Source organism: Streptomyces fractus, assembly GCF_049844455.1.
Taxonomy (GTDB): Bacteria; Actinomycetota; Actinomycetes; order Streptomycetales; family Streptomycetaceae; genus Streptomyces; species Streptomyces fractus.
The window spans coordinates 1,537,655-1,651,210 of sequence record NZ_JBMYHI010000002.1 but is presented as its reverse complement, the minus strand read 5'-3'; the positions used below and the strand labels follow the sequence as shown (position 1 = coordinate 1,651,210).

The 113,556-nt window shown below is 71.0% G+C and carries 100 protein-coding genes and 1 pseudogene (2 of these 101 only partly in view); 33 read left to right on the top strand and 68 right to left on the bottom strand.

Annotated features, from left to right (window positions below; genetic code table 11):
- Positions 1-114: the 3' portion of an ROK family transcriptional regulator gene (locus ACP4E5_RS09455; protein WP_425826906.1), read on the top strand. It extends 1,029 nt beyond the left edge of the window; 114 of the gene's 1,143 nt are visible here — the last part of the coding sequence; its start codon lies beyond the left edge, outside the window; it ends in the stop codon at positions 112-114.
- A gap of 59 nt (positions 115-173) precedes the next feature.
- Here the strand turns inward: ACP4E5_RS09455 and ACP4E5_RS09450 are convergent, their stop codons facing one another.
- The 5 genes from ACP4E5_RS09450 to ACP4E5_RS09430 form a co-directional block, all read right to left on the bottom strand.
- Positions 174-830, bottom strand: coding sequence for a hypothetical protein (locus tag ACP4E5_RS09450; protein ID WP_425826904.1), 657 nt, complete (start codon positions 828-830; stop codon positions 174-176).
- Between the two features lie 601 nt (positions 831-1,431).
- A complete protein-coding gene (locus tag ACP4E5_RS09445; protein ID WP_425826902.1) occupies positions 1,432-2,550 on the bottom strand; it encodes a MupG family TIM beta-alpha barrel fold protein in 1,119 nt (372 codons plus the stop codon).
- A gap of 720 nt (positions 2,551-3,270) precedes the next feature.
- On the bottom strand, positions 3,271-3,654 hold the full coding sequence (locus ACP4E5_RS09440) for an FhaA domain-containing protein (protein ID WP_425826900.1): 384 nt from the start codon (positions 3,652-3,654) through the stop codon (positions 3,271-3,273).
- 128 nt (positions 3,655-3,782) lie between these two features.
- Complete coding sequence (locus tag ACP4E5_RS09435) at positions 3,783-4,193, bottom strand: ATP-binding protein (RefSeq protein ID WP_425826898.1); 411 nt, start codon at positions 4,191-4,193, stop codon at positions 3,783-3,785.
- A 647-nt stretch (positions 4,194-4,840) separates the two neighbouring features.
- The gene (locus tag ACP4E5_RS09430; RefSeq protein ID WP_425826896.1) at positions 4,841-5,044 is read right to left on the bottom strand and encodes a cold-shock protein; all 204 of its coding nucleotides are present in this window, start codon (positions 5,042-5,044) and stop codon (positions 4,841-4,843) included.
- Between the two features lie 359 nt (positions 5,045-5,403).
- Here ACP4E5_RS09430 and ACP4E5_RS09425 point away from each other — a divergent pair, with 359 nt between their 5' ends.
- Positions 5,404-5,895, top strand: coding sequence for a DUF5994 family protein (locus ACP4E5_RS09425; protein ID WP_425826894.1), 492 nt, complete (start codon positions 5,404-5,406; stop codon positions 5,893-5,895).
- 154 nt (positions 5,896-6,049) lie between these two features.
- Here ACP4E5_RS09425 and ACP4E5_RS09420 read toward each other — a convergent pair whose 3' ends face one another.
- Complete coding sequence (locus ACP4E5_RS09420; protein WP_425826892.1) at positions 6,050-6,958, bottom strand: alpha/beta hydrolase; 909 nt, start codon at positions 6,956-6,958, stop codon at positions 6,050-6,052.
- A 69-nt stretch (positions 6,959-7,027) separates the two neighbouring features.
- Between ACP4E5_RS09420 and ACP4E5_RS09415 the strand changes: the two genes are divergently transcribed.
- Positions 7,028-7,504: a MarR family winged helix-turn-helix transcriptional regulator gene (locus tag ACP4E5_RS09415; RefSeq protein ID WP_425826890.1), complete on the top strand. Its 477-nt coding sequence runs from the start codon at positions 7,028-7,030 to the stop codon at positions 7,502-7,504.
- Between the two features lie 89 nt (positions 7,505-7,593).
- Here ACP4E5_RS09415 and ACP4E5_RS09410 read toward each other — a convergent pair whose 3' ends face one another.
- From ACP4E5_RS09410 to ACP4E5_RS09390, 5 genes are all read right to left on the bottom strand, one after another.
- Complete coding sequence (locus tag ACP4E5_RS09410; RefSeq protein ID WP_425826888.1) at positions 7,594-8,217, bottom strand: TetR/AcrR family transcriptional regulator; 624 nt, start codon at positions 8,215-8,217, stop codon at positions 7,594-7,596.
- A gap of 4 nt (positions 8,218-8,221) precedes the next feature.
- On the bottom strand, positions 8,222-9,370 hold the full coding sequence (locus tag ACP4E5_RS09405; protein WP_425826886.1) for a hypothetical protein: 1,149 nt from the start codon (positions 9,368-9,370) through the stop codon (positions 8,222-8,224).
- 64 nt (positions 9,371-9,434) lie between these two features.
- On the bottom strand, positions 9,435-10,961 hold the full coding sequence (locus tag ACP4E5_RS09400) for an FAD-dependent oxidoreductase (protein ID WP_425826884.1): 1,527 nt from the start codon (positions 10,959-10,961) through the stop codon (positions 9,435-9,437).
- Between the two features lie 124 nt (positions 10,962-11,085).
- Positions 11,086-13,548, bottom strand: a complete 2,463-nt coding sequence (locus tag ACP4E5_RS09395) for an ABC transporter permease (RefSeq protein ID WP_425826882.1) — start codon at positions 13,546-13,548, stop codon at positions 11,086-11,088.
- A 5-nt stretch (positions 13,549-13,553) separates the two neighbouring features.
- On the bottom strand, positions 13,554-14,324 hold the full coding sequence (locus ACP4E5_RS09390) for an ABC transporter ATP-binding protein (RefSeq protein ID WP_425826880.1): 771 nt from the start codon (positions 14,322-14,324) through the stop codon (positions 13,554-13,556).
- Between the two features lie 126 nt (positions 14,325-14,450).
- On the opposite strand from ACP4E5_RS09390, the gene ACP4E5_RS09385 reads away from it, so the two are divergent.
- The gene (locus ACP4E5_RS09385; protein WP_425826878.1) at positions 14,451-15,668 is read left to right on the top strand and encodes a sensor histidine kinase; all 1,218 of its coding nucleotides are present in this window, start codon (positions 14,451-14,453) and stop codon (positions 15,666-15,668) included.
- Complete coding sequence (locus tag ACP4E5_RS09380) at positions 15,668-16,300, top strand: response regulator (protein WP_425841154.1); 633 nt, start codon at positions 15,668-15,670, stop codon at positions 16,298-16,300. The genes ACP4E5_RS09385 and ACP4E5_RS09380 overlap by 1 nt, the downstream gene beginning before the upstream one ends.
- A 19-nt stretch (positions 16,301-16,319) precedes the next feature.
- Here ACP4E5_RS09380 and ACP4E5_RS09375 read toward each other — a convergent pair whose 3' ends face one another.
- From ACP4E5_RS09375 to ACP4E5_RS09335, 9 genes are read right to left on the bottom strand one after another with little or no spacing between them, the layout of a single operon-like run.
- Positions 16,320-17,324 (bottom strand): sugar-binding transcriptional regulator, encoded by a 1,005-nt coding sequence (locus ACP4E5_RS09375; protein ID WP_425826876.1) that lies wholly within the window; start codon positions 17,322-17,324, stop codon positions 16,320-16,322.
- A 34-nt stretch (positions 17,325-17,358) separates the two neighbouring features.
- Complete coding sequence (locus ACP4E5_RS09370) at positions 17,359-18,360, bottom strand: D-ribose ABC transporter substrate-binding protein (protein ID WP_425826874.1); 1,002 nt, start codon at positions 18,358-18,360, stop codon at positions 17,359-17,361.
- A 53-nt stretch (positions 18,361-18,413) separates the two neighbouring features.
- Entirely contained in the window at positions 18,414-19,547 is a 1,134-nt protein-coding gene (locus tag ACP4E5_RS09365) for an ABC transporter permease (RefSeq protein ID WP_425826872.1), read from the bottom strand.
- Positions 19,540-21,105, bottom strand: a complete 1,566-nt coding sequence (locus tag ACP4E5_RS09360) for a sugar ABC transporter ATP-binding protein (RefSeq protein ID WP_425826870.1) — start codon at positions 21,103-21,105, stop codon at positions 19,540-19,542. Before ACP4E5_RS09360 ends, ACP4E5_RS09365 begins: the two co-directional genes overlap by 8 nt.
- On the bottom strand, positions 21,102-21,791 hold the full coding sequence (locus ACP4E5_RS09355) for a DUF2291 family protein (RefSeq protein WP_425826868.1): 690 nt from the start codon (positions 21,789-21,791) through the stop codon (positions 21,102-21,104). Before ACP4E5_RS09355 ends, ACP4E5_RS09360 begins: the two co-directional genes overlap by 4 nt.
- 10 nt (positions 21,792-21,801) lie before the next feature.
- Entirely contained in the window at positions 21,802-23,286 is a 1,485-nt protein-coding gene (locus tag ACP4E5_RS09350) for an FGGY-family carbohydrate kinase (RefSeq protein ID WP_425826866.1), read from the bottom strand.
- A 5-nt stretch (positions 23,287-23,291) separates the two neighbouring features.
- Positions 23,292-24,245: a transketolase family protein gene (locus tag ACP4E5_RS09345; RefSeq protein WP_425826864.1), complete on the bottom strand. Its 954-nt coding sequence runs from the start codon at positions 24,243-24,245 to the stop codon at positions 23,292-23,294.
- A complete protein-coding gene (locus ACP4E5_RS09340) occupies positions 24,242-25,150 on the bottom strand; it encodes a transketolase (protein ID WP_425826862.1) in 909 nt (302 codons plus the stop codon). The genes ACP4E5_RS09345 and ACP4E5_RS09340 overlap by 4 nt, the downstream gene beginning before the upstream one ends.
- The gene (locus ACP4E5_RS09335) at positions 25,147-26,196 is read right to left on the bottom strand and encodes a TIM barrel protein (RefSeq protein WP_425826860.1); all 1,050 of its coding nucleotides are present in this window, start codon (positions 26,194-26,196) and stop codon (positions 25,147-25,149) included. Before ACP4E5_RS09335 ends, ACP4E5_RS09340 begins: the two co-directional genes overlap by 4 nt.
- 204 nt (positions 26,197-26,400) lie before the next feature.
- Between ACP4E5_RS09335 and ACP4E5_RS09330 the strand changes: the two genes are divergently transcribed.
- Positions 26,401-28,008, top strand: coding sequence for a nucleoside hydrolase-like domain-containing protein (locus tag ACP4E5_RS09330; RefSeq protein ID WP_425826858.1), 1,608 nt, complete (start codon positions 26,401-26,403; stop codon positions 28,006-28,008).
- Here the strand turns inward: ACP4E5_RS09330 and ACP4E5_RS09325 are convergent.
- From ACP4E5_RS09325 to ACP4E5_RS09290, 8 genes are all read right to left on the bottom strand, one after another.
- Positions 28,005-28,370: an alpha/beta hydrolase gene (locus ACP4E5_RS09325; protein WP_425826856.1), complete on the bottom strand. Its 366-nt coding sequence runs from the start codon at positions 28,368-28,370 to the stop codon at positions 28,005-28,007. The two genes, ACP4E5_RS09330 and ACP4E5_RS09325, sit on opposite strands and share 4 nt — an antisense overlap.
- A 294-nt stretch (positions 28,371-28,664) precedes the next feature.
- On the bottom strand, positions 28,665-29,765 hold the full coding sequence (locus tag ACP4E5_RS09320) for an acyl-CoA dehydrogenase family protein (protein WP_425826854.1): 1,101 nt from the start codon (positions 29,763-29,765) through the stop codon (positions 28,665-28,667).
- Between the two features lie 47 nt (positions 29,766-29,812).
- Positions 29,813-31,045 (bottom strand): acyl-CoA dehydrogenase family protein, encoded by a 1,233-nt coding sequence (locus ACP4E5_RS09315; RefSeq protein WP_425826852.1) that lies wholly within the window; start codon positions 31,043-31,045, stop codon positions 29,813-29,815.
- 109 nt (positions 31,046-31,154) lie between these two features.
- Positions 31,155-32,273: an NAD(P)H-dependent flavin oxidoreductase gene (locus tag ACP4E5_RS09310; RefSeq protein WP_425826850.1), complete on the bottom strand. Its 1,119-nt coding sequence runs from the start codon at positions 32,271-32,273 to the stop codon at positions 31,155-31,157.
- Positions 32,274-32,296: 23 nt separating this feature from the next.
- Positions 32,297-34,675: an acetyl-CoA acetyltransferase gene (locus tag ACP4E5_RS09305; protein WP_425826848.1), complete on the bottom strand. Its 2,379-nt coding sequence runs from the start codon at positions 34,673-34,675 to the stop codon at positions 32,297-32,299.
- 30 nt (positions 34,676-34,705) lie between these two features.
- A complete protein-coding gene (locus tag ACP4E5_RS09300) occupies positions 34,706-35,827 on the bottom strand; it encodes an MBL fold metallo-hydrolase (protein WP_425826846.1) in 1,122 nt (373 codons plus the stop codon).
- Positions 35,828-36,017: 190 nt separating this feature from the next.
- Positions 36,018-38,162 (bottom strand): acetate--CoA ligase family protein, encoded by a 2,145-nt coding sequence (locus ACP4E5_RS09295; protein WP_425826844.1) that lies wholly within the window; start codon positions 38,160-38,162, stop codon positions 36,018-36,020.
- A gap of 35 nt (positions 38,163-38,197) precedes the next feature.
- Entirely contained in the window at positions 38,198-40,342 is a 2,145-nt protein-coding gene (locus ACP4E5_RS09290) for an acyl-CoA dehydrogenase family protein (RefSeq protein ID WP_425826842.1), read from the bottom strand.
- 171 nt (positions 40,343-40,513) lie between these two features.
- Between ACP4E5_RS09290 and ACP4E5_RS09285 the strand changes: the two genes are divergently transcribed.
- A complete protein-coding gene (locus ACP4E5_RS09285; RefSeq protein ID WP_425826840.1) occupies positions 40,514-41,119 on the top strand; it encodes a TetR/AcrR family transcriptional regulator in 606 nt (201 codons plus the stop codon).
- Positions 41,120-41,151: 32 nt separating this feature from the next.
- Here ACP4E5_RS09285 and ACP4E5_RS09280 read toward each other — a convergent pair whose 3' ends face one another.
- Entirely contained in the window at positions 41,152-41,808 is a 657-nt protein-coding gene (locus ACP4E5_RS09280) for a TetR-like C-terminal domain-containing protein (protein ID WP_425826838.1), read from the bottom strand.
- Between the two features lie 142 nt (positions 41,809-41,950).
- On the opposite strand from ACP4E5_RS09280, the gene ACP4E5_RS09275 reads away from it, so the two are divergent.
- A complete protein-coding gene (locus ACP4E5_RS09275; protein ID WP_425826836.1) occupies positions 41,951-43,072 on the top strand; it encodes a nitronate monooxygenase in 1,122 nt (373 codons plus the stop codon).
- A 78-nt stretch (positions 43,073-43,150) separates the two neighbouring features.
- Here the strand turns inward: ACP4E5_RS09275 and ACP4E5_RS09270 are convergent, their stop codons facing one another.
- A complete protein-coding gene (locus ACP4E5_RS09270; RefSeq protein ID WP_425826834.1) occupies positions 43,151-44,590 on the bottom strand; it encodes an MFS transporter in 1,440 nt (479 codons plus the stop codon).
- A 263-nt stretch (positions 44,591-44,853) separates the two neighbouring features.
- Between ACP4E5_RS09270 and ACP4E5_RS09265 the strand changes: the two genes are divergently transcribed.
- The 4 genes from ACP4E5_RS09265 to ACP4E5_RS09250 all read left to right on the top strand — a co-directional run bounded on the left by ACP4E5_RS09265 (position 44,854) and on the right by ACP4E5_RS09250 (position 49,188).
- Positions 44,854-46,440: a GMC oxidoreductase gene (locus ACP4E5_RS09265; protein ID WP_425826832.1), complete on the top strand. Its 1,587-nt coding sequence runs from the start codon at positions 44,854-44,856 to the stop codon at positions 46,438-46,440.
- 63 nt (positions 46,441-46,503) lie between these two features.
- Positions 46,504-46,902, top strand: a complete 399-nt coding sequence (locus tag ACP4E5_RS09260; protein ID WP_425826830.1) for a C-glycoside deglycosidase beta subunit domain-containing protein — start codon at positions 46,504-46,506, stop codon at positions 46,900-46,902.
- Positions 46,899-47,813 (top strand): sugar phosphate isomerase/epimerase family protein, encoded by a 915-nt coding sequence (locus tag ACP4E5_RS09255; protein WP_425826828.1) that lies wholly within the window; start codon positions 46,899-46,901, stop codon positions 47,811-47,813. Before ACP4E5_RS09260 ends, ACP4E5_RS09255 begins: the two co-directional genes overlap by 4 nt.
- 46 nt (positions 47,814-47,859) lie before the next feature.
- On the top strand, positions 47,860-49,188 hold the full coding sequence (locus ACP4E5_RS09250) for an ROK family protein (RefSeq protein ID WP_425826826.1): 1,329 nt from the start codon (positions 47,860-47,862) through the stop codon (positions 49,186-49,188).
- A gap of 41 nt (positions 49,189-49,229) precedes the next feature.
- Here ACP4E5_RS09250 and ACP4E5_RS09245 read toward each other — a convergent pair whose 3' ends face one another.
- On the bottom strand, positions 49,230-50,459 hold the full coding sequence (locus ACP4E5_RS09245; protein WP_425826824.1) for an FAD-dependent oxidoreductase: 1,230 nt from the start codon (positions 50,457-50,459) through the stop codon (positions 49,230-49,232).
- 180 nt (positions 50,460-50,639) lie between these two features.
- Between ACP4E5_RS09245 and ACP4E5_RS09240 the strand changes: the two genes are divergently transcribed.
- Positions 50,640-51,302 carry a TetR/AcrR family transcriptional regulator gene (locus ACP4E5_RS09240; RefSeq protein ID WP_425826822.1) on the top strand — a complete coding sequence of 221 codons (663 nt, stop codon included), beginning with the start codon at positions 50,640-50,642 and terminating at the stop codon, positions 51,300-51,302.
- Positions 51,303-51,355: 53 nt separating this feature from the next.
- On the opposite strand, the gene hsaB is transcribed toward ACP4E5_RS09240, so the two are convergent.
- The 9 genes from hsaB to ACP4E5_RS09195 form a co-directional block, all read right to left on the bottom strand.
- Positions 51,356-51,940, bottom strand: a complete 585-nt coding sequence (hsaB, locus tag ACP4E5_RS09235; protein WP_425826821.1) for a 3-hydroxy-9,10-secoandrosta-1,3,5(10)-triene-9,17-dione monooxygenase reductase subunit — start codon at positions 51,938-51,940, stop codon at positions 51,356-51,358.
- A 10-nt stretch (positions 51,941-51,950) separates the two neighbouring features.
- Complete coding sequence (gene hsaA / locus ACP4E5_RS09230) at positions 51,951-53,114, bottom strand: 3-hydroxy-9,10-secoandrosta-1,3,5(10)-triene-9,17-dione monooxygenase oxygenase subunit (RefSeq protein ID WP_425826819.1); 1,164 nt, start codon at positions 53,112-53,114, stop codon at positions 51,951-51,953.
- 52 nt (positions 53,115-53,166) lie between these two features.
- Positions 53,167-54,180, bottom strand: coding sequence for an amidohydrolase family protein (locus ACP4E5_RS09225; RefSeq protein WP_425826817.1), 1,014 nt, complete (start codon positions 54,178-54,180; stop codon positions 53,167-53,169).
- A gap of 30 nt (positions 54,181-54,210) precedes the next feature.
- A complete protein-coding gene (locus ACP4E5_RS09220; protein WP_425826815.1) occupies positions 54,211-54,783 on the bottom strand; it encodes a 3-hydroxyanthranilate 3,4-dioxygenase in 573 nt (190 codons plus the stop codon).
- Entirely contained in the window at positions 54,780-55,247 is a 468-nt protein-coding gene (locus ACP4E5_RS09215; RefSeq protein WP_425826814.1) for a RidA family protein, read from the bottom strand. The genes ACP4E5_RS09220 and ACP4E5_RS09215 overlap by 4 nt, the downstream gene beginning before the upstream one ends.
- Positions 55,244-56,029, bottom strand: a complete 786-nt coding sequence (locus ACP4E5_RS09210) for a 2-keto-4-pentenoate hydratase (protein WP_425826812.1) — start codon at positions 56,027-56,029, stop codon at positions 55,244-55,246. Before ACP4E5_RS09210 ends, ACP4E5_RS09215 begins: the two co-directional genes overlap by 4 nt.
- Positions 56,026-56,904 (bottom strand): 2-keto-4-pentenoate hydratase, encoded by an 879-nt coding sequence (locus ACP4E5_RS09205; protein ID WP_425826810.1) that lies wholly within the window; start codon positions 56,902-56,904, stop codon positions 56,026-56,028. The genes ACP4E5_RS09210 and ACP4E5_RS09205 overlap by 4 nt, the downstream gene beginning before the upstream one ends.
- Positions 56,905-56,969: 65 nt before the next feature.
- A complete protein-coding gene (locus ACP4E5_RS09200; RefSeq protein ID WP_425826808.1) occupies positions 56,970-58,415 on the bottom strand; it encodes a 2-hydroxymuconic semialdehyde dehydrogenase in 1,446 nt (481 codons plus the stop codon).
- Positions 58,416-58,544: 129 nt separating this feature from the next.
- On the bottom strand, positions 58,545-59,477 hold the full coding sequence (locus ACP4E5_RS09195) for a LysR substrate-binding domain-containing protein (protein ID WP_425826806.1): 933 nt from the start codon (positions 59,475-59,477) through the stop codon (positions 58,545-58,547).
- A 219-nt stretch (positions 59,478-59,696) separates the two neighbouring features.
- Between ACP4E5_RS09195 and ACP4E5_RS09190 the strand changes: the two genes are divergently transcribed.
- Positions 59,697-61,154: an amidohydrolase family protein gene (locus ACP4E5_RS09190; protein ID WP_425826804.1), complete on the top strand. Its 1,458-nt coding sequence runs from the start codon at positions 59,697-59,699 to the stop codon at positions 61,152-61,154.
- A gap of 25 nt (positions 61,155-61,179) precedes the next feature.
- On the opposite strand, the gene ACP4E5_RS09185 is transcribed toward ACP4E5_RS09190, so the two are convergent.
- The gene (locus tag ACP4E5_RS09185) at positions 61,180-62,040 is read right to left on the bottom strand and encodes an alpha/beta hydrolase (RefSeq protein ID WP_425826802.1); all 861 of its coding nucleotides are present in this window, start codon (positions 62,038-62,040) and stop codon (positions 61,180-61,182) included.
- Positions 62,041-62,050: 10 nt separating this feature from the next.
- Complete coding sequence (locus tag ACP4E5_RS09180; protein ID WP_425826800.1) at positions 62,051-62,872, bottom strand: alpha/beta hydrolase; 822 nt, start codon at positions 62,870-62,872, stop codon at positions 62,051-62,053.
- Positions 62,873-63,139: 267 nt separating this feature from the next.
- On the opposite strand from ACP4E5_RS09180, the gene ACP4E5_RS09175 reads away from it, so the two are divergent.
- The gene (locus ACP4E5_RS09175) at positions 63,140-64,276 is read left to right on the top strand and encodes an HAD family hydrolase (RefSeq protein ID WP_425826798.1); all 1,137 of its coding nucleotides are present in this window, start codon (positions 63,140-63,142) and stop codon (positions 64,274-64,276) included.
- 230 nt (positions 64,277-64,506) lie between these two features.
- Positions 64,507-65,312: pseudogene (locus ACP4E5_RS09170) on the top strand (SigB/SigF/SigG family RNA polymerase sigma factor).
- A 38-nt stretch (positions 65,313-65,350) separates the two neighbouring features.
- On the opposite strand, the gene ACP4E5_RS09165 reads toward ACP4E5_RS09170, so the two are convergent.
- Positions 65,351-66,052 carry a GAF and ANTAR domain-containing protein gene (locus tag ACP4E5_RS09165; RefSeq protein ID WP_425826796.1) on the bottom strand — a complete coding sequence of 234 codons (702 nt, stop codon included), beginning with the start codon at positions 66,050-66,052 and terminating at the stop codon, positions 65,351-65,353.
- Positions 66,053-66,259: 207 nt separating this feature from the next.
- Between ACP4E5_RS09165 and ACP4E5_RS09160 the strand changes: the two genes are divergently transcribed.
- Positions 66,260-66,541, top strand: a complete 282-nt coding sequence (locus ACP4E5_RS09160; protein WP_425826794.1) for an HU family DNA-binding protein — start codon at positions 66,260-66,262, stop codon at positions 66,539-66,541.
- A gap of 106 nt (positions 66,542-66,647) precedes the next feature.
- On the opposite strand, the gene ACP4E5_RS09155 is transcribed toward ACP4E5_RS09160, so the two are convergent.
- Positions 66,648-67,178, bottom strand: a complete 531-nt coding sequence (locus tag ACP4E5_RS09155; protein WP_425826792.1) for a hypothetical protein — start codon at positions 67,176-67,178, stop codon at positions 66,648-66,650.
- A 148-nt stretch (positions 67,179-67,326) separates the two neighbouring features.
- Positions 67,327-67,785, bottom strand: a complete 459-nt coding sequence (locus ACP4E5_RS09150; RefSeq protein ID WP_425826790.1) for a winged helix-turn-helix transcriptional regulator — start codon at positions 67,783-67,785, stop codon at positions 67,327-67,329.
- 91 nt (positions 67,786-67,876) lie between these two features.
- On the opposite strand from ACP4E5_RS09150, the gene ACP4E5_RS09145 reads away from it, so the two are divergent.
- Together ACP4E5_RS09145 and ACP4E5_RS09140 are read left to right on the top strand one after the other, a co-directional pair.
- The gene (locus ACP4E5_RS09145) at positions 67,877-69,076 is read left to right on the top strand and encodes an MFS transporter (protein ID WP_425841152.1); all 1,200 of its coding nucleotides are present in this window, start codon (positions 67,877-67,879) and stop codon (positions 69,074-69,076) included.
- A 313-nt stretch (positions 69,077-69,389) separates the two neighbouring features.
- Positions 69,390-70,205, top strand: coding sequence for an Ig-like domain-containing protein (locus ACP4E5_RS09140; RefSeq protein ID WP_425826788.1), 816 nt, complete (start codon positions 69,390-69,392; stop codon positions 70,203-70,205).
- Positions 70,206-70,313: 108 nt separating this feature from the next.
- Here the strand turns inward: ACP4E5_RS09140 and ACP4E5_RS09135 are convergent, their stop codons facing one another.
- A complete protein-coding gene (locus ACP4E5_RS09135) occupies positions 70,314-73,817 on the bottom strand; it encodes a GH92 family glycosyl hydrolase (protein WP_425826786.1) in 3,504 nt (1,167 codons plus the stop codon).
- Positions 73,818-73,917: 100 nt separating this feature from the next.
- Positions 73,918-75,723 carry a coagulation factor 5/8 type domain-containing protein gene (locus tag ACP4E5_RS09130; RefSeq protein ID WP_425826784.1) on the bottom strand — a complete coding sequence of 602 codons (1,806 nt, stop codon included), beginning with the start codon at positions 75,721-75,723 and terminating at the stop codon, positions 73,918-73,920.
- A 337-nt stretch (positions 75,724-76,060) separates the two neighbouring features.
- Between ACP4E5_RS09130 and ACP4E5_RS09125 the strand changes: the two genes are divergently transcribed.
- Together ACP4E5_RS09125 and ACP4E5_RS09120 are read left to right on the top strand one after the other, a co-directional pair.
- Positions 76,061-76,498 carry an LAETG motif-containing sortase-dependent surface protein gene (locus ACP4E5_RS09125; protein WP_425826782.1) on the top strand — a complete coding sequence of 146 codons (438 nt, stop codon included), beginning with the start codon at positions 76,061-76,063 and terminating at the stop codon, positions 76,496-76,498.
- 22 nt (positions 76,499-76,520) lie between these two features.
- Positions 76,521-77,267: an RNA polymerase sigma factor gene (locus ACP4E5_RS09120; RefSeq protein WP_425826780.1), complete on the top strand. Its 747-nt coding sequence runs from the start codon at positions 76,521-76,523 to the stop codon at positions 77,265-77,267.
- A gap of 226 nt (positions 77,268-77,493) precedes the next feature.
- Here ACP4E5_RS09120 and ACP4E5_RS09115 read toward each other — a convergent pair whose 3' ends face one another.
- Positions 77,494-77,700, bottom strand: coding sequence for a hypothetical protein (locus ACP4E5_RS09115; RefSeq protein ID WP_425826778.1), 207 nt, complete (start codon positions 77,698-77,700; stop codon positions 77,494-77,496).
- Between the two features lie 136 nt (positions 77,701-77,836).
- Between ACP4E5_RS09115 and ACP4E5_RS09110 the strand changes: the two genes are divergently transcribed.
- Complete coding sequence (locus ACP4E5_RS09110; RefSeq protein ID WP_425826776.1) at positions 77,837-78,934, top strand: zinc-binding dehydrogenase; 1,098 nt, start codon at positions 77,837-77,839, stop codon at positions 78,932-78,934.
- Between the two features lie 32 nt (positions 78,935-78,966).
- Here the strand turns inward: ACP4E5_RS09110 and ACP4E5_RS09105 are convergent, their stop codons facing one another.
- The 3 genes from ACP4E5_RS09105 to ACP4E5_RS09095 all read right to left on the bottom strand — a co-directional run bounded on the left by ACP4E5_RS09105 (position 78,967) and on the right by ACP4E5_RS09095 (position 83,580).
- Positions 78,967-79,455, bottom strand: a complete 489-nt coding sequence (locus ACP4E5_RS09105; protein WP_425826774.1) for a flavin reductase family protein — start codon at positions 79,453-79,455, stop codon at positions 78,967-78,969.
- 99 nt (positions 79,456-79,554) lie between these two features.
- A complete protein-coding gene (locus ACP4E5_RS09100; protein WP_425826772.1) occupies positions 79,555-80,124 on the bottom strand; it encodes a DinB family protein in 570 nt (189 codons plus the stop codon).
- Positions 80,125-80,241: 117 nt separating this feature from the next.
- Entirely contained in the window at positions 80,242-83,580 is a 3,339-nt protein-coding gene (locus tag ACP4E5_RS09095; protein WP_425826770.1) for an AfsR/SARP family transcriptional regulator, read from the bottom strand.
- 137 nt (positions 83,581-83,717) lie between these two features.
- On the opposite strand from ACP4E5_RS09095, the gene ACP4E5_RS09090 reads away from it, so the two are divergent.
- Together ACP4E5_RS09090 and ACP4E5_RS09085 are read left to right on the top strand one after the other, a co-directional pair.
- On the top strand, positions 83,718-84,275 hold the full coding sequence (locus ACP4E5_RS09090; RefSeq protein ID WP_425826768.1) for a hypothetical protein: 558 nt from the start codon (positions 83,718-83,720) through the stop codon (positions 84,273-84,275).
- An 87-nt stretch (positions 84,276-84,362) separates the two neighbouring features.
- Complete coding sequence (locus tag ACP4E5_RS09085; RefSeq protein ID WP_425826766.1) at positions 84,363-85,406, top strand: aldo/keto reductase; 1,044 nt, start codon at positions 84,363-84,365, stop codon at positions 85,404-85,406.
- 42 nt (positions 85,407-85,448) lie between these two features.
- Here ACP4E5_RS09085 and ACP4E5_RS09080 read toward each other — a convergent pair whose 3' ends face one another.
- The 6 genes from ACP4E5_RS09080 to ACP4E5_RS09055 form a co-directional block, all read right to left on the bottom strand.
- The gene (locus ACP4E5_RS09080) at positions 85,449-86,153 is read right to left on the bottom strand and encodes a restriction endonuclease (protein ID WP_425826764.1); all 705 of its coding nucleotides are present in this window, start codon (positions 86,151-86,153) and stop codon (positions 85,449-85,451) included.
- Positions 86,150-86,455 carry a hypothetical protein gene (locus ACP4E5_RS09075; protein ID WP_425826762.1) on the bottom strand — a complete coding sequence of 102 codons (306 nt, stop codon included), beginning with the start codon at positions 86,453-86,455 and terminating at the stop codon, positions 86,150-86,152. Before ACP4E5_RS09075 ends, ACP4E5_RS09080 begins: the two co-directional genes overlap by 4 nt.
- A 120-nt stretch (positions 86,456-86,575) precedes the next feature.
- The gene (gene atzF, locus ACP4E5_RS09070; RefSeq protein ID WP_425826760.1) at positions 86,576-88,294 is read right to left on the bottom strand and encodes an allophanate hydrolase; all 1,719 of its coding nucleotides are present in this window, start codon (positions 88,292-88,294) and stop codon (positions 86,576-86,578) included.
- The gene (uca, locus tag ACP4E5_RS09065; protein ID WP_425826758.1) at positions 88,291-91,878 is read right to left on the bottom strand and encodes an urea carboxylase; all 3,588 of its coding nucleotides are present in this window, start codon (positions 91,876-91,878) and stop codon (positions 88,291-88,293) included. Before uca ends, atzF begins: the two co-directional genes overlap by 4 nt.
- A gap of 64 nt (positions 91,879-91,942) precedes the next feature.
- Positions 91,943-92,623 (bottom strand): urea amidolyase associated protein UAAP2, encoded by a 681-nt coding sequence (locus ACP4E5_RS09060; RefSeq protein ID WP_425841149.1) that lies wholly within the window; start codon positions 92,621-92,623, stop codon positions 91,943-91,945.
- A gap of 2 nt (positions 92,624-92,625) precedes the next feature.
- A complete protein-coding gene (locus ACP4E5_RS09055) occupies positions 92,626-93,468 on the bottom strand; it encodes an urea amidolyase associated protein UAAP1 (protein WP_425826756.1) in 843 nt (280 codons plus the stop codon).
- Positions 93,469-93,671: 203 nt separating this feature from the next.
- Between ACP4E5_RS09055 and ACP4E5_RS09050 the strand changes: the two genes are divergently transcribed.
- Positions 93,672-94,358 (top strand): TetR/AcrR family transcriptional regulator, encoded by a 687-nt coding sequence (locus tag ACP4E5_RS09050; protein ID WP_425826754.1) that lies wholly within the window; start codon positions 93,672-93,674, stop codon positions 94,356-94,358.
- A 55-nt stretch (positions 94,359-94,413) separates the two neighbouring features.
- Here the strand turns inward: ACP4E5_RS09050 and ACP4E5_RS09045 are convergent, their stop codons facing one another.
- The 8 genes from ACP4E5_RS09045 to ACP4E5_RS09010 all read right to left on the bottom strand — a co-directional run bounded on the left by ACP4E5_RS09045 (position 94,414) and on the right by ACP4E5_RS09010 (position 102,947).
- Complete coding sequence (locus ACP4E5_RS09045; protein WP_425826752.1) at positions 94,414-95,994, bottom strand: amino acid permease; 1,581 nt, start codon at positions 95,992-95,994, stop codon at positions 94,414-94,416.
- Between the two features lie 182 nt (positions 95,995-96,176).
- Complete coding sequence (locus ACP4E5_RS09040; RefSeq protein WP_425826750.1) at positions 96,177-98,210, bottom strand: TerD family protein; 2,034 nt, start codon at positions 98,208-98,210, stop codon at positions 96,177-96,179.
- 198 nt (positions 98,211-98,408) lie between these two features.
- Positions 98,409-98,624 carry a hypothetical protein gene (locus ACP4E5_RS09035; RefSeq protein ID WP_425826748.1) on the bottom strand — a complete coding sequence of 72 codons (216 nt, stop codon included), beginning with the start codon at positions 98,622-98,624 and terminating at the stop codon, positions 98,409-98,411.
- Entirely contained in the window at positions 98,621-100,174 is a 1,554-nt protein-coding gene (locus tag ACP4E5_RS09030; RefSeq protein ID WP_425826746.1) for an amidase, read from the bottom strand. The genes ACP4E5_RS09035 and ACP4E5_RS09030 overlap by 4 nt, the downstream gene beginning before the upstream one ends.
- A 96-nt stretch (positions 100,175-100,270) precedes the next feature.
- Positions 100,271-101,044, bottom strand: a complete 774-nt coding sequence (locus ACP4E5_RS09025) for a GntR family transcriptional regulator (protein WP_425826744.1) — start codon at positions 101,042-101,044, stop codon at positions 100,271-100,273.
- A gap of 116 nt (positions 101,045-101,160) precedes the next feature.
- On the bottom strand, positions 101,161-101,787 hold the full coding sequence (locus tag ACP4E5_RS09020; protein ID WP_425826742.1) for a cysteine hydrolase family protein: 627 nt from the start codon (positions 101,785-101,787) through the stop codon (positions 101,161-101,163).
- Positions 101,788-102,000: 213 nt separating this feature from the next.
- On the bottom strand, positions 102,001-102,426 hold the full coding sequence (locus ACP4E5_RS09015) for a DUF4267 domain-containing protein (RefSeq protein ID WP_425826740.1): 426 nt from the start codon (positions 102,424-102,426) through the stop codon (positions 102,001-102,003).
- Between the two features lie 74 nt (positions 102,427-102,500).
- Positions 102,501-102,947 (bottom strand): anthrone oxygenase family protein, encoded by a 447-nt coding sequence (locus ACP4E5_RS09010; RefSeq protein WP_425826738.1) that lies wholly within the window; start codon positions 102,945-102,947, stop codon positions 102,501-102,503.
- Between the two features lie 94 nt (positions 102,948-103,041).
- On the opposite strand from ACP4E5_RS09010, the gene ACP4E5_RS09005 reads away from it, so the two are divergent.
- Positions 103,042-103,620, top strand: coding sequence for a TetR/AcrR family transcriptional regulator (locus ACP4E5_RS09005; RefSeq protein WP_425826736.1), 579 nt, complete (start codon positions 103,042-103,044; stop codon positions 103,618-103,620).
- A 22-nt stretch (positions 103,621-103,642) separates the two neighbouring features.
- Here the strand turns inward: ACP4E5_RS09005 and ACP4E5_RS09000 are convergent, their stop codons facing one another.
- Positions 103,643-104,773 (bottom strand): 5-methyltetrahydropteroyltriglutamate--homocysteine S-methyltransferase, encoded by a 1,131-nt coding sequence (locus tag ACP4E5_RS09000; protein WP_425826734.1) that lies wholly within the window; start codon positions 104,771-104,773, stop codon positions 103,643-103,645.
- A gap of 397 nt (positions 104,774-105,170) precedes the next feature.
- On the opposite strand from ACP4E5_RS09000, the gene ACP4E5_RS08995 reads away from it, so the two are divergent.
- The 3 genes from ACP4E5_RS08995 to ACP4E5_RS08985 all read left to right on the top strand — a co-directional run bounded on the left by ACP4E5_RS08995 (position 105,171) and on the right by ACP4E5_RS08985 (position 108,029).
- Positions 105,171-106,442, top strand: a complete 1,272-nt coding sequence (locus tag ACP4E5_RS08995) for an MFS transporter (RefSeq protein ID WP_425826732.1) — start codon at positions 105,171-105,173, stop codon at positions 106,440-106,442.
- 193 nt (positions 106,443-106,635) lie between these two features.
- Positions 106,636-107,412, top strand: a complete 777-nt coding sequence (locus ACP4E5_RS08990; RefSeq protein WP_425826730.1) for a class I SAM-dependent methyltransferase — start codon at positions 106,636-106,638, stop codon at positions 107,410-107,412.
- Entirely contained in the window at positions 107,409-108,029 is a 621-nt protein-coding gene (locus ACP4E5_RS08985; RefSeq protein ID WP_425826728.1) for a TetR/AcrR family transcriptional regulator, read from the top strand. Before ACP4E5_RS08990 ends, ACP4E5_RS08985 begins: the two co-directional genes overlap by 4 nt.
- A 118-nt stretch (positions 108,030-108,147) precedes the next feature.
- Here ACP4E5_RS08985 and ACP4E5_RS08980 read toward each other — a convergent pair whose 3' ends face one another.
- A complete protein-coding gene (locus ACP4E5_RS08980) occupies positions 108,148-109,116 on the bottom strand; it encodes an NADP-dependent oxidoreductase (RefSeq protein WP_425826726.1) in 969 nt (322 codons plus the stop codon).
- Positions 109,117-109,196: 80 nt separating this feature from the next.
- Here ACP4E5_RS08980 and ACP4E5_RS08975 point away from each other — a divergent pair, with 80 nt between their 5' ends.
- The gene (locus tag ACP4E5_RS08975; RefSeq protein WP_425826724.1) at positions 109,197-109,784 is read left to right on the top strand and encodes a TetR/AcrR family transcriptional regulator; all 588 of its coding nucleotides are present in this window, start codon (positions 109,197-109,199) and stop codon (positions 109,782-109,784) included.
- Between the two features lie 82 nt (positions 109,785-109,866).
- Here the strand turns inward: ACP4E5_RS08975 and ACP4E5_RS08970 are convergent, their stop codons facing one another.
- A complete protein-coding gene (locus ACP4E5_RS08970; protein ID WP_425826722.1) occupies positions 109,867-111,456 on the bottom strand; it encodes a PH domain-containing protein in 1,590 nt (529 codons plus the stop codon).
- 260 nt (positions 111,457-111,716) lie between these two features.
- Here ACP4E5_RS08970 and ACP4E5_RS08965 point away from each other — a divergent pair, with 260 nt between their 5' ends.
- The 3 genes from ACP4E5_RS08965 to ACP4E5_RS08955 all read left to right on the top strand — a co-directional run.
- The gene (locus ACP4E5_RS08965; protein WP_425826720.1) at positions 111,717-112,856 is read left to right on the top strand and encodes an inorganic phosphate transporter; all 1,140 of its coding nucleotides are present in this window, start codon (positions 111,717-111,719) and stop codon (positions 112,854-112,856) included.
- A gap of 27 nt (positions 112,857-112,883) precedes the next feature.
- Positions 112,884-113,096: a hypothetical protein gene (locus tag ACP4E5_RS08960; protein ID WP_425826718.1), complete on the top strand. Its 213-nt coding sequence runs from the start codon at positions 112,884-112,886 to the stop codon at positions 113,094-113,096.
- 355 nt (positions 113,097-113,451) lie between these two features.
- Positions 113,452-113,556, top strand: partial view of a hypothetical protein gene (locus ACP4E5_RS08955; protein ID WP_425826716.1) — the beginning only. Its footprint extends 360 nt past the window's final position; the window shows 105 of its 465 coding nt (coding positions 1-105); it begins with the start codon at positions 113,452-113,454; its stop codon lies off the right edge, out of view.

Below are 113,556 nucleotides of genomic sequence, written 5' to 3'. Positions count from 1 at the left end.
CCCGTGAGCGCGGCGGTCGTGGATCTGCCGGAGCTGACCAGTGCGCGGGCCCGCGCGATCGAGGAGCTCCGGGCCCATATCGTCCGGACCGCGTGCGATGCGACGCATGCGTGACACCCAGAGGCACGGTCAGGGTTATGTGGAACGGCCATGACCGGTCGCGTGTACAAACCTCAAAGGGTGGCGGTTGGTTGATTCCGCTCGGGGCGGAGCACCACCTCGCTGCCGATGGGGGTGAACCCGCAGGCGAGGAAGGCGCGCAGGGAGCGGGCGTTGCCGGGTGAGACGGCGGCGAAGACTGGTTCGCCTTCGGGGACCAGCGAGAGGGCGTCGATGAGCAGGGATCGGCCGTGGCCGTGGTCGTCGTTGTGGGTGTGGTGGAGTTCGATGCTCAACTCCCGTCGCCCGGCGAGGCCGTCGGCCAGGGTGATGAGGCCGCGCTCGTCACCGTGGACCGTGACGTTGCTCCGCAGTTCTCGGGCATGACGCACACGTGGGTGATCGTCCGCGTCGGCGAGCGGACGCAGGCGCGGTGGGCCGCCGGTGCCGTGGGCGGTGAGCGTGGCGTCGGTGACACCGATCCAGCCATCGGGGCCGGCGAGGTGGCGCAAGAAGTCCGGGGCGAGTGACGCGCCGAAGCCGTCCGGCTCCTGGTCGTGGACGGCCCCGGGCGTCAGGGCGGTGGCGACGACGGCGTGGCCGGTGAAGGCGACCGAGCACTCCAACCCCGCGGGCAGGGGCGGCAGTACGGTCACCCGGCCGTCGACGGGCGGAAACCGGCCGTCGGCCGCGTCGAGGAAGAACGTCAGGAGCGGGTGCGGTTCACCCATGATCGGTCACCCGTCCGTCGAGGCGAGGTCTGGCAGGGAGTGTGTCAGGCAGATCTTATGGACCGTGTGGGTCTCTGAGCGTTCGACGGGTGGCCGTTCCCGAAGCCGGCGACGGCGCGCGAGGGGGACCGGGTGGGCGCCCGCCGGTTATCGGGCGCGGACGTTGTGGTGCGGATCTGCAGCGCCTCGACGACCACCAGCCTTGGCGTTGCCCGACACCCCACCGGCGGCGTCGCCGGTTGGTGCGTCCGGTGTCCGCCACCATGTGTTATGTGCTGCCCCTCAGCCGCCCGCCGGGCCTACGTTCAGTCGGCCTTCCGCCGCAGTTGCTCCGCGAACCCGGTGACGAGTCGGAGCGGCGGCGACCCGGCGCAGTGGCCGGCCGTCCTCAATCACGCACCAGGCCGGGCGCGGCCTGCCGGTTGGGGTCGGCGCAGCGTTGCAATGGCATGTGAGGGCCTCCTGCACCCGGCGGGTGACCTCGTGCGAGATCCCCCCTCACTGCCACGCCGTGGCCGCCTTCATCGGCGAGGTCGGCTACGGCGAGCCGGCGGCGATCCCCGCCGAGGCGCGCGGACCGCGCATCGCACTCGACTTCCGGTCAGGCCGGCAGCGACGTGCGGGTGAGGGTCACAGGGGTTCCGGGGCCGATCAGTGCCAGCAGGGGCAGGTCCTGGGGAATGACCCGGCCGATGGGAGTGCAGGCGGGGTCCGCGGGCAGGTCGGTGCGGGAGATGGAGATCTCGCCCTGGTAGCGGGGCAGTTCGGCGTTGCCGATGGTGATGGTGCCGGCCGGGCGTGGCCCGTTCGCTCCGCGTACGTCGAGGTGCCGCAAGGCGGCGCGCGAGTCCTCCAGGCGGACGAGCTGTGCGGCCGGGTCCGTGCGCTCCCGGTGGCGGGAGGAGAGCCACGTGGCGGCCTCCGCCGGCAGGGCGGGGTGGGTGACCTGGATGGTCAGGTCGACGGTGGTGTCGTGTGCGTAGGCGGCGAACTGGGCGGCTGTGCGCTCCGTCAGCAGCGGGTCGCCGACCGAGACCACCTCGCAGCCCAGGCCGGCCAGCTCGCCGGCGGCGGCCAGTGGGTGCAGGCCGCGGTGGGCCTCCAGTGTCGGCAGTCCCGCGCACACGGGCGTGCGCAGGAGTCCGTCGCCGGGGACGAAGGCGCCGACGGTGATCCCGTGCTCCTGCCACATGGCGTTGCGCTGGGCGACGAGTTCGCGCGCGAGGCCGGTGTGGCGTCGCGGGTAGAAGTTGTGGCACGCCTCGACACGGGTGAGATCCGCTCCGGCCGCCAGGAGCCGGTCCAGCCACGCGGGGGTGATCGTCGACGCGTTGAGCTGGAGAGGGATGCGGTGCGAGAGGGCGGCGATGTCCTCGTCGGGGAGGCCGAAGTCGACGCGGACGGCATCCACCCCGTACTCCTTGATCTTCTCGGCGGTGTTCGGGGTCAGGCCGAGAGCGGCCAGGGAGTTCTGCGAGATGTCGACGGTCAGGCGCAGCTCGCTGCGGTGGGCCAGTTCGGCGATCTCGCACAGCCGGATGGCGAAGGAGGCCGGGTCGTCCTCCGGCATGTGCAGGGAGGCGAACGCCTCGTGCGCGCCGATCGCACGGGCCTGCGCGCAGGCAGCCGCGGCGGCGTCGAGATGGGCGAAGTAGAGCGAGATCCCGTAGCGCATGCAGCCCAGGATGCGCAGGACGGCGCGGGCTGCGCGAGCGGACACACCCGGGACGCGCGCTCGCCCTCCGGCCAGGGGGCATCGCGTCGACTCCGCCGAGGAAGCCCCGCGTGCGCTCGCGTGTCCATCCGCGCTTCCACCCCTCCGCCCTTCCGTCCTTCCGTCACTGTTCGAGGTTGATTACCTCATCGTCGAACGCGCGAAAATCTATGTCGGCTGGAGTAGACATTGGTCGGTGGCGTGGTTATGGTTTCTCACGTAGTCGAGATCAACAGGGCCCGGCAGGGACGAACTGCCGGGCAGCAGTAGCAGTACCGCAGTTGCAGTGCGCAGGACGGTCCGGTGGTGGAGTTCCGAAGCCAGGGTTGTTGCAGGACGGCGACGGGACTGACGACCGGACCGGGTGGCCCGCAGTCATCAGGGGCCGCCATGGGCAAGTGATTGATCCCAGAGGGAAGAACGGAGGAGCCAGACGCCATCAGGATCGCCCGGGTGGAAAGCGTGAGCCCGGGTACCGCAGGACATCGACAGTGAGGTGGTCTCCGGTCAAGCAACCGCGATCCCCGCACCCCCGACAGCAGCATGGTCGGGCCCGCGGAAACAGAAGTCCGGCGCAATCTCAGGGCCGGAAGATGGTGTAACCGTTCCTTCGGGGCCCTGGTGCCAATGGCACCGGGGCCCCTCGATCGTGCTCCACACACAGGTGCACGTGACAGCAGACGACTCGATCGATCGACCGACTTGACCCGGCTCGGCGGGCTGCCTCTACCTGGGGTGGGCCAGGGTGAGCGGGGTGATGCTGCTGTGGATGCGGAAGAGTGGGGCCATGTCTTCGTGGGCGGCGCGGAGTTCGACGGTGACGGGGCCCGCGAAGGTGTAGCCGTTCTCTGCGGCGTATCTGCGTACCTGGAGCGCCAACTGCCGCTGCACCTGGGGTGCGTGGGGCGAGATTCTGTGGTGTGACGGCCAGGGCAGCAGGACCACGAAGGTGTTGGGGATGATGGTGCGCTGCCGGTCGAGGATGAGCACGTGGTCGTCGCAGTGCTGCCGCATTATCCGGATGACTTCGTCTTCTCTGCGCGGTCGTGGCAGGACGTGGGACCACAGTGGTGCGCTCCAGCGTTCCAGCGTGCCTTCGACGAGGGTCATGAATCTCATCCGGCTTCGCCTGCCCTGTGCTGGAGGGATCACCCTCCCCCGGACGGGTGGGGCCTGAGTCTCGCCGGCGTCCGGCCTGCTGGCGGGCCCGCAGCGACCCTCGTGGGGGTGGTGGAGGTTCAGCCGGTGAGTACTGCGCGGACGGTCTTTCCGCGGGTGTGGTCGGAGTGCAGGATGTCCAGGCGTTGGGTGAGGGCTCGCACGATGGTCATGCCGCGCCCGTTTTCTGCGTGTCGGCTCGCCGTACGGATGTGGGGGCCTGCCGGGTTGTCGTCGTGGACCTCGATGGTGACCCGGGTGCCGTTGACGGTGAGGCGCAGCCGGCAGTCGCCGTGTCCGTGTTCGACGGCGTTGGCCACCAGTTCGGACACGACCAGGGCGGCGTCGCCGAGGTGTTCGGCGCTGATGACCGTGCGTCGGCGCCGGGGGCCGGTGAGGAAGGTGCGGGTCAGGCGCCGGGCTCGCCCGGCCGCCGATGCCGTCGGGGGCAGGGTGTATTCGGCGCGGGTGGCGTGCTGTGGGGCACGCATGGTGGGTCACTTCCCCTCCTGGGACCGGCTGCCTGTCGGGGTGCCGAGGCCGCGACGCTGCGCGGCCGGTCTTTCCCTCATGCCCCGGTGCCTTGATCGTCAACCGGGAACGGTGCCGGAGCGTGGCGCGGGACGGCGGGACTTGTCCTCCGTGTCGTCCTTCTGGCGTACCCTGCACGGCAATTGACGGTGCGTCAGGGCTTGCCGTTACCCCCCCGGAACGCCTGCCGGACACCGGGTCGGGACGGCGCTGTTCGTGGGCGGGGGGAACCGACCGCCGGACGGCAGTCTCGCGGTTCGCGTCGGCCCGAGAAGACCGACCGATCAGACGCTCGCGACGTTACTCAGCCTGCGGCGCGGCTCGACGGGGACGGAAGCGGGGCAGGCCACATCGTCGATGGTTTGGCGTCGCTCGCCGCCGAGAACCACGCAGGCTCCGGTACTTGGTCGCGCCCGGGCCGACCCGTGACGAGTGCGAGCGGTGCGCTGAGCCGGTCCGCGCCGGGCTCGTCGACCGACGACCGCCGCCATGAGCTGAACAGTGAGCCTGGCATTCGGTCATAACGTCAGCCGGTACGGATTCGCTGACGGCCCGCCCCGGGCGATCGGTGATCGTGGTCCGAGGCGGGCCGTCGTGGTGATGCGGGTCAGGCGGGGGTGATGTTCTCCGCCTGCGGGCCCTTCGGACCCTGGGTGATGTCGAAGTTGACCTTCTGGCCTTCCTGGAGCTCACGGAAGCCGGAGGCGTTGATGTTGGAGTAGTGGGCGAAGACGTCGGGGCCGCCGCCGTCCTGCTCGATGAAGCCGAAGCCCTTTTCCGCGTTGAACCACTTCACGGTTCCGATGGCCATGGTGTCCTCCAAGAGACTCGAAAACGGTCCCGCCCTGTGCGGGAACCGGAGGTGATCGTCCTGGTCCTCCGAGACTCTGAACAGCAAGACGCCCGTGAACGCGTGCTCACGGGCGACCGGTACTTCGGATCCACGACAGCTGCGCATGACGTTACACGGGTGGATCTCCGTGTGGTGGGCGCTCGTTGGTTTCTTGCCTTGGTGTCGCGATGTACCGGCCTGGTTGTGTCGCGCTGGTGCTCATGGGACAGGAGTACGCTGACGGTATAGAGGGAACTTCGTTCGCCCCCGTCGCGGCGCCGCCTCTCGGTGAGCGGGAGATGCGGGCAGCGCGAGCCCCCGGATTGCCGGTTGACGCCATGGACGCCATCGCCACACCACTGGGCGGCACCTCACCGAGTGACGGACAGACCTACAGGATGCCCGAGCCCCGTCTGCGGCTGACGCCGGGCACCAGCCACGGCCCGCTCGACGGAGCGTGGTGGCCGCGCTGCTCCTCGCTGGAGCTGGAACTGCCCGCGCTGGTCAGCTCATTGGCGCCGGCTGACGGTGCCGTCACACATGTCACCGTGGACCCCGACTGCTGGCGCGGTGTTCCGCGGAGTGTGATGGCTCCCGGTCATGTGATCGAAGTGGCCACAGTGCGCCTGCCGGACGACGCGCATGCGATCGGCGTGGAGTGCGGCGTGGTGGGACGCTGGGAACTCCTGGTCATCCCGCCCGACGAGCCGGTCGAGGCCGCCGTCCGTCTGCTGGCCGCTGCCTCCGACCCCGAGAACACGCTGAGCGCTTCCCGGATGTTGGCAGGAATCGAGGAAGACCTCGCCGAAGAATCGCCGTCTGATCGGTGAGGGCCACTTGGAGTCGTCGGCGTGGCAGGCGCGCAGGAAGGGGTCCAGAGCGTCGAGGAGGGTCTTGCCGGTCGGCCGTCTGGGAGGGAAGGGAATGGCGAGCGAGGCTCGCGGGAGGCGAGGCGTCGCGGCTCGGGTGGGGCTGGGAAGGGCGCTACCCCCGTGACGTGTGCGCTGTGTGTTGGCGGAGGAAGAGTGCCGCGCGGTCCAGTGCCTCGTCCGCCTCGTCGAGGTCGCCGGCGAACGACTGGAACACGTGCGGCACGTTGGCGGTGACGTCCAGGATCACGTCCACCCCGACGGCCCTCGCACGCGCGGCCAGGCGCGTGGAGTCGTCCAGCAGGATCTCGTTGGTGCCCACCTGGAGCAGCGTCGGGGGGAAGCCGGTCAGGTCGCTCAGGACGGCTGGGCTGAGCAGGGGCTGGTGCGGGTCGGCTCCGGCGAGGTACATGGCCCCGGTGTGTTCCAGGGCCTCGCGGGTGAAGAGCGGGTCGATGCCTTCCTTGGTGGTCATGCTCTCGCCGGTTCGGGTGGCGTCGAGGCCCGGGGAGAACGCCACGACGGCGGCGGGCAGCGGGAGGCCGGCGTCTCGGGCGGCGAGGCAGGTGGTGACGGTGAGGCCGCCGCCGGCGGAGTCACCGGCGAACGCGACGGTCGAGGGGTCCGTGCCGCGGTCGAGAAGAGCGCGGTAGGCGTTCAGGGTGTCGTCGATCGCGGCCGGGAACGGGTGCTCAGGGGCGAGCCGGTAGTCCAGCGAGTACGCCGCAAAACCGGTCTTGGCCACGAGGTGCCCTGTCAGCGACAGGGCGGTCTCGGGGGAGCCGAACACCCAGCCGCCGCCGTGGAAGTACAGGATCGTCCCGGCGCGCGACCCGCTGTCCGGCTCGACGTGCAGTGCGGGTCGGTCGCCGAGCGTCGTCCGTGTCGTGCGGATGGTGTCGGGCACGGTCATCTGGCCCATCAGCGCCTTGAATTCGTCGCGGATCCTCTCGACTGATCGAGGGCCCTCGGGTCGGGGTCGGCGCAGCAGGGCATCGACTTTCGCTCGCTGTTCCTTGCTCATGGGTTCGCTCCCGCCTTAGGTGGCTTCCACGGAACTATATGCCGTGGAATATAACGTACACTACATGCCATGGCATGCACATCGAGCGGCGGGACGGTCGACCTCCCGCGCCTCTTCGTCGACCTGGTCCGATGCGAGACGCGTCTGTACAACGCCCTCAACGACCGACTCCGCGAGCAACACGGGATCGTCACCTCGCAGTTCGAGGCCCTGCGCTACCTGCGCGACCACCCCGACTCCCGCGTGGCGGACCTCGCCGCCGAGTTCGCCATCGGCATCGGAGCGACCAGCAAGACCATCGACCGCCTGGAGAAGCAGGGTTGGGCCGCCCGGCAGCCGAACCCGGCCGACCGCCGCTCCTCACTGCTGGCCCTGACCGATGACGGCGCCCGGCTCGTCGACGCGGCAGAGGACACCTTCACCGCCGGCGTGGCCGAGCTGATCACAGGCACTCTCGACAACGCCTCAGCGACGGCCGCCGCACAGGCCCTCTCCAAGCTGCGCTCCGGGCTCGAACGCAACCAGACCGGCACGCCCACGGGCTGAGCCACATCACACGATGGATGCGGAGATCCATAGCCTGGCAAGGCCGTTGCCCGTCAGGGTGTGATGCGCGGATCTCCGGCGTACGTCCCTCAGGAGCGCGGGCGTGAAGGTGCTGCCGGGCGGGAGAGGGCCGGGGCCAGCCAGCGGTTGAGGAGGGTGCGCAGGCGGGCCTCGTCCTGTGGGGGCTCCCCGGGGTGCTGCAGCAGCGACGTCAGGAGGCGCATGATGACTTCGGCGAGGCCGTCGAGGTCCTCCTCGCCGATGCCCGCTGCGGCCCAGTCGACAGGGAAGCGCTGGAGCATCTTGGCGCCGTAGACGATGGTGTCACTCGTGGTGGCGCCGCGGCCGAAGGCGGTGGTGTCGCCGAGTTGCAGCAGAAGGCTCAGGCGTGGCTCGGTGGGGATGGTGCGTACGCAGAAGACCATGCCCTCGACCACGGCTTCGGCCGGGTCGGTGATGCCTTGCAGGTGCGTGATCATCAGGTCGACGAACGACTCGGCGCCCTGGGCCGCCACTTCGGCGATGATGTCACTGAGGCGCCCGAAGTGGCGGTACACGGTCTGGCGGGTGACACCGAGTTCACCGGCGACGTCGGACAGGGTCGTCTTCGTGACGCCGTGCCGGTCGACGCAGCGGGCGGTCGCGTCGATGATCCGCTGCCGTGCCTCCGCGTCCGATGCGGGAGGTCGGCCTCCCCAGCCGTGGTGCCCCATGGCCTCAGGATCGCACAGGCTCCCCGGCCCGTTGGGGCACGGTCGTCGCCCGGCGCGCGGCCACGACCAGGACGGTCGCTGCGACGGCGCACAGGACGGTGTACCAGAGGCTGCCGACCGGTGTGCCCTGCTCGGTGATGCCGCCGGACGCCGAGACGTAGGCAGGCAACGCGACCAGCCAGAGCACGACATGGACGCCGAGGTACAGGGCCGGATAGATCCGCGCGAACTGTGGTGACGCGGACGCGGACGCGGCCGTGCCAGGGGCCGGGTCCGTCCGTCGCGCGCGCCAGATGTCCGCGAGCAGGTAGAGGCCGACGACCCAGACCAGGGCGATCTCGACGCCGAGTACGGCCCGCTGGATACCGAGTTGGTCCCCGCCCCGGAAGAGGTTGCTGGGCACGCCGGCGATGCCCATCGCCAGCGGGGTAAGGACACCGGCGGCGACGGTGCGCAGGGAGACCTGACGGCCGGTGAGCATCGCCCGGCCGTCCTTCGCTCCGACCAGCCGTACGACGAGGTAGGTCATCGCGCCGAAGGACACCGAGGCGAACAGGAACATGCTGTTCATCGGGACCGCGGCGAGTGCCGGCTCGTTGATCATCCTGTTGCCGGGGTTCCAGGCCCACCACTTCAGCTGCGGTCCGAGCTGATCGAAGATCTCGTAGAACACCTGGCAGACGAACGCGACGGCCAGCGAACCGGCCAGTGGGCCGCGCCGGGCGAAGACGCCGAGGGTGCGGACCAGTTCGTAGGCGAGCTGAGACAGCGCCGGATAGAACGCCACGATGTAGAGCGGCAGCCGGTCGTACATGAACTGCACGGTGAACACGTTGTGGGAGAAGATGAAGCCGACGTGCTCCTGAAGCCCGAACCAGCTCGGGAAGTAGAGCGGTGGCTCGATCACCGCCAGGTAGACGACCGAGGCGAACCACAGCGAGATGTTGACCGGGTCGCCGTCGCGGCGCCACCGGCGCCACGCGTGGACCAAGGCGAACACCGCGCCGCCGATGACGAGCAGTTCGAGGAACGGCATGGTGCCGTTCTCGAGTTCGAACGGGTTGCGGAAGTCGACGACGGGAGCGGCGTCGTGGCAGGAGAAGCCGAGCCCTTCCGCGAGGCGTTCGGCCGCGGAGTCGCATGAGTAGCCCATTCGTCACTCCTCGAGTCGGTGGTCCCTGGTCCCGGTCCGTGGTTCCGGTCCGTGGTCTGGTGTCTCAGTCCTTGACGAGGTCCGTCTCCGTGGCGGGCGAGTGGCCGTCGCGGGTGAGGTCGTCGGCGCTGGTGATTCCCGTGAAGTCGGTGCCGGGCGGGTCCTGTTGGTCGTCGAAGCCGTGGGGCACGACCGTGCGTCCGAACAGCTCGCGCACTTTGTAGCGCGCGATCCGCAGCCAGAACCGTGGGTCGGTGGCCATCTCCCGGAGCGACTTGTCGAGATTGAAGACCTGGGTGAACGTCCGCTCCACGTAGTCGTCCTCGCGGCTGGTGGCGGTGATGGCGTTGAAGACCGGCCAGCTCAGACGCCCGGCGATCCTGCGGCGCCACGCGGGGACGACTTCGGTCCCTGTCGCGAAGTCATAGGCCTGGTCACGGGCCATCGCGAGCATCCAGGGCACGTCGAGCGACTTCTTCTGCCGCGCGAGGAACTCGCGGAAGAAGGCGGCGTCGAGGGTGTCGCGGCCGCGCAGCAGCTCGGCGAGGATGAGCGCGGAGCGGGCCGCCGAGCTCATCCCCTGGGCGTAGAACGGGTTGAACGCGCAGATCGAGTCGCCGACACTCGCCAGGCCGAGCGGCGGCCGGTCCAGGAGGTCGAAGCGGCGCCACTTGTTGCCGGTCGAGCGGGTGAGGTGCACCTCGGACGTGGGTGTGCAGTCGTGCATCGCCCGCCCGAAGGACGCCGCCCGCACGCGGTCCGCCGCGGCCTCGAAGGCGTCGACCTCGCGCGGCATCCGAAGGCCCCACGCCCCCATGCACACGATGGCCCGATCGCCCTCGATCGGGAAGAAGTTGCTGAGGAACTCGTGCTCCTCGGGGTGGTCGCCGCTGTCCTGGGTCGGCGTGACGACCAGGTGCTTCCACCACCACGACGCGGGACGCCGGTCGGCGGGCGGCAGGTCGTACCACCGGGACGTGTAGGTGACCTTGGCGTCGAGGGTCTTCTCCACCGGCGCCGGCCACCCCGCCTCGCTCAGCCAGTCCGCCACGGAGGAGCCACGCCCCAGAGCGTCGACGACCAGGTCGGCGGGGAGCAGGCCCGAATCGTCGCCGGCACGGAAGTCGACTCCCTCGACCCGTCCGGTCGTTGTGCCGGCGCCGCTCGTACGCAGCCCGGTGACGGTCACGCCCTCGCGGATCTCGATGGCCGGGAGCTCACGGACCTTGTCGCGCAGGACCCGCTCGATGAGCACGCGGGAGCTGTAGACCATCGTCATCGAACTGGACTTGCGCGCGGCCCAGCCGTCGTTCTCGCAGTACGCCGCGTCCAGCGACGGCATCAGGAGCATCCCGCCGGCGGCGATCAGCGCCTCCTCGAAGCCGGGGAAGATCTCGCCGATCGCGCGGCGCCCGGAGTTGAGCAGGAAGTGCGGGTGCTTGCTCTGCGGTACGCCGCGGCGGTGCTCGGCGTCCGGCGGGAGTTGATCCCGCTCCAGGACGATCACCTTGTCGAAATGGTTCGCGAGCACTCCCGCGGCACACAGCCCGGCGACACTGCCGCCGAGTACCACGGCCGTTTCTCCCCGCATGATTCCTCCATTCATACATGTTGTGGCTGAATGTATGATCGACGGGAGGGGAAGCTAACAGGTGCGTCTTGAAGGCGCCAGGCCTTCTACGGGGAGGAATTCCTCCGCGGGTGGTGCGTCCGCCTCAGGCCGCCCGCCGCTTGAGTGTCTTTGACGTGACCGCCGCCCCCGCGAGCAGCGCCGCCACCAGCGTGCCGATGATCGCGGCGGCGACGACGCCCGCGTTCAGGCGCAGGCCCACGTCCGACGAAGTGGACTCGGAGAGGCCTGCCGCCATGCCGGCCAGCGGGGGCAGCGTCACCAGCACACCGAGGGTCGCGCCGATGGCGATGACCAGGGCGGTCTCGCCCGCCGAAGCGAACAGCAGTTGGCGGGTCGTGCCACCGGCCGACTTCATCACCCCGACGTCGCGGCGCCTGCCGTGCGCCGCCATGGCCATGGAGTTGGCGACGGCGATCACGCTGTAGCCGACGGCGATCACGATCAGCATCGTGGCGAGGGACTCGGTGAGCCGGGCGTCGGTGTTGTAGTCGGCCAGGGCGTACTGGGCGGCGTCGTGCAGCGCGACTCCGGGGGCCGCGGCCGAGGCCTTGGCATCGCCCGGGACGAAGATGTCGTCGGTGAGCGCGGCCGGGTCGTGGGCGCGGACCAGGGCGCGGGCGACCACGAAGTCACCGCGGGCCGGGTCGTCGGGCAGCACCTGGGAGACGCGGAGAGTGACCGTGGCGCCGTCAGCGAACCGGACCGGGACCTCCTGACCCTGCGTCAGACCCAGGTCGTCGGCCGTGCTCTTGCTGAGGACGGCCTCGCCCGGCTTGTCCCACCGGGCGTCCCGGCTGCCCAGGACGTCCAGGACGGTGGGCGCCTCGGCGTTGTCGCTGCTCTCGGCGTTCTGGCTGTTCTGGCTGTTCTCACCGGTCTTGGTGTGCTGCCTCTCGACGAAGGCGCGGGTCGGCAGGGCGGCCTTGCCCACGGGGTTGTCGGCGACGACCTCGTCAGTGTTGCCGGGCGTGCCGTCCGGCGTGACGATCGTCTGGCCCGCGACCTTCAGCGCCTCACCGGCCGGGTAGGCGACCCGCATGGTCGACACCATCCCGCTGAGCAGCACCGCGAAGCCGACGGCGGCGATCACCGGGGCCACCAGTGAGGCGGCACGGCGCGGGTTGGCGACCAACTCGGCGCGGACGAGGACCGGCGCGGCCTTGCCGCCACGCTGGAACGGCGCGGTCAGGAACCGGCCGACCGGACCGACGAACACCGGGGTGAGCAGGGCCGCCGCGACGATCAGCGCCATGGTGGCGAAGATCGCCATGTTGATGCGGTCGTCGGCGGTCGCTGCGGCCGTGCCGATCGCGAGCAGGACACCCAGACCCAGAACGGACAGACCGGCGATCCAACGACCGCGCCCCATACCCTTGTTGGCCGAACGGCTGTCGAGCAGCGCCTCGATGGGGGCGACCCTGGCGGCCTTGCGGCCCGCGCTCCAGGCACCGAGCACACTGACGCCGATCCCGACCAGGGAACCCGTGAGCAGCGGCCAGGCGGCGACGGTGATCTCCATGCCGGGCGGAGTCACGTCCAGCCCCTTGAGGACGGAGAGGAGCAGCGGCGTGGCGGCCACGCCCGCCAGACAGCCGGCGATCGAACCCGCGAGCCCGACCACGGCGGCCTCGCCGAGGATCATGCGGCGGATCTGCTTCGGCGAAGCGCCGATGGTACGCAGCAGACCGATCTCGCGGCGGCGCATCCCGGTGGACAGGGCCAGCATGGAGGCGACCACGAACACCGTGGTGAACAGGCCCAAGAGGGCCATGGCGCTGATGAGTTGGACGCCCAGGAAGCGTTTGTGCTCGATGTACTCCGGCTGCAGTTCGGACCGGCCGTCGCCGGAGACCACGTTGCCGTCGTCACCGATGACCTTCTTCGCGGCGGTGACGATCGCGCCGGTGTCGGCGCCCTTGTCGGCGCCCTCGTCGGCACCCTTGTCGGGAATCAGGGCGATGGTGCTCACGCCCGGCTGCTGCCGTGCCGCGAACCGCTCAGTGAAGTAGTAGCCGGGGCCGTCCACCGTACCGACGACCCGGAACCGCTCCCGGCCCTTGGTGATGTTGACGGTCAGTTCGCTGCCCACGGCGGTGCCGAGGTCGCGGTCGACCACGACCTCGTCCGCGGCGGCGGGGGCACGGCCGGTGACGAGCCGGTACGTCGCCATCCGCGCGCTGCCGAAGCCGTGCCCGGCGTCCGCGGCTCCCTCGTCGGTGACGGGCTTGCCGCCCAGGATGGCCTGGGCGTAGAAGGAGCGGTCCACCACGGCGTCGGCGACGCCGGGGATCTTCGCCAGGCCGGAGACGAGCGGCTCCGCCTCGGCCTTGCTCCACGGCATCCGGTCCTCGGGGCTGCCGTCGGCGTCGACGGCCCGCTTCGGCAGGGCGAGGGCCGCGGCGCCCGCGTAGCGGGGCTGGACCTCGGCGCGGGCGGAGTCGTAGATGACCAGGGTGGTGGTGATCAGGGCCACGCCGACCAGGACGGCGACGAAGGCGCCGAGGAAACCCGACCAGCGTTCGCGGACGTTCGCGAGGATCAGCATGTCGGTCAGGCCTCCAGCCGGGCCATGTGCGTGGCGATCGCGGCCGCGTTGTCGGCGTCGGCCCGGTGGTCGAGGAGGATGCGGTCGGCGATCCGGCCGTCCTTGAGGAAGACGACGACGTCGGCGTGGGCGGCGGCCACCGGGTCGTGGGTGACCATCAGGGTGGTCTGGCCCTCCCGGTCGACCAGCATCCGCATCATCCGCAGCACCTCGCGGGAGGTGGCGGTGTCCAGGGCGCCGGTCGGCTCGTCCGCGAACAGGACGTCCGGCCGGGTGACGAGTGCGCGGGCGAGGGCGACGCGCTGCTGCTGACCGCCGGACAGCTCACTGGGACGGTGCCCGGCGCGGTCGGCGAGTCCCACCGAGGCGAGCGCCGCGGCGACCTGATCGCGGCCGACCTTGCGGCCGGCGAACCGGGAGGGCAGCTCCACGTTCTGCGCCGCCGTCAGGGACTCCACCAGGTTGAAGGCCTGGAACACGAACCCGACGTGCCTGCGGCGCAGTTCGGTGCGCCGCGTCTCGTTCTGCCGGCCGATGTCCACGCCGGCCAGGACGATCCGTCCCTCGGACGGCTGCTCAAGGCCGGCCGCGCACTGAAGCAGGGTCGACTTGCCGGAACCGGACGGCCCCATGATCGCGGTGAAGGTGCCGCGGCGGAAGGAGAGCGAGACGCCGTCCAGGGCGGTGACCTGTCGGCCGCCGGTGCCGTGGACCTTGCGTACCGCGTGGAGTTCGACCGCGTCCTGTGCGGGGATGGTGTGGCTCGTCGTCGTCATGCCTGGATTCCACTTGCACGCGGGGTGGTCGCGGCACTGACCCGCGCTCTACTCCTGAGGTAGAGGCAGCTCTACCTTCCGCGCTTTCCGGAGATCCGGAAGAGACCGGATAGGTACGTTGGCCGCATGCAACCCACAACGGCTTGGCAGGCCATGGCGCAGCGGCCGCTGAGCTTTCTGACCTCCAGCTGGCCCTGGCGGTCCCTCGCGTACCTGGGCGGAGGTGTCCTGGTCGGGGCCGCGGCGGTACTCGTCTTCACCCTCGGCCTGGCCGCGGGCCTGATCCTCCTGGTCGTACTGATCGGTGTCGCGCCCCTGGTCGGCCTGGTCCTCGCCTCGACCGTGGTCGCCACGGTGGAGCGTCGCCGACTGCGCCTGGTCGACCTCGACCACGTCAGCGATCCGCACCGCGCCCCGGAAACCCCGGGGCTGCGCGGCTGGGTCGCCACCCGGCTCAAGGAGCAGGCGACGTGGCGGGAGTTGATGTTCACACTCCTCTCGGCCGTGGCCCTGTGGTGGCTCGACCTGATGGTGCTCGGCTTCTCGTTCGGTCTTCCGGCCACGACCATCGCCTCCACCGACGGCGACACCTGGCCGTGGACGGTGTTCGGCGCGCTCGTGCTGCTGGCTTCGCCGTACACGGTGACCTCGTGGGCGGGGGCGCGCGCCGCCATGGCCCGTTCCTTCCTCGCCCCGCGGGACCGCGAGCTCGGCGAGGAACTGCGCGAGGTGCGCGCCTCGCAGTCGCGGCTTCTCGACTCCTTCGACGCTGAGCGGATCCGCATCGAACGCGACCTCCACGACGGAGCCCAGCAGCACCTGGTGTCGCTGGGCATGACGCTGGGACTGATGCGCCTGGACACCGATCCGGGCTCGCCCCAGGACGAGCTGCTCACCCAGGCCGAACGCCAACTGTCCACGGCACACCAGGAGTTGCGTGCCCTGATCCGGGGGCTGAACCCGCCGGTGCTCGCCGACCACGGGCTCGTCGCGGCGATCGAGGACTACGCGGGCCGGTTCCCGATCCCGGTGACGGTGGATCTGAGGCTGCCCGAGCGGCTGCCCAGGAAGCTCGAGACGACGATGTACTACTTGATCAACGAGGCCATGACGAACATCGCCAAGCACAGCGGCGCCAGGACCGCCGCGGTGCACGGTCGCTACCATTCCGATCTGTTGGTCCTCGACATCAAGGACGACGGCCGGGGCGGCCTCGACCCCACGGGCAGCGGCGTGACGGGCCTCGCGGACCGGGTCAACGCGCTCGACGGCCGGATGCGGGTGTCGAGTCCGTCCGGTGGTCCCACCCTGTTGCACGTGGAGGTTCCGTGTCGCTTCGCCTGATCGTGGCCGAGGATGCCGTTCTGTTGCGCGAAGGCCTGATCGGGCTGCTCGAACGGGTCGGACACGAGGTGGTGGCGGCGGTCGGCGACGCCGACGCGCTGCTCGCGGCGGTCCGCGGCGACCGCCCGGACCTGATCGTCACGGACGTACGCATGCCGCCGTCGCTCAGCGACGACGGGCTGCGGGCGTCGGTCGAACTGCGCGAGGAGTTTCCCGGGCTGCCCGTGCTCGTGCTCAGCCAGTACGTGGAACGCTCCTACGCCCTGCGCCTGTTGGACTCCGGCGGCGGCGCCGGGGTGGGCTACCTGCTCAAGGAACGGGTGAGCGCGGTGGCCGACTTCACCGCCGCGATCGAACGGGTCGCCGCGGGCGGCACGGTGGTCGACCCCGAGGTCATCCACCAGCTGGTCCGGCTGCGCCAGGACCCGCTGGAGCGGCTGAGCGCCCGGGAGCGCGAGGTGCTCTCGCTGGTCGCGGAGGGCCGCACCAACGCGAACCTGGCCAAGCAGTTGTTCATCAGCGAGGCGGCCGTGAACAAGCACATCGGCAACATCTTCACCAAGCTGGACCTTCCGGTGGCGACGGAGGGGCATCGCAGGGTGCTCGCGGTGCTGGCGTATCTGCGGCCGTGAGGGGACGGGGCCCGCCCCCTCACTCCGCGAGCAGTTCCCGTGCCGCTTCGACGTCGGTGATCAGGATGTTGATCCACTCGCCGCGCAGCGCCCCGTGGATGGCCGCCACCTTCTCCATGCCGCCCGCGACACCGACCCGGCGCTCCACCGCGCGCAGTCGGTCCCGGTCGATGCCGAGGACGCGGTCGTTGAACGGGGCGTCGACGGGTTCGCCGGAGCTGTCGAAGTACCGGGCGCAGACGTCGCCGACGGCGCCGAGCTTCTTGAGGGCCCGCTGGTCCTCGGGCGGAATGGCGTTGCCGGAGCGGCGCAGCAGCGGGGAGGGCTCCAGGGTGCCGATGCCGAGGAGGGCGAGGGTCAGCCGCGACCACGCCTTGATGGCCTCGGCCATCGCGGGCTCCTGCGCCAGGAGGTCGCGCAGCTCACTGCTGCCGACCAGGGCGGCGGACGGGGCGAACACCGGCCGCGCGCCGGTGAGTTCGGCGAGGCGACTGGTGAGGCGGGTCGCGTGCAGCTGCACTTCCGGGCTGCCGGTGCCGCCGAGGAGCTGGACGACCTCCTGGGCCACGGACGGGGTCTTGGCCCGCATCACGTTGACCGCTTCCAGGAGGGTGGCGCTCCAGGAGGAGATGCCGATGACGTCACCGCCGGTGAGAGTGGTGTCGAGGTACGTGGCGGTGGCCGAGGCCAGTGCCGGTATCACCTCGGGGCCCTCGACCTCCACTACGACGGCGTCGCGCAGCCCGTACCGCTCCACCAGGGCGTCTTCCAGCTCCGCGTGCACACCCTCAGGGGACACCACGACCGTGCGTACCACGCCGCGGTCGACGGCCTCCTTGAGGAGGCGTGAGACCCGTGGTTGCGACAGGTTGAGGCGGGCCGCGATCTCGGGCTGGCGCATGCCGCGTTCGTGGTAGAGCCGGGCCACCTTGACCAGCAGCCGGACATGATCCGGGCTCGGCGTCGTCACTCCCGCCACCGTGCGGCCTCCTTCTCGTTCCTTGTCCCGACCGGAATTCGTCATGCTATCGCCGCAGATGGCCGCGGTGCCGGGGCGTTCAGCGGCGGGCGAAGAGGCCGAACTCGTTCGCGTTGGTCTTGGTGACCAGCTCGCAGTCGATGGCCTGCTTCTCGGGCTGACCGGTCTTCCCGGTCTTGATGAACTTGTCGGCCTGCTCGACGGCCCGCTGCGCGCCGAGCGCGGCCGGCTGCAGCGCGGTCGCGCGCATGGTCCCGGCCTTGATCTGGGCGATCGCGTCGGGGCTCCCGTCGAGGCCGACCACGACAACTCCCGTGCGCTTGGCGGACTTCAGGGCCGCCACCGCGCCGACCGCCATGGTGTCGTTGCCGGCGATGACCCCCCTGAGCTTCGGGTAGCGCTGCAGAACGGTCTCCATCTTCGTGTACGCCTCCTGCTGGTCCCAGTTGGCGGTCTGCCGGGACACCCGCTTCATGTCCGGGTACTGGGAGATGACATCGGCGTACCCCTTGGAGCGGACGCCGGCGTTGGTGTCGGACTCCTTCCCGGTCAGTTCGACGTAACTCCCCTTGCCCTTCATGCCCTTGACGAACTCCTGGGCGGCGAGCTGCGCCCCCTGCGCGTTGTTGGAGACGATCTGCGCCTTGGCGATGCCGGTCTTGTTGATCTCGCGGTCGATGAGGAAGACGGGGACACCCGCCTTGGTGGCCTTGCGGACGGGGCCGATCGACGCGTCGGCGCCGGCGTTGTCGAGGATGATCGCGGCGGCCTTGCGGGAGATCGCGGCGTCGATGAGTTCGCTCTGCTTGTTGGGGTCGTCGTCGTGCGAGGCGACCGAGGTCTTGTAACCGAGACTTTTGGCCTTCTTCTGTGCGGTCTCGGCCTCCGCCTTGAAGAAGGGATTGTCGGGGGAGGGGGTGATGATCGCGACGAGATCGCTCTTCGACTTCGACTCCGGCTTCGAGGAGTTGGACGAGTCCGAACCTCCCGAGGAACCGCACGCGGTCAGCAGGAGGACCCCTGCGGTGAGGGCGGTGGCGCTCTTGAGGAGACTGCGGTGGCTGCGCTTGGCCTGGTGCATGAGAGGGCTCCTGAGTACGGGGGCGGGTGTGTGCGGGGTCGTACGGGAGGGGGTCAGGTGTCCGATGTGTCGCGTGCGGCGGCCACCGCGACGGCGGAGGCCGCCGCCCTGCGGCGCCGGAAGCGCTGCTGGCTCTGGTCGAGGATGACGGCGACGATGATGACCGCGCCCTTGATCAGCATCTGCCAGAACGTCGACACACCGAGGATCACCAGGCCGTCCGCGAGGAAGCCGATCACGAAGGCGCCGACGAGCGTGCCGCGGACGTTGCCCCTGCCGCCGGAGAGGGCGGCGCCACCGATGACCACCGCCGCGATGGCGTTCAGCTCGAAGGTGTCACCGGCCTGCGGCGCGGCCGAGGTGAGTTCGGAGGCGATGATCAGGCCGGCCATCGCGGCGCAGGCACCGGAGACGACGTAGGCGATCAGTTTGACCCGCTTGACGGGGACGCCGCTCAGTTCGGTGGCCCGCTCATTGCCGCCGGTCGCGTACAGCCAGCGGCCGAAGGGGGTGGAGCGCAGCAGTACCGCGGTGAGGGCGGCGAGCACCACCATGATCCATACCGCGACCGGGAGGCCGAGGGGCCGTCCCTGCCCGAGCCACTCGAATCCGGTGTTGTGCGTGGCAGGGGAGCCGGCCAGGTCGGGGTAGGTGGTGCCGTTGGAGATGAGCATGGCCGTGGCCCGCGCCACGTAGAGCATGCCGAGGGTGGCGATGAACGGGGCGACGTTGAGACGCGTGATGAGGATGCCGTTGACCGTGCCGACGAGTGCGCCGACCGCGACGCACAGCACGACGACCGCCCACACCTGCGGATAGGCGACGACATCGAACAGGCCGAGGTGCAGGCCTTGCAGGAGTTCACCGGCGACCACCCCGGAGAGGCCGACCGTCGAGCCGACGGACAGGTCGATGCCGCCCTTGAGGATGACCAGCAGCATGCCGAGCGCGAGGATCGCGTTGATGGCGACGTGCTTGGTCATGGTGATGACGTTGTCGACGGTCAGGAACGAGTCGGAGAGCAGGCTGAAGACGACGATCAGCACGCCGAGGGCGATGAAGGCGCGCAGCTCGAAGAGCGAATCCAGGGTCTTGAGCCTGCGGGCCTGAGCGGCCACCTCCTGGCGTTGTTTGACGACGGTCTCGTGATCCTGGTCGTGGGTCTGCGCCACGGTGGTGTCAGACATGGTGTGCCTCATCGCGGTCGGTGGCCTCGGCCCCGTCGGCCAGGCTCATCAGGAGGTCGCGGGTGATGTCGCGGGGCCGTACGTCGGCGACGAGGCGGCCGCGGACCAGGACCAGCAGACGGTCGGGGATGTGCAGGGCCTCCTCGGCCTCGGAGGTGGTGAAGAGGACGGCGAGACCGCGTTCGGCCTGCCGCGCCATCATCGTGAAGACATCGGCCTTGGCGCCCACGTCCACTCCGCGTGTGGGCTCGTCGAGCAGCAGGACGCGGGGGCCTGTCATCAGAGCCTTGCCGATGACGACCTTCTGCTGGTTGCCGCCGCTGAGCGAACCGATGGGGGCGTCGGCTCCCGGGGTCTTCACGGTGACGTCGTCGATCATCTTGGTGACGGCGGCGGATTCGGCCCGGCGGTCGAGCAGCAGACGTCGTACGAACCCGGTCACCGAGGCGAGCGACAGATTCTGACCTACCGTCATGGATGGTACGAGGCCGTCGCGTTGCCGGTCCTCGGGGACCAGGGCGAGTCCGGCCCGGATGCGGTCCCGGATGCCGCCGCCGAGGGGTTCGCCGTGCAGCCGCACCACACCGGACGCGGGCGTGAGGCGTCCCGCGAGGCATTCGAGGAGCTCGGTGCGGCCGCTGCCCATGAGGCCGTAGATGCCCACCGTCTCGCCCGCGCGGACCGTGAGCGACACCCCGTCGACGGCGAGTCTGTCCACGCTCGCGGGGTCGGCGACGGAGAGTTCCTCGATGTCCAGCGCGATGTCCCCCATGGCGGGTGCACGGTTCGGGAACAGGGCCTCCCGTTCCCGGCCGACCATCGTGCGCACGACCCACGCCAGGTCGACGTCGGCGGCGAGCGCCGTGGCGACCATGCGCCCGTCGCGCAGCACGGCGACGTCGTCCGCGATGCTCAGCGCCTCCTCCAGGTGATGGGAGATGTAGACGATCGCGACACCCTCCGCCTTGAGGTCGCCGATCACCTGGAAGAGGATCTCGACCTCGGGGGCGCTGAGCGCGGAGGTCGGCTCGTCCATGATGAGGACCCGGGCCCGCTGCAGCAGGGCGCGCGCGATCTCCACCAACTGCTGCTGACCGAGCCGGAGTTCACCGACCATGGCGCCGGGGTCGAGTGTCTCGTCGAGCCGCCCCAACACCTCGTGCGCCAGGGCGCGTTGATCGCCGCGGTCGATGACGGCGCCGCCGTAGCGGGTGTGTTCGCGACCGAGGAAGAGGTTGTCCTGGACGGTGAGGTTCGGGCAGAGGCTGAGCTCCTGGTGGATGATCGAGATGCCGTGGTCGGCGGCATCGCGCGCGGACCCGAACGCCACGGCCTCGCCGTCGAGTTCGATGTGACCGGTGCTGGGCGCCTCGACGGAGCTGAGGATCTTCATCAGGGTGGACTTGCCGGCCCCGTTCTCGCCGAACAGGACGGTGGTCCGCCCCGCGGCGATGTCCAGCGACACACCCTGGAGTGCCTGGGTGCCCCCGTACACCTTGGTGATCTCGGCGGCGCGCAGCACGGGTGTCCCCGGCGTGGCCGCTTGGGGCCCGGTCATGACGCCGGCTCGATCGAGACGGGTGTCACGGTGAGGACGTCCGCGGTCAGCGGTGTCACCGCGCCGACGACGGTGAGCTTCTTGCCCTTGGCTCCCGCCGCGTCGAAGGACTCCAGCACGTCCGCCTTCATCGCCGCGCTCAGGGCGGTCGCCGCGTCGGCGTACTCGACCTGATTGGTGAACTGGCCGAACTTGATGAAACCGGGGGCGTCCCGCAGCGCCGTGCCGTTGACGGCCGGGCCGATCTGAACGGATACGCGCGCCTTGCCAAGGCCGGGGACGGTGACCTGCAGCAGGCCGCCGCGTGCGCCGCCGGCCGTGCCGGTCAGGGTGACGGCGTAGCTGTACGGTCCGGTGCCCGATCGGTGGCCGTAGCGCTTTCCGGCGGCGGAGGAGTCGGCCGTGATCGCTTTGTGCAGGGTGGTGACGGGCACGGCGTTCTTCTTGATCGCGGGCACGACCTTCGGCCCGTAGGTCTGTTTCGCGTACGTCGTCGGACTGAACTTCGGCTGCCCGGCGGCGCGGGCCGCGGTCGGCGACCGGTAGGTGGTGCTCAGCCCGATGGCCAGAGCGAGGAGCAGAAGGGCCGCGAGACAACTTCGGCCCGGCGTGAGCCAGTTGGGTCGAATCGGCGCATGCCCTTGCCCGTTTGTTCGGTGCGCGCTCAAGGCGTCTGCGGGTGCCATGAAGGATCCTCTACTTTCCGCGTGTTCCGAGGTCGCGGGCGGCTGTGAGGTGCCGGTGCCAGCGCGCGAGGGCCCCGCGGCGTCGGGTGTCGTCCCAGGCCGGGGAGAAGACCGTCAGGTCGTCGTCGGCCCGTTGTTCGAGCGCTTCGGCTGTCCACAGGCCGAGCCCGAGGCCGGCGAGGTGTGCGGCTCCGACGGCGGACAGCTCGTGGTGCCGGGTGCGGGCCACGGCCACGTTCGACAGGTTCGCCTGCAACTGCATGACGGTGTCGCTCCGGCTCAGGCCGCCGTCGGCGAACACCTGCCGCGCGGGCGGGAGCGCGGCCAGCACGTCGGCCACCTGATGGGCGACCGACTCCAGTGCTGCACAGGCCAGTTGGGCCCGCTGGGTACCGAGGCCGAAGCCCGCGAGCAGCGGCACGGCCGCCGGATCCCACCAGGGGGCGCCGAGACCACCGAAGGCGGGGATCAGGGTCACCCCACCCGAGTCCGGGGCCGGGGCCGGACTGCTCGCCACCTCGATGAGTTGCTCCGCGGTGGTGCCGAGAAGGTCCGCCAGCCAGGTCAGGGTCCGGCCCGAGGACAGGATGTTCGCCTCGTGCGCGTACGTCGGTTTCCCGGCGGCCTTCGTCGCCCACGCGATGGTGGTGCACACGCTGTCCGCGCCGTCCGGCGCCGCGGCCGCCGTCATGACCGAGGAGCCGGTGCCGTACGTGGCCTTAACGATGCCGGGGCGCCAGCCAGCGTGGGCGAGCAGCGCCGCGTGCGAGTCGCCGAGGACGGCCAGGACGGGCACACCGTCGAGCGGCGCCGTCCCCTTCATCGCGCCGAACGGCCCGTCGGACGGCACGACTCGGCTCAGTGCCGCCCGGGGTATGTCGAAGAGCGCGAGCAGTTCCTCGTCCCAGTCACCGGTGGCGAGGTCGAGCAATTGAGTGCGCGAGGCGTTGCCGATCTCCGTGACCGGACGCCCGGTGAGGTGGTGCAGCAGAAACGCGTCGACCGTGCCGAGCCTGAGCCGGCCGGCCCGGCTGCGCGAGCGCGTCGGATCGTGCACGTCGAGGAGGGCTGCCATCTTCAGCGCGGAGAACATCGGGTCGAGCGGGAGGCCGGTGCGCCGCCGCACTTCCTCGCTCATCCCGGCCCGCTCGATGCGCTCCGCCCGTTCGATGCCGCGCCGGTCCTGCCAGCTGACCAGCGGGGCGACGGGCTGCCCGGTATCGGCGTCCCACAGCACGACCGACTCGCGCTGCGTGCTGAGGGCGACACCGGCCACGGCTCCGGACTCCAGGGCGGCCGTGCAGGACGCGGCCACGGTACGGACGCTGTCGAGAACCGCCGACGCGTCCTGCTCGACGAGCCCGGGGCCCGGATGGGTCTGCGCCAGCGGTTCGCTCGCCCGTGCCACCACCTGCCCGGACGCGTCGAGCAGCAGCGCCTTGGTGGAGCTGGTGCCCTGGTCGATGGCGAGGATGTGTCCCGGCCGGGCCGTCATCGCGGTCACCCTCGGCCCAGCGTCTCGCGAGCGGCGGCGGCGATGCCCTGTGCGGTCAGCCCGAAGTGCTCCAGCAGGAACGAGGTGTTGCCCGTCGGCGCGAAGGAAGGGACACCCAGCATGCGCAGGGGCACGGGGTGCTGTTCGGCGACGACGCGTGCCACCGCCGCCCCGAGGCCGCCGGACAGCAGTCCTTCCTCGGCTGTGACGATGCCACCGGTCTCCTGTGCGGCGGCCACCACGGCGTCGGTGTCCAGCGGTTCCACGGAAGCCATGTTGAGCACCCGGGCCGAAATGCCTTCCCCCGCAAGGAGATCGGCCGCTCGCACCGCGCGCGAGACCATGGTGCCCACCGCGATGACCGTGACGTCGGTTCCTTCGACGAGGCGCGTGGTCCGACCGATGGTGAACGAGGCGTCCGCGGGGCTGACGGCGGGCACCTTGAACCGCGGGATCCGCAGGTAGGCCGGTGTGCCGGAGGCGGCAGCCCAGCGGATGGCGGAGCGGGTCTCGGCGGGATCGGCCGGCACGACGATGTTCAGGCCGGGCACCGCCCGCAGCCACGACAGGTCCTCGATGGAATGGTGAGTGGGGCCCAGCTCCCCGTAGGCCATGCCGGGACTCTGCCCGCACAGCACCACGTGCCGGTGGGTGTACGCGATGTCGGCCTTGATCTGCTCCAGGGCGCGGCCGGTCAGGAAGGGGGCGGCGGCGGACACGAAGGGGATGAACCCGGCGTTGGCCAGGCCCGCCGCGACGCCGACCATGTCCTGCTCGGCGATGCCGACGTTGACGAGCCGATCGGGGAACTCCTCGCGAAAGGCCACGAGATTGCTGGAGCCGACCGAGTCGTTGCAGACAGCGACGATGCGCTCGTCGGCGCGGGCCAGCGCGGCGAGTTCGTCGGCGAAGTCCGCGCGGCAGTCGTACGTCGGTGTCTGCTCGGCCACGGCGGTCATCGGTTCAACTCCTGGAGCGCGAGAGCGACTTGTTCGCCGGTCGGCACCTTGTGGTGCCATTCGACCCGGTCCTCCATGAACGACACGCCCTTCCCCTTCACGGTGTTGGCGATCACCGCGACAGGGCGTCCCGTGGTGGACGGCGCGTACGCCTCCTTGATGGCCCGGTGGTCGTGGCCGTCGATCACACGTACCTCCCACCCGAAGCTCGCCCACTTCTCGTTCAACGGCTCCAAGTTCTTGGTGTCCTCGGTGCGGGCGCCCTGCTGAAGCCGGTTGCGGTCGACGACGGCCGTCAGGTTCGAAAGGCCGTAGTGCGCGGCCGTCATCGCGGCCTCCCAGTTGCTGCCCTCCTGCATCTCGCCGTCGCCCAGGACGACGATCGTGCGCCAGTCCTCACCGCGGATCCGGGCGCCGAGGGCGCAGCCGGTGGCCACCGGGAACCCGTGCCCCAAAGGCCCGGTGTTCGTCTCGACACCCGGCACCTTGAGCCGCGCGGGATGGCCGTTGAGCGGCGACAGCGGCGCCATGAACTCGGCGAGCCGCGCCCGTGGGAAGAAGCCGCAGGAGGCGAGCGTGGAGTACAGGGCGGCGGCGCAGTGCCCCTTGCTGAGGACGAATCGGTCCCGCTGCGGCGAGCCGGGGTCGGCGGGGTCGACCCGCAACGTCCCCCACAACGCGGTCACCAGCAGATCCGTCACCGACAGGTCCCCGCCCACGTGCCCCATCCCGGCTGCCTGGATGGTGGTGAGAATGTCGCGCCGTACGGAGGTGGACAGCTCGGCGAGTTCGGCGGCGGCCTCGGCCGGCGATGCCGCGCGCAGTCGCGCGCCTCGTTGCCGGTACGCGGCGGCCGCGGGTTCGTCGACCCGCAGCGGCGCCGCGGCCTGCAAGGTGGCCGTCACCGCGACTCGCTCTCGGACTCGGCCAGCGCGCGGAACAGGGCGCGCTTCGCGACGCGTTGGGCACCGAGCCCGTCCTGCGCGGCCTGGCGCGCGGCGAGTTCTTCCCGGTCCAGGTAGCCCAGCGCCCGGTGGAAGGCGCGCATCGTGCGGATCCCGGTCCGCGCCGCCTCGACGGGGTCCTCCCGGAACGGGAACTGGTCCAGCTGCCACACCCCTTCCCAGCCCGCGTCGTGCAGCGCGTAGAAGAACTCGAACGTCTCGAGGAGGTGCACGGAGCCGACGACCATGTCGTCGTCCCAGCCACGGAAGTTGTCGTTGACGTCGATGGCGAACAGCTTGTCGCGGGCGATCGCCATGCGCGCGGCCTCCGCCGGGGTTTCGCCCCCGTACAGCGAGTGCCCGAAGTCGAGCAGTACGCCGACGTTGTCGACGCCCATGTCCTCGATGGCCAGCAGAGTCCGCGCGACGGACGAGAACACCATGCGGTTGCGCGGCTCGCGCGGCTTGTACTCGATGGCGAAGTTCAAGTCGGGGTAGGCGAGGGCCAGTTCACGAACCGCATCCACCGACTTGCCCCACAGGTCGGTGTAGTCGGCCTGGAACGGATAGTCGTAGCCGTCCTGTCCCGGCCACAACTTGACGTACTCCACGCCGAGTTCGCGCCCCACCTCGGCCGCGCCGGCCACCAGGTCGATGGCCTGGCGGCGCACGGCGGGATCGGGATTGGTGAAGCCGCCCTTGGCGAACTTGCCCGTGTAGAACTCCGGGGTCACGGCGATGGCCCGCAGGTGCTGCTCGGCGAGCGCCTCCGTGACCTCCTTGGTGCTGATGTCGCCCGGCGGGAAAGGCCAGTTGAGGTCGAGCACGGACAGATCACCGACGGCGCCGGCCAGCTTGATGGCGTCGAGGACGGTACGGGGCTCGCCGTATCCGTCGGTGGCGTAGCGGTCGACGTAGGTGGCGAAGTGCCAGACGCCCGCGCCGTACACCGGCTCCCTCGCGCCAGGCGCAGAGTTCTGAATGTCTATGCGGTCACGATTGGACATGTGACGGACCGTACGGAGGGGGCGAAGTGGTGTCAAGGCATGTGCAGCACCGCATCTCGGCGCCGGGGGTTGGCAGTTGGCGGGTTCGAGATCCCGTCGGCTGTCGCCTGAATGAAAATTCACTATCGATCGAACGTGCAGAGTCGAGTACTGTGACCGCTCTCGCACGTGACTGCACGCGGAACTCAACGAGGAGTCGACCACGTGAACAGACGAACGTTGCCACGGGCCGCAGCGGCCCCGCCCATGTCGAAGCTCGCCGTCAGGGTGGCAGTGACCGGTGCCGCCGTCATCGGCCTCACGCTCCCCATGGCGGCGGGCGGCTCCGCGGCCGAGGCCGGTGCATCAGGGGGTACGCGGGCCGTTGCGTCCGCCGACGCCGAACGCACGGCCGCGCCGCCGCGCACCATCGTGACGACCGACCCCGAACTGGACGACCTGAACTCGATGCTGCGCATGCTGCTCTACAGCAACGAGCTCGACATCGAGGGCCTGGTCTACTCATCGAGCCAGCACCACCACCAGGGCGACCCCGCGCGCGGCATCGAGCCGCACCGCTGGCCCGCGCCCGGAGACCGTCTGCACATCGACCAGGCCGTCGACGCGTACGCCAAGGCCTACCCGAACCTCATCCGGAACGACCCGCGATACCCCCGTCCCGACCGACTGCGCTCGCTCATCGCCAGGGGCAACGTCAGCGACGTCGGAGACATGTCTCGGGACACCGAGGGTTCCGACCTGATCAAACGGGTTCTGCTCGACGACCGTCCAGGGCAGGTGTTCCTACAGGCGTGGGGCGGACCGAACACCATCGCGCGGGCACTCAAGTCGATCGAGGACGAGTACCGGGGCACGCACCGGTGGCCCGCGATCTACAAGAAGATCGTGAACAAGGCGGTCATCACCAGCTTCGGCCAGCAGGACACCACGTTCGAGAAGTACATCAAGCCCCATTGGCCCGAGATCCAGAACCGTGAAGTAGCCACCTCCATATGGGGTTACGGCGCCCGGGACGTGGCCCGACCCGATGACGCGCACTACCTCTCCGCAGGGTGGACGAAGGCGAACGTCAGCGACGTGGGCCCGATGGGCGCCGCCTACCGCGTCTGGGGCGACGGCAAGCAGATGGCCGCCGGATTCGACAACGAGGACTACTTCGGCCTCACCGGATACACGGCCGAGGAGTTGAAGGCCATGGGCTACATGGTCTGGACACCACCGCAGGCCAAGGGAGCCTTCATCTCCGAGGGTGACTCCTCGAACTTCGCGCTCCTTCTCGACAACGGATTGCGCAGTTGGCAGGACCCCCGATGGGGCGGCTGGGGCGGACGACAGGTCGCCGACCCGGACGACCCCCACCGGTGGTCCAACGCGGGAGCCCAGGACGCGGACGAGACGGGCGCGAAGCCCCGCGACTACCCGGCCGCGCGCTGGTTCTCGGCGATCCAGAACGACTTCGCCGCCCGACTGCGGTGGACGACGGCCGGCCCCAAGGACACCAACCACCCGCCCCACGTCCGCGTACGCCAGGGCCTGGACATCACCCGCCGCCCGGGCACATCACTCACCCTCACACCCCGGGCCACCGACCCCGATCGGGACGCGATCACCCTCAAGTGGTGGCAGTACCGGGAGGCAGGCACCTATCCCGGAACGGTCGACCTCACCCAGCACAAGGGCGATGCCATCCGGCTCACGGTGCCGAAAGACGCCAAGCCCGGCGAGACCATCCACCTGATCCTCCAAGCCACCGACAACGGCACACCTGCGCTCACCCGGTACCAGCGGGTGGTCGTGAGGGTTCTGCGCTAGTGGGGCGGCCGGGTCACTGTGCCGCATCTCGGCGTGTGATGGCACGGGTGTGCTGCTCGGTCAGCCAGTGCGCGCCGGATGAACTCGTCGCGCGTCGCGAGCGAGGCACGTGAAAGCGGGGTATGGGCGGAGATCAGATCGAAGCCGTGGGATGTTCCGCCCCACATGTGGAAGTCGACGCTGACGCCTGCCGCGGATAGCCGGCCGGCGTACTGGAGGGCTTCGTCGCGGAAGGATTCCGCGGAGCCGACGTCGATGTAGGTGCGCGGCAGGCCGGTGAGGTCCGTGGCCCGTGCGGGGGCGGCGTAGGCGGAGACGTCCGGGCCGCCGCGTCGCGCGGCGACCCTGGTCATCGAACGCATGGCGGACAACTCCCTGCTGTGAAGCCACGGGCTTCGTCCAGGTCCAGTACTCGGCGATGGTGTGTGGCCGGCATGGCCCCGGAGGACTTCGCGCGGGTCGTGGCGCGCATACCGGGCGCCCAGTTCATGATCGGCGCAAGGCCCGCCGACCTGGCCGACCGTCGGCCCTGTCACGGATGACTGCGGACAGCTGTGGTTCCAGGGCCGTTTGGCACCGGCCGTGTAATGACCCGAGGTCGTGCCACTGCGCATCAGGGCCCGCGGAGCACTCCACCGCCGGAACGTGCAGGCAACTCAGAAACTCAGCCGCTCCGCCACCTGGGCCCGGTGGAACTCCGGCTCCCCGAGCAGTAGTTGGCTGGACCGTGCCCGCTTGTAGTACAGATGCGCCGGGAGTTCCCACGTGAAGCCCATGCCGCCGTGGAACTGGATGTTCTGGTGGGCGGTGCTGACGTACGCGTCGGTGCAGTACGCGGCGGCGAGGGACGCGGCGACCGGCAGTTCGTCGCTGTCGTCGGCGGCGGCGAACAGGGCGTAGTAGGCGGCGGATCGAGCGGTCTCGACCTCCACCAGGGCGTCGGCCGCCATGTGCTTGAGGGCCTGGAACGCGCCGATGGGCTGGCCGAACTGCACCCGGTTCTTCATGTAGTCCACGCCCATGTCGAGCGCGGCCTGCGCCCCGCCGACCTGCTCGGCGGCCAGTGCGACGGCGGCGAGGTCGAGCACCCGGGCCAGGAGCTTCTCGCCGTCGGCCGGGTCTCCCAGCGGCGTGGCGGTGACGTCGGTCAGCACGGCGTCGGCGAGCTTGCGGGTCTGGTCGAGGGTGGGGCGCGCGGTGGTGGCCAGGCCTTCGGCGCCGACCTCGACGGCGAACACGGCGCGGCCCCGGCCGGTGTCGGCGGTGACGAGCAGGAGCCGAGCCACATGTGCGTCGGTCACCAGCGGGGCGGTTCCGCTCAGCCGCCAGCCGTCGTCCTTGCGCTCGGCCCGTACGTCGAGCGTGGCGCCCGGCCGCGGGTACGCCAGGGTGCCGATCACCGATCCGTCGGCGATGCCGGGCAGGAACCGCTGCTTGGCCTCCTCGTCCCCGGAGGCCAGGAGGGTGGTGGCGGCCAGCACCGCGCTGGAGAAGAAGGGCGCGCAGAGCAGGGCCCGGCCCATCTCCTCGAGGACGATGCCGAGTTCGGCCCAGCCGAAGCCCTGGCCTCCGTACTCCTCGGGGATCGCGAGGCCTTGCAGGCCGAGTTGGGCGGCCATCGTCTCCCAGGCCTTGGCGTCGTATCCGGCCTCGGTGGCCATCAGCCGACGGACCTCGGCCTCACTGGAGTGGTCGGACAGGTACCGGCGCACCGTCTGGCGCAGCTCGTCCTGCTCCTCGGTGAATTCCCTGATCATGGTGTCTGGCTTTCTTGCTCGGGGTTGGTGTGGTGAGGGACCGGTGTTCAGGGCTGGCCGACGGAGCGGGTGGCGGCACCCTTGCGGACGTCGCGGAAGGGCACGTCCTTGTCGGGCGCGTCACCCTTCGGCAGGCCCAGGACGCGCTCGCTGATGATGTTGCGCTGGATCTGGTCGGAGCCGCCGCCGATGGAGTTGATGAACGCGAACATCAGGTCGCGGTCGACCGGGTGGTCCAACGGGTTGTCGTAGTCGTAGACGAGGGACTCCTCGCCCTGCATCCGGTAGGCGAAGTCGGCGCCGGCGTGCAGGACCCGGGACATGGCCAGCTTGCCGAGCGAGGCGAGGGAGGACGGGCCGCGCCGGATCTCGGCCGCCGCACGCTGTCCGGTCCAGGTGTTGGTCAGCCGCCAGGACATGATCTTCACGATCTCCTGGCGGACCTGTGGATCGTCGAGCCGGCCGGCCCGGCGGGCCGCCGCGACGAGGTCGTCGGCCGCCTCCCGCAGGCCCGCTTTGATCGGCGTACCCGACTGGGAAGAGGACATCGAGCCCATGCCGCTGCGCTCTGCGGCGAGGGCGATCTGGAGGGCCTTCCAGCCCTGGCCCGGCTCGCCGATCATCCAGGACGCGGGTACCCGTGCGTCGGTCAGGAAGACCTCGTTGAACTCGGCGTCACCGGTGATCTGCCGGATGGGCCGGACCTCGATGCCGGGCTGCTTCATGTCGATGACGAAGAAGCTGAGGCCGGCGTGCTTGGGCACGTCCCAGTCGGTACGGGCCAGCAGCAGGCCGTACTTCGCCTCATGGCCACCCGTGGTCCAGATCTTCTGCCCGGTGACGACGTACTCGTCACCTTCGAGCTCGGCCCTGGTCTGGACACTCGCCAGGTCGGAGCCGGCGCCGGGCTCGCTGTAGAGCAGACAGCCCTGGCCGACCTCTCCCTTGAGCAGCATGGGGAGGAAGTGGTCCTTGAGCTCCTGGCTGCCGAAGGCGAGGACGGGGTTGCCCAGCAGGCGCAGCCACGGGTCGGCGTGGAAGGAGGACTGGTCGAGGAACCCGCCGGGTGCGCCCGCCGCCCGGAACTCCTCCTGCGCGGCCCGGGCGGCCTCGCCGCTCAGTCCCAGTCCGTAGCTGCCCTGTGGCCAAGTCGGCGCGGCCCAGCCGGAGTTCACGACGGCGTCGCGCCACGCGGCGTCCTCGGAGCCATTCCAGTGCCCCGCCAGCCACGACCGTGCGGCTTCCCGTGCTTCGTCGGGGGACATCGTGCTCTTGCTCATCGTCGGCCTTTCTCCTTGCGACAGGCGGGGATTGGGGCATGGTGCTCGGGCGCTCTCCGGCACACACGCGCGTGGCCGACCGGCTCCTGGGAGCCGGCCGGGCACGTGGCTAGACCAGCTGCCCCAGGTCCTTCAGGCGCTGCTGGCACTCGGCGGCGAGGTCCCGGGTGATGTCCCCCGCCGAGCGCAGGTCCTCGAAGCCGCCGACGACCTGGCCGATGAAGAAGGTCTCCAGGGCCGTGGCACCCTCGTGCCCTTCCTCGGCGGCGCGGTCGATGCGGTTCCACGCGTCGTTGATGAGCATGGGCTGCAGCGGCATGGGCAGCGGGGCGGGGCTGCCGGGCTTCTCCCACTCGTCGTGCCAGGCACTGCGCAGCTGGCGCGCGGGCTTGCCGGTGCGGGTGCGGGAACGGAGGGTGTCGGAGCTGGTCGCGGCGAGGAACTTCCGCTTGACCGTCGGCGAGGTGATGTCCTCCTTGCTGGACAGCCATACGGAGCCGCACCAGACACCCGCCGCGCCGAGCGCGAGGGAGGCCGCCATCTGCCGGCCCGACGCGATGCCGCCCGCCGCGAGGACCGGCACGTCCCCGGCGATGTCGACGATCTCGGGGGTGAGGACCATGGTGGCGATGGTGCCGGTGTGGCCGCCGGCCTCGGTTCCCTGGGCGATGAGCATCTCGACCCCGGCGTCGAGCTGACGCCTGGCGTGTTCCGGCTTGCCGACCAGCGCGGCCACCACGACACCGGCCTTCTTGCCGCGCTCGACCAGGGAGGGAGGCGGAGTGCCGAGCGCGTTGGCGATGAGCGAGATGCGGTGCGAGAAGGCCACGTCAAGGAGGGCCGACACCTGGTCCGGGTTGACGTTGACGGCCTGGCTGTCGCCGTAGAGGCCGGGCTCCTCGTACTCGGGGATGTCGTACTTCTTCATCAGGCCCTCGACGAAGGCGATGTGCTCGTCGGGGATCTGGGCCCGCAGGCTCGCGATGAGACCGTCCGGGTCGCCCTTGGCCACCTTGCCCGGGACGAGCAGGTCCACGCCGTAGGGGCGGCCTTTGACCTGCTCCTCGATCCAGGTGAGCTGGGCGTCCAGCTCCTTGGGCGAGTAGGCGGTGGCGGCAAGGACGCCGAACCCGCCGGCCTTGGTCACCTCGGCGACGACGGCGGGGGAGCGGTTGAACCCGACGATCGGGTACTTCACGCCCAGCTTTTCGGTCAGTGCGGTACGCATGGCGATGCTTCCTTCCGGTTCGGTCAGCGGTTCTTCCACTCGGGGCGGCGCTTCTGCGCGAAGGCCGTCATGCCTTCGATGGCGTCCTGGCTGACCATCAGGTTGTCGAGGGCGGCCGAGGGGTGGTCGACGGCGTCGACCGTGTCGGGGATGCCCTCGGTCTCCGCCATGACCTGGAGCGAGGCACGGACGGAGGTCGGGGAGCCGTCGAGGATCTCGGCGGCGAGGGCGCGGGCGCCGTCCAGGGCCGAGCCGGCCGGGACGACGCGGTTGACGAGGCCGAGGGCGAGGGCTTCGTCGGCCGCGATCTGCCGTCCGGTGAGGATCATCTCGGTGGCGAGCTTGCGGGGGATCGCGCGGGGGAGGCGGACCAGGCCGCCGGCGCCTGCGGCGAGGCCGACCTTGACCTCGCTGAGGGCGAACCGTGCGGTCTCGTCGGCGACGGTGAGGTGGCAGGCGAGGGAGATCTCGCAACCGCCGCCCATCGCATAGCCGTTGACGGCGGCGATGACCGGCTTGGTCATGTTCCTGCGGGAGGTGAGGCCGGCGAAGCCGTTCTTGGGCACCCACATCGGCCTGCCGGAGGCGGAGTACTTGAGGTCGTTGCCCGCGCTGAAGGACTGGGTTCCGGCGCCGGTGAGGATCGCCACCCACAGCTCCGGGTCGGCGAAGTAGGCGTCGAAGATCTCGTCGAGCTCGTCGTTGGCCTGCGGGGTGAGGCTGTTGCGGGCCTCGGGGCGGTTGATGGTGACTTCGAGGACGTGGCCGTCGCGGTTGACGGTGACGTACTCGTACGTGTCGCGCAGGACCGGCTCGCGGTGGGGGAGGAGCTGGTTCATCCGTGCTTCGTCCGTGGTGACGCGGTTGCCGTGGCCGAAGGAGCGGACGTACACGCGCTGTCCGATGGGTTCGCCCGTGGTCAGCAGTTCCAGCATCGCCTCGTCACCGTCCTGGACGAGCGCGATGAAGCGGCGGTCGTCGGATTCCAGGCGGCCGATGACGACACCGGTCAACTTGCCGTCGCGGCCGTACTTGACGGTGTACGTCTCGATGGTGGCCCAGCCGTCGGCGCGGCGGGCCTCCTCGGGGGCCGGCCGGGCGTTGATCTCGGCCTGGAGTTCGGCCGAGCGGTCGGGCCGCCAGGCGGTGGGGGTGGTGGAGTAGACGCCGACCGAATACTTGCTCAGCGAGCCGCCGTTGGCGCCGACCAGGCCGAACGAGCCGGGTGCGGTGCGGGCACGCTGGACGGTCTCGGCGATGCCGTGCATGGAGTAGTTGTTGCCCGCCCCGCCGAAGAAGGGCAGGCCTCCGGTGAGGGTGAGGCCGCGCGGGTCGGCGGACGAGAGACCGAGGCCGTCGGTGACGTTGGAGACCGCGATCGGGAAGCAGCTGTACAGGTCGAGCGTGGCCAGCTCCTCGACGGCCACACCGGCGACCTCCAGGGCATGTTCGGCGGCCAGGACGGCGGCCGGGCTGCGGCTGAGGTCGGCGCGCTCCATCAGGTCGCGTTCGCGCAGGTCGGCGTGGCCGTGCAGGAACACCCACCGCTCCTCGGGCACGCCGAGCCGGCGGGCCGTCTCCACGGACATCACGAGCACGGCCGCGCCCTGGTTGACCTTGTCGCGGGCCACGACGTAGCGCGTGTACGGGTCCGCGATGGGCCGGTTCTTCTCGGTGGGGGTGATGAGTTCCTCGGCGGAACGGCGCACGGGGGCGGCCGCGTGCGGGTTCTTGGCCGCGATGTCGGTGAAGGGCGCGAACAGGGCGCCCATGTCGGCCGCGTACTCCTGGCGGGACAGGCCGAGGCGGGCGCGGCGCGCGTTCTCGAAGAGGGCGTACTGGCTGGGTGCGTCGGTCAGGCCGTGGGTGGCCTGGTGCATCGACAGGAGACCCTCAAGTCCCCAGCCGCGGTCCTCGAGTTGGCCGCCGACGTGTTCGGTGAAGTCGGGCCTGTCCTCGGCCTTTGCGAGGGCCTGGATCGTGGAGATGGCCTCGGAGCCGAAGACCAGGGCCGCCTGGGCGTCGCCGCGAGCGATGGTGGCGGCCATCTCGTTGACCAGGTGCTGCGGTCCCTGGCCGCCGACGACATCGAGAATCGCGCGCGCGGGATCGGCGCCGACGCGGTTGGCCACGGAGCGCGGGTAGTTGTCGGACAGGCCGAGCGGGGCGGGCGCGCCGGGCGTGGAGATCTCGAACTGCCGGATGCCGGCGACGGTGTCGATGGCCGAGGCGACCGTCGGTGCGTCGACGCCGGTGTCCGCCAGTGCTTCGCGGGCCGCGGCGGCGGCGAGTTCCACGGGGGACAGGCGCTGGTAATCGGGGTCGTCGAGGCGCTCGGAGGACTGGCCGACGCCGACCACCACGGGGGTGCGCGGGTCGAGTTCGGACGTGTGCGGGGTCATGATGGTGCCCTTCAAGATGTGTTGTGCCTGTCAGGAGACGAAGAGGGGGAAGTCGCCCATGCCGTGGCCGGGCCGTGGGCGGGTGCCCGGCGGTCGTTGCAGGCGGATCAGGTGGTCGCCCCGGGAGTGCGTGCGGGTCAACTCGCCTCGCTCGACGAGGTGTTGAGCGTGCGCCTCGGTCTCCGCGAGGGCGGCGATGCGCATGGCGCCCACCTGCGCCCACGGGCGCGACCAGGACAGGTGCGCGGCGACGTCCCAGGGAGTCGGGCGGCCCAACGCGTCCACCACGTCGAGGAGTTCGGCCAGCCGCCGGGCGTGATGGTCGAGGAGCGTACGAGTACGGGCAGCGAGCCCGCGGAAGCGGTACTCGTGGGCCGGCAGCACCTCATGGTCGTCCCACGCCGCGACGCGTTCGAGCGAGGCGAGGAAGTCGGCGAGGGGGCGGCCGTCCGAACGCGGGCTGTGCAGGCCGATGTTGGGTGTGATGCGGGGCAGTACGTGGTCCCCGGTGAGGACGGCGCGTGCTGCCCGGTCGACGAGGCACAGGTGTCCGGGCGTGTGACCCGGCGTCCACAGCGCGACGATGTCGCGTCCATCGACCGGCACCCGGTCCAGGTCCTCCAGAAGGAGGTCCGGCTCCGCGGCGCGAGGGAGTGCGGCGCTCGCGGCGGCGTGTGCCTCGGGTGGGCCGAGCAGTTCGAGGACGGCATAATCGGGCGCGCCGGCTTCGGCCAGCCACCGGTGGGCGTCCTGAACTGCCGTCGGTCGACCGGACGTTGTGTCGCGGCGTCGTTGGGGCAGGCTGTCCCGCTCGGCCGGATGCATGGCCACCCAGGCGCCGGATGCTTCACGGAGTCGGGCGGACAGGCCGTGATGGTCCGGATGCACATGTGTCGCGACGATGCCCGTGACGTCCTTCGGCCCGGCCCCGGCCGCTGCGAGCCCCCGACGCAGCACCTCCCAGCTCTCGTCGCTGTCCCAGCCGGGGTCCACGACGACCAGGCCGGTGCGGCCGGGCAGCAGGTAACTGAGGGTGTAGCGCAGCGGGTTGCGCGGGATGGGAACCGGAACCGACCACACATCGCCGCCCAGGTGCTCGACGGGAGGCAGGACACGGGCGGCCCAGGCCGCCTGCTGCTCCGTACCGGTCACCGCGAAGGGTGACTCGCCGTTCGTCCGACGGAGTGACTCGTCGGGTGTCCGGCCGGTCGGCTCGTCGGGTGACCGGTGGCCCGGGACTGGGTGGTGCGCGGGCGTGTGCACTGGATTGCCTCTCAGCCCTTGCGGGGTGTGATCTGTGCGGAGAGCGTCGTGACGCCGTCCAAGGCCTGCGCGGCCCCGGTCATGAGTTCCTCCAGGTCACGAGCGCGTCGAGCGCCTCGATCCGGTCGCCGTCCACGCGCAGCGGATTGACCTCCAGCGACTCCAGGTCGTCGCCGAGCGCGCCGGCCAGGTCGCCGATCGCCGCGACGACCCGGGCCAGCGCGTCGATGTCGGCGGGCGCGGTGCCGCGGGCGCCCTGGAGCAGAGGTGCCCCGCGCAGGCCGAGCAGCATGTCGCGCGCGTGGGCGGGCGTGACCGGGAGAGGTGCGAGCGCGGAGTCCTTGAGTACCTCCACGAAGACGCCGCCCAGCCCGACCGCGAGCATCGGCCCCCACTGCGGATCGCGGACCACACCCACCAGCATCTCCGTACCGCCCGCACGCATCGGGGAGATGAGCACGCCCTCGACGCGCGCGTCGGGTGCCTGCGCTGCGCTCGCCCTGACCGTCTCGTACGCCGCGCGGACCTCGTCGGCGCCGCTCACCCCGAGACGTACGCCGCCGATGTCGCTCTTGTGGAGGATGTCGGGGGAGACGATCTTCAGGGCGACGGGACCGTCGAACTTCTCCGCAGCGGCGGCCGCTTCGTCGGCGGAGCCGACCAGGACGGCGGGCACGACGGGGACGCCCGCGTCACGGAGCAGCTTGCGTGCCGCGTCCTCGGACCAGGCGCCGTGGCGCGTGTCGGGGGCCGGCAGCGCCGGGGCGGCGTCGGCCGCTGTCGTGGTGGCGCCGTTCTTCAGTTGGTGGTGGACCGTCGACCAGCGGCCGACACCCGCGAGGGCGGTCACCGCCTGCTTGAGTCCCGGCAGGACGAAGTCGAGGCCCGCGTGCTCGGCTACGGAGCGGCTGTAGTCGGTGTACGGCTGGAGGATCTGGCTGATCAGGACGACCGGCTTCGTGGCCTGCGCGGCGCCCGCCCCGGTGGCGTCGACGAACGGCTGGCCCTGCCAGGGGCCTTCGCCGAAGGCGGGCAGGCCGTTGACGACGCCGACGACACCGACGTCCGGGTCGTCGGCCATGGCCTTGATGGAGTTGGTGAACAGCGTGGGGTCGATGATGGCCGCACCGGTGATGTCCAGGGGGTTCTGTACGGTGCCGTAGTCCGGCATGACCGCGGCCAGCGCCTCCTCGGTGGCGGGTGCCAGCGAGGGCAGCGCCATCCCGGCCTCCTCGGCGCGGTCGGCGACGATGTCGCACGCCCCGCCGGAGATCGAGACGACGCCCACACCGGGCGCGTCGAGCGGCCCCGTGTGCGCGGCGAGGCCCGCCGTGATGAGCATGTCCTCGATGGAGTCGACCCGGATGACCCCGCACTGGCGGAACACGGCGTCGATCACCCGGTCGTCGCCGACCAGGGCGCCGGTGTGCGCGGCCGCGGTGCGTGAGGCCAGTTCGCTCGTGCCGGCCTTGAGGACGACGACGGCCTTGCCCGCGGCGGTGGCGCGCAGGGCGGCCCGGCGGAAGACCTCGGGTTCGCGGACCGACTCCATGAAGATGGCGATGGCCCGGGTGGCCTCGTCGTCGACGAGGAAGTCCAGCACATGCCCCGCGGTGATCATGGCCTCGTTGCCGAGCGTGACCATGTAGCTGAGGTCGTTGCCGCTCATCGTGGCGAAGTCGAGCATCGCGCTGGAGCTGGCGCCGCTCTGCGACAGCAGGGCGACCGGTCCGCTGCGGCGCGGCAGTCCGGGGATGGAGGTGACGGGCACCTGGTCGACGAGGTTGGCGAACCCCAGGTGGTTGGGGCCGAGCAGGATCATGCCCAACTTCTCGGCGTGGGCGACGAGTTCGGCCTGCGCGGCGCGCCCCGCCGCCCCGGCCTCGCCGTAGCCGGAGGACAGGATCACGGCGTTGCGGATGCCTGCCGCGGCGGCGTCCGACAGCGCGTCGAGCGTGGCGGCCTGCGGGACCATCAGGAAGGCGACGTCCACCTCGTCGTCGATCCGCGTGCAGGAGGTGACGGTGGGCCGGCCGTGCACGTCGGCGCCGCGCCGGTTGACCAGGTGGGTGCGGTCACCGAATCCGAACTCGACGAGGTTGCGGAAGGCGGTCGCGGAGAAGCTGGACTTGTCGCTCGCTCCCACGAGCGCGACGCTGCGCGGCCGGAACAGGGTGCGCAGGCGCTCGGGGGTCACGGATGTCGCGGGCGAGGAAGACGTCATCGTCAACTCCTAATAGGGGAAGGGTGGTCGGGCTATCAGCGGGGCAGGCCGAGGGCGCGGGCGATCATGCCGCGCTGGATGTCGTTGGTGCCGCCGCCGACGACGTACATGACGGAGAGCCGCAGCCCGTACTCGAAGGCACCCCCGCCGGGGACGCCGGGCACCGACGCCGACAGCGCCGCGTCCGGGCCGAGGATGTCCAGGACCGCCTCACCGAACCGTTCGGCGAGCTCGCCGCCGAGGACGCCCGCCATGGGAGCCGCGAGACGGGCGCCGGACGCGGAGGCACCGGAGGTGGCGCCGATCGCGGAGGCGACAAGGGCGCGGGTGGCCTGCACGCCGACGGCGAGTTCGGTGAGCAGGGCGCGGGCGTGCGAGCCGCGCGGTCCCACGGTGCCCGCGACGTCCTGGCGTATGTGGGCGAGGAGGTCGTCGAGCTGGCGGTGCAGGGCGGCGGCGATGTTGCCCATGGTGATGCGTTCACCGGCGAGAGCGTCGGTGATGACCTTCCAGCCGCCGTTGACCTCGCCGACGCGCAGGCTGTCGGGCACGCGTACGTCGTCGTAGAAGACGGTGCAGGAGATCTCGCCGGACAGCGCGGTGTGCCGCTGCACGGTGATGCCGGGGGTGTCCATCGGGACGAGGAAGACGGTGATGCCCGCGTGCCGGGGCGTGGCGTCGGGGTCGGTGCGCACGGCGAGCCACACCCAGTTGGACTCGTGGCCGCCGGTCGTCCACAGCTTCTGCCCGTTGATCACCCAGCCGTCGCCGTCACGGACCGCGCGCGTGCGCAGCGAGGCGAGGTCCGAGCCCGCCTCCGGTTCGCTGTAGCCGAGGCAGAAGGCCATCTCGCCGCGACGGATCAGCGGCAGGAAGCGGTCCTTCTGCTCCTGTGTGCCGTGTTTGAGGATGGAGTTGCCGAGCAGCATGACGGCGCCGAGCGCCTTGGTGATCGGGGCGCGGTGGTACGCGGCCTCCTCGTTGAGGACGACCTGTTCCGCCAGGGACGCGCCACGCCCTCCGGCCTCCTCGGGCCAGGCGAAGCCGAGCCAGCCGCGCTCGGCGACCGCCCGTACGAGGTCCGCGTCCTGGGCCATTCCGCCGCCACTCAGCCGGTCGGCGTACTCGTCGAGCAGAGCGCGCACCTCGGAGCGGAACGCCTCGCCCGTCTCGCCCAGGTCGGCGGCCGGCAGCGAACCGGAGCCCTCGACAAGAGCGTCGGCCACGTCTCCGGCGCCGCGCGGCAGGGTACGCAGCCGGGTCACGTCGCCGTGCACGCGGCGGAACAGCCACGGGGCGTCGTGCTCCTCGAAATACCCCATGGCCGCGAGGGTGTGATGCGCGCCGAGTTGGACGCGCGGCGCGGTGACGGCCGCGTGGGTCACGGCGATCTCGGCCGCGAGCGCGCGGTCGGCGGTGCCCTGCTCCAGGGCGCGGACCGCGTCGGCGATCAGCAGGTTGCCCGCGCTGAGGTCGATCTGGCAGGTGGCGGCGCGCTGCTGGACGGCGCCGAACTGGCCGATCACCTTGCCGAATTGGCGTCGCTCCGTGGCGTGCGCGACGGCCATCTCGTGCGCGCGCTCGGCCGCGGCGAGCGCCCGTACGGCCAGCTGGAGTCGGAGCAGCAGGACGGCTTCGTCGGCCGTACCGGCGTCGATGCCCACCGAGGCCGAGGGGGCGCCCAGCGTGACCGCGGACCAGGACGGCACGGCGAGCCCGGGGGTGTCGTCCGCCCGTGTCACCGGGCGGAGCAGCGCACGGCCACCGCCGGCCGGGACGGTGAGCAGGTGGGTGGCCTGGCCCGCCGCGTCGAGGTGGCGGGCGCCGGACATGGTGTCATCGCCCACAGCGACGATGACACGTATCTCGCCGCTGCCGATGCCGTCGAGTGTGCCCTGGTCGCCGGCGAACAGGCGGGTGGCGACGAAGGAGTCCAGCAGTGGCAACGGGCAGGCCACGCGCCCGAGTTCGCGCACCGCGGCGACGGCGGCGGAGAGCGCCCCGGCGGCCCCGAGTTCGAGCCAGCCCAGCTCCGCGGCCGCCCTCCACAACTTCCCGAGGTCCGCCTCGGGTGCGGCGGTGGGGCTCGGCCAGTGACGGCCGAGCGTCCCGCGGACGCTCTCGGCGAAGGCCTCGACCTCTTCCGTGGTCGTGGCGTTGAACGGAGTGGCGGTGGGCATGCGGGCTCCTCGCGAACGTAGGACTGCGTGGACGGGAGGCGGGGCGGCGGAGTGGTGTGCGGTCGCACCCTCCGTATTACGGAACGAAACCCGTCCACAAGGGCGACTGTAAATCAGACGGAAGTCGTTCAGCAATAGCGTCAGGGGTGTGACGTGTAGGAACATGAGGGCATGACAACCTCCAGGGCCACTCCGGGGCGACCGCGTGACGAGCAGGTGGACCGCCGGATCGCGGACGCCGCCGTCGATGTCTTCGGGCAGTACGGCTGGGCCGCCTTCACCATCGACGCCGTGGCCCGCCGGGCGGGCGTCGGCAAGGCCTCCGTCTATCTGCGCTGGAGCGACAAGGAGGACCTTCTGGTCGAGGCCCTCGCGCTGCGGATCGGCCTGATCTCCGACGTCGACACCGGCACGGTCCGCGGTGACCTGATCCAACTCGTGGGCCAGTTGCTCGACTTGTACACGGGGGAGCGCGGGCAGGCCGCCCTGCGCCTCGGCCTGGAGGCCCGCCTCATCCCGCGGCTCGCGGAGCGCTACGAGGAGATCTCCCGGGCCCAGATCCTCGCCGCCCGCGCCATCGTGCGCCGCGGCATCCGGCGCGGCGAGCTGCCCGAGGGTACGTCGGTCACGTTCCTGCTCGACGCGCTGTGCGGCGGGGCGATGAACCACGCCCTGACACTGCCGCCGTCGATGCAGCTCCTGTCGCCGGAGGCCGTGGCCGAGTACGGGGAGCGGTTCGTGGACTTCGTCCTGGCCTCGGTGTCGGCCGACACGTAACCGAACCGGAGGTGTGTCCCCGCGCTCGCGGCCTACGGGGCGCAGCCGGGCCCGGCGCAGCGGCATCGCGCGCCCCGCAGCACGAGGTCGACGACGTCGGTGACGAAGCGCCCGTCGTGCTCGTCGACGTCCCGGCCCGGGCCGAACGGGGTGGCGAGGAGATGGGAGACGACACTTCCGGAGACGGTGTTGAGGAGCACCGACGCCGAGGTGTCCCGCGGGAGTTCGCCTCGCTCGATCGCGCGGTGGACGATGGTCCGGGCGGCTCGGACGCGCGAGGAGTTGACCTGCGCCCACGCATCGGAGAGCAGTTCCGGGTGGGCCCGCGCCTCGACGAACAGCCGTAGCGCCGCGAGCCCCGCCGAGCCGTCCAGGTGGAACGTCAGCAGCGTGCGCGCGACGACCAGGAGGTCGTCGTGGATGTTCCCGGTGTCGATCGGCTCGATCGCCAGGGCGTGCGCGTCCAGGGCCGCGAGCAGCAGCTCTTCCTTGTTCCCCCAGCGCCGGTAGAGGGCCGCCTTGCCCGCCGCGGCCCGCTTGGCCACCGTGTCGAAGGTGAAGCCGGACCACCCCGCGTCCGCGTACACCTCCAGGGCGGCGGCGAGTACGCGCGCCTCGAGGCCGGGGTCGCGAGGGCGGCCCGCGGCCCTGCGCTCCGGGTCCGTGTCGGTGCCCGTCCGTGAAGTCATGCCGCCGATTCTTCCAGATGATCCAGACGAATAGCGTCCGTAACCTATTGCGGAACGAATTTCGTCTGAATTACGTTGGGTCTGCCGCCGCCTCCGTGTGAGGGGTGGCGCCCTCTGCTCATGCGCGGGAAGGACCGACCTGATGAAGACCCCGATCTGCGAGATGCTCGGCATCGAGCTGCCCCTGCTCGCCTTCAGCCACTGCCGCGACGTGGTGGTCGCCGTCACCAACGCCGGCGGCTTCGGCGTCCTCGGCGCCTCCTCGCACACACCGGAGCAGCTGGAGCACGAACTCGCCTGGATCGACGCGCAGGTGGACGGCAAGCCCTACGGCGCCGACATCGTCGTACCCGAGAAGTTCGAGGGGAAAGGACAGCAACTCACCCAGGAACAGTTCGCCGCGCTCGTGCCGGACGACCGCCGCGAGTTCGTCGACGGACTGCTCGGCCGGCACGGGGTCGAGCTGCCGGCCGAATCCGCGTGGCAGGGCGTCGGCATGAACGACACCATCGGCGAGGAACTCCTCGACGTCGTCTTCCGCCACCCGGTCAAGCTGATCGCCAACGCCCTGGGTGTGCCGCCGCAGTACATGATCGACCGGGCGAAGGCCGAGGGTGTGCCGGTGGCGGCGCTGGTCGGCGCCAAGGAGCATGCAGTGAAGCAGGTCAACGCGGGCGTGGACATCCTCATCGCGCAGGGCACCGAGGCCGGGGGCCACTGCGGCGAGGTCACGACCATGGTGCTCATCCCGGAAGTCATCGAGGCGATCCGCCCGATCCGCGAGGTCCCGGTGCTGGCCGCCGGAGGCATCGTGACGGGCCGTCAGATGGCCGCGGCGATCGCGCTCGGCGCGGCGGGCGCGTGGACCGGCTCCGTGTGGCTGACCACGGAGGAGGCGGAGACCGCGCCGTACACGGTGCGGAAGATGATCGCCGCTTCCTCGCGTGACACGGTCCGCTCCAAGGCCCGCACCGGCAAGTACTCGCGCCAGCTGAAGTCAGCGTGGACCGAGGCGTGGGAGGCGCAGGGCAGCCCCGACACCCTGCCCATGCCGCTCCAGTCCCTCGTCAGCGAGGCGCCGCTGCGGCACGTGGACGTCCTCGCCGAGAAGGGTGTTCCGGGGGCCCAGGAGCTGGCGACGTACTGGGTCGGCCAGGGCGTCGGCCTGATGAACCGGGTCCGCCCCGCCCGCGATGTCGTCTACGAGATGGCCGAGGACTTCGCCGACGCGGCGGAGCGCCTCGCACTGGCGGTCGAGGACTGAGAGGGGCGCGGGAGCGGCGGGCGGGAAGGCGGAGGGGCGGGCCACTGCACTCTCCTTCGCCGTCGTGCGGAGAGCACCTCACCGCTCCGCGCGCAAACGGATCTCCTCCTTGATGGCGGGCAGTTTGGTCTCCAGGCGATACGCCGCGATGACCGCCGCTTGCAATGCCGCGATGAGGATGGGCAGGCCGATGAAGAGGAGGCCGATGTCGTCGCGCATGTGCGGGGTGACGGCGCCGGGCCGGTAGCCGATGACGGCAAGGCCCCAGGCCAGACAGGCCGAGCCGAGAGCGGCGCCGATCTTCGTGCTCATGCTGTAGCCGGCGAACAACAGGCCCTCGTCGCGGCGGTGGTGGCGCCACTCGTGCCATTCGACCGTGTCCGCCACGAGTGCGGGCACGGCCACGAAACCGAAACCGCCCACCAGGTTGGCGACGAAGAACACCGCGGTGAACGCGACAAGGTTGCCGGACAGGAAGAACAGCAGCCCGGAGAGCACGATGCAGGTGATGAGTCCGAGCAGGATCCCGCGTCGATGACCGAGCGCCCGCAGGACCGGGGCCGTGATCAGTGAGCCGAGCACCGCGGACAGGGAGAAGGCCAGCAGGATCATCGATACGGCGGCGGGCCTGTCCAGGGTGTGAAGGGCGAAGTACACGGCGCCGCCGGTGATGACGCCGAGCCGGGCGAAGGACAGGATCGAGAAGGCGAACACCGTAAGCCAAGGGGCGTTCCCGGCAAGCGCCTTGACCGAGTTCGCGATGCCGGCCCGGGCCTCGGGCACGGGCGCTGCGGGTACGCGTTCCTTGGCGAGGCCGAAGACGGCCCAGAACATGACGACGCCCGTCACCGCGTACAGGCCGACGGTCCACGCGAATCCCGAACGTGACGTCGCCGAGCCGCCGAACAGGCTGATCAGCGGCTGGGTCGCCGTGGAGACCACGATCAGACCGATACCGACGCCGAACGAGCGCATCCCGGCGAGCTGCATCCGCGCCCCGGAGTCCCGTGTCGTCATGGCCATGAGCGCCCCGTAGGGGACGTTGACCAGCGAGTACGCCAGGCCGACGAGGACGAACGTCACGTAGGCGTAGATCAGCGCACCCGTGCCACCGCCGCCCGGCGTGAGGAACGTCAGCAAGGTCAGCGCGGCGAGCAGTGGCGCCCCGAACAGCAGGTAGGGCCTGGCGCGACCCCACCGTGTGACGGTGCGGTCGAGGACAAGACCGACCGCCGGGTCGAAGAAGGCGTCGAGCAGCCGGGCGATCAGCATCAGGGTGCCTGCGGTGCCGGCCACGATCCCGGCGACATCGGTGTAGAAGAACAGCAGGTAGCTGGAGATGGTGGTCCACGTCAGATTGGAGGCCACGTCGCCCAGTGCGAAGGCCGCGCGTTCGCCGCCGCGTACGGCCCGCGGGTCGTCGGCCGGATCGAGCCGCTCGCCGGCGGCACACTTCTCGGCGCCTTTCGCGACCGGGTTCCGCCTGGCCGCTCCCTTGTCGGGCTGCCTGGTGCTCATCGTTGAGTCCTCACGTCAGCGTCATCGCCTGGACGGCTTCTGCCGCATCTTGGGTCCCTGTCGCACCTAAGTCAATGCTCTGGACGGGACCCGTAGTGCAGCCCAAGTCGCTTGGGTTGGAAGCTCGTTGCCCTTGCCTTGGGTGCCAATGGCACATAAGTTGATCGGCGGTTGGGTGCGGAGCACAGCAGTGCGCGGCAGCACCGACATCGTTCCGAGAACAGGCGCGCTCGTGAGTCGAACGGCGCCCCAGGGAGGCCCGGATGCCCCGTTCTGCCCGTACCGCCGAGCACACCACCCCCGAGGAGGGCGCCAGGTTCCCCCGCGACGTCGATGTGGCGATCGTCGGCAGCGGCCCTGCGGGGGCCGCCTACGCCCGGGTGCTGAGCGAACTGGCCCCCCAACTGGCCCTGGCCGCCTTCGAGGTGGGGCCGCTGATCACCGACCCGCCGGGCGCCCACGTGAAGAACATCGCGGACGCCGGGCAACGTGCCTCGGCGCAGCGCGCCTCCGAGGGCCCGCACCCCAACGTCGAGGCGGCGTCGACCGACACGATGGACGGCTACGCGAGTGGCCGGCCAAGGCTGCAACGCCCGGGCACGTTCCTACTGGAGAGCGGGCAGCGGCGGGACGGGGAGGACGGGCTGCCTGCCGCCGCCATGTCCAGCAACGTCGGCGGCATGGGTGCGCACTGGACGGGGGCGTGTCCCCGCCCGGGCGGAAGCGAAGTCGTCCCGTTCCTACCGGAGTTGCCCCACCTGCTGGCCGAGGCCGAGCGGCTGCTGGGGGTCTCGGCCGAGGTGCTGGCCGATGCCCCGTTCGCCGACGAGGTGCGCAAGCGGCTCTCGGTCGCACTCGATCACGACCGGGCCGGCGACCGGCAGGTGCAGCCGATGCCGCTCGCCGTACGGCGTACACCGGAGGGACGGCTGCTGTGGTGCGGTGCGGACGTCGTGTTCGGCGACGTCACCCGGGCCAACCCCCGCTTCTCGCTGTTCGCCGAAGCACTGGTGACCCGCGTCCTGCTCGACGAGGACGGAACGGCCGTACGCGGGGTGCGCGTCCGCGACCGGCGCACCGGCGACGACCACGACATCACCGCGCGCTACGTCGTGGTGGCCGGGGACAGCCTGCGCACCCCGCAACTGCTGTACGCGTCCGGTGTGCGCCCGCCCGCGCTCGGCCGCTACCTCAACGACCAGCCGCAGCTCGTGTACGCCGTGCGGATGCGGGACCTGCCCGACCGTCCGGCGGCGCCCGACTGCGGCGCGGGCGTCACGGCCAGCAGCGGTGTCACCTGGGTGCCGTTCACCGACGACCACCCCTTTCATGGGCAGGTCATGCAGCTCGACGCCTCACCGGTCCCGCTGTCCGACGACGGCTCGGCGACAGGCGAGTTGGTGCCGGGATCGGTCGTCGGGCTCGGCTGGTTCTGCGCCAAGGACCTCAGGGCGGAGGACCGTGTCACCTTCCGCGACGACGAGGCCGACGCGTACGGGATGCCCGCGATGGAGATCCACTACCGGCTCACCGACGCGGACCACGCCTCCATCGACCACGCCCGGACGGAGATCCTGCGCACCGCGGCGGCCCTCGGCGAACCGCTCGACGACACACCACCCCTGGTGTTCCCGGCGGGCGCCTCGCTGCACTACCAGGGCACCGTCCGGATGGGCGCCACCGACGACGGCACCTCGGTGTGCGACCCGAACAGTCAAGTGTGGGGCGTACGCGGCCTGTTCGTGGCGGGCAACGGTGTCATCCCCACCGCCACGGCCTGCAACCCGACACTGACCGCGCTCGCCCTCGCCGTCGGCGGCGCCCGCGGCATCGCCGACGCCGAACGCTGACGCGACCACACCTTCCCACCGCTTCCTCTCTCCCACCCCCTTCCCCATCCATCCGGAGGACCCATGCTGGACCGGGACATCATCCAGAACCGCGGCGTGCGCAACGTCGAATCCGGCGGGCGGACCGTCGGCTTCCAGTTCCGCCTCCGCATGCCCAACTACCGCGGCCTGTGGGGCAGTCTCATCGAAGGCGTCGCGGTCCGGGTCGGCGACCTGACCTGGGACCGCGAGACACCACGGTGGACCCTTCAGGGCCGCGACCTCAGCTGCGCCGACCTGCGTACCTCGACCGATGTGCGCTGGCAGCTCGACGAGCTGGCCACCATCACCGTCCCGCACCCCGGCGGCCTGCCCGCGGGCGTGCACCACCTCCAGGTCGACATCGCCCTCCAAGCCCCGTACATCCCGGCCGAGTTCCAGCCCTCGGTCTTCCACGCCGAGCGAAAGGTCACCCTCCTGTGAAGAGCGGGCCCGACACCCTCAAGTACGGCGTCTCCCTGTACAGCTACACCGGAGACATGTACACCCTGCTCACCCTCGACGACGCCATGGCCGAGATCGCCGACCTCGGCGCGACGGGCATCGAGATCCTCGGCGAGGGCAACATCAGCGGCTACCCCACACCGACCACCCGGTGGATCGACGAGTGGCACGCCGGCCTGGCACGCCACCAGTTGACCCCCACCAACTACGGTTCCTGGATCGACTCGCGGATGTGGCAGCACCGCGACCTGACCGTCGACGAGGGAGTCACCATCCTCGGCCGCGACCTGGAACTGGCCTCCGTGCTCGGCTTCAGCACCCTGCGCCCCAAGATCGGCGTGGTGTCGATGGACCTCAGGCCGCACCCCATCTGGGAATCCGTCGTCGAACGCGTCCTCGACCGCGCGGCCGAACTCGGCATCGTCATCTGCCCCGAGATCCACGCACCGACCCCCATCAAGCACGAAGTCGTCGACGACTACCTCTCGTTCATCGAGCGCACCGGCACCGACCACTTCCGCCTCCTGATCGACACCGGTGTCTTCCAGCGCACCCCGACGGACGTCGACCACCCGGGGCTCGACGAGGAAGCCCAGGAAGCCGGCTGGCGACGGCCCCTGGCCGTACCGATGGCGGACCTCGTGGCCGTGCTGCCGTACGTCGCCTTCATCCAGGCGAAGTTCTTCCACATCACCGACGACCTCACCGATCCGCAGATCCCGTGGTCCGAGATCGTCACGACCCTCGTCGAGCACGGCTACACCGGGTACCTCTCCAGCGAGTACGAGGGTGACCGGAGCCCCTACCGCTCCCTCGAACAGGTCCGCCGTCAGCACGCCCTCCTGCGGTCCCTGGAGCACGCCGCCCGGACCGACACGGCGCTGCCGTAGCATCCGGGGCAGAAGACGACGTAGGAATGACGAACGGGGAACGTACATGGGCCGGCCCGTCCCGATCCGCGGTGCCGGGCACGCGGAGCAGGCCATCGGGATTCCGCTGGTGGCCGAGCCGCCCGTGCTGGAGACGGCGTCACTCGCCATGGTGATCAACCTGGTGCGCTCGGGCCGCGCCACGACGCGGCCCGAGCTGGTGACCGCGGCCGGTCTCAGCCGCAAGGTGGTGGCCCAGCGGGTCGAGCAGGCCATGTCCCTCGGATTCGTCGAGGAAGGCGACCTGGCGCCGTCGTCCGGCGGCCGCCAGGCCCGCACGCTGCGGTTCCGGACCGAAGCGGGACATGTCTACTGCGCCCTGTTCGGTGCGTCCGAGTTCACGGCCGCCATCATGGACCTCTCCGGCACGATCATCGCCTCCCACCACGAGGACTGGGAGGTCGCGACCGGGCCCGAGCCCACCATGCGACAGGTGCAGGCCGCCTTCGCCGCCCTCGCCCGGAAGAGCGGCCTGACCCGGCCCTGGGGGATCGGCATCGGGATGCCGGGCCCCGTCGAGTTCGCCACCGGCCATCTGGTCGCGCCCCCGATCATGCCCGGGTGGGACGGCTTCAGCGTCAGGTCCTGGCTGCGCGAGCACTACGACGCGCCGGTATGGGTGGACAACGACGTGAACCTCATGGCCCTCGGCGAATGGACGTCCGGAACGCCGCGCGACGGACGGGACATGCTCTTCGTCAAGGTCGGCACCGGCATCGGAACGGGCCTCGTCGCCCGGGGCCGCCTGCTCCGCGGGGACCGTGGCGCCGCCGGCGACATCGGCCACAACCATGTCGTGGACGATCCGTCGGCGGTGTGCCGGTGCGGCCGGACCGGCTGCCTGGAGGCCGTCGCCAGTGGTTGGTCCATGCTGGAGGAGGCCGCACGCCGGGTGGACGAAAGCCCGTACCTGACCGCCGCGTTGGGGCGCGACGGCCAGCTGACACTCGGCGAGGTCGGTGCCGCCGCGGTCGACGGGGACGCGCTGGCCCTGGAGATGATCGACAAACGGTCCCGCCTGGTCGCCGAGGTCATCGCCAACCTGGTCAACTTCTGCAACCCCGGTGTGCTGGTGCTGGGCGGCGGAGTGCTGCGCACCGGCCCCCGGTTCGTCGACATCGTCTCGTCGACGGTTCACGCGCGCTGCAACCGCCTCGTCACCGCCGGCCTCACCGTCCGCGCCGCATCGCTGGACCACCTCGAAGGTGTCATCGGCGCGGGGCTCCTCGCGACCTCGTGCCTGTTCGCCACGGCGCCGCTCAGCCATTGGGTGGAGAGCGGCACCCCGCTCGGCCACGCCACCACCCTCCAGCGGCTCTCCGCCGAAGCCACCTGAGCCTGTGCTCCGCGCGGGAGCAGGTGACTTCAGCGGGTGCGTCAGGGCCCGGAGACGAAGGCGGCCTCCGCACGGTCGATCTCGTCGAGCTGCTTGAGGATCTCTCCGGGCGTGCCCTCGCCCACGACCTTTTGAAGCAACGGAGTGTGGTCGAGGACCGCGTCGCGCAACGGACGCAGCAGGGCGGGCGCGTGATGGAAGACCTTGCCGAGCACGAAGGCGGTCTGGGACTGTCGCGCGGTGTGCGGCTTGCGCGGCGCTTCGAAGGATTGCAGTGCCCGGTTGACGGCGCGGGCGTCCGTGAGGTCGACGCCCGCCAGCGCGCGACCGAGGAAGTAGCCGTCCTCCGTGGCCATGCCCGCTCCGTAGGCGGCGTACGGGGACGTGGGGTGCGCCGCGTCCCCGATGAGCGTGACACGCCCGCTGGACCACTGCTTGAGGGGCTTACGGTCGCGGATGGGCCAGCTCTGGACGTTGACCGGGTCGGTCGCCGCGATGAGTTGGGGCAGCGGGTGGGGGAAAGCGGCGGCGAGACGCGAGGCCGCACCGTGCAGATCGCTGGGGACGGGGTTCGCGATGTCGTGGGCGTGGAGAACCCACCACTGGAAGCCGTCACGCCCCTTGCTGCGAATGGCTGTCCAGGCCCCCTGCACCGTCGGACTGTGCGTGAGGACGCACTGCCCGCGCGGCGCGTCCACACTCCCGTCGAGCGTGAAGCCGCCGTACAGCTGGAGGTTGTGCGGGCGGATCGGTGACTCGCCCCAAAGGGTGCGGCGGACAAGGGAGTTGATGCCGTCGGCGCCGACGACGACATCGGCGTCGTGCGTGCCGCCGTCGGCCAAGTGCACGCGCACGCCCTCCTCGTGCTGCTCAATACGTTCCACGGCGCACTCGGTCCGCAGCACGCCCGGCGGCAGGGCCGCCACGAGACGCTCGTACAAGTCGGGGCGGAGCAGGCCGATGAAGCCGCCTCCGTAGTCGCGTACGACCTGATCGGGCAGATGCACGCGGACGCGCTGATGGCCTCGGGTATTGCGGAAGATGCTTTCGCAGGGGGCGCCGAGATCCTCGATGTCCACGCCCAGCAGGCCGAGTGCCTTGATGGGGGCGGGCCACAGATTGAGGATGTTGCCCGCGGGCCGGGCCTCGGGGGACCGCTCGAAGAGAGTGACGTGGTGGCCCGCCTGATGGGCGGACAGGGCTGCGGCCATGCCTGCCGGGCCTGCGCCGATGACGGCGACGCGGCCGGGTGTGCCGATGGTCGGGGACATGTGCGGTTCTCCTCCTGCTCGTTGCCGAGGAAGCGGGTCGGCCGGCGGCGCCGTGGAACGTCATGACGGGCACGCCCCGACGCGATCGGCGCCGCAGCCCTCATCGGCAAACCGTAGCGTGCGCTACGGTTATTAGATCGGCAGGGAGGCACTCCTTGTCAACCGGTGAGAATGGGGGCCATGGTGACCTCGGAAGCGCGTAACAACGATCTGGAGATCCGCGAACCCCGTCAGGAGCGCACGCGACAGGCATGGGCCCGAATCCTGGACGCGGGCGTCGCGCTGATCGAGGAAGGCGGCTACGAGGCGTTCACCATCGCGGCCCTGTGCGAGAAGGCGCAGGTGGCACCAAGGGCCCTGTACGACCGCAGCACCAACAAGGACGCCCTCTTCCTCGCCGTCTACGAGCACGGCATCGCCCGCCTCGCCGACGACCAACTGGCCTTCAGGGACGCGGAGCGTTGGCGCGGACTCTCGGCGGACGCACTGGTCACGGCGGCCGTCACCCAGCTGACCGGCCTCTTCCGCCGGCACGCCGCCTTCCTCAAGCCCGTGCTTCTGCTGTCAGGAGTGCACCCGGAAGTGCTGCGTCGCGGCCGGGGACACGTCCACGCCCTCGCCGACGACTTCACCGCGCTCCTGCTCGGCGTACGGGACGAGATCACCCACGCTCAGCCGGAGGCCGCCGTGCGCCAGTGCTTCGCCACCGTCTTCTCGGCGTGCGTCGTGCGCACCGCCCACGGCGCGGACTTCGCCACCGTGGCCGTGGACCACGACACCTTCACCACCCACCTCGCGCTGACGGCGAGCCGCACGCTGCTGGGCGCCGTCCCCGCCGCGTAGGGGGCGGCGTCGAGTCAGGAGATGCCGCGGCGCGTGAAGACATCACGTGCCCATCAGAACCAGTCGCCCGTGAGGAACGGATCGGCCAGTGTCTCCGGCAGCCGGGCCGGACCGGGGACGTGCCCCGGCGTCACGCCTGTGTACGTGCCCCGGTGGAACAGCAGCGGTCGCTGGTCTCCATGGGTGCCGAGATCCGTGACGCGGCCGACCACGATGTAGTGGTCCCCCGCGGCGTGGACCTGCCGGACCGAGCACTCCGCCCAGGCCGCGGCCCGGTTCAGCAGCGGGGTGCCGTGCGGGGTGCGCGCCCAGTCGGTCCCGGTGAACTTGTCGGGGCCGCTCCGGCCGAAGACCTCACTGACCGGGCGCTGGCTCTCGGCGAGTACGTTGACGGTGAACCGCCCGGCCCGCTCGATGACCGGCCAGGTGCGTGAGGTCCTCGCCGGACAGAACAGGACCAGCGGCGGGTCGAGGGAGAGCGCCGAGAAGGACTGGCAGGCGAACCCGGCGGGGCCGTCCTCCCCGCTCGCGGCGACGATGACGACGCCGGTGCAGAAGTGCCCCATGACGTCCCGGAACCGGCGGCCGTCGATGGCGGTGTCCTCGCGGTCCTCGGGTTCTGCGGTCAGCCGGCTCATACCGTCCCCCTCACAGCATTCCGCCGTCGATGGACACACCGAACTCGTCGTCCCCGAAGAGCTTCAGGGCGGGTTCCGCGTCGTGGGCGACATGGACGCGCGCGGCGTGTGCGTCACGCCAGAAGCGCTGGATGGGTGTGCCGTCCCTGAGCGCGGAGGCACCGGAGTTCTCGAAGAGCCGGTCGGTCGCGCCGATCGCGCGCTCCGCCGCCCGGACCTGATCCCGGCGGAGCCGGGTGCGCAGCCCGACAGGGATGCCGGAGCCGTCGCGCGCGGCCCGATGGACGTCGGACAGGTTGCGGGTCAACTGCAGCCAGGCGGCGTCGATCTCGCTGGCGGCCTCGGCGACCCGCACCTTCGCGAAGGGGTCGTCCTTGGCCTTCCCGCCGGCGAACGCCCGTACGCGGTCCTGCTGGTGGGCGACGTGTGCCTCATACGCACCGGTGGCCATGCCGACGAGTGGGGTGGTGATGGTCGTCGTCATCACCGAGTAGAGCGGCATCCGGTAGAGCGGGCTGTCGTTCACCTCCTGGCCGGGGCAGACGCAGCGGAAGGAGTCGGAGAAGCTGAGCGTGCGATGGGCCGGGACGAAGACGTCGTCGACGACGATGTCGTTGCTGCCCGTGCCGCGCAGGCCGACCGTGTGCCAGACATCCTCCACGGTGTAGTCCTCGCAGGGCACGAGGAAGGCCGCGTAGTCCGCGGTGTCCCCCTTCTCGTCCTTCACCAAGGTGCCCAGGATCGCCGCCCCCGCGTGGTCCACGCCGGACGAGAAGCTCCACTTGCCGCTCAGCCGGAAACCACCCTCGACGCGGGTCGCGGTGCCGAGCGGAGCGTAGGCCGACGACAGCAGCGTCTCCGGGGCCCGGCCCCAGATGTCCTCCTGGGCCTGCGCGGGGAACGTCGCCAGGTGCCAGGCGTGGGCGCCGAGCACCGAGGCGACCCACCCCGTGGACCCGCAGGCGCTCGCGATGAGCTTCACGGCGGTGTAGTGGTCCAGCGGATCGGCTTCGAATCCGCCGTACCGCACCGGCTGGAGCAGCTTGAAGAACCCGGTCCCGCGGAGGAGTTTGATGGATTCGGCGGGCACCCGGCGGGCGTCCTCGGTCTCCTGGGCGCGTTCGCGCAGGGCGGGGAGCAGCTCTCTGACGTTGTCGACAACCGTGTTGCTCATGGTCGGTCCAGCCTTTCTGAGGGGACGGTCGAGTGAAGGGGCTTGCGTGGCTTCACGCACCGAGGACTTCCTGGGGGAGGGAGAAGAACCGGGCGGCGTTGCCGCCGAGGATGTCGGCCCGCTCGGCGGCGTCGAGGCCGGGGCAGTCGCGCACCACGGAGCCGGGTTCCTTCTCGCCGAGCGGGAAGGGGAAGTCGGTGCCGAGCATCACCCGGTCCGTGCCCATCACGTCGACGAGGAGGCGCAGGGCTCGCGGGTCGAAGACGGCCGAGTCGACGTAGAAGCGGTCGACGTACGCGGAGGGCGGCTTGGGGGAGTCGGCGCGGACGATGTCGCGGTGGCGCCAGGCGTTGTCGGCGCGGCCGAGGAGGTAGGCGAAGCTGCCGCCGCCGTGGCAGAAGAGCAGCTTGAGGGAGGCGGGAAGTTCCTCGAAGGCGCCGGCCAATGCCAGTCCCAGGATGGAGAGTTGGGTCTCGGCGGGCATGCCGACGAGCCATTGCAGCATGTGGGGCCGCATCCGCTCGGACGGCGGCATGTCCCAGGGGTGGACGAGCACCGGCATGCCTTCGTCGGCGCAGTGCCTGAGGAACGCGAGGATGTCCCCGTCGGAGAGCGGGCGGTCGCCGACGTGGTTGCCGATGTGTACGCCCCGGTGTCCGGCGGCGGCGGCCTTGGAGACCGTCTCGCAGGCCAACTGGAGGTCCTGCAACGGAACCTGACACAGCGGCAGCAGCCGGTCGGGAGCCTGGGCGCAGTAGTCCAGGATCCGGTCGTTGACGAGCTCGCACCAGTCGGTGGCGGCGGCGGGTTCGGCGCCGTAGCCGAAGGTGAGCGGGGTGGAGGAGACGGCCTGCATATCGACGCCCAGCGTGTCCATCTCGGCCACCCGTCGCTCCGGGTCCCACAGCGGTGGTGTCACGGGCCGGTACTCGTCGGCGCCGCTCATCATCATCCCGGTGCCGTCGCCGTGGACGCGCAGCCACGGCTCGCCGGCTCCGGTGAGGATGCGGCTCTCGGCCTGGGATATACGGGGAAAGACGTGCGCGTGGACGTCGATGACAGTCAAGGTGGGGCTCCGTTGCGGGGTGCGAGGGGGTCAGGCGCGCGGCTTCGTGTGCGGGCGCAGCCGTGCGGGCCACTGCGGGCCGGGGTGCACGGCGGAGCAGTGCGGGCAGGCACGGTCGCCGCCGTAGAAGCGCTCGAAGATCGGCGGCAGGTCCTCGACGATGGAGGTGAGCTGGAATTCGGAGCGGTGCACGAGGCGATGACATTCGGTGCAGTACCACTCGCAGGCATCCAACTGGCCCTGAGGGCGGGCGAATTCGACGACCAGGCCGATGCTGTCGGGTTCGGGCCGCTGCGGGGAGTGGCGCACGTGCGGCGGGAGCAGGAAGACGTCGCCCTCGTTGATCTGTACGTCGACCGGGGGCTTGCCCTCGTCCTCCATGACCCTGAGCACCATGTTGCCGCGCAGCTGGTAGAAGAACTCCTCCAGCGGGTCGTCGTGGAAGTCGGTGCGCTGGTTGGGGCCGCCGACGACGGTGACCATGAGGTGGGCGTCCCGCCAGATCTGGATGTTGCCGACCGGCGGCTTGAGCATGTCGCTGTGCTCGTCGATCCAGCGCTGGAAGTTGAACGGCTGTCCGTTCGACAGCTGTGGCAGTGTCATGAGGTGTCTCCCTCGCGGGTCGGGGCCGTCCGGGGAAGGTGGGCGACGCAGGCGATCTCGATGAGCAGGTGCGGGTGGGGGAGCTGGTGGACGGCGACGGTCGTGCGGGCGGGTCCGCTCTCGTCGAAGTATTCGGCGTAGACCGCGTTGTAGCCGCCGAAGTCGTTCATGCTGACGAGGTACGTCGTGATGTTCACGACGTCGTCCAGGTCGCCGCCGACCGCTGCCAGCAGGTCGCGGATGTTCTCGATGACCGCGCGGGTCTGGGCGCGGATGTCGAGGCTGGTGGTGCCCGCCGCGTCGGCCTCCGCGCCGACGAACGTCCCGTCCGGGCGGCGGGAGCTGGTCCCGGAGACGTACACGAAGTCCCCGGCCCGCTTGAGGTGCGGGAACCGGCCGCGCGGCGCGGCCTTCCCCTCGACCAGCAGGCCGGTCCCGTCGGTGTCATCGGTGGAGCGCGTCATCGGACGGTCACCTCCGTGCGGCCCAGACCCGCGGCGGTGATCCGCACATGGGTGCCGGGGCGGAGGGGAACCGCGGCGGTGGCCGCGCCTGCGAGCACCACGGACCCTGGCTCCAGCTCGACGCCCGCGTCGGCGGCGAGCCGGGCGGCGGCGGTCAGGGAACGCAGCGGGTGACCGAGGATCGCGGCCGAGGAGCCGACGGCGATGGGGCGGCCGTCCTCCTCCACGATCAGCCCGAGGTTGCCGACGTCCAGGGCGTCCGGATCCCGCCAGGGGCCGGTGCCGAAGGCGGCGGCGGAGGCGTTGTCCGCGATGACATCGGGCAGCGTGAACCGGAAGGCCTCGTAGCGCGAGTCGAGCACTTCGTACGCCACGGCGACGCCCGCCACCGCGCGGGCCGCGTCGGCCGGGGTGACCCGGCCGGAGAGCGGCCGGCCGAGGAGGAAGGCGATCTCGGGCTCGATCCGGGGATGGATGAGGCTCTTGGTGTCGAGGACGCCGCCGTCCTCGACGAACATGCCGTCGGTGAGCAGCCCATGGATGACGTCGTCGACGCCCATCTGCACCATCTTGGCGCGACTGGTGAAGCCCATCTTGAGGCCCAACAGCCGTTCACCGCGGGCGAGTCGGCGGTCGATGGCCGCGCGCTGCACCGCGTAGGCGCCGGGTACGTCGAGGTCCGTGCTGACGGTGGGCAGGGCGGTGGTGCGGCCGCCCAGGGCCGCGTCGTCCAGGTCGCGGGCGAGTGTCTCGATGTCGACGGTGCTCATGATGGTGCTCATGCGGTGGCTCCTCGTGCCGCGCCGGCGCGGGCGGTGTCGCCGGCGGTGTCGCGGTTGGTGTCTCGGTCGGTGTCGCGGTCCGGCTCAGAGGCGAAGGCGACGCGGACCTCGCCGAGTCCGTCGATGCGTGCCTCCAGGACGTCGCCGGTGGTGACCGGCACCATCGGGCCGAGGGCTCCTGTCAGCACGGTGTCGCCCGCGCGCAGCGGTCGCCCGACGCGGACGAGCGTGTCGGCGAGCCAGAGCGCGGCATTGAGCGGGTGGCCGAGGCAAGCGGCGCCGACACCGGTGGAGACCTGCTCGCCACGGCGCTCCAGGACCATGCCGACGGCGCGCAGGTCCACGTCGCGCAGGAGAACGGGCCGGGTGCCGAGGGCGTACAGGCCGCAGGAGGCGTTGTCCGCGACGGTGTCGGCGAGCGTGATGTCCCAGTCGCGCACCCGGCTGCCGCACACCTCGATGGCGGGCAGCGCGAACGCGGTGGCGCGCAACAGGTCGGCGACGGTGTGCCGCTCGTGGGTGAGGTCGTCCTCCAGGACGAGGGCGACCTCCGCCTCGGCCTTCGGCTGCTGCACGGTTCCGGAGGGGATCTCCGCGCCGTCCGGCACCGCCATGTCGGCGAACAGCATCCCGAAGTCCGGTGTGTCCACGCCGATTTGGGCCTGGACGGCGGCCGAGGTCAGACCGATCTTGCGTCCGACGAGGCGGCGGCCCTGCTCCAGCCAGTGTCCGGTCAGCCGCTCCTGCACCTCGTACGCGGCGTCGACTCCGTCGATCAGGTCGCGTACGGGTTCGCAGGGGATACCGGTGTCATGGGCCCGCAACAGCCGCTCGGCGGCGGCCGCGACGGTGGCGGGGGTGTTTCTGTCGCTCACGGTGCACTCGCATTCCTGACGGGGTGGGGCGATGGGTGGTGATGGGAGGTCATGGCCGGGTGGGTTCACACCTGCACGCAGACGTTGACCGGCTCGGAGAAGAAGTCGAGCGAATACTCGCCGCCCTCGCGGCCGATCCCGGAGTCCTTGATGCCGCCGAAGGGGGTGCGAAGGTCGCGCAGGTTCCAGCAGTTGACCCAGACGATGCCCGTCTCGATGCGGGGAGCGACCCGGTGGGCGCGTGACAGGTCCCGGGTCCACACCGTCGCGGCGAGCCCGTAGCGGCTGTCGTTGGCGAGCGCGACCGCCTCCTCCTCCGTGTCGAAGGGGGCGATGTGGCAGACGGGCCCGAAGATCTCCTCCTGGACGGTGCGGGCGTGCTGCGGCAGCCCGGTGAGCACGGTCGGCTCCACGTGGAAGCCCTGGTCCCGAGCGTCACCGAAGTGCGGTGCGCCGCCGCCCGCGACCACCGTGGCGCCCTCCTCGACGGCCAGCCGGTAGTACGACAGGACCTTGTCGCGGTGGGCGGCGGAGATCATCGGGCCGTAGTCGGTCAGCGCGCGGGCGCGTTCGGCGAGCGAGGCGGTGAACTCCTCGTACACCGGCCGCTCGACGTAGACGCGCTCGGTGCACAGACAGATCTGGCCGGAGTGGGTGAAGGCCGAGCGGACGGTGCCCTCGACGGCCGCCTCCAGGTCCGCGTCCGCGAAGACCAACGCCGGGTTCTTGCCGCCGAGTTCGAAGGAGACCGGGGTGATGTGCTCCGCAGCGCCGCGCATGATCGCGGCGCCCGTGGCGGACTCCCCGGTGAACGCGATGGCGTCGACACCGGGATGGGCGGTGAGGAACGCCCCGGCCGCGTCCGTGCCATGACCGTGCACCAGGTTGAAGACACCGTCCGGCAGGCCCGCCTCGTGGATCACGTCCGCGAGCAGCGTGGCCGTGGTCGGTGTCTCCTCCGACGGTTTGGCGACCACCGCGTTCCCGGCCGCGAGCGCGGGAGCCACCTTCCAAGTGAGCAGCAACAGCGGGAGGTTCCACGGGGAGACGACCGCGACGACGCCGAGCGGGCGGCGCACCGTGTAGTTCAGCACCTGTCCCGTGCCGATGCTCCAGCCGGGCACGTCCGTGAGGTACGCGCGTTCCGGGCGGCCGTACAGGAGGTCGGCGTAGGCGCGGAAGTTGCCGATGGCGCGGGGGATGTCGACGGTGGCGGCGAGGTGGTGCGGCTTGCCGGTGTCACCCGTCTCGGCGGCGACGAACTCGTCGAAGCGCTGCTGGATACCGTCGGCGATGCGGTGCAGCGCGGCGGCCCGCTCCTGGCCGCCGGTGGTTCCCCAGCCGGAGTCGAGGGCGTGCCGGGCGGCCGCGACGGCGGCGTCCACGGTCTCGCGTGTCGCCTCGGGCACCTGGCCGCGCACGCTGCCGTCGACCGGGTCGACCAGCGGGAAGGTGGTGGCACCCGCCTCGTCGTGCAGGAAGGTACCGCCCACGTAGTGCGCTGGTTTCATCGTGATCTGCCCCTCGCGGTCGTACGTTCCGTTGCCGTACGAGGAGCATGCTGCGGACCGGCTATGCCCGTCCAATGCCCTTTGAGGCGTTCGGTATAGCCGTATGGGCATGGCCGGGGGAGGGGCGGATCAGCCGTGGTCCGGGGCGAGCTCGGCGGCGACGGTGCGCAGCGTGGTGAGCATGGCCCGGCCCGCCGGGCTCAACGGCCGGTCCTTGGCGAGCGTGACCCCGACGCTGTGCCCGATCGGGTCGAGCGACACGGGCAGCGCCGTCAGTCGAGGGTCGTCGCGGCCGATGAGGGCCGGCAGGACGGCGACCACATCGTTGTCGATGAGCATCTGGCGGACCGCGAGGAAGGAGGTGCACTCGACGCGGTTCTCCGGCAGCCGGATCCCGTTGCGGGCGAAGAACGCCTCCAGTTCGCCGCGCAGCGCGGTCTCCGTGCCCGGGAGGATCCACGGGTAGTCCATGAGCGCGTACAGCGTGAGGTCGTCGCGGCCGACCAGCGGGTTGTCGCTGCCGACGACCACGCGCACCGACTCGTCGTAGAGGTTCTCGCGCACCACGGTCTCGCTCGAATCCGCCGTCAGTCGTCCGACGATCAGGTCCGTGCGCCCTGCCTCCAGGTCGACCAGCAGGGACTCGGGAGTCGCCTCGCGCACCACCACCGTCAGCAGCGGGTGCGCGTCCTTCAGCCGGGAAACCGCCCGCGGCAGCAGCAGGTTCGAGCCCGCCAGGTGGGTGCCGACGACGACGGTGCCCCGGTCGGCGTCGGCGATCTCCGCGACATGGCGGGCCGCGTGCGTCAGCTGGGCCAGGGCCGCGCGTGCGTGCTCGGTGAAGGCCTCGCCGAACACGGTCGGTGTGATCCCGCGGGGCCCTCTCTCGTACAGCGGGACCCCGAGAATCGCTTCGAGGTCATGGAGACTTCGTGTCACCACGGGCTGGGTGACATGCAGCGCCGCCGCCGCACCCACCACGCTGCCCTGCTCGGACAGCACGTCGGTGAGGATCAGATGACGGAGCTTGAGCCGTCCGTCGAGGAGGCGAGGTATGTCCACGCCTGGACCCTATAGCCGGATGCCCGCGCATCGGAAGGCAGCCATGACCGGCAGGACATACCTCCCGGACAAACAGGTATTGGCGCCCGACCGCACAGCTCGGCAGCATCACGGACAGACGCATCGGCAGCATCACGGACAGACGCAGACGCGTCGGCCGACTGGTCGGCACCCGCGCCCCGCGGCCCCGGCACCACCACCCCAGAGCGGAGAGGCCCCATGCCCACGAAGCGGACAGTGATCACCGGCGGACATGTCATCACGATGGACCCCGGGCTCGGTGAACTACCGTCCGGAGCCGTCCTGTTGGAGGATGACAGGATCGCCGCCGTGGCCCGCGACGCCGACGAGTTCGCGGGCGTCGACGCCGAGGTGATCGACGCGGCGGGCGGCTTCGTCCTGCCCGGCATGGTCGACAGCCACCGGCACACATGGCTGTCACTGCTGCGCGCGGTCGCCGCCGACCAGTCGCTGCTGCAGTTCCTCGCCTCGACCTTCCACGGCACGGGATCCGTCCTCCAGGCGGCGGACCTCGGCACCGCCACCCTCGTCGGCGCGCTGGAAGCCCTCGACTCCGGAGTGACGACGATCCTGGACTGCTGCGACTGCGTGAACACCCCCGACCACGCGCGCGCCGGCGTCGAGTCCCTGCGCGTCGCGGGCATCCGCTCCGTGTACGCGTACGGCATGCAGGAATACGACTTCCGGCCGCGCGGCTTCGACACCCAGGCCGACCGGTTGCACGACGCCCGCGCCCTGCGTGCGGAACTCTTCGCGGGCGACGACGGCCGCTCCCGCATGGGTGTCCTGCTCAGTGACTTCGGCACCGTGCCCTTCGACGCGACGGCGGCCGAGATCCGCCTCGCCGACGAACTCGGTGTGCTCGCCGCCTCGCACACGGGCGCCGCGACCGGCTCGATCCTGCTGCGCGGACTGCGCGAACTCCACGACCACGACCTGCTGCGCCCCGGCCATCTGCACATCCACTGCCCCGCGCTGAACGACGCCGAGTGGGACCTCATAGCCGACAGCGGCGGCCGTGTCACCATCGCGCCGGAGACCGAGATGCAGATGGGCATGGGTGTCCCGCCCTTCCGCGCCGCGCTCGACCACGGCCTCGCCCCGGGCATCAGCACCGACATCGTCGCCGTCGGTTCCGGTGACCTGTTCTCACAGATGCGGCTCGGGCTCCAGATGCAGCGGTGCCTCGACCACGACGCCGTGCACCGGCGCGGCACCATGCCCGCCACGGTCGGCCTGGGCGTCCGCGACGCGCTGACCTGGGCCACCCGCAACAGCGCGGAGGCGCTGGGGCTCGGCTCCGAGATCGGCTCGCTGACCCCCGGGAAGAAGGCCGACGTCATCGTCGTCTCCTCCGGCCGCCACCTGGTGCGCTCCAGCCACCCGGCCGGTTCCGTGGTGCTCCAGTCCACCGCGGCGGACGTCGACACGGTGCTGGTGGACGGTGAACTGCGCAAGCGCCACGGCCAGTTGACCGGGCATGACCTGACCGCGCTCCGCGCCCGCGCCGAGGACGCCCTGGACCGCATCCAGGCCGCCACGGCACAGCTGCCGCGGCACGGCCCGGACGAGGTCTTCCAGTGGTTCTCGCAGGCCGAGCGGGCGGCGTCCGTGCACCTGGCCGGCGCGTACGCGAAGGGACGTGTGACGGCCTGACGGCCTGACGCCTGCGACTCGGGGCTCACTCCCGCGCGGTGGATCGCACCAGCTCGACACACTTCGCGAAGAGCGCCGAGTTGGAGTCCGCCAGATCCAGGAAGACGTCGTAATGATGACGTCCGGGCACCACCAGGAGCTCGCTGTCCGCGTGCCGCGACCATGCCGCGTGGAAGGACCTGCTCTGGGCGAGGAACCCGGAACCGTCGTGCTCCGCCACGGCCACCACCGCGCGCGGGGCGGGGCCCTCCGGCGGCGGGGCGAGCAGCGGGCTGAGCACCGCGGCGCGCGCCTCGTCGAGGTGGAGCCACTCGTTGGCGAAGGAGTCCACCAGCGGCCGCAGGTCGAAGAGCCCGCTGATCGGCAGACCGGCCTTGACCACGTCGCCCGGCAGCCCCAGCGCGGCCTGCCAGCCGCCGCACATGGCCGCGGCCGCCAGATGACCGCCGGCCGAGCTGCCCGCCACGACGATCCGGTCCGGGTCGAGCCCGTACGCGGCGCCGTGGCAGTGGACCCAGGCGACGGCGGCGCGAACCTGGCGCACGATCTCCTCCAGGTCCGCGTCCGGCGCGAGCGAGTAGTCCACGCTGACGGTGGCGACGCCCGCGTCGGCCAGCGCACGCGCCATGAAGGCGGTGTCGTGACGCGAGAGCATGCGCCAGTACCCGCCGTGCACGACGACGAGGGCGGGACGCGGCCGCCCGCCGGTTCCCCATACGTCGAGGCGTTCCCCGGAGGGCTCGTCGTAGACGATGTCCCGGTGGCCGGGCAGTCCGCGCACGGCCCGCTCGGACTCGCCGCGGTAGTCCGCGAGCGTGCTCTGGAAGACTTCCTCGGGGACGCTCAGGCGCACGTTGTACGCGGCGTCGGTGTGCGGATCGGACACGGCCCCCGCCTCAGCGGGTGCCGGCGGCGGTCAGGGTTCGGATCTCCTCGGCGACCACCGCGGGGGAGTCCAGCGTCGGGAAGTGTGTCTCCCCGCCCACCATGCGGTACGAGAACCACGGGTGTTCGGCGTGGAAGGTGTCCTGGGCCCGCGCGTACTCCGCCTCCGTCGGCTGCGAGAACAGATGCCTCACCGGCCGCCGCTCCTTCATCGCCGCCATCCGCCGCAGCGGCGAGCCCCAGGTCCCGTACGCGTCCGCGATGACACGGCACGACCGCGCCCACATCTCGAAGTCGAAGGCCGCCATCTCCTCGTCGAGGTGGTGACGCACCAGCGGATGGTCGCTGTCACCGAGCCAGACGTCGAACAGGCCCTGGCGCGCCTCCCGCCAAGTCCCCGGATCCTGCACGGCGTTCAGTCCGGCGAGGAACTCGGGCCCGGCCGGCGTCATGATCCAGTCGATGACCAGCACCTGCGGCACACGGGCGGTGCCGAGCCGGTCCGCGATCTCTATATTGGCCCAGCCGCCGTGCGAGGTGGAGACGGGGAGGAAGGCGTCCACGCCCAACCGCTCAAGCAGCGCGATCACGTCCTCGGCCTGCTCGCGGGAGCCGAAGTCGGCCACGGGGGTGCGGTCCTCGCCGTGACCGCGCCAGTCGACCCGTATGACGTGATGGGTGTCGGCGAGCAGCGGCAGGAGCGGGTCGAAGAGCCGGTGGTCCTGACACCAGCCGCTCAGCAGCACGACGGTGGGGTGTTCCGGATCGCCGTGGATGTCGTAGGTGAGGGGGTTGCCGGCGACCACCGCCGTCTTGAGCGTGGAGGATGCCATCAGAGCGCCTTTCACGTGCTGGGGAAGGGCGCTGCCCGGCCCTTCGTACCTGCGGACGATCAATACTCGTCACCCGGAGCGATGCGTGTCGAATGCCGATTTCCGGTGCTGCCATGCCCAGTTGGGCATGGGGGAGGCATGTGTGGTCCGGCTCCCGCAGGCGGGCACGGGGCGCGAACCAAACGTGACAGTGACCATGGTCGCGGCGGCCGCCGCTGTGTAGCGTGTCCCGCTGCTCATCTCCCAACAGAACAGGTGTGACAGCGCATGGCGAACGGCATTCCTCGGCGCGGCCTGCTGGCCGGTACGGCCGCAGCGCTCGCGACGGCAACCGCGGCCACGACCGCGACTCCCGCGGCGGCGGCCGACGAGGACGACAGCGCGACCGCGCGGGAGGTGGCGGCGCGGCTCACGCACTGGCCGGCCGCGGTGGCCCACACCCTCGGAAAGGTCATCGCGCGTCACGCCCACCGAGGTGAGTTCGCCGTCTTCGACGCCGACAACACCACGTACCGCCACGACTTGGAGGAGTCGCTGCTGCCCTTCCTGGAGCAGAAGGGGGTGTTGACCCGGGAGACGATGGACCCGTCACTGAAGATCGTCCCGTTCGACGACCGTGACGGCGAGCGCGAGAGCCTGTACGCGTACTACATACGCATCTGCGCCATCGACGACCAGGTGAGCTACCCGTGGGCGGCACAGATCTTCAGCGGCTTCACCCTGCGCCAACTCAAGCCATACGTCGATGAGTTGATGGCGCACGGGGCGGCCGGCAAGACCATTCCCGTCCGCTACCGCGACGAGGACGGAGCGCTCGTCGACGACGAGGTCGAGCCGCCCGTCGTCTCGCCCGGCATGCAGGAGCTGTACGCGGCGCTGGAGGACAACGGTATCCGCGCCTACGTGATGAGTGCGGCAGGCGAGGAACTCGTACGCATGGTCCTCGCCGACCCGCGGTACGGCTATCACGTGCCCGCCGAGCAGGTCATCGGCGTCAGCCAGCTGCTGCGCGAACCGGACAGCGGCCGGGTCACCACCGCGCGCCGCGAGATCGCCGAGGGCACATGGAAGGCGGGCGCCCTCGACGACCACGTCCTGACACCGCAGTTGTGGGCACCGGCCACCTGGTACGAGGGGAAGACCGCCGCGATCAAGACGTACATCGACGCCTGGCGGCGCCCCGTCCTGGTGGCGGGTGACACGCCGGCGAGCGACGGGCCGATGCTGTTCTCGGCCACCGATGTGGAGCGGGGCGGGGTGCGCGTCTGGGTCGACCGGAAGGACTCCTACCGGGCCGAACTCGCCACGATGAAGCGCGAAGCGGCCGCCGACCAACGCGAGCTGGGCCTGCCGGTGACCGCGTCCCGCAACTGGCTGGACGTCACGCCGGAGCAGCTGGGGTAGGGCCGGGTTAGGGCCGGGTAGGGCCGCACGACGCGTGGCGGGTGATGGTGCCGGTGTCAGGACCGGTCAGCGCTGCGCTTCGATCGGACGGTTTGCTCGTACGGTCGAGGGGCAGGCGGTTCATCAGTGCTTGGGACAACAGGCGCGTACCAGCGGCAGAAGTGGCTCTGAGGCGGCCCTTCAGGGCGCTGCTGGTGATCTGACGTCCAGAACATGAGGAGCACGCGACCATGGCTACTCACCACCCGCACCACGACGCCCCCGACACCGAGCAGGACTTCCACCGCCTGGCGGAAGCCGCTGAAGGTCCGGAGTACGACGTTCTGCTGGAGGAACTGGTCGAGGCGTGGCTGCCGATGGCCGAGCGTCTGGCCGGCCGGTACCGCAACAAGGGCGAGAGCATGGACGACCTCAAGCAGGTTGCCGCGCTCGGCCTCGTCAAGGCCATCGAGCGCTACGAGCCCGGCCGCGGTGCCTTCGAGTCCTACGCGGTGCCCACCATCACCGGCGAACTGCGCCGTCACTTCCGTGACCACAGCTGGACCTGCACGTCCCGCGCCGGGTCCAGGACCTGCGCAACAAGGTCCGCAGCACGCGCCGCGACCTCCAGGCCCGGCCCGGCAAGGGGGAGGAGCCCTCGCTCGAGGAGATCGCCGAGGAGGCGGGCCTGAGCATCGAGGAGACCAGGGAGGGCATCGCCGCCCTGGACAGCCACAGCGCGCTGTCCCTGGAAGCTCAGATCGGCGCGGCCGACGACGGGGTCAGCCTGGCCGACACCCTCGGCGCCCCGGACCATTCCTACGACACCATCGCCGACCGCGAGGCCGCCAAGGCGGGCCTGCGCCTGCTGCCCGAGCGGGAGCGCGAGATTCTCTACATGCGGTTCTTCGAGGACATGACGCAGTCCCGCATCGCGGAGAAGATCGGCGTGTCGCAGATGCACGTCTCCCGCCTGATCACACGCAGTTGCACACAGGTGCGCGAGGCGGCCACCGGACCCGCCGAGCGCTCCGCCGAGCACGCCCACGCCGCGTGACGGGCTCGACCGCGGTCTCGGCCTCGTAGGCCCCTGGGTCAAGAGTCGGGCGCGAGGATGTCGGCGGCGATGCTGGGCAGTGGGCGCCCGGTGGCGAAGGCGCGGGCGCGCAGCCGGGCCTGGGCCTCCTCGACGGGCAGGCCCAGGCGCTCGGCGAGCACATCCGAGGCCGCGTGCGTGGTGGCCCAATGTGTCTCCAGGAGGCCCGCGGGCTCCCACTGCGGCAGTTCGCCGTGTGCCAGGAGCCGCCAGAAGGCCGGCAGCAGGGCCTGGGCCGTGGCACCGACGGCATGAGTGGCCTGCCTCATCGTTCCCGGGACGATGAGGCAGGGCCGCTCGTACAGCAGCGCGGCGATGCCGAACACCTTGGACTCGAAACGGAGCGGGAAGGCGTACACGGCCCCGTAGTCGACCCGGCCGTCCAGGCACGTCTGGAACAGCGGCCATCTGGGCAGCGGCTGCGCCATGTCGTTGACCAGGACAGGTTGCTTCGTCGCCGCGGCAGTGACACACGGGCCTTCCCCGGCCAGGAACTCCGCCTCCTCCAGATACACAGCGCGTTCATCGCTCACCCCCAGCAACTGCCGATAGGGCGTATCCGTGAGCCAGGACAGGGCTGCCGCGTCGATCGGCAGCGCCTCGCACAAGGCCTGGCACAAAGTCGTCGGCAACTGCCGGCTCGCCTCAGGATGGCGCGCGGCGGCCAGAACCTGGTCCGCCGGCGTCAACCGCTCACTCATCGGGCTGCTCCCTGCATCGACTTCCGGTTGCGGTCACCCCAGTACCCATGCGTAAACCACGTTTGGAGCCCTTCCCCTATCAAGGGCCGTTCGGAGTAGGGAACCAGGGGGTTCGCGTGTGTTGTCGGTGGCAGGTGGCACCATGGCGGCTTGATCTTCCCCGCGTCGTCCGGAGCGGGGCTTCCGAGCGTGAGACGGAGTACAGCGATGATCCGCAGTGAGCTGGTTGCCGAACTGGCCAATCGAGCCAACGTGACCCAGAAGGACGCCGACGCCGTTCTCGCGGCGTTCGCGGCGACGGTCGGCGACGTCGTCGCCAAGGGTGACGAGAAGGTCACCATCCCCGGCTTCCTGACGCTCGAGCGCACCCACCGCGCCGAGCGCGCCGGCCGCAACCCGTCCACCGGCGAGGCGATCACCATCCCCGCCGCCTACAGCGTGAAGGCGGCCGCGGGCTCCAAGCTCAAGGAAGCCGCCAAGGGAAACTAGCCCTGCCGACACGATCACGAGGGCCGGGTACCCGGCCGGCCCGGCCCCATGAGCGGATGAGCCGCAACCGGATGTCCCGGGGGTCATGGGGCAGGCCGCGCAGCTCTCACTCCGCGGCCTGCCGGCCGGGCCCGGGCCGGCCGGTGTCCGGTTCGTCGACTCCACCGCCCTCGACCGAACGCGGCCGAACCGCCTGCTCCCTCGTGGTGGCGGCCACCTCCTGCACCACCGTGCGCTGTTCCCGATCGTCGGACGCATCCGCACGGCGCAGCGCCGCCGCGCTGCGCTCCAACCGCTCCTGGCTGGCTTCCAACACACCGCGGGCCCGGTCGATCGCCTCGTAGGACCGCTGCCGCTCACCCACAGCGGACTCGCCCATGGCGCGGGCCCGCCCGTCGAGCCGGCTCTCCCATGCCGCGAGCCGCGCCTCATGCCTTTCCACGGCGGCTCCCCGCTCGTCGGCGATCCGCTCCCGTTCGTCAGCGACCCGCTCCCGCTCGTCGGCGATGTGCTCCCGCTCGTCAGCAAGCCGTCGCCGTTCATCGAAGGCGGCACTCGCCCCCATGTCGTCGTCGGGAATGTGGCGCACGCCCTCGGCTGGGACGTGCCCGTCACTGTCTCGATGGGGTGTCCTCATACCTCCAGTGTGAGCCCCGGCAACGCGGTAGGAGAGCCGATGCCCGATTCAACGCACGTATCGCGGTAGTGGACCTTCGCCGGTGGCGGTGACGGCGTTCTGCCGCGTCGCTTGGCTACGCGGGAGTGCGGGGCGGCTTGTTTTGTGTTCAGTTCTCGCGCAGTACGGAGGTGGTGTCGACGTCCATGGGCCGGCCGTGCGAGTCGGTGGGGCGAAGCTCTGGGAGTGGGAGCCCGCTTTCGTCGACGAGGAGGGAGTGAGTTTCCTCTGGCGCGAAAGCGTGTCGTTCGCCCCACTGGCGCGCAGCCACGATGACGGCGAAGAGGTCTCGGCCCGCCTCGGTGAGGACGTAGTTCTGCCGTCGCCCCGACGGGGCCGTCTGCCGGTCGAGGATTCCTCGTTCGACCAAGCGCCGCAGGCGGTCGGTGAGGATGTTGCGCGCGATTCCGGTGCGGTGCTGGAAGTCGGTGAACGCTCGTGCGCCGTCCATCGCGTCACGAATGATCAGCAGGCTCCATCGGTCTCCGACCAGGTCGAGCGTGCGCGCGACCGGGCAGGCGGGGTCGGTCCAGGCCACCCCATCGACACGAGGTGCTGCGTGAGTCATCACTCCTCCTGAAGAGTTGCGGATCAAAACCATTCTGCCGTACCTTCGGATTGGTTGCAATGTGCTACCGATTGGGAGGGGTCGGATGAGCCTGACGTTTGGTCGGAGGATGCTGTTCGCCGTGATCTGCGCGGTCGCGGTCGCGACCGTCTACGTGGCACAGCCCGTACTCGCCCAGATCGGCAGTGACTTGGGCCTGCCGGAATCCGCGCTGGGCTGGATCGTCACCACCGGGCAGCTCGGCTACCTGATCGGCTTGCCCCTGCTCGTCCCACTGGGCGACATGCTCGACCGGCGCAAACTCATCGCCGGCCATCTTCTCCTCGCTGCGGCCGGCATGGCTCTGGCCGCCTTCGCCACCCAGTTCTGGATCCTGCTCTCCGGACTTGCTCTCGCCGGATTGTTCGCCGTCGTCGTGCAGACCACAGTCGCTTTCGCCGCCGACCTGTCCACTGTGGAGGAGCGGGGCCGCACACTCGGCGCCGTCACCTCCGGCGTCGTCATCGGCATCCTAGGGGCGCGCGTGCTCGCTGGCGGTCTCGCTGCGCTCTGGGGATGGCGAAGCATCTACGTGGCACTCGCCATGCTCCTCGTCGCGCTCACGTATCCCGTTCTGAAGCTCCTGCCGGCCGACCCTCGCAGCGTCCGCACCACATATGGCGAGGTGTTGACCTCGCTCGGGCGCCTGTTCCGTGAGCGCCTGTTCGTGTCGCGGGGGCTGATCGCATTCTTCCTGTTCGCTTCCTTCGGCACGCTATGGAGCGGTCTGGCCCTGCCGCTCGCAGCCGCACCATGGCATCTGGGCACGGCCCAGATCGGTCTCTTCGGAATCGCCGGGCTCGCCGGGGCCCTGGGTGCCTCCCGAGCCGGGCAATGGGCCGACGCTGGCCATGCCAACGTCATCACTGGAGGTGCCCTCGTAATCCTCGCCGCCTCGTGGTTGGCGACCGGACAGGCGTCCTGGTCGCTCTGGCCGGTCATCGTCGGCGTGATCGTTCTCGACCTCGCGGTGCAGGCGGTACATGTCAGCAATCAACACCTGCTCACGGCCTCATACGCGCAGCGGACGAGTAGCGTCATCGGCGGCTACATGCTCTTCTACTCCTTCGGCTCCGCCGTCGGAGCAACCGCCACCACCGCCGCGTACTCCACCGCAGGGTGGGTGGGATCCAGTGCTCTCGGCGCCACCTTCGCCTTCTGTGCACTCATTGTCTGGGCCGTCAATCGGCATACAGCAGCCGCCGCCGCGCGACGAGACGTACTCGTACCGGTGTCTCGACCTGATCTGTAGCACCTCGACCGAAAAGGAAAGGTGAGTTCCCAACTCGCCTTGTGGGTCCGGCTCTTGGGATGGGCGCGTCGCGTCACGTATCCGTCCGTGGCGGGTCCTTTGGAACGCCCCAGCTCTTCGCAGCGGTCAGGACCACCAACCGACCGGCTTGATGGCGTGCGGCGGCGGTCCGGCCTCTCGTAACCACGGGACCAAGGTCGGGTGGCAGCGGGACTTCTGCCTCCGGCAGGACCACACCCGTGTCCCGCATCCTTGCGGAGGCCGCCGCCCGACCGTGCCGGCCCTCGCCCCTCACTTCGCCCAGGAGAATGCCGTGCCCCGCGACCCCGAGCGCCGCCAGTGGCAGACCTGGGGGCCGCCCCAGACGCCGCAGACGGCGGGAAACCCCTACAGCCACCGCCCGCAACGACGTCTGAGCAGGAAGACCAAGGCCGCCGCGGGCCTCGGCGCGGGGATCGTGGCGCTGGGAGTCATCGGGTCGCTGGGCGACTCCTCGAAAGGCGACGACGCCGACCCGGCCGCGGCCCCTGTCGTCGCCGAGTCTTCCTCACCGGCCCCCACCCCCACGGCCGACAAGCCGACCCCTGCCGCCACCCACACACCCAAGGCGACACCGACAACCGTCTGGAAGCCGGCGCCGGGCGACGACTGGGCCGGAACGGACTTCCAGACCGCGACATCGATCGACGTTCTCGGTAACGACGACGTCGTGGCAGTCCACCACGGTGCGGGTGCGCACGCTCCCGCCCCCGTTCTGAAATCGGTGGCACAGCCGCGAAACGGCACGACGACGGTCAAGGACGGCTGGGTCCGCTACACTCCCGGCCACGGCTTCAGCGGAACCGACACCTTCACGTACCGGGTACAGGTCGACGGCCGTACGGCGAGCGGCGCGGTGCATGTCTCGGTCCACGCCAAACCCGCCCCGACGCCGACCTCCACCCCCACACCGAAGGCCCCGCCGAAGCGGACACCCACCCCGGTTCCGGCTGCCCCCACGCGCAGCTCGGACTCCGCCGACGTACCGCAGGCCGGCATCAATCCCGGCGGCTTCTGCGGGAACACCGGAGCCACCGGGACGTACAAGGGCAAGACCTACACCTGCACCGGAGGACACTGGCGCAAGTAGGTGGGGCCCAGCCGCGGGAGGCGGGGCTTGGAGCCCTCGACGGGAGGGCCGGTACTTTGCGGCGCCGGCCCTCCCGTCGGTTCCTGTGAACCGTGCCGCAGAGGGTGATCAGCGGGTCAGGGTCATCGCGTAGATGCCGAGGGCGCTGTCGCGTTGCCAGTCGAGTCCGCCGGAGCCGGGGGCCACCCAGGCGGGGACGGACGGTGTCGACAGGGAGAGGGAGCGGGGGTGTTTGCCGGGGGCGAGGGGGACGGTCGTTTCGTAGAGGGAGGCCTTGGTGGTGGTTTTGCCGGTGCCGGGCTTGAGCTGGTACGCGGTCGTCAGTGCGACGTCGTTGCCGAAGTCCGGCGACTTGTTGGCCCAGCCGGTGAGTCGGAGCGGGACCGTCGCGGTGCTGCCGTCGGTGTAGGTGACGACGGCGGTGGCCGACGCGGCGCCGGTGCTGCCGTTGTCGGATGCGCCCACGATGTGGAGGCTGCGGTAGTCGCCGGTGGGGAGGGGGATCGCCTGGCCGGTGGACTTGACGAAGTTCTTGGTGGTGCCGGAGGTGTCGGGTGCTTGGTAGGTCACGTCGCCGAAGGTGACCGGGCCCGGTGCGGGCAGTTGGTCGGCGGCGAAGCTCGTACCCGTGTCGTCGAAGTCTCCCTCGCCCGGCGCGGCGAGCGTGGCGACGCCGTCGTTGTTGTAGGCGGCGTTCAGGTCGACGGCGCAGGACGTGTTTGTTTTGATGGCGCAGTTCGAACCGGACTTGCCGACCACGACGGTGACGGTCTTCTTCACCGGGGCGGCGCCCGGGAGTTCGGCGGTGACCGACACCTTGTAGGTGCCTGCGTCGGTTCCGGCCGGGGTGGTGATCCGCAACCGCTTGTTCAGCTGGGTGGGGAGCCCGTTCGAGTCGGCCGTCGCCGTCACGTCGGACGGGGAAACCGACCAGCCCTTCGGTGCCTGAGCGGTCACGGCGACCCGCGCGGTGTGCGGAGCCGTGGCCAGCAGCGTCAGATCGATCCGCTGACGCGATGCCCGATCGGCCGTGGGCTGCGTGACGACCTGGTCAGGGCCGACGTCGGCGCTGAGTTGGTGGTGCGTGTTCGGCGTCGTGTTGATCGACGGCGGGGCGTCCTTCGCGGCCGTCGCCCACGAGGTGGGCTCGGTGCTCAGGGCGTAGTCGATGTGTCCGCCGTGCGCGATGTCCGTCTGGTCGACCCATGCCTTGTCCCAGGCCCTGCCGTTCACCGTCGCGGAGGCGATGTAGCGGTTGGACATGCTGGTGCCGGGCGCGGAGATGTTCAGCGTCCCGCCCTGCGTCTTCCCGTAATCACCGATCCGCACCTGGGCGTTGGGGAACTGCGGAGTGGTGAGGACGTCGAAGTTGCCGCCGCTGGTCGTGGGGTAGAGGCCCAGCGACGACATCACGTACCAGGACGACATCTCGCCCATGTCGTCGTTGCCGGGGATGCCGCCGGGGCTGTTCGTGAACAGGGTCTCCTGCGCCTTGACCACGGTCGCGGTGCGGCCGGGCTGCCCGGTCCACGCGTAGAGGTACGGCGCGATCATGTTGGGCTCGTTGTTCGGGTTGTACTTCGTGGAGTCGTAGTAGTTGTACGGGTCGCCGACCCAGGCCGTGCGCGCGGTCCCCGCCGGGTCGGCGAGGAGGTCGTCGTAGGCGAAGAAGCTGTTCAGACGGCTGTTCGTCGCGTCCTTGCCGCCCAGCATGCCGATGAGCCCCGCCGGGTCCTGGGGCACCAGCCACTGGTATTGACTCGCGTTCTGCTCGTGGAACGCGTGGTTGCTGGTGACCGGGTCGTACGGGGTCAGCCAGGTGCCGTCGGCCGCGGTGCGCGGCCGGAACTGGCGGGTCTGCTTGTCGAAGACGTTTTTGTACGCCTGCCCGCGCTCGGCGAACATCTTCGCGTCGGCCGTGTGGCCAAGTCCCTTCGCCATCAACGCCAATGACGCGTCGGCCGCCGCGTACTCCAACGTCGCCGACGTGCCGTAGTAGCAGTCGTTGTCGTTCGACTTGGTCGGGCAGCAGTTGCCGGTCGTTCCGCCGTCGCAGTCGGCGTTGGACTTGATGTTGAGGCCGTAGGGGACGTAGCCGCGGTCCGCGTAATACGCCGCACCGGCACGCCCGTTCTCGCGAACGTCGGCGGACGGCACCTCGGTCGCGTTCGCCCGGAGGTACTTGTACGCCTCTTGGGCGTCCGCCCCGGTGAGGAGCCCCTTCGACCAGCCCTCGACCAGGAACGGTGTGACCGGATCACCGGTCATGATGTTGCCTTCCTCGTTCTCCAGGTACCAGCGCGGCAGCGCGCCGCCCTCCCGTGCGATCGCGAGGATCGACATGTCGATGTCGTGGGCGACCTTGGGAACGAGCATCTCAAGGAGCTTGTTCTGCGTCCGGTACGTGTCCCACAGCGAGAAGTTGCTGTACGGGGTGTAACCGTCGGCGGTGTGGATCTTCTTGTCGGCTCCGACGTAGCGGCCGTCGACGTCACCGATCAGGTTCGGGTCGAGCATGGAGTGGTACAACGCCGTGTAATACGCGACCTGTTGGTCGTGCGAACCGCCGCCGATCGCGGCCTTGCGCAGCATGGTGTTCCACGTGCCGTTCAACGCCTTGTGCACGGCGTCGAAGTCGAAGCCGTACTTCCCCGTCTCCGTCGCGAGGTTCTTGTGGGCTCCGTCGAGTCCCGTGAAGGAGAGCCCGACCTTCGCGACGATCGGAGCGTCGTCCTTGCTCGTGTCGAACGACACCCAGGCGCCATTGGACCCCTTGGCGGCCGACTCGCGGGATCCCGGGCTCCGTTCGCTGCCCTTCCACGTGCCGTACGACGCGAACGGCCGGCTGAGCTGGGCGACGAAGTAGGTCTTCTTGGAGTCCTCGACCCACCCCTCGATCGTCCGGCTGCCGACGACGTGGATCTCCGAATCGCTCACGCCCGCACCGGCGTTGAACATCACGTTCGCCTGACGCGTCCGCGGGAACTTGTACTGCTGCCACCCGGTCCGTGCGGTCGACGTCAGGCCGGCGGTCACGCCGTACTTGTCGAGCTTCGTCTCGTAGTAGTCAGGGCCCGTCGTCTCGTTCTCATGACTGAACTTCGACGCGTACTGCGCCGGATCGGTGGAACTCACCTCGCCGGTGGTGGGCATCATCGGCAGGTAGTTGAACCGGCAGCCGTTGATCGTCGTCTGGCTGAACCCGACGACCGTGTCGGAGGACTCCTTGTCGCACCCCGTGCCACCGGCCGTCTTCATCAACGGACTCTCCTGCACCAGGCCGAACGGCGCGCCCGCGGCAGGGAAGGTCAGCCTCTCGTTCTCGGTACCGATGAACGGGTTGACCAGCTTCGTCAGATCGGCCCCCGCTCCGGGCGTCGCGTCGGATGGCGATGACGATGGCGACGCCGCCGTAGTCGACTGCGTGGCGTTGCTCGCGCTCGCCGGTGTCGCGGCGGCGGAACCCGCGGCAGCGAGGGCAAGGCAGAGCGCGGCGGCCCCCAGTCTGTTCCTCAGACTTCGTGCCGTCGATCTGTGCCGGGGTGGTGAGTATCGCGCCGATTGCCTACGGCTCCCGCTGCGTTCCCGCTCGCGGACATCGTTGTCATGCACGGCCCACGACGCTAGATCGTCTTCGTCACCGCGGCAAGAGCCCCGTCCCTCGAATCAAGGAACGGGGCCCGGTGCAGGGGGGACGGACGACCGTGCGGGGTTACGGGTAGGACGTCACCGTCGACGGCACCGTGGTGTCGCCCGAGGTGGCCGCCCCGGTGTCGTTGATGACATGCTCGAACTGGCCCTTGCCGCCCAGTGACACCACGAGCAGGTCGTGGAACTTCACGCCCGGTGTGTTCGGCGCGGCGAAGCCGTGGTCCTGCCGGATCGTCGGGTCGACGTTGTAGTAGCAGTACGAGCCAAGGCCCCAACCCTCGTGGCTGGTCACGGAGTTGTCCACCTTGTAGGCGGCGAAGCCCTTGGTGGCGCCGTCCTGCACGGCAGCCTGGTCGGGGGCGTCGTAGGCCTTCTCGTTCTGGAAGAAGACGGTGCGGCCACGCTGTCCGAACCACTGCACGTCGTACTTGTTGAAGTGCTCGACGAACAGGCCCGTGGCCAGGACGTCGTCGCCGTTGACGACGAGTCCGTAGTCGGCGCGGTTGGTCTCCCAGCCGACGCCGTCGCCATGGTCGGCGCGCCAGATCCAGGTGTGGTCGACGATGGTGTGCCGGGCGTTGACGACCAGGCTGGTGGTGGCCTTGCCCGCGCCGGCGCCGCCGATCCGTACGAACACGTCCTGAACGGTGATCGGGTCCGCGGAGTGGTCGGCGGACGCTCCCCGCGGCCCGATCTCCAGCAGGGTGGGGGAGTTGACGGTCCCGGCGTCCACCAGGAACCCGGCGAGGCGCACCCCGTCCACGTCGGCCACCTTCATGGCCGTCACCCCGCCGTCGGGGACGAGGGTGGCGTAGCCGAGGCCGAGGACGACGGTGCCCGCCCGGTTCACCTGGACCGGGGCGTCCAGGTGGTAAATGCCCGGCGTGAGAAGGAGGTTGAGGCCCTGGTCGAGGGCGGCGTTGAGGGTGTCGGCGCCGACGCCGGGCTGGGCGACGTAGAACTGGCTCAACGGGACCGAGGTGCCGCGCGGTGTGCCGTTGCCCCAGGTCGTGCCGCGTGCGTTGGTGCGTTTCTCCGGCAGGAACACCTTGTAGTCCGCGCCGTCCAGGTACAGGAAGGGCTTCTCGCGGGAGACCGGGGTGGTGTCGAGCGTGGTGTACGGCGGGTCGGGGAAGCTCTGCGCGGGCGCGCCCTCGACGCCGGAGAACACCATGTTCCAGACGGCGTTCTGCCACCCGCCCACCGAGGAGTCGCGGGTGTACCACTGCTGCTGCGAGTACGGGCCGACGGTGCCGTCGATGCGGCTGTCGGCGATGTAGCCGCCGCTGGCCCAACCGTAGCCGTCCGGGGAGAGGTTGAGGCCGCCGCGGACGTGCATCCGGCGGAACGGGGCGGCCTGGGCGACCGCCCACCGGTTCGTCCCGTTCACCGGCACCAGCGCCAGATTCTCTGCGCTGCGCCAGAAGTTCTGCGTGGCGTTGCCGTTGAACCAGCCCGCGTCGACGGTGACGTCGCCATTGATGGTGGTGTCGTCGGGGGACAGGCCGAGGCCTAACACCGAGGTGTAGAAGCCGAGTTGGGCGTTGAGCCCGTTGTACGTGCCGGGCTTGAACAGCAGGGCGTAGCGGCCGGTGCCGAACTGGGCGGACTCCTGCTGCTTGAGGATCTCGTCCAGCTTGGACTGGATGCCGGGCGTGGACGGATCGAACACGATGACGTTGGGCCCGAGGTCGCCACCGGCGGCCAGCTTCTCCTTGGCGGGCTTCGCCGGTTTGGTGGGCTTGTGCGTGGTGGCGGCGGACGCCGTGGTGCTGCCGAGCGCGGGCAGTGACGCGGCGGCGACACCGGCGGCTACACCCGCGGCGAGCAGACCGCGGCGCGACGGAGGACGGGACGTATGGGTCACAGCGGCTCTCCTGGTTCATGAAATGAACAATGGGGGGTGTGGGAGCGCTCCCTAGGCGACGCATGCTTCAGGTCGGTGAATGTGGCGTCAAGGGATGCGACAGAAGCCGGTGGGATCCGGGTGCGGTAAGTCCAGGAAAGCCCCGGAAGGGGCGGTTGAGCCTTCAGGAAGTGACGGAATGCGTGTGGCCGGGGCGCGTTGGTGAGCGTAGGTGACGCGCCCGAGCAGACCGGGCGAAGATTTTTGTGCGGCCGCGGCAACCTGACGCGGGTTCGAGCGTCGTGTGGGGGTGAAGGGTGCCGTCCGGCCTCCTTCACCCCGACCGTGGAGTACGAACGTGAACCCCCTTGTTCCTGTGCGCAGTGCCGTCGTGGCCACCGGCCTGCTGGCCGCCCTGGCAGCGATTCCCGTCGCCCACGCCACGCCGGTGCCGCAGTCGGCAAGCTCTTCGGCCGCCGCCGACGCCGCCACCGCGACGCCGAGCCCGGCGCCCTCGGCGTCCGCCAGCAGCGTTCCGGCGCCGGCCACGAGCGTCCCGTCCTCGGCCGAGCCCGCAGCCCCCGGTGACAAGGGAGACGAAGCGTCCTCGGCGGTGCCGAGTGCCGCTCCCACCGGGCCCGGCACACCCGCCCCGGCCCCCGCGCCCGCCGATGACGAACTCGCACATACTGGGTCCTCGAACACGACCACCACCGTCCTGGGCGCCGGGGCCGCCGCACTCGTCGCCGGTGGCGCGGGGACGCTCTTCGCCGTACGCCGCCGCTCGCACCGCTGACGTAGCACACCCGAGGAACCCTGTGCACACCCCCGCAGCCCACCAACTCGCCCCGCCACCAAGGCCGTTCACCATCCCGCACCGCCAAGTCCGGCCGGGATGGCGGGACGTGCTGCGTGGGCTGCTGCGACGCGACCCGTCCACGCTCGAAGGGGTACCCGGCCCGGCCACCGCCGCGCGGGGCCGGGCCACAACCCCGTACACGGACACGTCCCCGTACTCGGACACGTCCACGTCCACGGACACGTACGCGCACGGCGGCACACCTCCGCACCTCGACCGGCCGCCCACGATCGGCGAGCTCTACCACGCGCACCGGCTGCGCATGGTGCGGCTGGCGGTGCTGCTCGTGGACGACCTGGCCACCGCGGAGGATGTCGTGCAGGACGCGTTCACCGCCCTCTACCGCCGCCACGGCGAACACATCACGGAGGTGGACAACGCCCTCGGCTACCTCCGCACCGCGGTCGTCAACACCGCACGATCGGTGCTGCGCCGTCGTCGTACGGCCCGGGCGTGGACCCCGCCACCCGCAGGCGAGGCCCCGTCCGCGGAGGACTCCGTCGTGCTCGACGAGGCACACCGCGAAGTCCTCGCCGCACTGTCCCGGCTTACGCCGCGCCGCCGTGAAGTCCTCGTGCTGCGCTACTGGGCCGACCTCAGCGAGGCCGAGATAGCCGCCACCCTCGGCATCAGCAAAGGCGCGGTGAAGTCGAACGCGAGCCGCGCCCTGGACGCGCTGGAAAAGATCCTGGAGGGCCGGATATGACTCCCCGCACGCCACATGTCCGTCCGGCCGACCACGCCGAACGCCCGGTGGAGCAACGGTTGCGCGAGGCGCTCGCCGTGCGCGCCGACAGCGTCACCGTACGGGCACTGAGTCCGGCCCGGCCGCCGGGACGGCAGCCGCGCCGACTGTCTCGACTCCGCGACACCGCTCGGCGCTACGTCGTCCCGGTCGCCGGGCTCGCCACTGCCGCGGCCCTTGCCATCGGCTACGTCGCCCTGGCCCCGGATCCGGACCCGAGCCGCACCCCGGTGCCGCCCGCCGCACCCTCGTCCTCGACCGTCCCCGACCGCCACCCGACGCCCAGCGCTTCGGCGCCGGATCCCGCGCCGTCCAGCACGGCGGCCCCCAACCCGGCGACGCCGTCCACCTCGTCCCCGTCCCCCTCGACCCCGCCCACTTCGTCTGCGTCCACTTCGTCTCCGTCGTCCGAGTCGCCGACCCCGACGGGTGGCGAGGGCACACCGCGGTGAGCAGAGGCGGCGCCGTCACTCGTCGTCGGGGCGGATACCGTGCGGCGAAGTGGTTCGGCCCGTTGGAGGAGGAAAGAAGTGAAGGCGCTGCGTTACCACCGCTTCGGCGGCCCTGTCGCCGTCGAGACGGTTCCCGACCCGCGGGTTCCGGAGGACGGCGCCGTGATCCGCGTCGCGGCCTCCGGCCTGTGCCGCAGCGACCGGCACGCGTGGGCAGGCCACGACGACACCGTGAGTCTGCCCCAGATCCCCGGACACGAGTTCGTCGGCCGCGTCGAGGCCGTGGGCGCGAACGTACGGAACTGGTCCGTGGGCGACCGGGTGACCGCCCCCTTCGTCAACGGGTGCGGAACCTGCGAATGGTGCAAGAACGGGGACGCGCAGGTCTGTCCCGACCAGACGCAACCCGGCTTCACCCACCAGGGTTCGCATGCCGAACTGGTCGCCGTGCGGGCGGCCGACATGAACCTGGTGGCAGTCCCCCCGACCGTCTCGGACGCCGCGGCCGCCAGCCTCGGCTGCCGGTTCGCCACCGCCTATCGTGCCGTTTCCGCGCGCGGGCGGGTGCAGGCCGGGGAGTGGGTGGCCGTTTTCGGGGCCGGCGGGGTCGGGCTCAGCGCCATCATGATCGCCGTCGCGCTCGGCGCGCGGCCGATCGCGGTCGACCGCTCCGCCGAGGCGTTGAAACTCGCGGCCAAGGCCGGTGCCGAACACGTGCTCAACGTCTCCGACAGCACGGTCCCGGAGATCGTGGAACTCACCGGTGGCGGAGCCCATGTCGCGGTGGACGCGGTGGGGGCGTCCGAGGTGATCGGGATGAGCGTCCGGTCGTTGCGCCGGCGCGGACGCCATGTGCAGATCGGGCTCCTGGCGGGGCCGCCCCCTGCGATTCCGATGGACCGCGTGCTGGCCTGGGAACTCGATGTCCTGGGCAGCCACGGCATGGCGGCGAGCGACTACCCGGAACTGCTCGATCTGGTCGAGCGTGAGGTGTTGCGCCCGGCCGACCTCGTGACGCACACCGTCGGGATGGACGAGGCCGCACACTTGCTGTTCGCCGAGGACGCCGCCGACCGCCGCTCGGGAATCACCGTGCTGTGCCCGCACCCGCACCCGCACCCGCACCCGCACCCGCAAGGCGACCAGGACGGGCCGATGCCGTCACACCAGGCCTGAGCCGGTGGCACCGTGTGGGCCGGCAGGTGTCATCAGTCGACCGGATGGCCTGGCTTGATGTCTTCGGCGTCGGAAAGCCTGAACGGCTGCCGATCCGCCGCGCTGTCGTCGCCCGAGGCCTCCGGGGCGAGGACGAACCCCACGTGGTCGCCCCCGTCGAGCCGCCCCACCACCCGGCCCACCAGCCAGGCCCGAGCCGCGTCGAGCAGCACGGTCGCGTGCGGGCCCCGCGTCCAGGGAACCGTCGCGAACTTGTCCACGCGGTCGCCGCTCTCGCCGCCGAACAACCGGGCCAGAGCGCACTGTTCGCGTCCGAGTAGGTGTACGGCTAGGTGGGACGCGTCCCCCGCGACGGTGTACGTCCGGTTGACCTTCGAGAGCCACACGACGTAGCGGACGGGGCGGATCGAGCACTGTGAGGCGAAGCCGACCAGACAGCCCGCCCGCTCACCGTCGGCCTCGACGGTGACGACGCACAGTTCCGGGTCCAAGTGCTCCACGAACGCGTCCGCGACGGACATGTCGGCAACATCTCCCTCAATCGGTGAGCACGGGACCGGCGAGTTCCGGTGTGGAGTGGGTGGGTTCTTCCGCTTGGGACGGCTGGGTCTGTTTCCAGCTCACCACGGAGAGGGCGCGGCTCCGTCCTGTCGGCGGTAGAGGTCGCGCAGCAGGGAGATCTCGGCGCCGTGATGGATCAGTTCCCTGTTGACGTGCAGGACCCTGTTCTCCATAGGAAAACGCTCGGGACCCACCGTGGGCGGATTCTCCAGGTCGACGTCCGAGAGTTCGCGGACCCCCGCGTTCCAAATCCCGTACATCTCATCGAGCTGCTTCAGCGCCTCGTCAGCGGTCCCCGCGTAGGCGAATGTCTCGGAGTCGACGTCCTGGCCACCGAAGTACCATCCGACCCGATAGCCCAGGCACGAGACGATGATGTGCGCCAGCCGCCAGGCAATCGTGGTCACCGGCGCCGGCGCCGGTGCCGGGCCAGGGGACGCGGAGTCCATCCTCCATTCCCCCGAACCTTCCGACATCGGTGCGGCCGACGTGCCACGCGGGCGGATGCTCCAGCAGTCGCGCACCGGCTCCCAGAAGTACTCCTCGTCGGTAAGACCGTCCAGCCGTGGCCGCAGGTTCTTGTGCCAGTACCAGTCCAGTTGCTCGGCGAGCCGCTCGCTTCTCGTCATTTCCGCACACTACATACAACGGAGACCTGGCTGCGCCCCTCGCGGACGCCGTCGTCGGCCGTGAGCCGCGAGCGGCTGTTCGACATGAAAGCTGCTTGGGCAGGGACGATCTCCAGGTCACCCGAGCAGATCCCCGTACACCGCCTCCGGCACCCCCACCTCCGTATACGTCAACGTCGCCTGTTCCCGGAGGTGTTCGGCGGTCGTGCTGTCGCTCGTCCGGAGGGCGTGGGCGAGGGCCGTGAGGGCGCGGGCCTCGCCGAGGCGGTGGCCGGTCGCGCGGTGGGTGGTCAGGGCGGTCTCCGCGAGGGAGGTGGCCTCGGGGTGGGCCGAGTCCGCCCGTGCCGCTGCGCTCAGAACGGTCAGGGCCTGGCCCTCCACCACGCGGAAGCCGTACGTGCGGGACAGGCGCAGGGCCTCCTCGGCGGGGCGGGTGGCCTCGTGGTGGTGGCCGGCGTCGTGGTGGGTGAGGGCGAGCGCCATGAGGCTGTCCGCTTCGGCCCGGCGGAAGTGTGCTTTGCGGGCGAGGGCGTGGGACTCCGTGGCGGCGCGGAGGGCGGCGTCGAAGCGGGACCGGGCGCGGTGGGCGGACGCGACCGTGGTGAGGATGCCGGACTGGATCCAGCGGCGCGCCGGACCCCGGAACGTGGCCAGGGCCCGCTCCGTCAGCGCCAACGCCTCGTCGTGATCGCCGAGTTCGACGTGGATCTTCGCGGCGGCGTCGAGGATCATCGCGTGCCCGATGCGGTAGCCGTCGTTGGCGCCCGCGGTGACCTTGGGGTCGAGGACGGTCAGGCCGTCGGTGAGGCGGCCGAGTTCCCAGTAGACCGGGCCCAGGACCTGAAGGGCCAGGCTGTCGGACCACCAGGTGACATCTCTGTTGCGGCGCAGCACCCGTTCGAGGTGGGCGGCGGCCTCGGGCAGCCGGCCCAGATCGCGGGCGGTCATCCCGAGGCCGAGCAGCGCGAACGCCCCGAGATAGTGGTTCTTGCCCTTCTCCGTGATGGCCAGTCCCGCGCTCAGGCCCTCGTGCGCACGGTCCAGGTGGGCCGTGCTCCAATCGACGTAGCCCTTGACGCCGACGGCCATGGCCTGCACCTCGGGCCAGTCGAGTTCGCCGCTGATCGCCCGCACCCGCGTGCAGTGCTCCACCGCCTTGTCGGGGCGGCCGTGGTCCCATTGGAGGATGCCGAGGATGCCATGCAGGAGCGCCTGGCCGTGCAGATCCTCCTCGGCCTCCGCCGCGTCCAGTGCCGTCTGCGTGAGCGCCTGCCAGGTCGCTCGCGGCACATGGAGCCAGAAGTAGCCGAGCAGCGAGGACACCAGGTGGGTGGCGATGGGGTGCGGACCGTGCCGGCCCGCATGGTGGATCAACGCGAGCAGATTGGCCCGCTCCTCCTCCAGCCATCGCCCGGCCTCGGCGGTCGACGGCAGGGACGGCGAGCCGGCCGATGGCCCGCCGGTGGTCAGGGCGGCGGGCAGCGTCGGGTAGAACCACGTACCCGCGGTGGCGCGCGTGGCGTGCACGTACCAGAGCAGCACGCGATCGAGCGCCGCGGCACGCTCCTCGGCGCTCTCCTCCGCCCACGTGCACTCGCGCGCGTACTCGCGCAGCAGGTCGTGGAAGCCGTAACGCCCCGTCGTCGCCGGGTCGATGAGGTGGGCGGCGGCCAGCGTCCTGAGCAGGCGCCGTGCACGCGATGTCGGTACGTCGAGCAGTGCGGCCGCGACGGAGGCCGTGAACTCCGCCCCGGGGAACAGGCCGAGCAGCCGGAACAGCCGCCGCGCGTCGGCCTCAAGCACCCCGTAGGAGACCGAAAACGCTCTGCGCAGAGGTGAGTTGGAGTTTCCGTCCAGTTCCAGCGCTTCGAGCCGGGTGCCGTCGGACATCTCCTCCACGAGTTCGGTGAGGCCGAGACCGGGGTCGCCCGAGAGTCGCGCGGCGGCCACCCGCAGTGCCAGCGGAAGGCCGCCGCACAGGCCGATCAGACGGTCCGCCGCCTCCGGTTCCCCGGCGATCCGGTCCGCGCCGAGCGTCGCGCAGAGCAGCGCGCGGGCCTCGTGCGGAGCCAGGAAGTCCAGTGGCAGCGCCTGCGCCCCGTCGAGCGCCACCAGGTCGCCGAGCCGGTTGCGGCTGGTGACGACGACACAGCAGGACGGGCCGCCTGGCAGCAGCGGACGCACCTGCTCGGCGGACGCGGCGTTGTCGAGCAGGACGAGCACGCGCCGATCGGCGACCAGCGTCCGGAACGCGCGTGCCTGCGCCTCTACGCTCGCCGGGACCTGCGCCGCCTCGAGACCCAGGCTCCGCAGGAGCAGCTCCAGGGCTTCGCCGGGCTCCAGCGGCGGCTGTTCGAGGTCGAACCCGTGCAGGTTCACGTACAGCTGACCGTCCGGGAAACGGTCGCGGACCTGGTGGGCCCAGTGCACGGCGAGCGCGGTCTTGCCGATGCCGGCGGCGCCGCCGATGGCGGAGATCACCACGGTGTGCGCCGACCCGGGGGAGTGACCTCCCTCTTCGGGCAACACCGCGTGCAGGCAGGCGAGTTCGTCCACCCGCCCAGTGAACTGATAGGCGATGCGGGGAAGTTCGGCGGGCGCTACGAAGCCGATGCGGGCGGGAGGAGGGTGCGCTCCGGTGGCCGGTCCGCCGAGTGCGGCGGCGTCCTGGCGCAGCACCGCCTCGTGCGTGCGGCGCAGCTCCTCCCCGGGATCGACGCCGAGGTCGTCCCGCAGCCGGGCCCGCGCCTCCTCGTACGCGGACAGTGCCTCGACCTGACGTCCGCAGCCGTACAACGCCCGCATGCGCAGGGCGAGCAGGGGCTCGTCGTAGGGATCGGTCACGGGCAGGGCCGCGAGCTCGTCGAGGGCCTGCGCGCAGCGGCCGAGGAGGATCAGGCAGTCGAGCCGTTCGAGGCGGGTCGTGTGTCCGCGTTGCAGGAGTCGTTGTCGTTCGGATGCGGCGAACGGTCCGGGCAGCCCTGCCAGCGGCTCGCCGTCGAACAGGTCGAGCGCGTCGGCCAGTTGGCCGGCAGCGGTGGCCGTGTCGCCGGTCTTCCGAGTGTGTCGGGCGCCGTCGACCAGCTCGGCGAGGTCCGTCACATCGAGGCTGGCCGCCTCCGCGGTGAACCGGTATCCGCCCCGCTCCCCGCGGATCACCGACCGGTCGGGCCCGACGCCCGCCGCGTCGAGCGAACGGCGCAACTCGTAGACGTAACTGGGCAGTACGCGGTGTCCCGACCCGGGCGGCCTGTCGCCCCACACCGCGTCGAGCACCTGGTCGCGGCCGACCAGCCGCCCCGGATGCAGCGCGAGAGCGGCGAGCACCGCCTGCCGCCGGACCGGCCCGAGGTCCAGCGGCACACCGTCACGCCATGCCCGCAGCGGCCCGAGCAGCGAGAGGCGCAGACGGTGCGGCCCTGCCTGCCCCTGTCGCCGCCCTGAATCCGTGCCCACTGTGAATCCCCCGCTCCCAGCACGTACTTCATCTGAATTTCATCGGTATTGGAGCGTCTTCCGTGACGCTGTGCAAGTGCGGCGGCCGGTGCAGGGGAGCGGCCGCCGCAGCACCGACTCGCGGAGGGAACGCGCACGTGACAGTTGTCGACCGCCCACTCACCACGCTGCTCAGGCAGCGAGGCCTCTTCCTCACCCAGGAACGCAGCGACGCCGCCGAGATCATGTACGTGTGCGTACGCGACGGCCTTCCCGGCGGCTACCCGATCGGCTACGCGCTGCCCTCGCGCAACGGAACGTGGTTCGCCTACGCACGGGCGCGCCCCGGCCGGATCTTCGCCTGCGACCAGGTCGCCTCGGGCTTGTTCAGCGTCGAGTCGGCGGTGCGGACGGTCCTGGACCACGCCCACTTCGGGGACGTACTCCAGGCCCTGGAACGTGCCGCCGGCGCCACCGCCACGTACACCGCCGACCTGCCCCGCGGCCACGTCGCCCGGATCGCCGAACTCGCCGGACCGGACGGGCTCACCTGCCTCGGCGGGGGCCGGATCCGGCTCGCCGCCACGACCGTCGCGTACCTGCGGGGCCTGCCGCGGAGACTGGACTGCCATGTGGACGACGAGAACCGGATCCGGGTGGCGGGGGAGACGTATCCGCTGACGCGGGAACGCCGCCCTGGACCGTCGCGAAGTTGAGCGGTCCGAGTCGGTCGGCAGGCGGTCGGGTTTGTGGTCCGCGGGGGCTTGCCTTCGCGTGCACTTCAACGCCTAGCGTTCGCGGGCATGGAGACGACCAACGGGAAGAACGGGACGACGCCCACCACGACACACCCACCGCACACACGCGTCCTGGGACGCAGCGGGATCGAGGTCAGTGCGCTCGGCTTCGGCTGCTGGGCGATCGGCGGGCCCTGGCAGGGACTCGGCGGGGAGCCGCTCGGCTGGGGCGAGGTCGACGACGAGGAGTCCGTGCGGGCCGTGCGTCGCGCGCTGGAACTCGGCGTGACCTTCTTCGACACGGCCGACGCGTACGGGGCCGGGCACAGCGAGCGCGTACTGGGGCGGGCACTCGGCAAGCGGCGGGCGGACGTCGTGGTGGCCACCAAGTGGGGCAACCTCTTCGACGAGCAGAGCCGGGTCCGCACGGGCGGCGACGACTCGCCCGCGTACGTACGGCGCGCGCTGACCGCGTCGCTCGGTCGGCTCGGCACGGACTACGTGGACCTGTACCAGTTGCATCTGTCGGACGCTGATCCCGAGCGGGCCGGGCTGCTGCGCGACGCCTGCGAGGATCTTGTACGGGAAGGCCTCATCCGTGCGTACGCGTGGAGCACCGATGACCCGGAACGTGCGGCCGTCTTCGCCGCGGGCCCCCACTGTGCGGCCGTTCAGCACCGCTGCAACGTCCTCCAGGACGCGCCAGAAATGCTGGCCCTGTGCGAGGAGTTCGGCCTCGCGAGCATCAATCGCAGCCCGCTCGCGATGGGCTTGCTGACGGGGAAGTTCGCGCCGGGCAACACGCTCGCCGGCACGGACATCCGCAGCGCGCCGCCTGCCTGGCTGCCCGGGTTCGCGGTGGGTGGCGGCGTCGATCCGGAGTGGTTGGCGCGGGTGGAGGCGGTCCGGTCCGTCCTGACGAGCAGCGGCCGTTCCCTCGCGCAGGGGGCGCTGGCCTGGTTGTGGGCGCGGAGCCCGCGCACGGTGCCGATCCCTGGCTTCAGGACGGTCGCGCAGGCGGAGGAGAACGCCGGGGCGCTGGAGTTCGGGCCGCTGTCGGCGGGTGAACTTGCCGAGATCGATGGTGTGCTGAGGGGTGAGGCTGAGTGAGAGGTGAGCCGGCCGAGCGGGACGTCCGGCCGCCCCTTGCCGTCAGCCCAGTGGTGTGGAGCGGCGCGGCGGAGGGATCTTCGGGAGCAGGTCCCACAACGGCCGTGATCCGGCCGCCCAGGCCGCCAATAACGAACGGTCCGCCAGGTGCATGTGAAGTTGCCGGGCCAGCGGAGCGCAGTGGGTGGAGAAGCGGCCGTTCGTGACGACCAGGACCACGTCCGCGCCGTACAGCTGACGCGCCGTCCCGTTGACCCGTTGCAGATCCGGCGTGCCGACGGCCGAGCCTCGTACGCCGCTCCGGCGGTGCTTGCACTGGATCACCCACTTGCGGCCCAGCGGGTCGGTGGCGAGGACGTCCGCCGCGTTGTCCCCGGCGCCGCCGATCTGCTCGGCGTCCGTGCAGCCGTCCCTGCGCATCAGGTCCCGTATCGCGTACTCGAAGTCGCGGTGGTGCAGCCCGTCCAGCTGGGGCAGCCCGTAGCGAAGCCCTTGCTGCCGGGTCCGTTCCCACAGGGCTCGTTGGTGGCGGCGGTACAGCAGGCCCGCGCCCGCGAGCGCGACCATCACGGCGAGCACGATCAGCAGCCACCAGTGAGCCAGCAGCCAGTTGACGGCCGCGACGACGAGCGTCACCGCCACGGCGGCAGCCGCGAGTAACACCGCGAACCGCGCCTGCCGCTGCTGCTGAGCCTTGGTGTTGCGCGGCCTCCGCCGCGGTCGCCGCGCCGGCCGGCGCCGCGTCATCGTCCACCGCCATGAGACGAGAACCGGATCGGGTACGAGACCGTCGGCTCCGGCTTCCTTGGCTCTTCCCACCCGGGGAAGTGCACCGGGTAGACGGCCGTCGGCTTCGGCCGCGGCTGCTGTCCCGCCCCCGAGCCCGACCGTAGCGCCGTGTCTGCGCTGCCCATGCCGCCGCCGGCGCCCACCACGACCACGGCGACGCCGACGAGTATCGCCGTCTCCCGGCGCGCGCCCTTCGCCCACCGCGAGTGTCCGCGGACCTGTGTCCCGTCCTTGCGTGCGTACGGCCCGGCCCACGGCATTGCGGCCTCCCCCTGATGCAGCTCCCCGCCGAACTTCCATACTGGCAGCCGCCACTGACAAGGCTGATAAGGCTGACAAGAGATCAGGGAACAACTCGGCGAGCGGGGCCCCTCCGGCCGTCAGTCGTCTCCGGTCAGAGTGGTCAGGTACGCGCGCCAGCTCCCGTGCGACGTGATCTCCCGGGCGCCGTCGAGCGCTTCGGGTTCGCACAGGAAGCCGGTCACGTGGGTTCCGTCCGCTAGTTCTACGTTGCCGAGGGCCATCGGGCGGGGCAGAGCCGCGAGGAACGCGCCGAGGCCCTCGGCGGGCAGTTGCCACACCTCGGCCTCGATCGCGCTGACGCCCTCGCCGGTGCGGACCAGGCCCGGCTTGGGCGGCGCCGTGTTCAGCGCGTAGAGGCGGTACGTGGGCGCGGTCGTGGTCGTACGTACCAACCGGCCGCCCAGAGCAAGGAGTTGGCCGTTCAGTGGTTGTCCGGACAGGTGCGCGCCGACCACCGCCAGGCGGAGGGGTGGGGCGGTGAGGAGCGCGGCGATGCGGGCGAGGCGTTCGTCCGTGAACGCCGGGCCGATCAGCATGACGCCGAACGGCAGCCCGTTCACCTCGCCTGCCGGGACGGCGACCGCCGCCAGGTCGAACAGGTTCGTCGAGTTGGTGAAGCGGCCGAGCCGGGCGTTGGCGCCAATCGGGTCGGCGTCGACCTCGGCGAGGGTCGGGTGCCCCGGTGTCGTCGGTAGGAGCAACGCGTCCGCGTCGCCCAGCGAGGCCAGGGCGCGGGCGCGCAGCGAGGCCAGCTTCTCCTGGTCGGCGTAGAGGCGGTGGGCCGGGATGTCCCGGGCTCGGGAGATGATCCCGGCGACGGTCGGGTCGAGGTCCGTCGGCCCGGGGCCCTGTCTCGGCCCCGACCCCGCCCCCGGCCCCAACTCCGAACCCGCCCCCGCCCGCCCATCAATGAACGCGCCAACCGCCGCATACCGCTCCGCCACGAACGCGCCCTCGTAGAGCATCGCCGCCGCCTGCGTGAACGGTGTCAGGTCGATGGGTACCAGTTCCGCGCCCGCGGCGGCGAGGCGCAGCGTCGCCGATTCGAATGCCTCCGCCCAGCCCTTGTCCAGTTCGCCGAGCTGGTCGAGGTCGGGGACGGCGATCCGCCAGGGACCCGGTCGGCGCTGTGCCAGTGCCGGGAGTTCGCGGGTCGGCGGCGTCGTCATGAAGGACAGTGCTTGCTCGGCCTCCGGCAGCGTGCGGGCGAAGACCGTGACGCAGTCGAGCGACGCGCAGGCCGGCACGACGCCGTCGGTCGGGACGACACCGATGGTGGGCTTCAGGCCGACGATGCCGTTGAAGGCCGCCGGGACCCGGCCGGAGCCCGCCGTGTCCGTGCCGAGCGCGAAGTCGGCGATGCCGAGCGCGACCGAGACCGCCGAGCCGGCGGAGGAGCCGCCCGACACATACTCCGGGTCGACGGCGTTGCGCACCGCGCCGTAGGGGCTGCGCGTGCCGACCAGGCCGGTCGCGAACTGGTCGAGATTCGTCGTGCCGAGGACGACGGCGCCTGCCGCCTTCAGGCGTGCCACCGCGGGGGCGTCGGCCTCCGGCTCGTACGCGTACGAGGGGCAGCCCGCCGTGGTCGGCAGTCCGGCCACGTCGATGTTGCCCTTGACCGCGAACACCCGCCCGGCCAGCGGGAGTTGCTCACCCTGCGCGACCCTCGCGTCGACCGCGGCGGCGTCCGCCTCCGTCTCGGCCTGCGGGCGCAGGTCGATCCACACCTCGGGCCTGTCCACCTGCGCGACGCGCGCGTACGCGGCCCGCACCCGCTCCCTTGCGGTGATCATGCCGCCACCTCCGCGGTCTCGAGGGGAGCGAGGACGACGAGCGCGGCGCCCGCCTCGACCTGGCTGCCCGGCTTCGTCAGGACCTCCGCGACGATGCCGTCGGCGGGGGCAGGGACGCGGGACTCCATCTTCATCGCCTCCAGGGCGACCAACTGTTGGCCGGCCGAAACGCGATCGCCGGGCTCGACGTTGACCTGCCAGACGGAGGCGGTGAACTCGGCCTCGACCAGGTGGCCGCCCTCGGGGACCTCGATGTCGGTGGCCGGCGCGGCGACCTCGGCGGCCGCCTCGGCGCGGGTGAACTCGCCCGCCGCCTCCCAGGCGTCGCGCTCGGCGCCGAACGCGACGCCCTGCCGAGACCGGAACTCGGCGATCGACTCGGCGTTCGCGGCAAGGAAGTCCTGGTATTCGGCGAGCGAGAAGGTGCCCTCCTCGGTCTTCGGTACGAAGCGGCCGGAGGCGATGTCCGCGCGCAGCTCCAGGAGTTCGTCCGCGCCGACCGGGTACCACTTGATCCGGTCGAAGAAGCGCAGCAGCCAGGGCTTGCCCGCTTCGAAGGCGCCACGCTGCTGCCAGCCCGACCACACCTGAGTTGTGCGGCCGACGAACTGGTAGCCGCCCGGGCCCTCCATGCCGTAGATACACAGGTACGCGCCGCCGATCCCGACGGAGTTCTCCGCGGTCCAGGTGCGGGCCGGGTTGTACTTCGTCGTGACGAGGCGGTGTCGCGGGTCCAGTGGCGTGGCGACAGGCGCGCCCAGGTACACGTCCCCGAGGCCGAGCACCAGGTACTCGGCGTCGAAGACGGTGCGGTACACCTCGTCGACCGTGTCCAGGCCGTTGACGCGGCGGATGAACTCGATGTTCCACGGACACCAGGGCGCGTCGTCGCGCACGCCCGCCATGTAGCGGGCGATGGCCTCGCGGGTCGCCGGGTCGTCCCAGGACAGCGGAAGGTGCACGGTCCGGCTGGGGACCACCAGGTCGTCGGTGGCGGGGAGTTGCTCCTCCACGCGCAGCGCGATCGCGAGGAGCTCGTCCTGCGGCAGCACGTCGGGGTCCGTCTGGACCTGGAGCGAGCGGATGCCTGGCGTCAGGTCGACGATGCCGTCCAACTCCCGTGCCGCCAGGGCCTCCGCGAGCGCGTGGACCCGTATGCGCAGCGCAAGGTCGAGCTGCATCGGCCCGTACTCGACGAGGAGGTTGTCGTCGCCGCTGCGCCGGTAGGTGACCGACGGGCGGGTCCCGGTCTCGTCGAGGTGGGCGAGGATGCCGCCGTCGACGATGGCCTCGCGGTCGGCGTGCGGGGCCGCGGCCGGGTTCCGCCGCAGCTCGCCCGCCGCTTGTGCCGTCACCGGGACGAAGCGGACCGTGTCGCCGGGCCGGAACTGGCCGAGTTTCCAGCGCTGTCCGGTGACGACGGTGGCCGGGCAGACGAAGCCGCCGAGGGAGGGGCCGTCGGGGCCGAGGAGGACGGGCATGTCGCCGGTGTAGTCGACGGCGCCGACGGAGTACGGAGTGTCGTGGATGTTGGAGGGGTGCAGGCCCGCCTCGCCGCCGTCCGTGCGTGCCCAGCGCGGCTTGGGGCCGATCAGGCGGACCCCGGTGCGCGCCGAGTTGAAGTGCACCTTCCAGTCCGCCGCGTAGAACTCGCGGATGTCCTCCTCGGTGAAGAACTCCGGGGCAGCGTGGGGGCCTTCGACCGCGCCGACCTGCCACGCGCCGTCGAAGACCGGGCGCCGTTCGCGGGGTACGACGGAGGTCTCCGGTCGCTGCTCGCCACCGTGCAGGACGTCTCCGGCGCGCAGGGCGCGGCCGCCGTGGCCGCCGAACCGGCCGAGCGTGAACGTGGCCGCGCTGCCCAGGAATTGGGGCACGTCCAGGCCGCCCGCGAACAACACGTAGGTGCGCAGCCCCAGTTCGTCGGGCGCCGCGACGGCGAGGGTCTGGCCGGCCTCGACGGTGACCGGTTCCCACTGCGCCACGGCGGTGCCGTCGACCGTCACGCGCGCGGGGGCGCCGGTGACGCAGACCGTCGTCGGGTGGGTGAACTTCAGGGAGGGGCCCTGCAGGGTGCACTCCAGGCCGGGCGCGCCCTCGTCGTTGCCGAGCGCGGTGTTGCCGAGCCGGAAGGACAGGTCGTCCATCGGCCCGCACGGCGGGACGCCGACCTGCCAGTGGCCGGTGCGTCCGGGCCAGTCCTGCACGGTGGTCAGGGTGCCCGGCGCGACGACCTCGACGCGTGGCGTCGGATCGCCGATCGTGGCGAGCGACGCGGTGGAGTGTTCCGCGGCGCGCACGCGTTGGTCCTGGAGCGCGGCGCGGACCAGGCCGAGGTTGGTCTCGATGCCGTCGACGCGCGTCGCGGCGAGCGCCGCGTCCAGCCTGTCGAGCGCCTCGGCGCGGTCGGCGCCGTACGCGACGACCTTCGCGAGCATCGGATCGTACGAGGTGGTGACCTCGGTTCCGGTCTCCACCCAGGTGTCCACGCGGACGCCCTCGGGGAAGGCGACACGGGTCAACAGGCCTGCGCTCGGGCGGTGTTCGCGGGTGGGGTCCTCGGCGTAGAGACGCGCCTCGACGGCGTGCCCCTTGGGTGACGGGGGATCGGTGACGACCGCCGTGTCGCCCTGCGCGAGGCGCAGCATCCACTCCACGAGGTCGACGCCGTAGATCTCCTCGGTGACCGGGTGCTCCACCTGGAGACGGGTGTTGACCTCCAGGAAGTAGGCCTCCTCGCGGGCCGTGTCGTACACGAACTCGACGGTGCCCGCGGACCGGTAGTCCAGCGACGCACACAAGTCCCGCGCAGAGATGGCGAGTTGGCGGCGGACGTGGTCCGGCAGGGCGGGGGCCGGGGCCTCCTCAAGGACCTTCTGGTTGCGGCGCTGAAGCGAGCAGTCGCGGTCGCCGAAGGTGACGACCCGGCCCTCGCCATCGCCGAAGACCTGCACCTCGACGTGGCGGGCCCGCTCCACGAGGCGTTCCAGGAAGACGCCCGCGGAGGAGAAGGAGGCGGCGGCCACGCGCTGCACCCGCTCCCACGCGTCGGCAAGGTCGGCGGCGTCGTGGCAGGCCTGCATGCCGATGCCGCCACCGCCGCCGGTCGCCTTGAGCATCACCGGGAAGCCGATCTCCTCGGCCGCGGCGAGGGCGGCGTCCACATCGGGCAGCAGCCCGGTGCCGGGGGCGAGTGGCACACCCGCCTGCTGTGCGGCGGCGCGTGCGGTGTGCTTGGCGCCGAACAGCTCCAGCTGCTCGGGGGTGGGACCGACGAAGACGAGGCCGGCGGCGGCGCAGCGGCGCGCGAAGTCGGCGTCCTCGGACAGGAAGCCGTAACCGGGGTGGATGGCGCCGGCGCCGGTGTCCTTGGCGGCCTTGAGGACCAGGTCGACGTCGAGGTAGCTCTCCTTGGCGGGCGCGGGGCCGAGCCGGACGGCCTCGTCGGCAAGCCGGACGTGCTCGGCGCCGCGGTCCGCGTCCGAGTAGACCGCGACGGTACGCAGGCCGAGCGCGCGGGCGGTGCGGATGATGCGCGCCGCGATCTCGCCGCGGTTGGCGATCAGCAGGGTGTCGAACGTCATGTGGTCAGGCGCCATGTGCTCAGGCGCCATGTGGTCAGCCGTCACGTGCTCAGACGTCATGTGTTCAGCCCTCGTCGCTCTCGTCCTCGTACGGTTCGGTGATCGTCAGCCGCAGGGCGGTCGGGTCGAAGCCGTTGCAAGGGTTGTTGATCTGCGGGCAGTTGGACAGCAGCGCGATGACGTCGGTCTCGGCGCGCAGCACGACCTTCAGGCCCGGGGCCGAGATGCCGTCGACGATGCCGAGGGTGCCGTCCTCCTCGACCGGCACGTTCATGTACCAGTTGATGTTGGAGACCAGGTCGCGCTTGCCGAGGCCGTGCCGGCTGCCCTCGGCGAGGAAGTTGTCCACGCAGCCGTGCTGCGACCACGTGTGGTGGCCGTAGCGCAGGGTGTTGGACTCCTTGGAGCAGGCGCCGCCGACGGTGTCGTGCCGCCCGCAGGTGTCCTCGACGACGCTCATCAGCGGGGTGTGCTCGTTGGACATCAGGACCGAGCCGGTGGTCAGGAAGATGCCGTCCTGCGCCTGGATGGTGTCGGGGGCGCTGTAGCGCACGGAGGTGTCGTGCGCGTCGTAGACGAGGAAGTCCGCGGCCTGATTGCCGTGCAGGTCGGTGACCGTCAGCAGCTGTCCCTTGCGGACGACGGCGGACCAGGCGGCCCGGGCGGGCACGGTCTCGTCACGGACGACGCGCCCCGCGGCATCAACGGCGGCATCAACGGCGGTGGCGGTGGCGGCGGTGCTCATGCTCATGCGATCCCCCGGGCGGTGAGGTGGTCGGCGGTGTTGAGGAAGGCGCGGCGGCCCTCGGGCGTCGAGTCCCACAACGCGTCGCCGGGGGCCGTCGGCCGCGCCCGGTACGCGAGGACCTCGAGGTTTCCGCAGGTGTACGTGGGCCGCGGGTCCAGCGGGTGCGGGACGTTGGCGATCAGCACGGTCACCGGTTGCTCGGCGCGCAGCGTGACGGACTTGCCCGCGCCCGCGGAGCCGGTGAACTCGGTGACGCCGTCGTCGGCGATGCGTACGCCCTGGAAGAAGGAGACGGACGGCGGGAGATCGCGCGGCGCCAGGCCGTTCTTGAGGGCGGCGAGCTTGAACAGCTCGCGCCCGGCGGGGGAATCGGACTGCGGGGTCCCGTCCCCGTACCGCTCGGTGTTGCGTACGAGAGTGGAGGTGCCGGCGAGGGCGTCGTGCCGGCCGGAGGTGTCCTCGACGAGAGAGGCGAGGACCCGGCCCTGGTCGGACAGGAGCAGGTGCCCCTCGCCGAGGTACGCGTTCCAGAGCACCTTGACCGTGTCGGCCACGTTCAGCCGCTCCCAGGGGCGGTCGGCGCTGAACAGCAGGACGTGCGCGCACGCGTCGCCGGTGAGGTCGGTCAGCCGCAGCTCGGTGCCGCGGGCGAGGACCTTGTGGGTGTAGTTGCCGCCCGCCACGGTCTCGGCCCACACGAGTGCCTCGTCGGCGACACCTTCGGGCGGCGTCGGCCAACTGCTCGCGGGGAGTACGGGCATGGTGTCGGCCCGCGTGCCCTCCTGGGCGCGGGCGTGGTCGCGGGCGCCGTGTGCCGATGCCGTTCCTGACGCTGCCGTCACTGTTCAACCTCCGGCTGGGCCTGAATATCTGTCGGAGCAACTGTCGGAGTACCTAAGTACGTGTCGTGATTTCTGTCGCATGACAGAAATTAGGTCGGGGCGAAGTCGACGCCATTGCCCGTGCGTTGCGGGGCAGTTACCGGAAGCTCACTCGGGGAGCCGGGGCCCGTCGGCGCGGACCGGCCCTGTGCGAAGATCGCGGTGTGAGCCCGCCAACCAGCAGAAGAGTCGGCCGCCCGCGCGCCCAGGAGCGTCCCGCCAGCGGCCTCGAGCCGCGCGAAGAGGTCCTCGCCGCCGCGGCCGAGCTGTTCACCACGCGCGGCTACACCGCCACCCCCACGCGGGCGGTCGCCGAGCGGGCAGGCCTGCGCCAGGCGTCCCTCTACCACTACTTCGACGGCAAGGAAGCGATCCTCGCGGCGCTGCTGGAAGGCACCGTCCGCCCCTCGCTGAAGGTGGCGCACGAGCTGGTGCCGCGCAGCGAAGTGCCCCCGGAGGCCCGGCTGTGGGCCCTGTGCCACTCCGACGTGACGCTGCTGTGCGGCGGCCCGCACAACCTCGGGGCGCTCTACCTCCTGCCCGAGGTGCAGACGGAACGCTTCACCGTCTTCCACCAGGTCAGGTCCGAACTCAAGGCGGCCTACGGGGAGTTGCTCGCCGCCGCCGAACCGGGCTCGGCGCTCGGGGCGGAGGAACTGGCGCTCCGCGCCGACCTCGTCTTCGGCCTCACCGAGAGCGTGATCCTCATCCGCCGCGCCGCCCCCGGCCGCGACCCGCGTGCGCTGGCGGAAGCGACGGCCGACGCGGCGCTGCGGGTCGCGGGCGTGCCGCAGCGCTCCCTGACACGCCTGCGCCGCGAGGGCCGAAAGCTCCTCGCGGCACAGGGGTGAGTGACGGCTCCTGGCGGTACGGCGATGACGACGTGCCCAGAACGCGCGTATCCGCTCAGATCCGTACGGCCTCGGACTCGACCGGGGCGGTGGCCTGGCCGTTCCTCTTCGTCGCCGGGGCGACCCTCCTGAAGCAGCGGTACGCCGCACCGACGGCGACCACGGCGCCGACGAACAGGACCGTGAACCACTGGAAGTACCAGTGGCCGCCCTCCGGGTCGTACACCCCGGCGCGCGGCCACGCGAGGTTGACCGTCATGAACAACCCGTAGCAGACGGCGAGCGCGTTGACGGGCAGCCCCCACCGGCCGAGCGAGAACAGCGGCCGGCCCAGTTCGTCGCGGTCGCCGCCGTCGGTCGGCCGCCACTGGCCCCGCAGCCGCCGGACCAGCATCGGCACGGTCACCCCCGCGTACGCGAGGTACAGCATCGCGATGCACGTGGTGCCGATGGCCAGGAACGCCTCCGGGGAAGCGAGGTTGAGCAGCGTGAGCGCGGCGGCCAGGGCGCCGACCACCAGGGCCGGGACGAACGGCATGCCCGTGCGCGGCGAGACCTTCGCAAGGCGTGCGGAGAACGGCAGCACGCCGTCGCGCGCCATGGAGAACAGCATCCGGGTGCCCGCGGTCTGGATGGCGAGCGTGGCCACGGCGACCGCCACCGCCACGTCCGCGAGGAGCGCTTTGCCGACACCGTCGCCGAGGCTGCTGGTGAGGACGTAGCTCAGTCCCTCGCTCGCGAGGCGCCCGTCGGACAGGCTCGGCGCGGCGAGCACACCTCCGAGTACCAGCAGGCCGCCGAGGACACCCGCCGCCGTGAGCGCGCCGAGGATGGTGCGCGGAGCGGTACGGCGCGCGTCGCGGGTCTCCTCGCTCATCTCGCCCGCGCTGTCGAAGCCGATGAGGACGTACGCCGCGGTGAACGAACCCACCAGCAGCGCGCTGATCGCACCTCCCCGGCCGCCCGTGTGCAGCGTGACGCCGGCGCCGCGCTCGACGTGGGTGAACAGCAGCACGACGATGAGGATCGCGCCGATGATCTCGGCGGTGACACCGACCCGGTTGACGGCCGACATGACACGGTTGTCGAGCACGTTCACGACCGTGGTCAGCGCCAATAGGACGACGGCCAGCAGGGCGGCGTTGGCCGCCCCGGTCGTCGTGGTGGGCGCGGGATCGCCGCCGACGAACTGGAAGCCGGACCAGATCGCGGGCAGGACCACCTGGAGCGCGAGCGCCGCGGCGGCGACCACGACCACCTGACCGATCACCATGATCCAGCCCGTGAACCAGCCGAGAACGGGGCCGCTCAGCCGCGTCGACCACTGGTAGATCGCGCCGGAGATCGGGTAGCGGGCGGCGAGTTCGGCGAAGCAGGCGGCGACGAGCAACTGGCCGAGGAACACGGCGGGCCAGGCCCAGAAGAACAGCGCCCCGCCGAACGAGTAGCCGAGCGCGAAGAACTGGAAGACCGTGGTCAGCACGGAGATGAACGAGAACCCGGCGGCGAAGGACGCGTACCGCCCCATCTGCCGCCGCAGCTCCTGCGTGTAACCGAACTCGGCGAGCGAGCCGTCGTCGTCGAGGGCGCCGGGAGGCGGAGCTGCCGATGGTTCGGGATCGGTGGTCACGGTCATGGCGGTCCCCTGTCACGGAGGCGTGTACCGACGGAGTTCCTGTCGTCCGACAGAAATTAGGGACGACTCGTTTCCGCCGCGTATCGCAGCCGTGTCCCGACCGTTAGTGACTGCTCTCCGGGGTGACACGATCGACAGGCCCTGGGCCTCGGGGGCCCGCATGCGGCGCGCCGATCGCAGGCCTACGCTTCCTGCTCCGCTTCCTCTACGACGTCGACCCCGTACCCGGTGACGAGCTCGAGAAGCCCGTGGTCGTACCCCTGGCCCACGGCGCGCAGGCGCCAACTGCCGTCGCGCCGGTAGATCTCGGTGAGGATGAGGGTGCGTTCGGTGGTGACGGCGTCCAGGGTGAACTCCGCGTACGGGTGGGCCCCGGCGTCGGGCGCGACCGTCACGGCGACGGGGCCGAGGTCGCCGAAGGTGGCGTCGCCGTCGAGGGCGGCGCAGATCGCGAGGCGGTGGACGGTCGGCGGGAGTTCGGCGAGCGCGAGGGTGACGGACTGCTCGCAGGGGCCGTCGGCGGCAAGGCGGACGGTTCCGTCGGGGTGCTCGGGCTGGCCGTAGAAGACGAAGTCCTCGTCGCGGGCCACCTGTTCGTCCTCGTCCAGGAGGAAGGCGACGATGTCGACTTCGATGCCGGGTGCGGGTGCGGGTGCGGGTGCGGGCGCGGGCGTGGTCGCGTCGTCGGGGACGGTCCACGACGCGTCGAGCTGGAGGTGTGCGGTGCCGGAGGGAAGGTCGAAGACACCTCCGCGGGGGAGCACCGTGGGTGCGGGCGTTGTTTTGTCGGTGGCGGTGACCATGTCGTCGGCGGTCGCGACGTCGCCGGTGAACCGGTCCAGCCAAGCGCCGTCCCGGACGGGGATGCCGAGTGTGCGGATGCGCGACATGCGGCTGTCCGCGTCGCCCTCCGCGAGGAGGAGCACGTCGGAGACACCGCGGGTGAGCCGAACCGCCGCGGCGGCGCCGAGCCCGACGAGGCGGGTGCGGACGGCGGCGGCTTCCTCGTGCTCACCGCCGAGGACGAGGACACGGCGCTGGGCCATGGGGCCGCGGGGCACGTAGGGGGCCGCCGGTCGGTTCGTCGGGGCGGGCGTCGGCTGCTGCGGGGCGGTCACGGGTGTGGCGAGTGGTTCGACGGTGGGTGGCTCCGGCGTCGCCTCGTGGCGCCGATCGGGCTGGGCGGGGACGGCCGCCGGGGTTGCCGGGGGCGCCGGGGCTGCCGTGGCCGACCCGGTCATCGTGTCGATCGCGCCGTCCCGCCGCACCCCCGCCTCGACGGTCCCGAGAAGGTCGAGGAAGTCCTTCTCCCCGACGCTCGGGACACCGAGGTCACGGGCTTTGCGGGCCTTCGACGTGAGGAGAAAGCCGCCGCCGACCGCGGTGTCGCCGACGACGACCAGGCTGGTGCGACCGGAGACGGAACTGGTGACATCGAGCCCGGCGGTGACAGCGCGGGCCGTCAGGTCCTCCCGGGCGAGTCCGGAGTCGCCGGTGAAGGCGACCTTCATGCCCTGGACGAGTCGTCCGCCGGCCGCCAACGGTCCCGGATTCCGGTAAGCGCAGGGGGTTTTGGGGATGCGTGGGCGGTAGTTGGCCGACTGGCGCGGCGGACAGGCGACGAAGGGCAGAGGCGCGTCCTGGCGCTTCGCCTCGGCCAGGGAGGCGCGGAGGACACCGGCGGTGACGCGCGTGTCGTCGAGGGCGTCGTGCGCGGCGACCTGGTCCAGGCCGTAGTACGCGGCCAGCGTTCCGAGCTTGTGGTCGCTGGTCGGCGTACCGAGCGCGCGGTTGAGGGCGAGCGTGCACAGCCGGGAGCGGGTGGGCAACGAGGAGCGGGCGAGGGCGAATTCGTGAGCGAGGAATTCGTAGTCGAAGTGGGCGTTGTGCGCGACGAAGACCCGCTCCTGGAGCAGGGCCCGGAGATCGTCGACGACATCTTCGAAGCGGGGAGAGCCCGCCAGCCGCTCCCGGGTGAGGCGGTGGACGTGGACGGGGCCCGGATCGACGCCCGGATCGAGGAGGGTCGCGTACTCCTGGAGCAGGTTGCCGTCACGGTCGAGGACGAGCACGGCGACGGACAGCACGCGGTCCTTCGCCGGCCGGAACCCCGACGTCTCGACGTCCACGACAGCCCACTGCCGACTGGCGGCCACGGCCGCGGCCCAAGTCCCCCCGGACCACGGGCCGCCCCCTGACAGTATGTCGTCCGACATGCCGCGCCCCCTCGTTCGTCGGGCCCGACGGCGTCCGATCCGGGTTCCGTCCGGCCCCCTGCGACGACTGGATACTCGATTAGGGGCGGCAGGGACAACAACGGGAGATGTCTCACTCCCTTGTCCCGCAGGGGATCCGAACGCCCGCGCGACGACTGGTCACTCGGTGTCGAGGAGCGGCTTCACCGGGCGTCCCTCTCACCCCCAGTCCACCAGCCGCGCCTCGGCCCTGAAGCGCACCGCCGGGTCCACGTAGCGGGCCTCCGGTACCGCGTACAGGGCCTCCACTCCGGCGCGGAACTGGGCGTGGGACACGGCGAGGGCCGCGATCTCCTCGTCGGACGCCGGGAGTTCAGCGGCGGCCAGAGCCGCCTTGATCTCCGCACGTGCCTCGTCCATCGTCGTCACACTCATACCGTTGCCCTCGTTCCCGTGGTGGTGGTGGTGGCGGCGGCGGCGGTGGTCGTCGTCGCCGTCGTCGTCGCTGCGGTCACCAGCGGTGCGACCCGCAGGTGCCAGTCGGTGTGCTGCTGGTAGGCGTCGGCCACGCGCAGCAGGGTCATCTCGTCGAAGGGGCGGCCCGCGAACGACACCGAGAGCGGCAGGCCGTCCTCGTTGTGGCCCATCGGGGCGGCGAGGACCGGGTTGCCGAGGCAGTCCCAGTAACCGGTGTGGATGTACGTGAACATCTCCATGACGTCGGCGCCGTGGTGCAGGTACGGCTCCAACCGCGGCGCGGGACGGGACGTCGTGGGGAACACCAGCACGTCCACCTCGTCGAGCAGGCGGGCCATGGCGTCCTGGGCGACCCGCCGTACCCGCTGCGCCTGTACGTAGTCGGCGCCGGTGACGAGGGCGCCGCGGGCCAGCATGGCGCGCGTGGCGGAGAAGTAGTCGGTCCAGCGGGTCACGGCGTCGGGGCGGTGATAGGCGAGGGCCTCGGAGGCCATGACGACGATGTCGGCGGTCACCATCTCGTTCCAGAGCGGCAGCGTCACCTCACGGGCCTCGGCCCCGAGACCGGTCAGGGTGGTGACGACCGCGTCGAAGGCGCCTTCCAGGGCGGGGTCCGCGGCGTCGGGGAAGTGGTTCTCGCGGACCACCCCGACCCGCACACCGGACAGCGCGGCAGGGCCGGACGCCCACGCGCCGGTCAGGAACGGGGCGTCGACGCAGTCGGGGTCGCTGGCGTGCGGACCCGCGATCACTTCAAGCACGGCGGCACAGTCGCGGGCGGAACGGGCCAGCGGGCCGATGTGGTCCAGGCTGTAACCGAGCGGTGCGCAGCCGGACTTGGGGACCCGGCCGAAGGTCGGCATCAGGCCGGTGACACCGCAGAACGCGGCGGGGATACGGATGCTGCCGCCGGTGTCGGTGCCGAGGCCCGCGAGGAACTGTCCGGAGGCCACACCATTGCCGGTGCCCGAACTCGAACCACCGGGCCAGGTGTCGGTGTCCCAGGGATTGCGCGGGATCGGGAACGGTTTCGCGGCGTCGGGCATGCCGACCGCGAACTCCATCGTGCTCACCTTGCCGGTGATCACCGCTCCGGCCGCGCGCAGCCGGGCGACGACGGGGGCGTCCCTGCCCTCGCCCCACTTGGGGTCCAGGACGAGGCTCTGGGCGGTGGTCGGGGCGTCGGCGGTGGCCAGGATGTCCTTGACGCCGAACGGGATGCCCTGGAGCGGCCCCCGGTCCACGCCCGCCGCGAAGTCACCGTCGGCGGCGTCCGCCGCGGCGAGCGCCTTCTCGTCGAGCCGGTGCAGGTAGGTGCCGAGCGTCGCGTCGAGGCGGTCCGCGCCGGCCAGCGCGGCCTCGGTCAGCTGCCGGCTGGTGACGGCGCCGGAGCGGAGGGCGGCGGCGGCTTCGGTGAGGGTCGCCGGAGTCGGCGGGGTCTGCGGAGACTCGGCCGTGACCGGCGTGATCACCGCACCGGCCGGTGTGTTGGTCGGGGCAAGGGGCATGACGTGGCTCTCCCATCGGTTGTTTCAGGGAAGGGATGGTGAGGAGTTCTCGGGATGGCGAGGAGTTCGGGGCTTGCTGGGCGCAGGCGCGCGCCGCTATGCGAGCGGCAGGCCGGGCAGGTCCGCGGAGCGCGCGCGGGAGACGAAGCGGAAACGGTCGGCCCGGATCTGGATGAACGCCACGTTGAACGCCCGCCCGGCCGGGTCGTAGATGGCCTGCTCCATGGAGATCAGCGGGGTGCCGTCGGCGACGCCGAGCGTCCGGGACGTGATCGGGTCGGCCAGCGCGCCGTCGATGACGAACTCCGACTCGCCGAGCACGACGCCCGCCTCGTCGAGCAGCGCGTACCAGTGCGAGGTGAACGGGGTCCCGGTCAGCCGCTCCGCCTCCGGGAACAGCACGTAGTTGGTGGCCAGGGCGTGCGGCTCTTCGCCGAGCAGGGACACGTACTCCAGGCGCAGACAGGGCTCCCCGGCCCGGATGTCGAGGCGGTGTGCGACGAGCGTCGGGGCGGGGACGACCGAGCGGTCCAGGACGCGTGGCCGCAGGCCGTTGCTGAAGATGCTGCCCCGCGACGGGCGGACGGCGCCGTGCGCCTCGGCGAGCTGCGTGGTCACCGAGGTGAACAGGGCCTGGGTGCCGACGCCCTGCACGCGTTCGATCAGGCCGTCCCGGCGCAGCAGCGCCAGCGCCTCGCGCACGGTGGCGCGGGTGACGCCGTGCGCCGCCATCAGCGAGGCCTCGCTGGGCAGTTGACCGTCCGGATAGGCGTCACCGAGCACGGCGGCGCGGAGCAGATCCCGCAGCCGCCGGATGTCGTGGTCCCGGGCCAGCTCCCGACGGCCGTGCCCGGACGCTCGGCCTGCCATGGAGGCGGAGCGTAGGTGCGGCATGTTTCGGCCGGATGTCCCGGGCATCAGCGGGAGGTGAGCCGGAGCCGGATCCGGCACGTACATGGCCGCGACCGGCGCGTACGCGGTGGTGCTCACGCCGCCCTGCTCTCTTGAGCGCGTCCCGCGCCCGCGCCCACGGGCCCGAACTCCCGCGCCGCACTGCTGACCGTGCAGAACCCGTACTCGACAAGGGCCTCAAGCGCGATGTCGTGCAGCCGGGGCGTGCGGGCCGCACAGCAGTCGCCGAGCAACGTCACCTCGTAGTCCCGCATGAAGGCCGAGCGGACCGTCGACTCCACGCAGACGTTGGTGACGACGCCGGTGAACACCAGCTCGGTGGCGCCGAGTCCGCGCAACAGCGGGTCGAGCGAGGTCCACAGGAAGGCGTCGAACCTGGCCTTGTCGACGACCAAGTCGGCGTCGCCGCAACCGAGTTCGTCGATGACGGCGGCGTCCCAGGAGCCGGCGGCGAGGGCGGACACCTCGGCGAGCCGCGGTCCTGCCGCGCTCAGATTCGGCCCCTCGTCGGCGCGGCCCGGACGGTACACGTGGCGGGTGAAGACCACCGGCATGCCCTGCGCGCGGGCTCCGGCGACGGCGCGTACGGTGCCGTCGACCGCACGGTCGACGTCGGCGAGGCCCATGCCCAGCGAGGGCAGGGAGCCCTCCGGGTGGCAGAAGCCGTTCTGCATGTCGATCACCATCAGTACGCGGCTCATCGGGCGGCCTCCTGGGACTCGTGGGACGTCTGGCACTCGTCGGGTGGCCGAGACGCTAGGGAGGCCGTGTTGCGAGCGGATGCCGCGCGTGATGCGCCCGGTTACGCCGGATCGCAGGTCACGGGCGCGTCCGTGACCTGCGGCTTTCCGGAACCGTTCGGGCGTTGCGCCGAATTGGGCGGCGTTCGGCCCGCAACGGTTCGACGGTGTGCGTCAGGCGGGCTGCGGGGCCGGCGCCGCGGGAGCGGCGGCGACGGTGCGGGTCTCGCGCAGGAGCAGCAGACCGTTGACCACCATCAGGGTCGCGGTCAGGGCGTGGACGCCCAACGCGGTGGCCACGGAGCCGTGGTGGGCCAGCACGTTGGCCATGTCGCCGTACGCGGCGAAGGCCTCGACCACCAACAGCCAGCCCAGCGCCCGGCGGTGGCCCGTGACCAGCAGGATGCCGAGGCCCAGGGCCATGATGACGTCGCGGATTCCCTTGACGATCAGGAAGCCGCCGCCGTCGCCGGACGGCCAGCTCGGCAGGCCGAAGGTCGGCGCCGTCGTCTCCGGGCTCACGATGAACTCCGTCCCGAACCAGAGGATGAAGAGAACGAAAGCGGCGGCCAGGACGGTGTTGAACTTCTTCAGCGACATGGTGCGTCTCCTTGTGTGTCTTCGTCTGTGTCTATGGCTGCGTCTGCGTCTGCGTCGGCTAGGTGAGGGGAGGGTCAGATGAGGGCGGCGGCCAGCACGGCGAAGGCGGCGATGAGGATGGCGACGCGGACGTAGTGCAGGCGGTCCCAGCGGTTCACCTGCTGCCTCCAGTCGGCGGGGCGGTTCTCGGGGGTCCAGGCCTTGACCCGGTTGTTGATCGGGACGAGCAGCAGGACCGACATCAGCACCGTGACGATCAGCAGTGCGGCGGCGGCGATGAGGAGGCCGGTGCCGGGGTCGCCCCATGTGGCGATCGCGCAGACGGCGATGAGGATGAAGGAGCCGATGTACCAGAAGGGCATGACGGCTCCGCCGAGGCGGCCCCCGTGGGCGCGGCCGAGTTGATTGCTGTCCTCCGGGAGGGAGTTGAGGATCGGGTTGACGAAGGAGGGGACGGCGAACTCCACCCCCACCATCACGCCGAAGACCACGGTGGTGACGATCTCAAGTGCGTCGAGCATGACGATGACCTCTCCAGTGATCTAGCGCTGCTAGCTGATGGGTCAACGCTAGCGCTACTGCCGCTCGGTTGTCTAGCGGTGCTAGCATGGATTCATGTCGGTCAAAGAACGCAAGGAGCGTGAGCGGGCGGGCCGCGAGCGCCTCATCGTGGCGACGGCCCGCGAACTCGCGGAGCAACAGGGCTGGGACGCGGTCACCACGCGCCGGCTCGCCGAGCGCATCGAGTACAGCCAGCCCGTCCTCTACAGCCACTTCCGGGGCAAACGCGAAATCATCGGAGCCGTCGCCCTAGAGGGCGCCACGGAGCTGGCCGCGGCGCTGCGGGCCGCGACCGCCGCCGCGGACGGCCCGCGTGAGCGGGTGACCGCTCTGGCCCTCGGCTACCTCGACTTCGCCGCCCGCAACCCGGCGGTCTACGACGCCCTGTTCCAACTCGACGGCGGCCTGGCCTACGCGCAGGAGGACACCCCGGAGCCACTCAAGGACGGCTTCGCCGCGCTGCTTGAGTGTCTGGGCGAGGTGGCAGGGGACGGCGTCCACCCGGGGTTCTTCACCGAGGTGTTCTGGGCGTCCCTGCACGGCCTGGTGACGCTGACCCGGGCGGGACGGCTGCCGCCGGAGCACACCGAGTGGAGGGTGGAACTGCTGGTGGACCGGCTCGCCGTGCTCTGAGCCGGTCCACCAGCACGTGTCATCAGACCCCGCCCCACACCTCCTCCGCCGTCTCCACGATGAGGCGCAGCTTGGCCAGTTGGTCCTCGGCGGTGAGCTTGTTGCCCTCGACGGTGGAGGAGAAGCCGCACTGCGGGGACAGGGACAGCTGATCGATGTCGATGTACCGCGCGGCCTCCTCGATGCGCCGCTTCAGGGCGTCCTTGTCCTCCAACTGCGGCCGCTTGGTGGTCACGAGGCCGAGGACGACTTGCTTGCCCTTGGGTACGTAGCGCAGCGGGGCGAAGCCGCCGGAGCGGTCGTCGTCGTACTCCAGGAAGAAGCCGTCGACGTCGAGGTCGCCGAAGACCGCCTCGGCGATGAAGTCGTAACTGCCCGAAGCGGCCCAGGAGGAGGCGAAGTTGCCGCGGCACATGTGGGTGGTGACACGAAGGTCGTCGGGGCGTCCCGCGAGCGCCCGGTTGATGTTCGCGATGTACGTCTCGTGCTGGTGCTCCGCGTCGCCGCCGATGGACGCGACGTAGGAACGCTGCTCGGGGTCGTTCAGGTACGCGAGCGAGGTGTCGTCCAACTGCAGGTAACGGCAGCCCAGTTCGTGCACGCCGCGGATCTGGGCCGCGTAGGCGTCGGTGAGGTCGGACCAGAAGGCGTCGAGGTCGGGGTAGACGGATGTGTCGATCGCGGCGCGGCCCCCGCGGTAGTGGACCATGCTCGGCGAGGGGATGGTCAGCTTCGGGGTGACACCCTCGGCGACGGTGTCGCGCAGGAAGGTGAAGGCGTCGGCGAAGATGGTGCGCTCCAGTGTCACCTTGCCGTCGATACGGGTGGAGGGCGGCGCGAACTCGATGTCACCGTCCTCGTTGTGGAAGCGGACGTGCAGCGACTCGTCCTCGACGCGCCGCACACCGCCGAGGGCGTAGATGAAGTCCATGTGCCACGAGGCGCGGCGGAACTCGCCGTCGGTGGCGCTGCGCAGCCCCGCCTCCTTCTGCATCGCGACCACTTCACGGACCGCCGCGTCCTCGGCGGCGGCGAGCGCGGCATCGTCGATCTTCCCCGCGGCGTGCTGCTCGCGGGCCTGTAGCAGCGCGGCCGGGCGCAGCAGGCTGCCGACGTGGTCGGCGCGGAACGGGGGCTGGGTGGTGGCTGCCATGGCGGGACATCCTTTCCTCGGCTACGGCCAACACTCTCACCCGAATCATTGCGTCCCTCAACCATTTTGACGGGGATCGCCCGAGCCCGGCGGCGGTGCGGCCCCGCGCGCCACGTCTGGCATTCTTGTCCGTTGGCCCTGACAGGCGCACCACCCGGGTGTGGGCTGCGGTTTAGATCAATTCAAACCATTGATTCGCTGAAATTTGTCATTCATGCTGTGTTCGGCGCCGTCACGGATCTTGGCCAGGGATCCCCGTCACTGCTGCCACGTACCGCGCCTCCCAGCACCCCAGGAGACAGCTTTGAGTTCTGCCGTGCACACCCCGCCTCCTGACGGGATACGGCCGTCCCGGCACACACGCGCCGCGGAACCGTTCACGAGATTCCACTTGAAGGTGACCGCCACCACGTTCGGGGCGAACTTCTCGGACGGCTACGCCCTGGGAGTCATCGGCGCGGCGCTGCCCATCCTGGACGCCACGATGGGCCTGTCCGGCGTGTGGTCGGGGCTGCTGGGCGCGTCGGCGCTGATCGGGCTCTTCCTCGGAAGCATTCTGCTCGGCTCGGTGGCGGACAGGATCGGCCGGCAGCGGCTCTACCTGTACAACTTCGTCCTCATCACGATCGCCTCTGCGCTACAGATGTGGGCCACCGACCCGGCGTCACTCTTCGCGCTGCGTCTGCTCATCGGGTTCGGCCTCGGCGCCGACTACGCGGTCGGCCCGACACTCCTGTCGGAGTTCGCGCCGCAGCGACTGCGCGGACTGCTGCTCGGCTCGCTCACCGTACTGTGGACGGTCGGCTACGTGATGGCGAACGTCTTCGGCGCCCTCGTCCCCGCCACCGACCAGGCCGCACACCTCCTGCTCGCCAGCGGCTCACTGCCCGCGCTCCTCGTGCTGGTCGTACGGATCGGCATCCCCGAGTCGCCGAGCTGGCTGGCCACCCAGGGCCGCTACAAGGAAGCGGCCGAGATCCGCCGCAAGTTCCTCAAGCAGGACGTCGACCCGGAGGCCGTGCCGCCGGCCGTCAAGCAGGACACCCTGGACACCCCCAAGGTCCGCTACCGGGCCCTGTTCGCCCCCGGGCAGGCCACCAAGACGTGGTTCGGGATCATCTTCTACAGCGCCCAGGTACTTCCCTACTTCGCGATCTACACCTTCACCGCGCAGATCCTCGGGACGCTGAACATCGGCGACACCACCATGCAGAACATCGTCATCGACGTGGCCCTGCTCTGCGGCGGAGTGCTCGGGCTGTGGCCGATGATGCGCATGGGGCGCCGCCCCTTCACCATCCACAGCTTCCTGATCCTGGCGATCGCGCTCGGCGCCATGGCCGTGCTCAGCGACATGGGCAGCTGGGCCCTGATGATCCCGTTCGTCGTCTACACCTTCGTCATGGCCGGCGCGTCGAACATCACCCAGGTCTACCCGGCCGAGCTGTTCCCGACGGCGATGCGCGCCTCGGGAGTCGGCCTGCTCAACGGCACCAGCCGCATCGCCTCCGCCCTCGGAACCTTCCTGCTCCCCGTCAGCCTGGACGCCCTCGGCGTCAGCTGGACGATGGCCTGGATGACCCTCGTCCTGCTCGCGGGCTGGGCGGTGAGCCTCGCCTGGGCGCCGGAGACCCGGGACACCCTGACCGCCGAGGATTGGCACCACTGACGCAGGGCGCCGCCCGACGCAACCTCCAAGAGAAGATCACGCAAGTGCGGCGGTTATTGGTCTATCGGCCAAGCATTAGCCAAGGTACTGGGCTATTTGCCGTCGCACATGCAAGATGGAGGGTGTTGTGCGGGCGGCGGCGGTCGCCGTCCCGAGCCGCCGCCCCGCCACGGGCCGTCCAGTGAGGTCAGGGATGACGATTCGCTCCGACGACGGCAGCGGCGGGGGCCTCGACCATCGCGCCATCGGCGCCGGACACGCGTCCATCCGCCGCCCCGACGAACGCATCGCCCGCGTCGTGGCCGCGGCGCTCGGCGACGCACGGTCCGTCCTCAACGTGGGCGCGGGCATCGGGGCGTACGAGTCCAGGGCACACACGACCACTGCGGTCGAGCCGTCCCTGGCCATGCGCGCCCAGCGGCCCGCCGAACTCGTCACCGCCATCGACGCCGTCGCCGAGGACCTTCCCTTCCCGGACCGGCAGTTCGACGCGGCGATGACACTGTTCAGCGTCCACCAGTGGTCCGACATCGACGCCGGACTGCGGGAGATGCGCCGCGTCACCGACGGCCCCGTCGTCGTCCTCACATGTGACCCGGCGAAGGTGCGCGACTTCTGGCTCTACGAGTACGCCCCGGACGTTCTGGAGGCCGAGGCCCGCCGCTACCCGTCGTTGGGCCGGGTCACCGCCGCGCTCGGCGGGAACGCCAAGATCCAGCCGGTGCCCGTCCCGCTGGACTGCACCGACGGCTTCAACGAGGCCTACTACGGCCGCCCCGAACTCCTCCTCGACCCCGCCGCCCGGCAGCCCGGTTCGGCGTGGAGCTTCATCGACGACCGCGCCCGCCAGGAGTTCGACCACTGCCTGCGCCGGGCCCTGGGTTCCGGCGCCTGGGACGAAGCCTTCGGCCACCTCCGCCACCGACCCGCGTACGAAGGCTCCCTCGTCCTCGTCCGCGCCACCCCGTGACCGCGCCGCAAAATGTTCGCCCGAGTCCAGGCCGAACGACGCCGCCCCGCCGCCAAACGGCGCGCTGCGACGCCGAGGACAACCGCTGCCGCATCATCGAGACGGCACGCACGGTCTTCGCCGGCACGCCGGAGGCCTCCCTCCAGTCCATCGCGAAGGCGGCCGGTGTCGGCCAGGGAACCCTGTACCGCAATTTCCCCCACCGCGAGGCACTGCTCCTCGCCGTCTACGCCAACGACGTCGAGACACTCATCGACGCCGCCCCGCTCCTCCTCGCGGACCGCGAGCCCATGGCCGCGCTGAGGTCCTGGCTCGGACGACTGGCCGCATACGGCGGCAACGGCCACCCGGCGTCCCAGGCCGTCGAGGCCGCGACCCGCGCGGACGTCGGCGACCGCCACTACCGGCTGATGGCCGCGGCACTGGACCAGATACTCGCCGCCTGCCACGACACCGAACAGATACGCCCCGACGCCAGAGCCGAAGAGATCCTCCTGCTCGTGTCATTCCTGTGGAAGTCCGACAGCGCCCCCGACGCACAGCAACGCACCGAACGCCTCCTGTCCATCGTCACGGACGGCCTGCGCGCCCCGGCACCGCGTGGCGCAGGAGCGTGATGGCCGGCGGACCGGTGGCCGCCACGCGCATCATCGCCGTCAGCTCGGCCGGGCCCGCCCGCGAAGCGGTAGCCATGGGCCGTGTCGACGCCGATGCCAGTGGCGGTGGCGCCTGCGCTCAGGGTTGAGGCGCAAGGTCGATCACGACCTTGCCGCGGACGTGTCGGGCCGCCTGGAGTTCGACGGCCGCGCGGATGTCCTCGATGGGGAAGGTCTCCGCGATGGGTACGCGCAGGCTGCCGGCTGCGACGAGGCGCGCGATGTGTTCGAGGGCGTCGGGCCCGGCGTTGGCGCCGTTGGCGGCAGGGATCCCGTCGACCTGGCCGGCGATGGTGCAGATGCGACCGTCCGGCACCCCCAACTCGCGAGCGACATGCACCGTGTCCGAGCCGTGCAGGTCCAGCGCCGCGGTGACGGGGCCCGCACCGAGGTCGCGGACCCGGTCGGCCAGTCCCTCGCCGTACGCGACCGGTTCCGCGCCGAGGCTTCGCAGATACTCCGCCGACGACGGCGAGCCCGTCCCGATGACTCGCGCCCCCGCGATCCGCGCCAACTGGACGGCGAACACGCCGACCCCGCCGCCCGCGCCGCCGATCAGCACCGTGTCGTCCGGGCCGAGGTCGATGACATCGAGAGCCGCGGCCGCGGTGCTGCCCGCGATCGAGAGTGTGGCGGCGGTGCGGTCGTCGACGCCGTCCGGGGTGTGGTGGGCGACGCCGCTCACGATGTTCCCGTCCGCGTCGAGGACGATGTGGTCGGCGATCGCCCGGGACAGGGCCGTCCCGAACACGCGGTCGCCGACCGCGTAGCCGCTCGCGCCCGCACCGACCTGGTCGACGACCCCGGCGTAGTCGGTCCCGAACCCGGCGGGCAGGCTCAGGCCGAACCGGGTCGCGGTCTCGTCGTCCGAGGTCATGACCCAGTCCATCGGGTTCAGCCCGGCCGCCGTCACCCGCACACGGATCTGCCCGTCGCCCGCCTGCGGCTCGGGCACGTCCTGGACGGTCAGTACCTCCGGTCCGCCGAACGATTCGAGCCGGACCGCCCTGCTCGCGCCGTCCCGAAGCCCGTTCTGGTGCTGCTGCATGTCGTACCCGTTTCCTCGCGTTCGTGGAGCACCCCTGAAACGGACTATGCTCCGGTTATCAGATCCACCATAACCGGAGCGTGATCCGTTTGCCGACCGACAAGCCGCGGGCGACCCGGGCCGATGCCGCCCGCAACCGCGAACAGCTGCTCGGCGTCGCCACGCGCGTGCTCGCCTCGCCGGGCGCGGAGACGTCGATGCGTGCCATCGCCCGCGAGGCCGGCGTCGGCATCGGGACGCTCTATCGCCACTTCCCGACCCGCGAGTCCCTGGTGGAGGCCGTCTACCGTGACCAGGTCGTCCGCCTCACGAACGGCGCCCGCGACCTGCTCGCCGACGTGGCCCCGGCCGTCGCGCTGCGGCGCTGGATGGACCTGTTCGGCGACTGGATCGCGACGAAGAACGGCATGCTCGACACGCTGCTGACGATGATCGAGTCCGATGTCGTCGGCCACGCCAGGACCAGGGACGAACTCCTGGCCGCGATAGCGTCGGTCCTCGACGCGGGTCGGACCGCGGGAGACCTCCGGCCCGATGTCACCGCGGAGGAGGTCGCGGCGGCCCTGATCGGGATCTTCACCGTCGCGCACCAGAGCGGCCCCGCGGTCACGGCCGATCGACTTCTCGACATCCTCCTCGACGGCCTTCGCCCGCCTGGGCGTCCGTGAGCGTGAGCCGGCTATGCGCCGAGGCAGTCCCTCGGCTTCTTCGGCTGGCTCGACTCGCTCGGCCCGCTCGACGTAGACACGCTCACAGCCCGAGCGCCTGGAGTACGCGCGCGAGTTCTCGGCGCGGAGCGGCGAGGCGGACGGTTCTGGGGCCGTCTGCGTGGCTGGTGTCGTCGAGCTCGGCTATGTGCCAGTTCGCCGGCACGACGTCCTGGTCCGATCCGCGGGGGCTGCGGATCTCGCGCAGGGCGAGGCGGTGGCCCGGGATGGGGCGGGCCGCGAACCGGCCGGGGCCGGAGTGGGGGACGACGGCGGGTGGTTCGCCGCCGCCGATGACGATGTGCGTGCCGAAGCGGTGCGGGTTGTAGTCGGTGGCGTCGAGGAAGCGGGCGGGGAGGAAGACCTCGTCCGTCTCCGTGCCCATGGCGTCGGAGGGTGCGGCCCGCTCCGGCGCGAACGGGCCGGGACGGGTCGCATGCCAGGACCAGGCGAGCAGGGCGAGACTCGCGGCGGTGCCGGCGGCTGCCCAGAGGAGGGAGACACGGTCCGTGGGAAAGGCCGTCGGGTTCCGGTAGGCGAGAGGCGCCAGCCACAGGGCGGTCGCGACGAGCGTGACACCGTACGGGGTCGCCCGCGCCAGGACCGTATCGACCGGGAGGTGGCGCGCGCGGCGGCGGATGAGCAGCCGGGCGGCCGGATAGCCGGCACCCAGCGCCAGGAGGGAGGCCAGGACGGCGAGCTCGCCGGGGCCCGAGAAGTGCTCGCGCCACGTGTGCCTTTCCCCCGCGGCGATCCTGATCTGCCGCTTCCAGACGGTGAGTTCGACGCGGTCGCCGGGACGGAAGGCCTGCGCCGCCTCCCTGTCCACCGACAGTCGTTCCAGCGGGCGCTGCCGGGTGAAGTACAGCCAGCTCTGACTGCGTGACCCGCCGGGGTCGGTGCGGGCGATCACCGCGTCGATCGTCGAGCGGCAGTCGGTACGGTCCGCGGCCGGTGTCTCGGCGGTGCACGGGGCGGAGGCGTTCCAGGAGCGGAGTTCGGAGTCGGCGTGGGGGATGTACACGGCGGTGCCCAGGGCGCCGGCGCCGAGCAGCACGCACAGGAGGGCCGATGTCCACCTGCTGTGGCCCCGGGTGCCGAGGCCGACGACGGCGAGATGTTCGGTGGCCGGGTCGCCGTAGCGGTGGTGCAGGGAGCGCAGGGCGTCGACGTACTCGGCGAAGCGGTCGTCGGTCCTGCCGGCGCTCATGGGCAGCGGCAGGAGGCGGGTGCGGCCGCTGGTGAGGGCCAGTTGGAGGCGGTCCACGTTGGACGACTTGCCCTGTTGGACGTACACGTCGAGGCGGGCGATCTCGGGCCAGCGGTACGTCCGCCGCCGCAGCGGGGTCCGGACGTGCAGGCCGGCTTCGTCCGCACGGACACGGCACAGTGCGACGCGGGCCATGAGGAGCGCCACCAGACCGAGGGCGAAGGCCGTGCAAGCCGCGATGATCAGGAGCGCGTCGGGCTGGTCGCCGTGCCGATCGCGGGCTCCGGGGACTTGCACGCGGACGGCGATGAGCGCGACGACGGCAACCGTCGCGACAGTCAGGCCCGTGATCCCCCATCGCACCGCGCGGCCCCCGTAGCCGAGTTCCACACCTCCCTCGACATCACGCAGCGTGAATCCCATGCCCGAGATCATTTCACGCGCGCTTCACATTCAGGTATAGGCGGTCAACGACTGATCTCCCGCTGTCCGCCCGGCAGTTCCTGCCGTCGGGTCGTGAGTCATGACTTCATCGGGACTCAAGTCCCGACGGGTTCGCCGCGCCGACGGGGGACGAGCCGGGCGCCGCGGGGGAAGGACGGATCCGCGAAGGTCCCGCGGGCTACGCCTTTAATATCCGCATATTCCCCTTTCGTTCACCTTGAATTCGTAGCTTCCTCGGCATGGACAACCTGATGTTCCTCGTGACGATGGTCGTGCTCATGGCGCTCGCCTTCGACTTCACGAACGGCTTCCACGACACGGCCAACGCCGTCGCGCCCTCGATCGCCAGCGGCGCGCTCTCCCCGAAGGCCGCCGTCGGCATCTCCGCGGCCTGCAACTTCATCGGCGCCTTCCTCTCGGTCGAGGTCGCGCAGACCATCTCCGGCGGCATCATCAACGAGAGCGCCGGCATCCAGCCGGAAGTGGTGCTCGCGGCGCTCACCGGGGCGATCAGCTGGAACCTGATCACCTGGCTGCGGGGCATACCCTCCAGCTCCTCGCACGCCCTGTACGGGGGTCTGATCGGCGCCACCCTGGTGGCCGTCGGCACGTCCGGGGTGAACGGAGGCGTGGTCGTCGCCAAGATCCTCGTCCCGATGATCGTGGCCCCGTTCGTGGCGGGCGCGGCCTCCTGGTTCGCCACCCGCATCACCGACAAGATCGCCAAGAAGGGCGACGAGGCGACCAACCGGCGCGGCTACCGCGCGGGGCAGGTCGCCTCCGCCGGTCTGGTCTCCCTGGCGCACGGCACCAACGACGCGCAGAAGACCATGGGCGTCATCACCCTGACCCTGGTCACCGCGGGGCAGCTGCCCTCCGGCTCGGCGCCGCCCACCTGGGTCATCGCCGCCGCGGGCCTGGCGCTCGCGCTCGGCACGTACTCCGGTGGCTGGCGCATCATCAAGACGATGGGCAAGGACATCACCGAGCTGTCCGACGCCCAGGCCGCCTCCTCCCAGACCGCGTCGGCCGCCGTCATCCTCGCCTCCTCCAACCTGGGCTTCGGCCTCTCGACGACCCAGGTCTGCACCGGATCCGTCACCGGCGCGGGGCTCGGCCGCAAGGGCGGCAGGGTCAACTGGCCGATGCTGCGCACCATGTCCGCGACCTGGCTGATCACCCTGCCCGCCGCCGCGGTCGTCGGCGGCGTCGCCGAGCTGATCGTCGAGCAGGGGCTGTGGGGCCAGTTGCTCGCGGTGGCCGGCACGATCGCCGTCGGCCTGTACGTACGGGTGGCAGCGCGCCGCGACAAGGTCACCGCCGACAGCCTCGACGCCACGACCACCGGCTCTCCCGCTCCCGCGGCCCAGGCCGCCTGACACCTCCCCAGACACAGGAGACACATCATGGGTATCGACTGGGCCGCCCTCGCGCTCGTCTTCCTCGTCGCGGTCGGCATCACCGCGATCCTGCTCGCCCTGTTCACCATGGGCATGGTCGCCGTGTCCCGCGCCCGCACGGCACACGGCGGCGGCGCCACCGCGACCCGCGGCGCCGCGTACCTGTGCTTCGCGGCCTGCGGCGGCGCGGCCCTGTACGCGCTCACCCTGGTGTCCTGACGGGCTCCGCTGCGGCCAGGTCCACGCCTACTCGCGCCGTCTTCGCCGGCGGCGGAACGAGGGCCGCGCGGGGCTCGCTCGCCGTCACCCGCCGGTTCGGGCGGCGGACCGCGTGGACCACCTGCTCCGCCGTACGCAGGCCCAGATTCAGCGGCCGCAGGGCCCACCGTTCCGTGCGGGCGTCCCAGGAGGGTGCCGTAGCGGAGGCACAGTGATTGTCCGCAACGGCACCGGCCGCCCGCGGATCGATCAGGATCCGAGAAGTCAGGCGGCGGCGCTGGACGTAGCGTGAAGACGTCGCCGGGAAGTCCGGCACCGGTGGTCCACAGCCGGACGACATCATCAGGAGGACGCAATGGCGTACGCCGTCGACTTCAAGGACGTGTCCACCGTCGGCCTGGAGTCGTCTCCGGTGACGGAGGCGCTCGCGGGGCTGCGTGCCAACGAGGCGCGTTACTTC

Bases quoted from the DNA above. Each gene is read 5' to 3' on its own strand.
- ACP4E5_RS09450 (WP_425826904.1), bottom strand. From the start codon at position 830: ATGGGTGAACCGCACCCGCTCCTGACGTTCTTCCTCGACGCGGCCGAC.
- ACP4E5_RS09440 (WP_425826900.1), bottom strand. From the start codon at position 3,654: ATGACCCTCGTCGAAGGCACGCTGGAACGCTGGAGCGCACCACTGTGG.
- ACP4E5_RS09435 (WP_425826898.1), bottom strand. From the start codon at position 4,193: ATGCGTGCCCCACAGCACGCCACCCGCGCCGAATACACCCTGCCCCCG.
- ACP4E5_RS09430 (WP_425826896.1), bottom strand. From the start codon at position 5,044: ATGGCCATCGGAACCGTGAAGTGGTTCAACGCGGAAAAGGGCTTCGGC.
- ACP4E5_RS09425 (WP_425826894.1), top strand. From the start codon at position 5,404: ATGGACGCCATCGCCACACCACTGGGCGGCACCTCACCGAGTGACGGA.
- ACP4E5_RS09420 (WP_425826892.1), bottom strand. From the start codon at position 6,958: ATGAGCAAGGAACAGCGAGCGAAAGTCGATGCCCTGCTGCGCCGACCC.
- ACP4E5_RS09415 (WP_425826890.1), top strand. From the start codon at position 7,028: ATGGCATGCACATCGAGCGGCGGGACGGTCGACCTCCCGCGCCTCTTC.
- ACP4E5_RS09410 (WP_425826888.1), bottom strand. From the start codon at position 8,217: ATGGGGCACCACGGCTGGGGAGGCCGACCTCCCGCATCGGACGCGGAG.
- ACP4E5_RS09405 (WP_425826886.1), bottom strand. From the start codon at position 9,370: ATGGGCTACTCATGCGACTCCGCGGCCGAACGCCTCGCGGAAGGGCTC.
- ACP4E5_RS09400 (WP_425826884.1), bottom strand. From the start codon at position 10,961: ATGCGGGGAGAAACGGCCGTGGTACTCGGCGGCAGTGTCGCCGGGCTG.
- ACP4E5_RS09395 (WP_425826882.1), bottom strand. From the start codon at position 13,548: ATGCTGATCCTCGCGAACGTCCGCGAACGCTGGTCGGGTTTCCTCGGC.
- ACP4E5_RS09390 (WP_425826880.1), bottom strand. From the start codon at position 14,324: ATGACGACGACGAGCCACACCATCCCCGCACAGGACGCGGTCGAACTC.
- ACP4E5_RS09385 (WP_425826878.1), top strand. From the start codon at position 14,451: ATGCAACCCACAACGGCTTGGCAGGCCATGGCGCAGCGGCCGCTGAGC.
- ACP4E5_RS09375 (WP_425826876.1), bottom strand. From the start codon at position 17,324: ATGACGAATTCCGGTCGGGACAAGGAACGAGAAGGAGGCCGCACGGTG.
- ACP4E5_RS09370 (WP_425826874.1), bottom strand. From the start codon at position 18,360: ATGCACCAGGCCAAGCGCAGCCACCGCAGTCTCCTCAAGAGCGCCACC.
- ACP4E5_RS09365 (WP_425826872.1), bottom strand. From the start codon at position 19,547: ATGTCTGACACCACCGTGGCGCAGACCCACGACCAGGATCACGAGACC.
- ACP4E5_RS09360 (WP_425826870.1), bottom strand. From the start codon at position 21,105: ATGACCGGGCCCCAAGCGGCCACGCCGGGGACACCCGTGCTGCGCGCC.
- ACP4E5_RS09355 (WP_425826868.1), bottom strand. From the start codon at position 21,791: ATGGCACCCGCAGACGCCTTGAGCGCGCACCGAACAAACGGGCAAGGG.
- ACP4E5_RS09350 (WP_425826866.1), bottom strand. From the start codon at position 23,286: ATGACGGCCCGGCCGGGACACATCCTCGCCATCGACCAGGGCACCAGC.
- ACP4E5_RS09345 (WP_425826864.1), bottom strand. From the start codon at position 24,245: ATGACCGCCGTGGCCGAGCAGACACCGACGTACGACTGCCGCGCGGAC.
- ACP4E5_RS09335 (WP_425826860.1), bottom strand. From the start codon at position 26,196: ATGTCCAATCGTGACCGCATAGACATTCAGAACTCTGCGCCTGGCGCG.
- ACP4E5_RS09325 (WP_425826856.1), bottom strand. From the start codon at position 28,370: ATGCGTTCGATGACCAGGGTCGCCGCGCGACGCGGCGGCCCGGACGTC.
- ACP4E5_RS09320 (WP_425826854.1), bottom strand. From the start codon at position 29,765: ATGATCAGGGAATTCACCGAGGAGCAGGACGAGCTGCGCCAGACGGTG.
- ACP4E5_RS09315 (WP_425826852.1), bottom strand. From the start codon at position 31,045: ATGAGCAAGAGCACGATGTCCCCCGACGAAGCACGGGAAGCCGCACGG.
- ACP4E5_RS09310 (WP_425826850.1), bottom strand. From the start codon at position 32,273: ATGCGTACCGCACTGACCGAAAAGCTGGGCGTGAAGTACCCGATCGTC.
- ACP4E5_RS09305 (WP_425826848.1), bottom strand. From the start codon at position 34,675: ATGACCCCGCACACGTCCGAACTCGACCCGCGCACCCCCGTGGTGGTC.
- ACP4E5_RS09295 (WP_425826844.1), bottom strand. From the start codon at position 38,162: ATGACGTCTTCCTCGCCCGCGACATCCGTGACCCCCGAGCGCCTGCGC.
- ACP4E5_RS09290 (WP_425826842.1), bottom strand. From the start codon at position 40,342: ATGCCCACCGCCACTCCGTTCAACGCCACGACCACGGAAGAGGTCGAG.
- ACP4E5_RS09285 (WP_425826840.1), top strand. From the start codon at position 40,514: ATGACAACCTCCAGGGCCACTCCGGGGCGACCGCGTGACGAGCAGGTG.
- ACP4E5_RS09280 (WP_425826838.1), bottom strand. From the start codon at position 41,808: ATGACTTCACGGACGGGCACCGACACGGACCCGGAGCGCAGGGCCGCG.
- ACP4E5_RS09275 (WP_425826836.1), top strand. From the start codon at position 41,951: ATGAAGACCCCGATCTGCGAGATGCTCGGCATCGAGCTGCCCCTGCTC.
- ACP4E5_RS09270 (WP_425826834.1), bottom strand. From the start codon at position 44,590: ATGAGCACCAGGCAGCCCGACAAGGGAGCGGCCAGGCGGAACCCGGTC.
- ACP4E5_RS09265 (WP_425826832.1), top strand. From the start codon at position 44,854: ATGCCCCGTTCTGCCCGTACCGCCGAGCACACCACCCCCGAGGAGGGC.
- ACP4E5_RS09260 (WP_425826830.1), top strand. From the start codon at position 46,504: ATGCTGGACCGGGACATCATCCAGAACCGCGGCGTGCGCAACGTCGAA.
- ACP4E5_RS09250 (WP_425826826.1), top strand. From the start codon at position 47,860: ATGGGCCGGCCCGTCCCGATCCGCGGTGCCGGGCACGCGGAGCAGGCC.
- ACP4E5_RS09245 (WP_425826824.1), bottom strand. From the start codon at position 50,459: ATGTCCCCGACCATCGGCACACCCGGCCGCGTCGCCGTCATCGGCGCA.
- ACP4E5_RS09240 (WP_425826822.1), top strand. From the start codon at position 50,640: ATGGTGACCTCGGAAGCGCGTAACAACGATCTGGAGATCCGCGAACCC.
- hsaB (WP_425826821.1), bottom strand. From the start codon at position 51,940: ATGAGCCGGCTGACCGCAGAACCCGAGGACCGCGAGGACACCGCCATC.
- hsaA (WP_425826819.1), bottom strand. From the start codon at position 53,114: ATGAGCAACACGGTTGTCGACAACGTCAGAGAGCTGCTCCCCGCCCTG.
- ACP4E5_RS09220 (WP_425826815.1), bottom strand. From the start codon at position 54,783: ATGACACTGCCACAGCTGTCGAACGGACAGCCGTTCAACTTCCAGCGC.
- ACP4E5_RS09215 (WP_425826814.1), bottom strand. From the start codon at position 55,247: ATGACGCGCTCCACCGATGACACCGACGGGACCGGCCTGCTGGTCGAG.
- ACP4E5_RS09210 (WP_425826812.1), bottom strand. From the start codon at position 56,029: ATGAGCACCATCATGAGCACCGTCGACATCGAGACACTCGCCCGCGAC.
- ACP4E5_RS09200 (WP_425826808.1), bottom strand. From the start codon at position 58,415: ATGAAACCAGCGCACTACGTGGGCGGTACCTTCCTGCACGACGAGGCG.
- ACP4E5_RS09190 (WP_425826804.1), top strand. From the start codon at position 59,697: ATGCCCACGAAGCGGACAGTGATCACCGGCGGACATGTCATCACGATG.
- ACP4E5_RS09180 (WP_425826800.1), bottom strand. From the start codon at position 62,872: ATGGCATCCTCCACGCTCAAGACGGCGGTGGTCGCCGGCAACCCCCTC.
- ACP4E5_RS09175 (WP_425826798.1), top strand. From the start codon at position 63,140: ATGGCGAACGGCATTCCTCGGCGCGGCCTGCTGGCCGGTACGGCCGCA.
- ACP4E5_RS09165 (WP_425826796.1), bottom strand. From the start codon at position 66,052: ATGAGTGAGCGGTTGACGCCGGCGGACCAGGTTCTGGCCGCCGCGCGC.
- ACP4E5_RS09160 (WP_425826794.1), top strand. From the start codon at position 66,260: ATGATCCGCAGTGAGCTGGTTGCCGAACTGGCCAATCGAGCCAACGTG.
- ACP4E5_RS09155 (WP_425826792.1), bottom strand. From the start codon at position 67,178: ATGAGGACACCCCATCGAGACAGTGACGGGCACGTCCCAGCCGAGGGC.
- ACP4E5_RS09150 (WP_425826790.1), bottom strand. From the start codon at position 67,785: ATGACTCACGCAGCACCTCGTGTCGATGGGGTGGCCTGGACCGACCCC.
- ACP4E5_RS09105 (WP_425826774.1), bottom strand. From the start codon at position 79,455: ATGTCCGTCGCGGACGCGTTCGTGGAGCACTTGGACCCGGAACTGTGC.
- ACP4E5_RS09100 (WP_425826772.1), bottom strand. From the start codon at position 80,124: ATGACGAGAAGCGAGCGGCTCGCCGAGCAACTGGACTGGTACTGGCAC.
- ACP4E5_RS09085 (WP_425826766.1), top strand. From the start codon at position 84,363: ATGGAGACGACCAACGGGAAGAACGGGACGACGCCCACCACGACACAC.
- ACP4E5_RS09080 (WP_425826764.1), bottom strand. From the start codon at position 86,153: ATGACGCGGCGCCGGCCGGCGCGGCGACCGCGGCGGAGGCCGCGCAAC.
- ACP4E5_RS09075 (WP_425826762.1), bottom strand. From the start codon at position 86,455: ATGCCGTGGGCCGGGCCGTACGCACGCAAGGACGGGACACAGGTCCGC.
- atzF (WP_425826760.1), bottom strand. From the start codon at position 88,294: ATGATCACCGCAAGGGAGCGGGTGCGGGCCGCGTACGCGCGCGTCGCG.
- uca (WP_425826758.1), bottom strand. From the start codon at position 91,878: ATGACGTTCGACACCCTGCTGATCGCCAACCGCGGCGAGATCGCGGCG.
- ACP4E5_RS09060 (WP_425841149.1), bottom strand. From the start codon at position 92,623: ATGAGCACCGCCGCCACCGCCACCGCCGTTGATGCCGCCGTTGATGCC.
- ACP4E5_RS09045 (WP_425826752.1), bottom strand. From the start codon at position 95,994: ATGACCGTGACCACCGATCCCGAACCATCGGCAGCTCCGCCTCCCGGC.
- ACP4E5_RS09040 (WP_425826750.1), bottom strand. From the start codon at position 98,210: ATGTCGGACGACATACTGTCAGGGGGCGGCCCGTGGTCCGGGGGGACT.
- ACP4E5_RS09035 (WP_425826748.1), bottom strand. From the start codon at position 98,624: ATGAGTGTGACGACGATGGACGAGGCACGTGCGGAGATCAAGGCGGCT.
- ACP4E5_RS09030 (WP_425826746.1), bottom strand. From the start codon at position 100,174: ATGCCCCTTGCCCCGACCAACACACCGGCCGGTGCGGTGATCACGCCG.
- ACP4E5_RS09025 (WP_425826744.1), bottom strand. From the start codon at position 101,044: ATGGCAGGCCGAGCGTCCGGGCACGGCCGTCGGGAGCTGGCCCGGGAC.
- ACP4E5_RS09020 (WP_425826742.1), bottom strand. From the start codon at position 101,787: ATGAGCCGCGTACTGATGGTGATCGACATGCAGAACGGCTTCTGCCAC.
- ACP4E5_RS09015 (WP_425826740.1), bottom strand. From the start codon at position 102,426: ATGTCGCTGAAGAAGTTCAACACCGTCCTGGCCGCCGCTTTCGTTCTC.
- ACP4E5_RS09010 (WP_425826738.1), bottom strand. From the start codon at position 102,947: ATGCTCGACGCACTTGAGATCGTCACCACCGTGGTCTTCGGCGTGATG.
- ACP4E5_RS09005 (WP_425826736.1), top strand. From the start codon at position 103,042: ATGTCGGTCAAAGAACGCAAGGAGCGTGAGCGGGCGGGCCGCGAGCGC.
- ACP4E5_RS09000 (WP_425826734.1), bottom strand. From the start codon at position 104,773: ATGGCAGCCACCACCCAGCCCCCGTTCCGCGCCGACCACGTCGGCAGC.
- ACP4E5_RS08990 (WP_425826730.1), top strand. From the start codon at position 106,636: ATGACGATTCGCTCCGACGACGGCAGCGGCGGGGGCCTCGACCATCGC.
- ACP4E5_RS08980 (WP_425826726.1), bottom strand. From the start codon at position 109,116: ATGCAGCAGCACCAGAACGGGCTTCGGGACGGCGCGAGCAGGGCGGTC.
- ACP4E5_RS08970 (WP_425826722.1), bottom strand. From the start codon at position 111,456: ATGGGATTCACGCTGCGTGATGTCGAGGGAGGTGTGGAACTCGGCTAC.
- ACP4E5_RS08965 (WP_425826720.1), top strand. From the start codon at position 111,717: ATGGACAACCTGATGTTCCTCGTGACGATGGTCGTGCTCATGGCGCTC.
- ACP4E5_RS08960 (WP_425826718.1), top strand. From the start codon at position 112,884: ATGGGTATCGACTGGGCCGCCCTCGCGCTCGTCTTCCTCGTCGCGGTC.